The following is a 110,583-nucleotide window of genomic DNA, read 5'->3' as shown; positions in this document are numbered from 1 at the left end:
CCGCCCAACGGACAGGGCATAACCGCCCTGATCCTCCTGCGCCTTTTGGCGAAGCTCGGTGCGGCGGAACTTGCTCCGGACTCGGCCGAACGCGCGCATCTGGAAATCGAAGCCGCACGCCTCGCCTATTCGGTCCGCGACCACCTCGTCGCCGACCCGAAAACGATGACCGTCACGCCGGCCGAACTTCTGTCCGACGCCTATATCGACCGCCTCGCGGCGCGCTTCGATCCTGCGCGGCGCATCGGGGACGTGACGCCGCCCGACATGCCCGCATCGGACACCGTCTATCTGACGGTGGTCGATCGCGACCGGCGCGCGGTTTCCTTCATCAATTCGACCTATCATGCGTTCGGTTCGCGCGTCGTGACGCCGAAATCCGGCATCGCCCTGCAAAACCGCGGCGCGGGCTTCTCGCTCGTTGCGGGCCATCCCAACGAGATCGGACCGGGCAAGCGGCCGATGCACACGATCATCCCGGCAATGGCGACACGCGGCGGAAAACCGGCAATCTCCTTCGGCGTGATGGGCGGCGACTACCAGCCGATGGGCCACGCCCATGTGATGTCCAACATGGTCGATCACGGCATGGATCCGCAACAGGCGATCGATCATCCGCGCATCTTCTGGGGCGATGACGACGAGGCGCTACGTGTCGAAGCGGGCATCGGTTCCGCCGTTCGCTCGGACCTCGAAGCGCGCGGTCACACGGTAAGAGATGCCGAAAGCCCGCATGGCGGCGGCCAGGCGATCGTCATCGACGAGGCTTCGGGCTTCCTGATCGGCGGCTCCGACCCGCGCAAGGACGGCTGCGCGATGGGGTGGTGAACCCTGAATATTCTCAGACGTAACGATCTACATCATCCGTCGAAACCTGGATTCCTGTGACAAGCACAGGAATGACGGCATCTAGGTTGATGCCAACCGCAAACTTCGAAATTTCACCTCAACAAAACTGCAATCGTCATTCCTGTGCTCGCCTGCCCCCGTGCTTGTCACGGGGGTCACAGGAATCCAGGCCTTGACGGTTCGACCGGGTAAAGACCTCGCGTCTTACCGTCAGTCGCCTCAGTTCCCCATCTGGTCCAGCTTGCGCTGCATCGCGGCGATCTGCTCCTTCAGTTCGGAAAGGTCGTCACCGCCCTTCGCATCACTGTCGCCTGCGGTGTCCGGCTTGCCGGCGTCCGGCGCACCTGGAACCGGAAACGGCGTGAACATGCGCATCGCGTTCTGGAAGAGTTCGGCATTGCGCAGCGCCTGCTCCTCCATCGCCTTCAAGGGCGCGGCCATCGGCATCATGCCGATCGGCGATTTGCCGACCGCATCCTTCATCTGCTGGCGGAACCGCTCCTGTTCCTTGGCGAAGGCCACCATCGACTGTTCGAGGAAGCTCGGCACGACCATCTGCATCTGGTCGCCGTAAAAGGCGATCAACTGGCGCAGGAACGGGATCGGCAGCATGTTCTGTCCGTCGCGGTTCTCCAGTTCGAAGATGATCTGCGTCAGGACGGAATGGGTGATGTCGTCGCCAGAGCGCGCATCCTGCACGGAAAATTCCTCGCCGCGTTTGACCATCTCGGCCAGGTCCTCGAGCGTCACATAGGTGCTCGTGCCCGTATTGTAGAGCCGCCGGTTCGCATATTTCTTGATGACGACCGGTTCGTTCTTCTTTGCGGGCATAAGGCTGGCTCCCAGGGATTAACCGACTGTTTCCGCTCGGCAAGCGCAAAGGATATGCGCAAAAGGCGTGCAAATGAAAGCGCTTTGTGCAGTGCACGTTCTTCCTTTGCCGGTTTGACTAACGGCGGCGAACCGGCAAGAAATGGACAAAAGCGCCGCATGCGCCCGTTCTGACCGGAGTAACCTACATGTCCGAGAAAATTTCCATCGTCGTCGCCAGCGCGGCGCGCACACCCGTCGGCTCGTTCAATGGAGCGTTTGCGACCGTTCCCGCCCATGAACTGGGCGCTGCCGCCATCAAGGCCGCGCTCGAGCGCGCCGGCATCGACGGTGCGGATGTCGATGAGGTGATCATGGGCCAGATCCTGCAGGCGGCGCAGGGACAGAACCCGGCGCGGCAAGCCGCTATGGCCGCCGGCATTCCGCAGGAGGCGACCGCCTGGAGCCTCAACCAGCTTTGCGGCTCCGGCCTGCGCGCGGTCGCGCTGGGTATGCAGCAGATCACCACCGGCGATGCGAAGATCATCGTCGCCGGCGGTCAGGAATCCATGTCGATGGCCCCCCACGCCGCGCACATGCGCGCCGGCCAGAAGATGGGCGACTTCAAGATGATCGACACGATGATCAAGGACGGGTTGTGGGACGCCTTCCACGGCTACCACATGGGCAACACGGCCGAGAACGTCGCACGCCAGTGGCAATTGACCCGCGAGGAACAGGATCAGTTCGCAGTTTCCTCGCAAAACAAGGCCGAAGCCGCACAGAAGGCCGGAAAGTTCAAGGACGAGATCGTCCCGTTCACGATCAAGACCCGCAAGGGCGACGTCGTGGTCGAGGACGATGAATATATCCGTCACGGCGCGACGATCGAGGCGATGCAGAAGCTGAAACCCGCTTTCGACAAGGAGGGCACGGTCACCGCGGCGAACGCGTCCGGCATCAATGACGGCGCGGCCGCCGTGGTGCTGATGAGCGAGGATGAAGCCGCCAAGCGCGGGATCAAGCCGCTGGCCCGCATCGTTTCCTGGGCGACGGCCGGCGTCGACCCGCAGATCATGGGCACCGGTCCGATTCCCGCCTCGCGCAAGGCGCTGGACAAGGCCGGCTGGTCGGTCGCGGACCTCGATCTCGTCGAGGCCAACGAAGCCTTCGCCGCGCAGGCCTGCGCGGTCAACAAGGATATGGGCTGGAACCCGGACATCGTGAACGTCAATGGCGGCGCGATCGCCATCGGCCACCCGATCGGCGCATCGGGCGCGCGCGTCTTCAATACGCTGCTCTTCGAAATGAAGCGCCGCGGCGCACAAAAGGGACTTGCCACGCTGTGCATCGGCGGCGGCATGGGCGTCGCCATGTGCGTGGAAGCCATGAACTAAGGAAAGACGGGAAATAGGGAGAAGGGAAATAGGGGCTCTCTTTCCCTATTTCCTCATTCCGTGTTTCCCTCAACAAAAAGGGGAGGAACACTCTAGATGACCACCACACGCACAGCACTCGTCACCGGCGGCTCGCGCGGTATCGGCGCAGCCATCTCGCAGGCGCTGACGGCCGCCGGCTACAAGGTTGCCGCGACCTATGCGGGCAATGACGAGAAGGCGAACGCCTTCAAGACCGAGACCGGAATTCCGGTCTTCAAATGGGACGTTTCGAGCTACGAGGCGTGCAAGGACGGCATCGCAAGGGTCGAGGCGGAAATCGGGCCGATCGACGTGCTGGTCAACAATGCCGGCATCACGCGCGACGCCATGTTCCACCGCATGACGCCCGATATGTGGAACGAGGTCATCGATACGAACCTGACGGGTCTGTTCAACATGACGCACCCGATCTGGAGCGGTATGCGCGAGCGCAAATTCGGTCGTGTCATCAACATTTCGTCGATCAACGGCCAGAAGGGGCAGATGGGACAGGCAAACTATTCCGCCGCCAAGGCCGGCGATATCGGCTTCACCAAGGCGCTGGCGCAGGAAGGCGCGAAGGCCGGCATCACCGTCAACGCGATCTGCCCCGGCTATATCGGCACCGACATGGTCATGGCTGTACCGGAAAAGGTGCGCGAGGGGATCATCGCGCAGATTCCGGTCGGACGGCTGGGCGAACCGGAGGAAATCGCGCGCTGCGTTGTCTTCCTGGCCTCCGACGACGCAAGCTTCATAACCGGCTCGACGATTTCGGCCAATGGCGGGCAATTCGTCGCCTGATCGTGCCGATCGCGCGCGCGACGCCCGGCTGCGGGCGTCGCGACGATGTGGACATGCAGTGCGAAGCCTGTGGACAAGCAGTGGATAAAATGTCCCGGTGTGAAGGCGCGAAATCCGAATCGGAACAGAACGTGAATCACAAGAGTCAGCGATTCGGTCCCGGTTCGTTCGGGTCCCGTTCCGCAGCGCTCTGTCGCGGCAATGGCTGGCGCATGTCGAGCCGACACACTATGTGGGGCGCGCGTGCCGTCCGGCCATTCACTTGACAGGACCACGATGCTAACCGTTCTCGACGCGATGCCCGCCCGAAAGATTTTTTTGGACAGATGAACATTCAGCCTCGCCCGTCGCAGCCTTTCATCGTCTCCGGCCGCGACGTGACCGCGATCCTCGGTCCGACCAATACAGGCAAGACGCATCTGGCCATCGAGCGCATGGTCGCGCATGAATCGGGCGTCATCGGCCTGCCGCTGCGGCTGCTCGCGCGTGAAGTCTACACCCGCGTCTGCGAGAAGGTCGGCGCGGCCAAGGTCGCGCTCGTCACCGGAGAGGAAAAGATCGTCCCGGCCGGCGCGCGCTATTCGGTCTGCACGGTCGAGGCGATGCCGCGCGAGACGGATGCCGCCTTCGTCGCCATCGACGAGGTGCAACTCGCCGCCGATTTCGAGCGCGGGCATATCTTCACCGATCGCATTCTCAATCTGCGCGGACGTCAGGAAACGCTGCTTCTGGGCGCGGCGACCATGCGCCCGATCCTCGAAAAGCTCCTGCGCGGCATTTCGGTCGTCACACGCCCGCGCATGTCGCATCTGGCCTATGCCGGTTCCAAGAAGCTGACGCGCCTGCCCCGCCGCACGGCCATCGTCGCGTTCTCGGCAGACGAGGTCTATGCCATCGCCGAACTGATCCGCCGCCAACGCGGCGGTGCGGCCGTCGTGCTCGGCGCGCTCAGCCCACGCACGCGCAATGCTCAGGTTCAGCTCTATCAGTCCGGCGACGTCGATTACCTGATCGCCACCGATGCGATCGGCATGGGGCTCAATCTGGATGTCGATCACGTCGCCTTCGCCCAGAACCGCAAATTCGACGGTTTCCAGTATCGCGAACTGACGCCGGCCGAGTTCGGCCAGATCGCCGGTCGCGCCGGCCGCCATTTGCGCGACGGGACGTTCGGTGTGACCGGTCGGGTCGATCCGCTGCCGGACGAACTGGTCGAGCGCATCGAGGCGCATAATTTCGACAGCGTGAAAGTCCTGCAATGGCGCAGCGCCGTCTTCGACTTCTCCTCCATCGATGCGCTGAAGCGCTCGATCGATACGCCGCCGCCTATCGAAGGGCTGGCACGCGCGCTGCCGGCCATCGATGCGAAGGCACTGGATATTCTGGCGCAGGACGAGCGCATCCGCGCGCTGGCCGATACGCAAAAGCGCGTCGCTCTTTTGTGGGACGCCTGCGCTTTGCCCGACTATCGCCGCATCGCGCCTGCACAGCACGCCGAACTCATCGGATCGATCTTCATCGATCTGGCCACCAAGGGGCATGTCGATGAAGATTACATGGCCGAGCAGGTGCGTCGCGCAGACGCGACCGGCGGCGACATCGACGCGCTCTCGCACCGGATCGCGCAGATCAGGACCTGGACTTTTGTTTCGAACCGGCCCGGATGGCTTGCCGATCCGGTCCATTGGCAGGAAAAAACACGCGATATCGAGGACAGACTGTCCGATGCGCTCCACGAACGATTGACGAAACGCTTCGTAGACCGCAGGACATCGGTGCTGATGCGGCGCTTAAGAGAAAATAGCATGCTTGAAGCTGAAATTAATCCGGCCGGCGAGGTTCTCGTCGAAGGCCATCATGTGGGCGAGCTGCAGGGCTTCCGCTTCACCGCCGACCAGAAGGCGGAGGGCGAGGACGCCAAGGCCGTGCGCGCCGCCGCGCAGAAAATCCTCGCGGGCGAATTCGAAACGCGCGCCGAGCGGTTCGCGGCCTGCGGCAATGGCGATTTCGCGCTGACGGCCGACGGCCTCGTGCGCTGGCTGGGCGCGCCCGTCGCCGTTCTGACGGCCGGTGATGACGCGCTGCGTCCGCGCGCGATCCTGCTTGCCGACGAACAATTGACGGGTGCGGCGCGCGACAAGGTCGCCGCGCGCATCGACCGTTTCGTCAATTACCAGATCGAGACGGCGCTGAAACCGCTGTTCGACCTGACCGCCGCCGAGCAATTGTCGGGCATGGCGCGCGGCATCGCCTTCCGGCTCGTCGAAAGCTTCGGCCTTTTGAGCCGGCGCGACGTGGCCGAGGACGTGCGCGGCCTTGACCAGGAAGCGCGCGCGGCCCTTCGCCGTCTGGGCGTACGCTTCGGCGCGTTCCATGTCTTCGTGCCCGCGCTTTTGAAGCCCGGACCCGCGGGAATCGTGACGCTCCTGTGGGCGCTGAAGAACGACGGCAAGGAAAAGCCCGGCTTCGGCGACGTCGTCAACGCGCTGGCATCGGGCCGCACGTCGCTGGTGATCGATCAGGCGATCGACAAGGAATTCTACCGCCTTGCCGGCTATCGCAATCTCGGTCGGCGAGCCGTCCGCGTCGACATCCTCGAACGCCTCGCCGATTTGATCCGTCCCGCGCTCGGCTGGAAGGCCGGCACAGGCGCGCGTCCCGACGGCGCGTTCGACGGCAATGCGTTCATCGTCACCCCCGCCATGATGTCGATCCTCGGCGCGACTGCCGAGGATATGGACGAGATCCTGAAAGGGCTTGGTTATCGCGGCGACGTGAAGCCGGAAGCGGAAGTGAAGGCGAAGCTCGAGGCTTTTGACGCGGAAGTGAAGGCGAAAGCAGAGGCGGAAAAGCCGGCTGAGGAAGCGGTCGTTCCGAGTGAGGCGGCAGGAGAACAGGCTGAAGCCGAGCCGGCGGGCGAAGAGGCGACCGAGCCTGCAACTGCCGCCGAAGAGGTCGCGCCCGTCGAAAGCACTGGTGAAACGACGCCCGAAGCACCTGTTGAAGCCACTACCGCCGAAGCTGTTGCGACCGAACCGGAAGAGCCGAAGACCATCACCGTCTGGCGTCAGGGTCGCTTCGACGGCCGGCCGCGCCGCGAGCACGGCAATCGCAACGCGCGCACCAACAACCAGCGTCCGCAGCAGGGCGCTCGCACCGAGGACGGCAAGGTCGAGGGCGAGAAGCGGAGCTTTCGCGGCAAGGGCCGGGACGAGCGCCGCGATGGCGCCAAGGGCGCGCCGCGCAAGGGTGGAAAGCCACAGGGACGGCCGGACGGAAAGCCGGGCGGGGATCGTCGTTGGGAAGCACAGCCGCCACGCGAAGCACGTCCTGCGAAGATCGACCCGGATTCGCCCTTCGCAAAGCTTGCCGCGCTCAAGGAGCAGTTGAAGAAATAGGGCCGGAAACCCGCAATGACCGACGCCGCGCGCCAGCGCATCGACAAATGGCTGTTCTTCACCCGCGTGGTGAAGTCGCGCTCGCTGGCCGCGAAGATCGTTCAGGCAGGCAAGGTTCGGTTGAACCGCGAAAAGATCGACCAGGCCGCCCACAATGTGAAGCCGGGCGACGTGCTGACCGTCACGCTCGACCGGCGTATCCTCGTCCTGAAGGTCGTCGCGCCTGGGACCCGTCGCGGACCGGCGGAAGAAGCGCGCACGCTTTATGAGGATTTGTCATCGCCTCTGGAGGCAAAGCTGCCCGCCGAAGTGCCGACTGCCGAACGCGACCCTGGCACCGGCCGGCCGACGAAGCGGGAACGCCGGGCGATCGATCGGTTCGAAGGCAGGGACTGATCCGTAGAAATCCATTCCGCTGCGCGCGTTTGTGGCGCATTGGACGCCTCTTGCAAGCGAGCGAGCAAGGGTCTACCTGACCTGCCGGACAGACTTGCAAGCTTGGAAGGCCGGAGCCGGCGCATGACCTACCTCGTCACCGACAATTGCATCAAATGCAAATACATGGACTGCATCGAGGTATGTCCGGTCGACTGCTTCTATGAAGGCGACAACATGCTCGTCATCCATCCCGACGAGTGCATCGACTGCGGTGTCTGCGAGCCGGAATGCCCGGCCGACGCGATCAAGCCGGATACCGAGCCGGGTCTCGACAAATGGCTCGAGATCAACACCGAATATGCCCAGAAATGGCCGAACATCACGGCCAAGAAAGAGCCGCCGGAGGATGCCAAGGCATTTGACGGCGAAGAGGGCAAGTTCGAAAAGTATTTTTCGGGCGAGCCCGGCACCGGCGACTGAACCCAGAATGCAGCTTTATGCGGCGACTGGCCGCAAAACCTGCCTGCAATGAGCGCCGGGCGTCTTTTTGCGCATGACGCGCCGTAATTTTGCGCCTGCCGGTTGCGGCATCACGCCGCAGCGCGGCGAATCATCGGCGACCGATGGGGCGCACGCGGCGCGCCACTTAGTGCAAATGGTTGATTCTGTCCACATTTTGTGTTACACATTTACGAAATACCGGTGACAAACGTCGATTCATTGCGCAAGCGCACTAATCACTGAGAGGCGGAATTGAATACGGACCAGGCGATCTGGGCCGCAGTCAACTCATGTGAGTGGACTTGGCCGCAAAGCTCCTGGCACCGACCTCCGCATTTGTCCCGACACTATGCCGGCCGGCATTCCGGCCATTCCGGATGACCGGTCCTGAAGAGGCCGGTATCGCAACAGGGAGTATCGGGCGTATGGCAACCCAACAGAAGAAGTCCGCGACCAAGAACGGTTTCAAGACCGGCGAATACATCGTCTACCCTGCTCACGGCGTCGGTCAGATCACGGCCATCGAAGATCAGGAAGTCGCAGGTCACAAGCTGGAACTCTTCGTCATCGACTTCCAGAAGGACAAGATGCGCCTCAAGGTGCCGGTCGCCAAGGCGACGTCGATCGGCATGCGCAAATTGTCCGAGACGGATTATGTGGATCGCGCCCTCAAGGTCGTTCAGGGCCGGGCGCGGGTGAAGCGCACCATGTGGTCGCGCCGCGCTCAGGAATATGATGCAAAGATCAATTCGGGCGATCTGATCTCGATTTCGGAAGTCGTGCGCGACCTCTACCGCGCCGAGAACCAGCCCGAGCAGTCCTATTCCGAACGCCAGCTCTACGAGGCCGCGCTCGACCGCATGGCCCGCGAGATCGGAGCCGTCAACCGCGTGTCCGAGACGGAAGCGGTGCGTCTCATCGAGCTCAACCTGAACAAGGGTCCCAAGCGCGGCGCGAAGGCCGACAACGAGGAAGCGGAGACCGAACAGGAAGAAGCGGCATAAGCCGCCCGTCCGAGCGTTCTTCAAGACCCGGCCTTGCGCCGGGTCTTTCATTTCCGGGTTGCCGATCCTTCGATAGACGCTGCCCCGGCCCATCCGCATCTGGGCAAAAATGCGGCGATTGTGGAACCTGCACAGACATCCCGCGTTGCGTAGCAGGCGTGCGACGTGGCGCGCCACGTCGGTAATGTCGGCAATGGAAGTTCGATGATCCAGTATCTGGCGCAGATCATACCGATGGCAAGACCACATAATGAATTGGGAGCGATCGGGTATGGAAACCAGCTCTAGAAGGTCGATGATCCGGGCCGCCATGAAGGCGCCTTACCTCGCGCGCGACGAGGAAATGGAACTGGCGATCCAGTGGAAAGAAAACCGGGACCAGCAGGCGCTTCACAAGATCACCACGGCGCATATGCGCCTGGTCATTTCCATGGCCTCGAAATTCCGTCATTTCGGCCTCTCGATGAGCGATCTCATCCAGGAAGGCCATGTCGGCCTGCTCGAGGCTGCCGCGCGCTTCGAGCCTGATCGCGAAGTACGCTTTTCGACTTACGCGACATGGTGGATTCGCGCGTCGATGCAGGATTACATCCTGCGTAACTGGTCGATCGTTCGCGGCGGCACGTCCTCCGCGCAAAAGGCTTTGTTCTTCAATCTGCGCCGGCTTCGCGCGAAATTGCAAAGCGGAACGGAGAACCTCTCCAACACCGATCTTTATCGTCAGGTCGCGCTCGCGCTCGGCGTCAACGAAGCCGATGTGGCGATCATGGATGCCCGCCTTTCGGGCGCCGACACATCCCTCAATGCCCCTGTTATGGAAGATTCGGGCAGTTCCGATCGCATGTCGCTTCTTCCCTCCGACGCGCCGCTGCCCGACGAAGTCGTCACCGAGGCGATCGATGGCGAGCGACGCACCAAATGGCTGTCCGGCGCATTGACGGCGCTCAACCCGCGCGAACTGAAGATCATCCGCGAACGCCGACTGCGCGAGGACGGCGCGACGCTGGAATCGCTGGGCGAACGTCTCGGCATTTCGAAAGAACGCGTTCGCCAGATCGAAAGCCGTGCTCTGGAAAAGCTTCGCGCGGCGCTCGTCGACGGCAACCCTGAAATGGCCGCGACCGCCTGATCTTTCCGACGTCGCTTCCGCTTTTCGGTTCGGCTTGCTAAACGGGCGCACCATGAATGCGCCTTCCACACATTTCACGATCCTTCTCGGCGGCGATGTCGTACCAACAGATCGTCTGGCACGACAGATCGCCGGCAGCCGCGTCATTGCTGCTGATTCCGGTATGCGCCATGCCAGCATCTTGAACCTGCGCCCCGAATTGTGGACCGGAGACTTCGATTCGGTCGATGATCGTCTCGACGCCGCCTTCCCCGATGTGGAGCGTGAGGTTTTCCCGGCCGCCAAGGACCTGACGGATGGCGAGATCGCCGTCGAGGCGGCGCTCGCCCGCGGTGCGAAATCGCTGACCCTCGTCGGCGCCTTCGGCGGTCCACGCGCCGATCACGCCTTTCTGCATCTGGCGCTTGCAATCAGACTGTCCGAAAGCGGCATCGACATGCGCCTGACGAGCGGTACGGAAGAAGGAATACCCCTGCGCTTCGGTAAGCAAGGGTTCGACCTGCCCTCCGGATCGCTCTTCTCCGTCCTGGCGATGACCGATCTGGACGGTCTTACGCTGGTCGGCGCGCGCTGGCCGCTCACCGAACGCGACGTTCCCTTCGGCTCGTCGCTGACGCTGTCCAATGAGGTCGTCGGCGATCTCGCGGTCTCGCTTCGAAGCGGGCGGGCAATTCTCATAGCGCATCCCCTCGGCGCGACCTGAACGGACATCGAAATGGCACCCCCGCTTCTCAATCTCGACGGCATCAGGCTGACCTTCGGCGGCACGCCGCTTCTCGATGGCGCCTCCCTCATGGCGACGCAAGGCGATCGCATCGCGCTTGTCGGCCGCAACGGGTCGGGCAAGTCGACGCTCCTGAAAATCGCTGCCGGCATCGTCGAGGCGCAGGACGGCGAAATCTTCCGCCAGCCCTCCGCCACTATCCGCTATCTGAAGCAGATGCCGGACATGGAGGGCTTTGCGACGGTGCTGTCCTATGTCGAAGCCGGCCTTGGCCCGACCGACGATCCGCATCGCGCTTCCTATCTGGTGGAAAGCCTCGATCTCGATCCCACGGCAATGCCCGACAGCCTCTCGGGCGGAGAGGCGCGCCGCGCGGCCCTCGCACGCGTGCTGGCCCCGCAGCCCGATATCCTCCTTCTCGACGAACCGACCAACCATCTGGACCTCGCCACGATCGAATGGCTCGAAGGCGAACTCGTTCGCTCGACCTCGGCCATGGTCGTCATTTCGCACGACCGGCGCTTTCTCGAACGGGTCTCGAAATCGACGGTATGGCTCGATCGCGGCCAGACCCGCCGCCTCGAAAAAGGATTCGCCCATTTCGAGGAATGGCGCGACCGGACCCTCGAAGAAGAAGAACGCGACCAGCACAAGCTCGGCCGCCAGATCATGCGCGAGGAGCACTGGCTGCGCTACGGCGTGACCGCGCGGCGCAAGCGCAACATGCGTCGTCTGGGCGAACTCCAGTCCATGCGCCAGGAATTCCGCACTCATCGCGGCGCGGAAGGCAAGGCGACATTGCAGGCGAGCGACGCCGCCGAGTCCGGCAAGCTCGTCATCGAGACGAAATCCATCTCAAAGGCATATGGCGAACGGCCGATCGTCAGCGATTTCTCGATCCGCATCCAGCGCGGAGACCGGATCGGCCTGGTCGGTCCGAACGGCTCGGGCAAGACGACGCTCCTGAAGATGCTGACCGGCGAACTTGCGCCGGACAGCGGGAAAGTTCGCCTGGGCGTCAATCTGGAGATCGCCACGCTCGACCAGAAGCGCGACCTCGACCTTGAGGAAACACTGACCCACTATCTGACCGATGGGCGCGGCGACAGCGTCGTCGTCAACGGCGAAGAGCGCCACGTCGTCTCCTACATGAAGGACTTCCTCTTCAAGCCCGAACAGGCACGAACGCCGATCCGCGAATTGTCCGGCGGCGAACGTGCGCGCCTCGTTCTGGCGCGGCTTCTCGCGCGACCGGCCAATCTGCTCGTCCTTGACGAGCCGACCAACGATCTCGACATGGAAACGCTGGACCTTTTGCAGGAACTCGTGTCCGGCTTTCCCGGCACGGTCATCCTCGTCAGTCACGACCGCGACTTTCTCGACCGCACGGTCACGAGCACCATTGCGCCGGATGGCGGCGGAAGCTGGACCCAATATGCCGGGGGCTACACCGACATGCTTACCCAGCGCGGCACGAAGTCGTTCGGCCAGAAGGTGCCGAAGGGCGAACCGAAGGCAAAGCCCGCTCAGGCGACCTCGAAACCGGCCGCGCTTTCCTCGTCGAGGAAGCTTTCGTTCAAACAGAAGTTCGCGCTCGAAAAACTGCCCGGCGAGATGGAGGCGACCGCCGCAAAGATCGCGGCACTGGAAATCAAGATGGCCGATGCAGCTTTCTACACGCGCGATCCGGACGGCTTCGCCAAAACCGCCGCATCGCTTGATGCCCTCCGGTCGGATATCGGACGGATGGAAGAGGAATGGCTGGAACTGGAAATGCTGCGCGAGGAAATCGAAAGCTGATTGCAGCGAAATCGTAGTGCGCATATATTATGTGCATAATCGATGGAGTTTGCCATGCGCCATGAAAAACCGTCCGCCGCTCGCAAGGCGACCAATCTGACGATCGATGTCGATCTTCTTTCCGAGGCGAAGGCTCTATCGGTGAACGTTTCTCGCGCAGCAGAGACAGGCATCGCTGAAGCAGTGCGCGCCGAAAAGAAGCGGCGCTGGGTCGAAGAAAACCGAGAAGCGTTGGAGGGTTGGAACGCCTGGGTCAATGAGCACGGTCTGCCCCTTGCCAGGTATCGTATGTTCTGATGGGGCGCCATGACATCTATCGACTTGCCGATGGCAGCTTCGTTCTCGACGTTCAATCATCCCTTCTGGATATAATCGGGTCGCGCGTCGTCATCCCGCTACTGCCTGCAAATTCTACACCAAGAAAACTTCCGCGCCTGCATCCGGTTTTCGACGTTGAAGGCACGTCTTATCTCTGTGCGACCCACCTGATTTCAGCGATGCCTGAAGCGGAACTTACCGTTCGCGTTGCGACGCTTTCAGCCAATGCCGACGAAATCACCGCCGCGCTCGACATGCTCTTTCAAGGGTTCTGATCAGACCTGCCGCGGCCGTCCGGCCAGCCGGTCGGCGAGGATCTCGATCCGCTCGGCGAAACCGGCGAGCGCGCCGGTCAGCGCGGCGTCGTTCTTGTCGGCCTTGGTCAGCGCATCGTCGCGCGTCTTGCGCAAGGTGCCGATCTCGGTCTCGAAGCCCTTCATGCGCTTTTGCAATTCGGCCAGTTCGTCCATGACCATGATGCCGGCCATGACGGTGAGCCGCTGGTCGCCGATCTCGCCGAACGAATCCTTGAGATGCGAGACATAGCGGTCGAAGCGGCTGGCGAGCGAAATCAGGTGCTCTTCCTGCCCTTCGTCGCAGGCCATCCGGTAAGCCTTGCCGTCGATCGTCACGGTGACCTGAGCCATGGTTCCTACCTGTCCAGCACGGCGCGGATCGTTTCCATCGCGGTTACGAGCCGGCGCGAGACTTCCTTGTTGGCGTCCTCGAGCCGTTCGGCGCGCGCTTCGGATGCGTCGAGTTCCTGCGCGAGCCGCGTGCGGTCGGCATTCATGCGCTGCACCTCTGCGTCGGCTTCCTGATAATCCTGATCGTTTTCGAGCCGGCCCGAAGCTGCGCTTTCCAGCGCTTCGACGGCGGCGCCCAAACGGCCGATCACTTCTCTGAGCGTGGTTTCCCCGGTCATGGCTCCCGATCCCTGGGTCGCAACCGAATCATTGTGACGCGAGAACACTTTAATCGAAAAACATTAGGCGTCGGACGAATCGGCAGTCAACTGAAGCGCGCCACTATCCCCGTCATTCCGCCAGGATCAAGGCGGACCGGGCGTTGACTCCCTGTGCCGAACGGCTATGTGTCGCCTGCCTGACGGCCTTTTGGCCCATAAATCTCCTTTATTTCGGCAGGACAGAGCGATCATGACCACACGCGACAAGCACGACCGCATGGCCAATGCGATCCGCTTCCTTTCCATGGATGCGGTCGAAAAGGCGAATTCGGGCCATCCCGGACTGCCGATGGGGGCGGCCGACATCGCTACGGTGCTCTTTACCCGCTTCCTGAAATACGACCCGCAGAATCCGAACTGGGCCGACCGGGACAGGTTCGTGCTGTCGGCCGGCCATGGCTCGATGCTGCTTTATTCGCTGCTCTATTTGACCGGCTACGAGGACATCACCCTCGACGAGATCGAGAATTTCCGCCAGCTCGGCTCAAGGACCGCCGGCCATCCCGAATACGGGCATGCCGCCGGCATCGAGACGACCACCGGCCCGCTGGGACAGGGGCTTGCCAATTCCGTCGGCATGGCGATCGCCGAGCGCATCTTGAATGCGCATTACGGCGACGACCTGGTCGACCACCACACCTATACGCTCGTCGGCGACGGCTGCCTCATGGAAGGCATCAGCCAGGAGGCGATCTCGCTGGCCGGGCATCTGAAGCTGAGCAAGCTGATCGTCATGTGGGACGACAACAACATCTCGATCGACGGCCCGGTCTCGCTAGCCGATTCGACAGACCAGATCGCGCGCTTCAAGGCGTCGGGCTGGAACACCCTGTCGGCAGATGGCCACGACCCCGAAGCCGTCGCCGCCGCGCTCGAAAGCGCCAAAACGTCGGATCGCCCGACATTCATCGCCTTCAAGACGACGATCGGCTTCGGCGCGCCGACCCGCGCCGGCACCAACAAGGCCCACGGCTCGCCCCTGGGTGCCGAGGAAATCGCCGCGACGCGCAAGGCGCTCGGCTGGGAGTACGAGCCCTTCGTCGTTCCCTCCGATATTCTCGATGCCTGGCGTCTGGCCGGCCTCAATGCCGCCAAGGCGAAAAAGGTCTGGGAAGAGCGTCTCGGCAAGGCCGACGCCGACAAGCGCGCCGAGTTCGAGCGCCGCATGCGCGGCGAATTGCCCGATGGCCTCGACGCGGCGATCGTCGACTACAAGAAGAAGCTGTCGGCCGACCAGCCGAAGGTCGCGACCCGCAAGGCTTCGGAAATGGCGCTCGAAGTCATCAACGGGCTGCTTCCCGACACGATCGGCGGATCGGCCGATCTGACCGGATCGAACAACACCAAGACCTCGCAGACCAAGCCGATCACGCCGACGGATTTCTCCGGCCGCTACCTTCATTACGGCATCCGCGAGCACGGAATGGCGGCCGCCATGAACGGCATGGCGCTGCATGGCGGCGTCATTCCTTATGGTGGCACGTTCCTTGTGTTCTCCGACTATGCGCGCCCCGCGATGCGGCTTGCCTCGCTGATGGGCATCCGCTCGATCTTCGTCATGACGCATGATTCTATCGGACTTGGCGAAGACGGTCCGACGCACCAGCCGGTCGAGCAGCTCGCAGCCCTGCGCGCGATCCCGAACCATTACGTCTTCCGCCCCGCCGACGTGGTCGAAACAGCCGAATGCTGGCAGATCGCGCTGGAATCGGACACCACCCCGTCCACCCTGGCGCTTACGCGCCAGAACCTGCCGACGCTGCGCACCGATCACAACGAGGACAATCTGTCGTCGCTCGGCGCCTACGAACTCGCGACCGCAAGCGCCGCCGCGAAGGTCACGATCTTCGCATCAGGTTCCGAGGTCGAAATCGCGATGAAGGCGCGCGAAATCCTCGAAGCCAAGGGCCATCCGACCCGCGTCGTTTCGGTCCCGTCCTTTGAGCTTTTCGCCGAGCAGGACGAGGACTATCGCGCCGCCATCCTCAATGACGGATCACTCAAGGTCGCGATCGAGGCCGGAATCCGCATGGGCTGGGATCAACTGATCGGTTCGGATGGTATCTTCGTCGGCATGTCGTCCTTCGGCGCATCCGGTCCTTATGAAAAGCTCTACAAGCATTTCGGCATCACGCCGGAGGCGACGGTCGCTGCCGTCGAGGCGAAGCTTTCCAAGGCTTGAGGCAATAAAACCGATTAAGTTCGAAAGGGCGGGTGCTGCACCCGCCCTTTTCGCTTGTCTGGCGCTGGATTCTGCCGCCTTGCCTAGCTAAGACACCCGCACCCAAGCCATTATTTCTCCCGGGAGACAGCGAATGACTGTGAGAGTTGCCATCAACGGTTTTGGCCGCATCGGCCGTAACGTTCTGCGCGCGATCTACGAATCGGGCCGCACCGACATCGAAGTCGTCGCGATCAACGATCTCGGCCCGGTCGAGACCAATGCGCATCTGATGCGCTACGATTCCGTCCATGGCCGCTTTCCGGGCGAAGTGAAGGTGGTCGGCGATGCGATCGACGCCGGTCGCGGTCCGATCAAGGTCCATGCCGTTCGCAACCCGTCCGAACTGCCGTGGAAGTCTGAAGGCGTCGACATCGCCCTCGAATGCACCGGCATCTTCACGTCGAAGGACAAGGCGTCCGCGCATCTGGAAGCGGGCGCCAAGCGCGTCATCGTCTCGGCCCCGGCAGACAACGCCGATTTGACCGTCGTCTACGGCGTCAACCACGACAAGCTGACGAAGGACCACATGGTCATTTCGAACGCCTCGTGCACGACCAATTGCCTGGCTCCGGTCGCTCAGGTCCTCAACGAAGCCATCGGCATCGACCACGGCTTCATGACGACGATCCACTCCTATACGGGCGACCAGCCGACGCTCGACACGATGCACAAGGACCTTTACCGCGCCCGCGCGGCGGCCCTGTCGATGATCCCGACCTCGACCGGCGCGGCCAAGGCCGTCGGCCTCGTCCTGCCGGAACTCAACGGCAAGCTCGACGGCTCCTCGATCCGCGTTCCGACGCCGAACGTCTCCGTGGTGGACTTCAAGTTCGTCGCCAAGCGCGCCACGACGGTTCAGGAGATCAACGACGCCATCAAGGCCGCCGCCAATGGCCGCCTCAAGGGGGTTCTCGGTTTCACCACCGACCCGAACGTGTCGATCGACTTCAACCACGACCCGCATTCCTCGATCTTCGCGCTCGACCAGACCAAGGTCATGGATGGTACCTTCGTGCGCATCCTGACCTGGTACGACAATGAATGGGGCTTCTCGAACCGCATGAGCGACACGGCGGTCGCCTTCGGCAAGCTCATCTGAGCGACATGTTCCGCGCCCTCGCCACGCGAACCATTCGCTGGCGTCCGCTTGAGGGCGCGGGGCTGGAACATCTGACGCTGTCGCCCAAGGGCGACGGCGTTACCGCAACGAGCGTCGTGATCGGCGACTTCGAAGGCCGCACCTTCGGCGCGCGCTACACCATCGAATGCGATGCGGGCTGGGCTGTCCGTGCGTTCCGCATCCAAACGACGGACGGTCGCAGTCTTGCCATGACCGGAGATGGCGCGGGAAACTGGCGCGATGCCTCGGGGGCTTCGCGGCCCGAATTCGACGGCTGCATCGACATCGATCTGTCCGTCACGCCGTTCACCAACACGCTGCCGATCCGCCGGCTCGCACTTGGACGCGATGCCGAAAGCGTGCGTCTGTCGATGATCTACGTTCCCTTCGATACGCTCGAACCTTTCGTCGATGGGCAGAACTACACCTGCCTCGAAGAGTCCCGCCTCTACCGCTACGAGGCGGCGGACCGTACCTTCGCGGCCGATCTGCCGCTCGACGAGGACGGGCTCGTCCTCGATTACCCAACCCTTTTCGCGCGGCTTTGACCGCTGCACGACCGGAGACTTTCATGAGCTTTCGCACCCTTGACGACATCGACGCCGCCGGCAAGCGCATCCTCGTTCGCGTCGACCTGAATGTGCCGCTGAACGATGACGGCACGATATCCGATGCCACCCGCATCGAGCGCGTCGCCCCGACGATCCGGGAATTGTCGGAAAAAGGCGGCAAGGTCATCCTGCTCGCCCATTTCGGCCGACCGAAGGGCACCGTCGTCAAGGACATGTCGCTCGCGCCGATCGCGCAGGGCGTTGCCGATGCGATCGGGCGCGAGGTCGCCTTCGCCGACGACTGCATCGGCCCGGCGGCCGAAAAGGCGGTCACGGCGATGAAGGACGGCGACGTGCTTCTTTTGGAAAATACCCGCTTCCACGCCGGCGAGGAAAAGAACGACGCCGACTTCGCCAAGGCGCTCGCCGCCAATGGCGATCTCTACGTCAACGATGCGTTCTCCGCTGCGCACCGCGCCCACGCCTCGACGGAAGGGCTGGCGCGCTTGCTGCCGTCCTATGCCGGCCGCACCATGCAGGAAGAGCTCGAAGCGCTGGAAAAGGGCCTCGGCAAGCCGCAAAAGCCCGTCGTCGCGATCGTCGGCGGCGCGAAGGTTTCGACCAAGATCGACCTCCTGCTCAATCTGGTGAAAAAGGTCGATGCGGTCGTCATCGGCGGCGGCATGGCGAACACGTTCCTCGCCGCGCGCGGCACGAAGGTCGGCAAGTCGCTGTGCGAGCACGATCTGGCCGCCACGGCGAAGACCATCATGACGGAAGCCGCAACAACCGGCTGCGCCATCATCCTGCCGGTCGACGCGGTCGTCGCCCGCGAGTTCAAGGCGGGCGCTGCCAGCGAAGTGGTGTCGGTGGATCAGGTGCCCGACGACGCGATGATCCTCGATGCCGGTCCGCAGACCGTCGAAAAGGTGAATGAGTGGATCGGCCGCGCAAACACGTTGGTCTGGAACGGTCCGCTCGGCGCCTTCGAGATCGAGCCGTTCGACAAGGCGACGATGGCGGCTGCGCGCTTCGCGGCCGATGAAACGAAGGCCGGAAAACTCGTATCGGTCGCAGGCGGCGGAGATACCGTCTCGGCGCTCAACCAGGCAGGCGTCGCAAGCGATTTCACCTATGTTTCGACCGCAGGCGGTGCATTCCTCGAATGGATGGAAGGCAAGGAACTTCCCGGCGTCGCCGCATTGGCGAAGTAGGCGCGTCGGACTTGACTTCGCAGCCTCAAGCCAGTCGTCTCTTGAGTTCAGGAAGAGCTTGGGAAGACCATGGCGGCTAAAGTCGAGTTCGTAAGAACGGAGATATGGGCGGGCGAGCTCACCGACGAGGAAGTCGAGCGCGCCGCCCGCGGCATGTCGGAGCGCGCCTACGCCAAGGGCAGCTATATCTGCCATCGCGGCGACCGGCTCGATTCATGGACGGGCGTCGCCACCGGCCTCGTCAAGATGAGCGCGGTCGCCCGCACCGGCAAGGCGATCACCTTTGCCGGCATCGGCGCGGGCGGCTGGTTCGGCGAAGGCTCGATGCTGAAGAACGAGGAACGCAAATACGACCTCGTTGCACTACGCGACACCCGCATCAATCTGATGACCCGCGCGACCTTCGTCTGGCTATGCGAGAACAGCGTCGGCTTCAATCGCTTCCTCGTGCGGCAACTGAACGAACGGCTCGGTCAATTCATCGCGATCACCGAGCACGACCGATCCTTCGATGCCAAGGCGCGCGTGGCGCGTAACCTCTCGTGGATCTGCAATCCGGTCCTGAGCCCGCGCGTCGGCGACATCATCGAGATCACGCAGGAAGAAGTCGGGCTTCTCGCCAGCGTGTCGCGGCAGGTGGCGAACCGCTGTCTGGCGGAACTGGCCGACGAAGGGCTCATCGCGATCGGGCCGGGCACGATCCGGCCGCTCGACATTGCCGCGCTCGGCGATTACGGCGCGTGAAATTCGGCAATGTCGGGATTTAGCGCAGACGCGCTGCCGATCCAACAGACTATTCCCGCGCCTGTCTGTCAAGGCCCGTATTGCCCGGCATCGTGATTCGTGGAAACTTCGCTACAAGGATGGTTTCGAGCGAGAGGAGCCTGCACGCGCAGGACGCTCGATTGTATCCGACCATGACGGGACCGTTTCAAGCCTGCTGTTGAGGAGCAGGCGGCGGTCCGGGAGGAAACGCGCTTGGCTGAGGCACATGCCTTGCCCGATACGTTCCCGAAATATCTCCTGCGCAATGCGGAGCTGTTCGGATCGCAGTGGGCGATGCGCCACAAGGATCGTGGCATCTGGCAAAGCTGGACCTGGTCGCAACAGCAGGGCGAGATCCGCGATTTCGCGATCGGCCTTGCCGAACTCGGCTGCCGGCACGGCGACAAGGTCGCCATCATCGGCGCGAACCGGCCACGACTCTACTGGGCCGTCTGCGCCGTCCAGTCGCTCGGCGGCATACCCGTTCCGGTCTATGCCGACGCGGTGGCGGAAGAGCTTTCGTATGTGCTGTCCCATGCCGGCGTCCGCTTCGCCGTCGTGCAGGATCAGGAGCAGGTCGACAAGCTCGGGAGCTTCGCCGACAAACTCACCGACCTCGTCGCGATGATCTATGACGAACCGCGCGGACTTGCCGATTACGATCTTTCCGCCCTGCACGACTTTGCCGACGTCCAGAAAATGGGCCGCAGCGCGCAGGAAGAAGATGCCGGGCGCGCGAAGGCATGGGAAGACGGCATCCGCAGCGCCTCGGGCGACGACATCTCGATCATGCTCTACACGTCCGGCACCACCGGCCGCTCCAAAGGCGTGATGCTGAAAGCGAAGAACGCCGTCAAAGCCGCACAGGACACGGTCGCCTTCGACAGACTGACCGAGAAGGACAGCGTGCTTGCCTATCTGCCGCTCGCCTGGGTCGGCGATCATTATCTGAACTACGCCCAAGGCTACGTGTCGGGCTTCACCATGGCCTGCCCGGAAAGCGGCCAGACGGTCGCGCAGGATTTGCGCGAACTCGCCCCGACCTTCTATTTCGCGCCGCCGCGCGTCTTCGAGGGTCTGCTGACCTCCGTCACGATCCGCATGGAAGACGCCTCGCGCCTCAAGCGCTGGCTCTATCGATATTTCATCGAAGTGGCCCGCAAACATGGCGAAGCGATCCTTGAAGGCCGCAATGTGCCGCTCGGTGCGCGGCTGTCCTACGCGTTTGGGAACCTGTTCATCTACGGTCCCCTGAAGAACGTCCTCGGCCTGTCGAACATCCGCGTCGCCTACACGGCCGGCGAGGCGATCGGCTCGGACCTGTTCTCCTATTTCCGCTCGCTCGGCGTGAACCTGAAACAGCTTTACGGCCAGACCGAAGCGTTTCTCTACGTGACCTGCCAGAAGGACGGCGAGGTTCGCTCCGACACGGTCGGCCCGCCCGCGCCCAATGTCGACATCCGCATTTCGGATGATGGCGAGGTGCAGTTCCGTTCGCCGGGCATGTTCTCCGGCTATTATCTGGAAGACGAAAAGACCGCCGAGACGATGACGCCGGACGGCTATGTGAAGACCGGCGACGCCGGCTTCTTCGACACGGACGGCCAATTGAAAATCATCGACCGCGCCAAGGATGTCGGGAAGCTCGCATCCGGCGCGCTCTTCGCGCCGAAATATCTCGAAAACATGCTGAAATTCTTCCCAAATATCAAGGAAGCGGTCGCCTATGGCGATGGGCACGAGCATGCCGCAGCCTTCATCAATATCGACCTGCAGGCGGTCGGCAACTGGGCCGAGCGCAACAACATCGCCTATGCGTCCTATCAGGAACTGGCCGGCCACCCGCTCGTCTACGAGATGATCGCGGCGAATGTGGAAGAGACGAACCGGCGTCTGTCCAAGGAGCCGATGATGGCCGCCGCGCAAATCCGGCGCTTCCTCATTCTCCATAAGGAACTCGACGCCGATGACGGTGAGCTGACGCGCACGCAAAAGGTTCGCCGCTCCTATGTGGCAGAGCGCTATGCACCTTTGATCGAGGCGCTTTATGACGGCTCGTCCGAGAAATTCGTCGAAACGGAAGTGACCTATGAGGACGGGCGCAAGGGCAAGATCCGCGCGACCGTGAAGATCGCCGATGCTCCGGTCTTCGGCGCGGCCGACCCGGTCAGGGAGGCAGCCGAATGAACGCGCACCCCGGCAACGATCTGATCGTGGCACCCGATGATGACGGCATCGCCAAAGGTGCGCTGCTGATGGATGTGAAGAACGTTTCGCTCGCCTTTGGCGGCGTGAAGGCGATCACCGACATCTCGTTCGACGTGCGCAAGGGCGAAATCCGCGCCATCATCGGCCCCAACGGTGCGGGCAAGACGTCGATGCTCAACGTCATCAACGGCTTCTACACGCCGCAGACCGGCACCATCACCTTCCGCGGCCATGCCCGCCGCGCGATGAAGCCGCACCATGCCGTGCGGCAGGGAATCGCCCGCACGTTCCAGAACGTCGCGCTCTTCAAGGGCATGTCGACGCTCGACAACATCATGGCAGGCCGGTCGGTGCTGATGAAGCGCAACATCGTGTGGCAGATGCTGTGGCACGGCCCGGCGCTCGCGGAGGAAATCGAGCACCGCGAGAAGGTCGAGGAGATCATCGACTTCCTCGAGATCGAGCACATCCGGCACACACCGGTCGGGAAGCTGCCTTACGGCCTGCAAAAGCGCGTCGAGCTTGGCCGCGCGCTCGCGATGGAACCATCGCTTCTCCTGCTCGACGAGCCGATGGCCGGTATGAACCTTGAAGAAAAAGAGGACATGAGCCGCTTCATCCTCGACGTAAATCAGCAGCGCGGAACGACCATCGCGCTCATCGAACACGACATGGGCGTCGTCATGGATTTGTCGGACCGGGTGGTGGTGCTCGACTACGGCAAGAAGATCGCCGACGGGCCGCCGGACCAGGTCAAGGCCGACCAGGCCGTCATCGACGCCTATCTCGGCGTGTCGCACTGATCGGAGAGGGAAAATGGAAAGCTTGCATTCGATCCTCATAGCTCCCTTCGCCGATATGGCGGCTGCGCCCGACTTCCTCATCCAGGTCGTCTGGGAAGGGCTCGTCTCGGGCGTGCTCTATGCGCTGATCGCGCTCGGCTTCGTGCTGATCTACAAATCCTCGCGCATCTTCAATTTCGCTCAAGGCATCATGGTCGTCTTCGCGGCCCTGACGCTGGTCGGCCTCTATCAGATGGGCGTGCCCGCGCTGCTTGCCGTCATCCTGACGCTCGGCGTCATGTTCGTGCTGGCCGTCACCATCGAGCGCGTCGTCCTGCGCCCGCTGGTCAACCAGCCAGACATTATCCTTTTCATGGCGACGATCGGCATCACGCTGTTTCTCATCGGCCTCGGCGAAACGATCTTCGGCGGCGAGAACAAAAGGATGATAACGAGCGAGCTCTACATCCCCACCGGGAGCTGGATGCTGGAGCCGTTCGGCGGCTTCGTCTCCATCGAACAGCGCGACGTGACCGCCGTCGTCGGTGCGGTCGCGCTCGTCGTGCTCCTCCTTATCTTCCTCAACAAGTCGCGCATGGGCCGTGCCATCCGCGCGCTCGGCGACGACCATCAGGCCGCTTTGTCGGTCGGCATCTCGCTGTCGACCATCTGGGTCATCGTCTGGTTCATCGCCGGCATCATCGCGCTTGCCACCGGCATCGCATGGGGTGCGCGGGCGGGCGTTTCCTTCGCGCTGGAAGTGATCGCGCTGAAAGCACTCCCGGTGCTGATGCTCGGCGGGCTGGAAAGCGTGACCGGGGCCATCGTCGCCGGCCTTGCCATCGGCATCCTCGAAAAGGTCTTCGAGATCTATTGGGGCCAGCCGCTTCTCGGCGGCAATACGGAAGCCTGGTTCGCCTATATCCTGGCGCTTCTCGTCCTGCTCGTCAGACCGCAAGGTCTGTTCGGCGAAAAGATCATCGAGCGGGTGTAAGCCAATGTTCTATCGCATCGCCGGCCAGTACAAGACCAGCTACAAGGCGGATTACGCCCTCTTCCCCGTCCGGCAGGACGCGATCCTGCTGGCCATCATTTTGCTCGTCGCCTTCGTCGTCTTCCCGCTGACGGCGAGCGACTTCACCTTCCGCGCGCTGTTGATCCCCGTCCTTATCTATGCGCTCGCAGCGTTGGGGCTGAACATCCTGACCGGCTATGCGGGCCAGCTTTCGCTCGGCACCGGCGCATTCATGGGCGTCGGCGCCTATGCCTGCTACAAGCTCGTCACGATCTTCCCCGAGATGAACGTGCTCGTCGCCATCGCGCTGTCGGGCTTCTTCTCGGCCATGGTCGGGGTCGCCTTCGGCCTGCCCTCGCTCAGGATCAAGGGCTTCTACCTCGCCATCGCCACGCTCGCGGCGCAGTTCTTCCTTGTCTGGCTCTTCCAGAAATGGGCGTGGCTCTACAATTATAACGCCTCGGGCGCGATCCAGGTGCCCAACACGCAGATGTTCGGCGTCACCGTCACCGGCGCGCGCGCGTCGGCACTCAGCCAGTATTTCGTGGTCCTGTCGATCGTCTGCGTCGTCACCTTCTTCGCCATCAACATCACGCGCGGGCGCATCGGACGGACATGGAAGGCCGTGCGCGACATGGACATTGCGGCCGAACTCGTCGGCATCAACCTGATGAAGGCGAAGCTCTCGGCCTTCTTCGTGTCGTCCTACATCGTGGGCATCGCCGGCGCGATGTTCGTTTTCCTGTGGCGCGGTGCGGCCGAGGCGGATTTGTTCGACATCCAGCTCTCCTTCCGCGTGCTCTTCATCGCGATCATCGGTGGGTTGGGGTCGATCCTCGGCAATTATCTCGGCGCGCTTCTGATCGTCGCGCTGCCGGTCATCATCGGCACCGTGCCGGCGATGTTCGGCCTGCCGATTTCCTCGGCCATGGTCGAGCATCTGAACACCATGATCATCGGCGCGCTGATCATCGGCTTCCTGATCGTCGAGCCGCACGGGCTCGCGCGGTTCTGGGCCATGATCCGCGAAAAGCTGATCATCTGGCCGTTCCCGCATTGAGGAGTGCGGGAAAATTTTCAGGCAAAAGCCCGGTGGAACCGGGCGTATGTGGAGGAGAAGAGTGATGAGACTTAACCACAAGACGGCCTTGATGGCCGGTATCTTCGCGGTCGGCTTTGCTGCTCCCGCTATGGCGCAGGACACGCTGAAACTGCCCAACATGTCCTACCGCACCGGCCCGTTCGCGGCGACCGGCACGCCGCACATGAACGGCCAGCTCGATTACATGACCATGCTCAACGAGCGCGACGGCGGCATCGGCGGCGTGCGGATCGCGTTCGAGGAATGCGAGACCGGCTACAACACCGAAAAGGGCGTCGAGTGCTACGAGAAGTTGAAATCGGAAGGCGCGCTCGTCACCCAGCCCTGGTCGACCGGCATCACGCTTCAGGTGCTGCCGCGCGCAGCCGTCGATGAGATTCCGATGTATGCGCCCGGCTACGGCTTCTCGGCCATGCAGGACGGCCAGACGTTCAAATGGGCCTTCAACCCGCCGACCTCCTATTGGGACGGCGCGTCGATGATCATGCTGGGCATTTCGGATGGCGATCTCGACAGTCTGAACGGCAAGAAGATCGCCTTCCTGCATCTCGACCATCCCTACGGCAAGGAACCCCTGCCACTTCTGGAAGTCATGGCCGAAACGCACGGCTTCGAACTCCTGCCGATCCCCGTCGGCCTGACCGAGATGCAGAACCAGTCGGCTCAGTGGCTGCAGATCCGCCGCGAACGGCCGGACTTCGTCGTCATGTGGGGCTGGGGCGCGATGAATGCCGGCGCGATCACCGAGGCCGTCAAGACGCGCTATCCCATGGAGCAGTTCGTCTCCGTCTGGTGGGGCGCGCATGAGCCCGACCTCGCGCTCGTCGGCGAGCAGGGCAAGGGCTACCGCGCGCTGTCGTGGAACTTCGTCGACTCCGAATCAAAGCTCATGCAGGACGTGAAGACGCATGTCGTCGATGCCGGCAAGTCGCAGTTGAACCAGTCGGCAGGCGAATTCGACTCGACCGCCTACCAGCGCGGCATCCTGATGTCCGTGATCCTTGCCGAAGCCGTCGAGGCGGCGCAGGCGGAAGCCGGCACGCCGATGATCGATCAGGAGCAGCTTCGCAAGGGCTTGGAAAACGTCAATCTGGACGAAGCCCGCCTCGCCGAGCTTGGCGCGGAGGAGATGATGGCACCCTTCGCCATGAGCTGCTCGAACCATACCGGCCACGCTTCGGCATGGATGGTGGAGTGGGACGGCGCAAAGTTCGTGAAGGTCTCCGACCTGATCACGGCCGATCGCGCGGTCATCGATCCCCTGGTCGAAAAGGCCGCCGCCGACTACGCGGCCGCCAACCAGCCCTGGGACATGAACGACTGCGCCGAATAGGCGTCCTCATGACGTGCGGCGGTCCAGCGCCGCCGCACATTTCAGCACGAAGAGGCCAGAGCGATGAGTCGAGCGACCGCCCCCGTTCCCGATCCCACGGAGCCGATCCTGTCGGTGAACAATATCGAGGTGATCTACGATCATGTGATCCTCGTCCTGAAGGGCGTGTCGCTCTCAGTCCCGCGCGGCGGCATCACAGCCATCCTGGGCGCCAATGGCGCCGGCAAGACGACGACCTTGAAGGCGATTTCAAACCTTCTGCACGCCGAGCGCGGCGAGGTCACCAAGGGCACGATCCTGTTCGAGGGTGGACAGGTTCAGTCGCTGTCGCCCAACGATCTGGTCCGGCGCGGCTGCATTCAGGTCATGGAAGGGCGGCATTGTTTCGGCCATTTGACGGTCGAGGACAATCTGATGACGGGCGCGTTCACGCGGCGCGACGGCAATGCCGCCATCCGCGATGATCTCGAACTGGTCTACACCTATTTCCCGCGTCTGCGCGAACGGCGGGGCAGCCAGGCCGGCTATACGTCCGGCGGCGAACAGCAGATGACGGCGATCGGCCGGGCGCTGATGTCGCGGCCCAAGATGATCCTGCTCGACGAGCCGTCCATGGGCCTCGCGCCGCAGCTCGTGGAGGAAATCTTCGAGATCGTGAAGAAGCTGAACGACGAACAGGGCGTGTCCTTCCTGCTTGCCGAGCAGAACACCAATGTCGCCCTGCGCTATGCGAAATACGGCTACATTCTCGAATCGGGCCGCGTCGTGCTCGATGGCGAGGCGAGCGCCCTGCGCGAGAACGACGATGTGAAGGAATTCTATCTCGGCGTCGGCGGCGAGGGCCGCAAGTCGTTCCGCGACGTGAAGCACTACAAACGCCGCAAGCGCTGGCTCGCATGACGGACGAGGCGAACCTTCTTGGAGCGCTGCGCGAGCATGTCGCGCGCGCGATCGCCGGGCAGCCTTACTGGGCGGAGCGGCTTGCCGGCATCGATATCGATGCCCTGACGATGCGTGACGCGCTGGCGGCGCTTCCAGTGCTGCGCAAATCCGAACTTGCCGCACTGCAATCCGCCGCCCCGCCCTTCGGCGGCCTGAATGCGACCCCGCCGGGCCAGCTTCTGAGGCTGTTCGTTTCGCCCGGACCGATCTTCGATCCCGAAGGGCGCGGTCGCGACTGGTGGGGCGCGGCCAAGCCGCTCGAAGTTGCGGGCGTCTCGGCCGGCGACATCGTCCTCAACACCTTTTCCTACCATCTGACGCCGGCAGGCGCGATGTTCGAAAGTGGCGCGCACGCGCTCGGCTGCGCGGTCATTCCGGCGGGACCGGGCAACACGGCCGATCAGCTCGTCGCGATCCGGCAGTTCCGCCCGAGCGTCTATGTCGGAACGCCGGATTTCCTGAAAATCCTGCTCGACAAGGCAGCCGCGGATGGTGTCGATGCAAGTTCGATCACACGCGCGGTCGTCTCGGGCGCGGCCCTGCCGCCGACGCTGCGCGCCGAGATCGAAGGGCGCGGCGTCAAGGTGATGCAGGCTTATGGCACCGCCGATCTGGGCATCGTCGCCTATGAGGACGGCGCCGACGGCATGGCGGTCAATGACGGCATCGTGCTCGAGATCGTCCGACCCGGCACGGGTGAGCCGCTGCCGGAGGGCGAGGTCGGCGAAATCGTCGTCACGCGCCTCAACCGCGACTATCCGCTGTTCCGCTTCGCCACCGGCGACATGTCGCGCGCAGAACCGGCCGGCGCGGATGGACGGCCGCGCATCGCCGGCTGGATGGGCCGCGCCGATCAGGCCACCAAGGTCAAGGGCATGTTCGTGCGGCCCGAACAGATCGCCGCGCTCGGCAAGGCGCTCGGCGCGACGGGGCGCATGCGGCTCGTCGTCACCCGCGCCGATGAGCAGGATGCGATGTGCCTGAAGATCGAGCACGCGGACGAAGCGCTCGCCGGGTCCGCCGAAAGCAAGCTTGCGGAACTGACGAAGCTGAAGGGGCGCGTGGAAATCGTTGCGCCGGGGTCGCTTCCCAATGACGGAAAGGTCATTTCCGACGAGCGCTGAGCGTCGAGGCTTACAGGCCGTCGCCGCCCTCGCCCGGTATGAAGGCATCGAACGCTGCCCAGAACTGCTCGCGAAAGCGATCGGCCTCCTGCAGGATCTCGTGCTTCGCGCCGTCGATGGTGACGATCGAAGCCCCGCGCAACTGCCGCGCATAGTCCTCCACGGCGGGCGTCGAGACCAGCGTGTCGGCGCCTGCCGCGACAAACAGCGTCGGAATGCGGTGATTGCGCAGGAAGGCGCGCTCGTGGACGCGCGCGGCCGCCACGCACGCCGCATGGACCCAGCCGATTGTCGTGGCGCCGAGGCCGAGCGCGGGATGTTCGGCGTAGATCGCCTGGTTGCGCGCGAAACGGACGGGATCGCTGGTCACGATATTGGTTTCGAAATCCTGGCGCTGCGGCGTGCGCTGCCGGCGCGCCAGAAACACGCGTCCGAAGCCGATCCGCGTGAAGAAGCCCGTCAGCCGGCGCAACGTCGTCATCGAAACGGGAATCTTTTCCAGCGTCAGAAGAGGGGCGAGCAGCACCATCCGGCGCACGCGGTTCGTCAGCCTGGGGGCCGCGAGCAACGCCGTCAGCGCGCCGGTCGAATGGCCGATCAGAAAGAAGGGCGCGCGACAGTCAGGCAAAAGGATATCGGCGACGAAGGCGTCGATATCGCCGACATGATCGTCGAAGGAACGCACATAGCCGCGCCGGGGATTCTTCGTCAGGCGCTGCGACCCTCCCTGCCCCCGCCAGTCGAACAGAGCCACCCCGAAGCCCCGCTCCTGAAGTTCGCCGATGGTCTCGAAATACTTTTCGATCGCTTCGTTGCGGCCGGGAAAGATGACCACGGTGCCCTTGAGCGGCCGGCCGGTGGCGGCGAACCGCGCATAGCGCAGTTGCACCTTCCCCTTGCCGGAAAATGTGCCGGCATGGGCTTCTTCGGGAACGGGATTGTCGGCGCTGGGGAAAATCTGGTCGGCCATGAATGCCCTGTCTGTCTCCGTCAACTTGATAGAAACACAGGCGCGTAAAGGCAAAGATTATCGCAGGATACGAATCGAAAAGGTAAGGCCGGAAGCTCCTTTCGGAACCTCCGGCCTCTGACGAACCGGGAGGAAGGGACGTTACACCCGGTCCGGCTTTTGTGACGACCAGCGGCGAGATGGCCGTCTGTTCGAATTCGTTGACCGGAATGTAGCGGGGGCGGCCTGAACGAAATCCGAAGTGCCGGTTCATCTGGCGTTCATCAGGCAGCCATGCAGCGTCTCTTGAAACGCGATGGACGAAAACCCACCTTTGCTGGGCGGTCGCCGATGTCGGGACCGCTGGACGCCACGAGGAAAGACCAAAGGTTTTCCCGACCGCGTTCCACGCAAACCATGTTGCTCGAATGGAGAACAGACCCCATGCGTCACGTTGATTTTTCACCGCTCTATCGCTCGACCGTCGGCTTCGACCGCCTTTTCACGATGCTCGATTCACTCGGACAGCCGGAGACCAGCCAGTCCTACCCGCCCTACAACATCGAACGCACCGGCGAGGACGCCTACCGCATCTCGATGGCCGTCGCCGGGTTCGGCGAAGAGGACATCTCGATCGAGGCGCACCGCAATGTGCTGACCGTGAAGGGCGAAAAGCCGGAAGCGAAGGACGACACGTCCGAATTCCTGCACCGCGGCATTGCCGCGCGCGCTTTCGAACGCCGCTTCCAATTGGCCGACCATGTCGAGGTCGTCGGCGCGCTCCTCAAGAACGGCCTCCTGCATATCGAGCTGAAGCGCTCGGTGCCGGAAGACATGAAGCCGCGCAAGATCGCGATCCAGCCCGGAACGTCCGGCACCAAGCAGATCGAAGGCCAGACCGTCAACTGAGAAGGCATGGCCTGAATAAAAAACGGCGTCCTCGAGGGACGCCGTTTTTACACGAGCCGTCTAAAAAGGCTCAATCCTTCACTTCGGTTTCGGGCCGGTCGCCGCCGCTGGCGCGTTCCTCGTGCCAGACGCCTTCGCGGTCCTGATATTCGATCGCTTCGTCGTTCCCGCCCGTCTGCTGTTCGGCCGCGGCGCGCTCGGCGGCTTTGTGGGCTGCGTCGCGCGTCCGGAAGGTTTCGGAAAAGACGTCGCCCGCTTTGTAGGCCCAGCCGCCATCATGCTCGACGACTTCGTAAACGACTTTCGTCACGACCGCGCTCCGGCAGCGCGTCGCCGTCCTTTAGCGCGTCTCGTGCCTGCCCGCTGGTCGGCGATGCGCTGTGGGGGCTCTCCGGTTTCGACCGGAGCATAGATTCGGTAGAGTGTGTAGGCGCCAAGCGCCATCAGCAGCAGACGGATCATCGGAAATCATTCTCCCTTGTCGAGGCGGCGCACGCCTGTCACGCATTCGGGCTGTCAACCACTAGACCGGGTGACTTGTTCCGTAGATCGCTCATGTTCGAATTGCTCTCGCGAATGCCCCGCGTGAACGTCAGCCCGATTTCACAGCCGACGTCACAATTCGAATGGACTGATCGGTGTCGGATTACTTCGGATCGAAATTCGATCAAACCACCGTAGATGCGGGGTTCACTAGTATAAATTTCTGGAATTTCGGTCCTTTGTGTCGGCATATTTCGCCAAGAAAAGCCGAAATCACCTCCTGCGCGATCACGGAATCGCCTTGGAATCTCCTAAATACTTACCAAGTCTGGCCCAATCGGCCCTCCAGTTGCCCGGCACGACATTTTCCTCATTTCGTGACCGACAGGGTAACTTCAACAATGCTTCATTCAAGGGCGGCAAAGACCGCATTCGCTGCGTGCGCTCTGGCGTTTTCAGTCAGCTTTCCAGTTCACGCCGGCGACAAGGTTCAGACCTTGAAAACCATCACGGGTTCGGCCTCCTGGTATGGCGGCAAGTTTCACGGACGAACCACCGCCAATGGCGAACGCTACAATATGCATGAGATGACGGCGGCGCATAAGACGTTGCCGTTCGGGACCAAAGTCCGTGTCACCAACCAGCGCAATGGGAGAGTGGTGACGGTTCGCATCAATGATCGCGGCCCGTTTGCCGGCAATCGCGTCATCGACCTGTCGCGCGGTGCGGCACAGGCCGTGGGTATGATCAAGCAGGGTGTCGCCCCGGTGAAGATCGAAGTGCTTTAAGGCGATACGTTCGCCTGGTTCGTCGTCGCGGCAACCTGCAAGGGCTGTTCTTCGCCCGCCCCTTCGAACAGACGCGTCACCGTCGCCATGACGAAATTCTCGGCCTGGCTTGCAAGGGAAGGCTGCGCGTTCATCGACGCGAAGTCGATGCTTTCCTCGGAGGCGGGCAGGAAGTTCGCGCCGACGACGCGCACATTTCGGCGTACTTCTGGTATCTCCTGCGCGCTCGTGGAAATCTGCACCACGTCGCGCGGGGGCGGAGCGGTCTTCACCGCATCGGCGACCTCGGCTCGTGGACGTTCCGTAGGAATGGGCCCATGCTCGGGCAGCATGACGGCGCCCGCAATTCCCGGCACAAGCCCGGCAGCCAAAACCGCGATCGCGGCTGCTTTGGTTGCGTGAAATCCGGGAGCGGTTGCCATGTTCGTCTGCCTTGCTGGTGCGTGCCTGAGTAGTCGCAGCGTAATGCGATACAGACCCGAAAACGTCGGGCGGACCTCCCGGTTCCCTCTCATTTTCGTGATGGGCGTCGATCGAGGCGATCGTACCGCTCCAGACGATTGCGTTTTCGACCCAGTTGGAAATTACCGGCCTGCAGCCTGCTGCGCGTTGTCAGGTGTTTTTGCCGACGCCCCGTTGGCGGACGCTTCAACCGGGCCTGCTGTAAGGTAGGCCGCATTGAACTCACCGATCTCGGCGAGCCGTTCCCAGTCGAGGATTCGGATGACGTAATTCGACCAGGCGACGAGCCCGTCGCGCCGCAACTCCTTCAATATGCGGTTGACGTGCACGGGCGACAGACCGACGACGTCGGCAAGTTCGGTCTGCGTCAGGGGCAGATGGAAGGAGGCATTTTCGCCGCGCCCCACCGCCGCCAGCCGCACCCTCAATTCGCAGATGAGGTGCGCCATCTGGCCTTTCGCCGTACGGCGGCCCATGGAAACGAGCCATTCGCGCTGAATGGCCGCCTCGACGACGGTTTCCTGCCAAAGAAGCATCGTCGCCGAAATGCTGGACTCGCACAGCTTTCGCAACTGATCATGCTCGAAGGTGACGATCCGGCAGGGGCTGAGCGACACGACGCCGAAGTCGCGGCCGCGCACCAAAAGGCTCGACAGATCGAGAAAGTCTCCGGGCACGAGCAGCGTCGTGATCTGCCGCCGCCCGCTCGACAGGAGCCTGTAGCGCGCCGCCAGACCGTTCGTGAGAAGGGTGACGCTGGCCGAGCGGTCGCCTTCCCGCATCAGATCCTGGTTGCGCGCGGTCTGCCGCTCACGCAATCCAAGCTCCGCCAGGCCGGCGAGTGGCTCGCCAGTCTGGCCGCGCTGGCCGACTTTCAGGAATAAGGTATTGAGCAAGGGCAAAACCCAGGCGAACAGAACTGATGTCTTTCACAGCGCGGATGCACTGCGATGATGGTTATTCGATTTAGCGAAGTCCCGATCGGCCTGCCTTCACATTTGTTAGTCTTTTCTCATCTAGGCTCAGGACACATTAGTCAGATCCAGAAGATGACGGCTGCTGCGATGCAAATGGCCGAGAAGAACGCATGCGCGCATCGATCGTAGCGGGTTGCGATGCGCCTCCAGTCCTTGAGCGGCTGCGGCTGGACGGGATGCATGGCTCGACGCCTTGGGCTTCGAGTTCCACGCGGAACTAGACGCTGTCGTAGCCGCGATCGGCGATGACACCTGGGGCAAGGCGTCGCGCTCCAGGCGTGCGCCCTTGTGGACGCTCGTCTGGCCTTCCGGCAGAAGCAGAATGACCGCCCGACCTTCACCGTCGCAGACGGTGTGGAACTTGGAGTTCAGCCCGCCCTTGGTTCGCCCGATACGACGGGGAACATCCCCTTTTTATAGAGGCTCGCCGCCTTGCGGTGGCCTTTAGATGCATCGCATCGATCATGATGCGCTCGGGAAGCATGGGTTCACCCATTTGACTTAGCAGTTCGGAAAATGCGATCCGAGGCAACCAAACTGACTGTGTCGGTTATGACAACCACTGCGCGGTGATCGTAGCTTTAAGAATAAGGATGCCGCCGTAACAGACGCGATTTGCGGCAGGGCACAGATGCAATGATTCAGATCATTTCCAATGATAGTGAGGACTGAGGGATTCCAGGAGCTGTAGATGCAGCCGCCGATAGCACGCCGGCCGAGTTCGGTCGTAAAAACGTTTCGATCACGGCTGGAACCACGCATCGGGCGATGAAGGTCACCGGGCGGAGGCTGTTCGGGTTCCTCGATAGCGACGATCTGCGTTACAGGGTTCTACAACTGCCTTAAAACACAAAAGCCGCGGCGAACCGCGGCTTTTTGATGCTTGTTTAATTGGAGCGGGTGAAGCGATTCGAACGCTCGACCCCAACCTTGGCAAGGTTGTGCTCTACCCCTGAGCTACACCCGCTCGCACCGGCAGCGCCGGAAACCGCGCCTATATGACGGAACTGCCGGACGAATGCAACAGAGAATCTGATCGCCGCAGCTTTCGTAACGGAGCCTCAGCCATTAAGACGGCGGCAATCTTCGTTCGATAGGCGGTCCTGATGCCGAAAACAGCCGACGACCTTTTTGCGATGCTCGCCGATCTTGGGATCGACGTCGTCACGGTTTCCCATCCGCCGCTCTTCACGGTCGAGGAATCGCGCTCCCTGCGCGGGAGGATCGCGGGCGGCCATACCAAGAACCTCTTCGTCAAGGACAAGAAGGACCGCTTCTTCCTGCTGGCCGTCGAGGAGACGGCCACGGTCGACCTCAAGCAAATTCATCAGGTCATCGGCGCATCGTCGCGCGTCTCCTTCGGCAAGCCGGAGAAGCTGATGGAGTATCTCGGCGTCACGCCCGGCGCGGTAACCGTGTTCGGGGCGATCAACGATGGGGGCCACGACGTCACCATCGTGCTCGACCGCGCGTTGATGGAAAACGAAACGATCAACGCCCATCCGCTGGCCAACGACGCGACGACTTCGATCCGTCGCGACGATCTTCTGACATTCCTGCGGGCAACGGGTCACGAGCCGCTGATCTTGAATGTTTCGACGCCCTTGCCACATTGACGGCAGTCTTGCCGCCCGCTTCACCGAAAGGACAGCCGATGCACCGCCATTTCGCCCCTCCCGCTTTCGCCGCTTCGTTCGAAGGAGGCTCCGACCTCATCGGCGGCGGTGCGGCGCCGGCGGCCGACCTGATCAAGGACACGACGACGGCGACATTTGCGGCCGACGTGGTGCAGGAATCGCGCAACCAGCCCGTGCTCGTGGATTTCTGGGCGCCGTGGTGCGGGCCGTGCAAGCAGCTTCAGCCGGCGCTGGAAAAAATCGTGACCGCCGCCGCGGGGCGCGTCAAGCTCGTCAAGATGAACATCGATGAACATCCGTCGATTGCAGGCCAGCTCGGCATCCAGTCGATTCCCGCGGTCATAGCCTTCAAGGACGGGCAGCCCGTCGACGGCTTCATGGGCGCGGTGCCGGAAAGCAAGATCAGCGAATTCATCGACAAGGTCGCCGGGCCCGGCGCTGCGGCCACGGGCATTGAGGACGCTTTGGCTGCGGCGTCCGAAGCGCGACAGGCAGGCGACCTGCAAGGTGCCGTGCAGATTTATTCCGCCGTTCTCGGTGAGGAGCCCGGTCATCCGCAGGCAAGCGCTGCGCTCGCCTCGCTGCTTCTCGATGCCGGCCAGACGGACGATGCCCGCTCGGTGATCGAACAGGTTGCCGAAGACAAGGCCGGGCTGCCCGAAATCGCTGCCGTCAAGGCCCGGCTCGAACTCGACGCCCAGGTCGCGGCTCTCGGCGATCCGCAGGCATTGGCCAGGCGGCTCGAGGCCAATCCGGCCGATCATGATGCTCGGTTCGACCTCGCCTTGATCCAGAATGCGCAAGGCGACCGGACGGCGGCGACCGACAGCCTGCTTGCCATCGTCAAGGCCGATCGGGAGTGGCGCGAGGACGGTGCGCGGGCGCAGCTTCTGAAATTCTTCGAGGCCTGGGGCATGGCGGACCCGGCAACGCTCGCCGCGCGCCGCAAGCTTTCCTCGCTTCTGTTTTCGTGACCGGTTCGAATCGCAGGCCCGCTATTGAGCTTCGTGGCGGCTGCTCCACATTAGAAAACGGTCGCGCGTTCCACAGGAACGCACTGATCGGAGTCGAAAATGGAGTCGTCCGTGCAAGCGGGAAATGCACGCTATCGCAGCGCAAAGGACATCCCGGAGACCGTTCCGGTGTTTCCGCTTGAAGGTGCCCTTCTGCTGCCGGGCGGGCGCATGCCGCTCAACATCTTCGAGCCGCGCTATCTGGCGATGATCGACGCCGTGCTGCCGAAGCATCGCGTCATCGGCATGATCCAGCCGGCCCTGGACGGAACGCGCCGCGAAGATGGCGAGCCGCTCTTGTGCGATGTCGGTTGTCTCGGCCGGCTGACGTCGTTTGCAGAAACCGGAGACGGGCGTTATCTGATCTCGCTTCAGGGCGTGTGCCGGTTCAGGCTCGACCGCGAGCAACCCGCGCGCACGCCGTTCCGGCAGGGCCATGTTCTGCCGTTCGTCGCCGATCTCGACAGCGCGTCCGACACGAGCGAGCCTGACCGTCCGGCGTTGTTGCGGGCGTTCCAGTCCTATCTGGAGGCAAACGATCTCGATGCCGACTGGGCCAGCATAAGGCGGGCCGAGAACGCGTCGCTGGTCAATGCGCTGTCCATGATGGCGCCTTACGGCGCGGCCGAAAAACAGGCCCTCCTGGAAGCGCCCGACCTGAAGACACGCGCCGAAACGCTGATCGCCATCACCGAGATGGCGCTGGCCAGGGAGGGCAAGGATGTCGGAAACAGCATCCAGTAGGGTGAACATCACCGATCCCAAGCTTCTCGAACTGCTCGTTTGTCCGCTGACCAAGGGCACGCTGTCCTACGACAAGGCGAAGCAGGAACTGGTCTCGCGCCACGCCCGGCTTGCCTATCCCATCCGCGACGGGATCGCGATCATGCTGCCCTCGGAGGCGCGCAATCTTCAGGACGGCGAAGGCGAGTGACCTTGCGTGCGGGGGTCGCATTCCATCTGCAAACGCTCTATATGGCGCAGCATGGGCCGTATTTATAAAACGCGCGCCTGGCATGATCAGCTTTCCCCTTCGCTGGAAGAGTTCGAGTTGCTGGCGCTGGAAACCTACGCACATTTGCCCGACGCGTTCAGGCAATTGACGGGCGAAATCGTCATCCAGATCGCGGAATTTCCCACCGAGGAAATCATGGACGATCTGGCGCTCGAAACGCCGTTCGATCTCCTGGGGCTTTTCGAGGGCGTCGGCATCGCGGAGCGTTGGAATCCGCAATCCGGCGATGGTCCGAACCGCATCACGCTCTATCGCCGCGCGATCCTGGATTATTGGTCCGAGAACGAGGAAACTCTGGGCGACATCGTCTCCCATGTCCTCATCCACGAGATCGGTCATCATTTCGGCCTGTCCGACGACGACATGGAACAGATCGAAGAGAACGCGACCTGACGCCTATCCGCCGATGGGGATTGCCGGGCGCGGGACCGTCGTCTTCTTCACGCGATCGACCGGCATGCTAGCGGGCGCGACCGGACGCGCCGGAGATGCGGCGCTGCGCGTTTCCTGAACGCGGGCGGTCGGTTTCTTCGGATTTGCGGAGCGTGCTGCGGCTGCCGGTGCCTTGCCGGTCGAAATCGACGGCGCGGGGCGGTTGCTGCTTGCGGCCCACCAATAGGCTCCGCCACCGAGGGCCGCGACGAGCGCGACGGTCACGAGCCATTTTCCGGTCTTGCTTTTGCGTCGCCTTGCCATCGCACGATTGTGCCCGACAAGACTTAAGCTCCGGTAAGCGTGAAGGTTAGCGCAGATGTGAAAAGGCCCGCCAGGGGAGGAGGTCCGGCGGGCCAATTTCATGCGGCGCGGGAGGAGGTGCGCCGCAACTGTCTGGGATCAGGGAGGAGGTTGATCCGTCGACCGTTCCAATGTGGCGTCAGATGATTATTTTGGCAATCTCAAAAACTGCATGGAAGCTATGCAAATCGTCCCGCGACAATTCGTCATGCGCCGAGGCGCGATTCGTCCACGGCTTCCTTGAACATGCGCCGGGCAAGAATGGCGGACGTTTCACCCTTGACCGCGCTGCGGCAGGCGCGATTGGCCGCATAGTACCATTTTCCGCGCGTTTCGGGCCAGGACTCGGTCAGAGCACGCGACGCCTGCAACGCATCGCGCACCTCGAGGAGGTGGCCGCCGGCCCGCAGGACAACCGGTTCGGTAAACTGGAAATCGGACATCGCGGCGCCTCCTCACGCATTGTGTACGATGAATGTCTTTCGTGAAATAAGGTTCCCGTCAATACGGCAAAAGAAGGGCGGATCGATACAAGGCTATCGGGGCGGCAGTTTTTCCATGAGATCTTCCATATGGATCGGGAATTTGCGCACGCGCACGCCGGTCGCCGCAAAGATTGCATTGGCGATCGCCGGTCCCGCGCCGCATATGCCGAGTTCGCCGATGCCCTTGGAGCCGAGCGGGTTCGAATTCGCGTCGAAACCCTCGATCATGTGGATGTCGAGGCGCGGCACGTCGCGGTTGACCGGGATATGGTACTCGGCCAGGTCCCTATTCATGAACGCGCCGTAGCGATCGTCCATCAGGCTTTCTTCCATTAATGCAGCGCCAATGCCGAAGACCATGCCGCCCATCAATTGCGAGCGCGCGGTCTTCTCGTTGAGGATTCGCCCGGCATCGAACACGCCCGTCAGGCGACGCAGGCGGATTTCGCCCGTCACGGCGTCGACCGCCACCTCGGCGAATTGCGCCCCGTAGGAATATTGCGCCATGTTCTCATGCGCCTTGCCGGGACTGGCGCTGCCCTTGGCCGAAATCGCCTTGCCGTCGTCCAGCGCGGAGATCGGCAGCGAACGCTCATCGAGCGACAGCATATCGTCGGTGATCCGCAAAGCTTTGCTGTTCACCCCTTTCCAGTCGCGATCCGCCTTCGCGGCGCGCGACAAAAGGTCGGCCTTCAGGTTTTCGGCAGCGTCCAGCACGGCCGTTCCCGTCGAGCCTGCGCCGAACGACCCGCCCGAACCGCAGGTCTCGGGAAAGTCGGTGTCGCCGAGTTCCACCGTCACCTTGTCCGGAGCAATGCCCATGGCTTCAGCCGCGATCTGGGTCAGGATCGTGTAAGTCCCGGTGCCGATGTCGGTCATATCGAGGCGAACCACGAGCCTGCCGTCTGGCGCCAGCTCCATCGCGGCCTCGGCTTTCATCATCATGTTGGGACGGATCGCCGCCGCCATGCCGTGTCCGATCAGCCAGTCGCCTTCGCGCCGGGAAGCGGGACCGTTCCAGCCGAACCGCTCCGCGCCTTCCAGAAGGCATCGACGCATCTTGCGATCCGAGAAGGGCTTGCCGGAGTTCGGGTCTTTTTCCGGTTCGTTGCGCAGGCGGAACTCGACCGGATCGACGCCGCATTCATGCGCGAGTTCGTCGATGATCGCCTCGAAGGTCAGCGTGCCGATCGCCTCGCCCGGCGCGCGCATGGCGTCGACCTTGGGAATGTCGGCTTCGACCACACGATGTTGCGTGTGCATCGCCTTGGTCGCGTAGCTGCCGCGCGTCGGCGATGCGGGAGCCTCGGCGAACGGATAGTCGCGCGACATGGCGGCGAGCGAATCGTGATGGATGGCGACGATGTTGCCGTGATCGTCTGCGCCGACCTTCAGGCGCTGGCGATGACGCGAGCGGTGCGGTCCGTTCGAGAACACGTTGCGCCTGTGCTGATTCACCCGGACGGGCTGGCCCGTCACCTTGGCCGCAAGCGCCGCCAGAATGGCTTCGTTGTGGATTCCCAGCTTGGAGCCGAAACCGCCGCCGATATAGGGCGAGACGATCCGGACACTCTCGGGATCGATATCGAACGTATTGGCGAAGCCCTTGCGCGCGTCCGACAGAATCTGGATCGCCATATGGACGGTCAGCCTGTCGCCATCCCATTCGGCCACCGTCGCATGCGGCTCCATCGCCGCCGCGTGCTGGCCGGATGTGTGGAATTCGGCTTCGACCGTGTGGGACGCACCCGCCCATGCGGCATCGAAATCGCCTGTATCGGTGTCCACTTCTTCGGCACCGTCGAGCGCGTCAGGCTTCTCGGCCAGTTTTTCGTTGGCAACGGGATCGAAGATTGCGTCCCCATCCGCCTTGATCTCGAACCTGACCAGCGATGCCGCGTGGCGCGCCTCTTCGAGCGTCCGGGCAACGACGAGCGCCACGGGATAGCCGACATAGCGGACGTGATCGGTGCGCATCATCGCATGGGATTGCGCGAAATTGCCGTCGTCGTTGCGCTCGCCGAATGGAATCTGCTTGGGCGTATTGAGATGCGTCAAAACGAGTTCGACACCCGGCGCAGCCTCCGCTTCTTTCGTGTCGAGTGCGGTGATCGTGCCCTTGGCGGCCGGCGATTCGACGATGAAGCCAATCAGATGCGGCTCGTCTCCGCGCCAGTCCGCGGCATAGGTCGCCTGTCCCGTCACCTTGAGCGGACCCTCGACGCGGTCGAGCGGCTGGCCGATTAATCCCTTGGGGTGCTCGCTCATGCCGCATTCTCCTGTTTGGCCGTCATTTCGCCAAAGCTGGCGATGATCAGCCGGCGCATCAGCGGAATCTTGAAATCATTGTGGCCGTAGCCCCGAGCCTCCGCGAGTTCGGCGTCAGCAGCCTTGGCGAACAGTTCGGGCGAGGGTGCCTTGCCCTCCAGAATCTCTTCGGCCCGTGCGGCGCGCCACGGCTTGTGTGCAACGCCACCAAGCGCGATGCGAACATTCATGAAGTTCCCTTCGAGCAGATCGAATGCGACGCCGATCGAGACGACGGCGAACGCATAGGACGACCGGTCGCGCACTTTTCGATAGAGCTGGTGTTCCGCTGCCTTGGGCAGGACGACATGGGTGATCAGCTCGCCGTGGCGCAACTGATGGTCGATATGCGGCGTGTCGCCGGGCAGGCGGTGCAGGGCGTCCGCTGGCAAGGTGCGCCCGCTTCCCTCGCCGAGCGCCGTTTCGACATGCGCACCGAGCGCCACCATCGCGACCGCCATGTCGGAGGGATGGACGGCGATGCATTGCTCGCTTGCGCCGAGGATCGCGTGGAATCGATTCAACCCGCCGACCGCGTCACAGCCCGAACCCGGCTCGCGCTTGTTGCAGGCGCGCTGCGTGTCGTAGAAATACTGACAGCGCGTACGCTGGAGGAAATTTCCGCCGGTCGTCGCGCGATTGCGTAATTGCATCGTCGCGCCGGACAGGAGAGCCGTCGACAAAAGCGGATAGCGCTCGCGGATAATGGGGTCGCCGGCGAGTGCGCTGTTGGTCACCGCCGCGCCGATCCGCACGCCGTCGCCCGTCTCTTCGATGGCCTCGTGCGGCAGGCGCGACACGTCGACAAGCGCATCGGGCTGCTCGATCTCATGCTTCATCAGATCGATCAGATTGGTGCCGCCACCGAGATAACGCGCGCCCTGGCCGCGCGCGGACGTGACCGCCGCCTTGTCGTCGGCGGCGCGGGAATAGTTGAACGGTTTCATGCGCGCGCCTCCGCGACTTCGAGAATGGCATCGATGATGTTGTTGTAGGCTCCGCAGCGGCACAGATTGCCGGACATGCGCTCGCGGATTTCCTCGTCGGCAAGTTCCACGCGTTCTTTCGTTACGACGCTCGGCTCGCCGCGCTCCAGTTCCTCCAGAAGGGCGGTCGCGGAACATATCTGTCCCGGTGTGCAATAGCCGCATTGAAACGCGTCGTGTCTGACGAAGGCGGCCTGCAGGGGAGAAAGCCCGTCATCGCTCGCCATGCCCTCGATCGTGGTCACCTCGTCGCCATCATGGCTGACCGCGAGCGACAGGCAGGAATTGATGCGACGTCCGTTGACGATCACCGTGCAGGCGCCGCACTGGCCGTGGTCGCACCCCTTTTTCGAGCCGGTCAGACCGAGATTTTCGCGCAGGAGATCGAGCAGGCTCACGCGCGGGTCGACGTTCGTCTCGTGCGCCTTGCCGTTGATCGTCAGTTGAAGGGGATACATTCGGTGCTGACCTTTTTGGCTTCGCGCGTCACGACGCGTGTGGCTGGTGAGAACAGGTGCGGCGCGGACAGGATAGAGGCTCGTCTGCCGTTTCGTTGGCCAAGGCGGGAAATCGGGAAAATCGCCTTGTTCCTCTTTGCCGTCGTGCCCGATTGACACGCGCCGCACCTGCTTCATCAACCTAACCGGCGACAGGTGCAGCAAGTTCCCGCAAAAAATAAGCGCGCTCAGAAATGGTGCGATGCGGTAGTGTCTTGCGGCAGTGCGTCTTGCTGGAATTTTTCGCAGGTCGCCGAAAATGGCGGCACGTTTCCCAGCGTCATGTTTTCCAATGGCTTGCAGGCACGTCAAAGCGGCGCAGGCAGTTTTGCATGGCTGCCATGCAATTTATTGCATTGCACAATCGAGGCCGAATTTCTATGTTCGGATTGTCAACGGCCAACCTCCTCCCTGGCCCGAGACAAGACTGCGGTGCACCTCCTCCCGCACCGCACGAAATCTGGCCCGTCGGATCTCCTCCCCCGACGGGCCTTTTCTTTTCCACCACCGCCAAGCTTCGTCCGGGCTTTCCCTCAAGCCTCAAGCCCGGTATCAACGGCGCGATTGGTAAGAAAATAACGTGCGGGCCACCCGAAACGGCCATTCGTTTCGCAAGCCCCGGCGACGAGGAGACACGCATGCCCCCCTATCGGTCGAGAACCACCACGCATGGCCGCAACATGGCCGGCGCACGCGGCCTTTGGCGCGCCACCGGGATGAAGGACGGTGATTTCGGCAAGCCCATCATCGCCGTGGTCAATTCGTTCACGCAGTTCGTGCCGGGACATGTGCATCTGAAGGATCTCGGCCAGCTCGTCGCGCGCGAGATCGAGGCGTCCGGCGGCGTCGCCAAGGAATTCAACACGATCGCCGTCGATGACGGCATCGCGATGGGCCATGACGGCATGCTCTATTCGCTGCCCTCCCGCGAGATCATCGCCGATTCGGTCGAGTATATGGTCAATGCGCATTGCGCGGACGCCATGGTCTGCATTTCCAACTGCGACAAGATCACGCCCGGCATGCTGATGGCGTCGCTGCGCCTCAACATCCCGACGATCTTCGTGTCCGGCGGCCCGATGGAGGCCGGTAAGGTCGTGCTGTCCGACGGCAAGACGCACGCGCTCGACCTCGTCGACGCGATGGTCGCGGCCGCCGACGAGACCATGTCGGACGAAGACGTGCAGGTGATCGAGCGCTCGGCCTGCCCGACCTGCGGTTCCTGTTCGGGCATGTTCACCGCAAATTCGATGAACTGCCTGACGGAAGCGCTGGGCCTGTCGCTGCCGGGCAACGGGTCGACGCTCGCCACGCATGCCGACCGCAAGCGCCTCTTCCTGGAAGCCGGCCAGCGCATCGTCGGTCTGGCAAAACGCTACTACGAACAGGACGACGAAACGGCATTGCCCCGCAATATCGCGTCGAAGCGCGCATTCGAAAACGCGATGGCGCTCGACATCGCGATGGGTGGGTCGACCAATACGGTCCTTCACATCCTTGCCGCCGCCTATGAAGGCGAGATCGATTTCACGCTCGACGATATCGACCGGCTTTCGCGCAAAGTGCCGTGCCTGTCCAAGGTCGCTCCGGCCAAGTCCGACGTGCACATGGAAGACGTTCACCGTGCCGGCGGCATCATGGCCATCCTGGGCGAACTCGACCGCGGCGGCCTCATCCATCGCGATCTGCCGACAGTACACGAAAAGACGCTGGGCGACGCCATCGACCGCTGGGACATCGCCGTCACCGACAATCCGGCCGCGCTCGAACTCTTTTCCGCCGCACCGGGCGGCATCCCCACGCAGGTTGCCTTCAGTCAGGCGGCGCGCTGGAAGGAACTCGATCTCGACCGTGAAAACGGTGTCATCCGAGACGTGCAGCACCCGTTCTCCAAGGATGGCGGGCTTGCGGTTCTCAGCGGAAACATCGCGCTGGACGGCTGCATCGTGAAGACGGCGGGCGTCGACGAATCGATCCTGAAATTCACCGGCCCCGCCAAGGTGTTCGAAAGCCAGGATGCCGCCGTGAAGGGCATTCTCGGCAACGAGGTCGAGGCCGGCGACGTGGTGGTGATCCGCTACGAGGGACCTAAAGGCGGGCCGGGCATGCAGGAAATGCTCTATCCGACCAGCTATCTGAAGTCGAAGGGCCTCGGGAAAGCCTGCGCGCTTTTGACCGATGGGCGGTTTTCCGGCGGCACGTCGGGACTTTCCATCGGCCACGTCTCGCCGGAGGCGGCGAATGGCGGCACGATCGGCCTCGTCAAGGACGGCGATTCGATCGAGATCGACATTCCGGGCCGCACGATCAGACTCGCGGTCGACGACGACGAACTTGCGCGCCGCCGCGCCGAACAGGACAAGGCCGGCTGGAAGCCATCTTCTCCCCGCAAGCGCAACGTCACGACGGCGCTGAAAGCCTACGCCGCGTTCGCGACCAGCGCCGACAAGGGCGCCGTGCGCATGCTGCCGGAATAGACCGGGTCAGGCGGGGTCGCCGAAGCGGCCCCGCGTCAGGCCGGCGGCAAGCGCCTGTTCCTCGCGCTCGTCGGGAAGCGCCTCGTCCGGTTCCTGATAGGCGTTGTCGTCGTCTTCCTCGAGCGATTCCAGTGGCCGGCCGCCATCGGCCGCTTCCAGAGTCTCGATAGGTACTTCGTCATTGCCGTTCGCCGGCGTCAGCCCGTCCGGCAGCGCGGTCGGCGCGCCGATCGCATCTGTGGCGGCGACGAGAAGGCTGCGCGCTTCATCGAGAATGGACGCGCGATCCTCGCCGACATTCGCGCCTATCGGCACATAGATGCGGATTTCCGCGCCGTCCTCGTCGCTGAGCGTGACTTCGGCCGCACCGCTGTCGTTGGCAGCGCGTGAGACGCGGATATCGTCGATCTTCATGAACAATCTCCTTGATGCCCAACAGAACGTCCCGGCTAGTTGGCCGGTTCCTGCGGCGTCTCGCTTTCCGGCGGCAATTGCGGAACCGGCTGCGGGTCGGCGGTCATCTCGCCGCCCGGCCCGCCGCTCTGGACATCCGGGACGGGCGTGTCGTCCGTACTGAACAGGAAGATCGCGAGCGCGACCGCGACGATGATCGCGACGATCATCAGCGAGCGGCGTTCGAGGCCGCGCCGTGGCGGGGGTTTGGGGCTGTCGTTCATGATGGCCTCCATCGGCTTCGATGAAGAGCAACCGTTTCAGCCGTGTCGAAGTTCCGGGGTTCAGCCGACGAAAGCGCGCTCGACGACGAAATCGGCGGGCTTGGCGTTGGAGCCTTCTTCCAGCCCGTGCGTCTCGATCAGCGCCTTCACATCGTTCAGCATCGCCATCGAGCCGCAGATCATGACGCGGTCGATTTCCGGGTCGAAGGGCGCGCAGCCGACCATGCGGAACAGTTCGCCATTTTCGATCAGCGTCGTGATGCGGCCCATGTGAGCCGAAGGCTCGCGCGTCGTCGTCGCGATGTATTTCACGCGTCCGGCCGTCAATTCGCCGATCAGCGGGTCGGCGTGCAGCGAAGCGATCAGGTGATTGCCATAGGCAAGATCGGCCGCGTCGCGGCAGGTATTTGTGACGACGACCTCGTCGAATTTCTCATAGGTTTCCGGGTCGCGCAAAAGGCTCGCCCATGGCGCGAAGCCGGTTCCGGTCGCGACCAGCCACAGCCGCTTGCCGGGCTTCAGCGCATCGAGCACCAGCGTACCGGTCGACTTTTGCTTCATCAGAACGGTATCGCCGGGCTGGATCTTCTGCAGATGCTGCGTCAGCGGTCCGTCCGGCACCTTGATCGAATAGAACTCGACTTCCTCATCCCAGGCGGGGCTGGCAATGGAATAGGCGCGGAAGACGGGTTTTTGCGCATTGGGCAGACCGATCATCACGAACTCGCCCGAGCGAAAGCGGAACGCGGCGGGCCGTGTGATCCGGAAGGAAAACAAATTGTCGGTATAGTGCGTGACCGAGACGACCGTTTCGGCGTAGGTGTTGGCCGGCACGGGAAATTCGGGAGCGTCACTCTTCGTGGCGGCAAGCGCGGCGGACTGCATGGCTATCCTTGGATGCGGTTTGAAACGGCGCCCGTCGGCTTCGCGTGATACGCGTGGCGGGCGCGGACAGTTGCCCTTGAGATAGCATCGACGCCCCATTGGTGCAATGCGGCGTCGGGGAACGCTTTGGCGCCGATCCCGCCAGCCGCGACGTCTATATTTCGCGTCGCGGCCGGTTCGTGGAATGGAGCGGTGTCAGGCCCGGAACTTCGCCACGATGGCGTCGCCCATGTCGCTCGTCGAGACGGTCTGCACCCCTTCGGACGCGATGTCCTTCGTGCGGATGCCGTCGTCAAGCACGGCGGAAATGGCCGCTTCGAGACGGTCGGCCTCGGCCACCATATTGAACGAATAACGCAGGCACATCGCGAAGGACGCGATCATGGCGATCGGGTTGGCGATGCCCTGTCCGGCGATGTCGGGTGCGGAGCCGTGGACCGGCTCGTAGAGCGCTTTGCGGCTGCCGGTCCTGGCATCCGGCGCGCCGAGTGAAGCGGACGGGAGCATGCCGAGCGAGCCGGTGAGCATGGCGGCGACGTCCGAGAGCATGTCGCCGAAGAGGTTGTCGGTAACGATCACGTCGAACTGCTTGGGCCAGCGCACCAACTGCATCCCGCCGGCATCTGCCAGCATGTGGGTCAGCTTCACGTCGGCATATTTCGCCTTGTGGGTGGCCGTGACGACCTCGTTCCACAACACGCCCGACTTCATGACGTTGCGCTTTTCCATCGAGCAGACTTCGCCCCGACGCGTGCGTGCGAGTTCGAAGGCGACGCCTGAAATGCGCTCGATCTCGAACGTGTCGTAGATTTGCGTATCGATACCGCGCTTCTGGCCGTTGCCCAGATCGATGATCTCCTTCGGCTCGCCGAAATAGACGCCGCCGGTCAGTTCGCGGACGATGAGGATGTCGAGGCCCTCGACGACGTCCGGCTTGAGCGACGAAGAATGCGCGAGCGCGGGATAGCAGATCGCCGGGCGCAGATTGGCGAAAAGCTGCATATCCTTGCGCAGGCGCAACAGACCTGCCTCGGGGCGCACCTCATAGGGAACGCTGTCCCATTTGGGACCGCCGACCGCGCCGAACAGAACCGCGTCGGCCGCCATGGCCTTTTCCATGTCGCCTTCGGAGATCGATGCCCCATGCGCATCGTAGGCGCAGCCGCCGACCAGACCTTCCTCTGTTTCGAAGCCGGCATTCGTTTCCTCGTTCATGACCGCGATCAGCTTGCGCACCTCGGCCATGGCCTCCGGGCCGATGCCGTCGCCGGGGAGAAGAAGAAGCTTGCGCGATGCCATGAGGGACCTCCGGTCGATTGTGTCGCGCGGGGTGATCCCTGCGACAGTTTCTGTCGGCTCCGCTGATATTGCGCTCGGGGCCTCGCGTCCAGTCTTTCGAGGCGATCAGGCCGGATTTGGCGATAGTCCAGAGGCCATGCTGCGACTGTCGATGCGATCCAGAAAGGCTCCGATCGCCTCGCGCCCGCCAAGGCGCACGATGCTGAAATGGTTGGCGTCGGGGAAAATCTCGACGCTGGCGAATGTCGGGTTGGCGGCCGCCAGCGCACGGGCGAAGGAGGGCGGCGTCACCGCATCCTGCCCGCCCGCCAGAAGCAGGATCGGCGCACGGATTTCGGGAATGCGGGCAAGATTGTCGAGCCGCGTGCGCACAAGGAAGCTCGGAACCGGACCGGCCTGCTGGCGCACGGCCGCGAGGAAATTGCTGATCGGGGCTTCGAGGACGACGCCGAGCGTATCGGTGAGCGATGCGGCGTTCGCGGCAAAACCCGAGCCCATGGAATAGCCATAAAGGATCGTGCCGCTGCCGGCGAGGCCGTCGTCGCGCAGCTTTGCCAGAAGCGCGAGGACGTCGCGATGCATGTCGATCTCCCGAGGCACGCCCGGATTGCCGCCGAAGCCGCGATAGCCGACGAGAAGGAGGCCGAAACCGTCCGCCACGCGCTCCATGAGATGCGCGGGCTTGCGCACGATGTCGCCGTCACGGCCGGCGAAATAGACGATGACGGGTCGTCCGGCCTGCGGCGCGACGTACCATGAGCGCACCGTCAATCCGTCATGCGTCGTCTGGTCGAGCGGGAGCATCTCGCGCTCTTTGCCGAAATCGAGAATGGAAAAGGCCAGCCTGTCGCGAAACAGGACATGATCGGGCACGATCGCCAGCATCAATACCGCCGCGATTGCAAGACCGCCGATGGCCGCTGCGATCGCGGCGAGCACGCCCCACGAGCCCCGGCCGTTCTGTCTTGCGGGGCGGCGCAGGTGGCGGGATGTCTTCCTGGCTGGCGTCATCGATCCCTTGAGGCCATGGCCTTGATCAAGCCATGCCCTATGCGGTCGGTTCCATCACGCAAGATGTCGGCGCGTTCAGGCGCTGGCAGTCTGGGCGTCATGCTCGCGATGATAGGCGACGACCCGCTCGACTTCTTCCGCATCGCCGAGCACCACGCCGACGCGCTGGTGAAGTGCGGTCGCGTCGACATCCATGATGCGTGTGCGACCGTCAAAGGCCGCGCCGCCCGCCTGCTCGATCAGGAACGCCATCGGGTTCGCCTCGTACATCAGGCGCAGTTTGCCCGGCATGTCCGGTTTGCGGGCGTCCCACGGATACATGAAGATGCCGCCGCGTTTCAAAATGCGGTGCACGTCGGCGACCATCGAGGCGGTCCAGCGCATGTTGAAATTCTTTCCACGCGCACCGTCCTTGCCGGCGAGGCACTCGTCGACATAGCGGCGAACGGGCGGCGCCCAGTGGCGGTAGTTCGACATGTTGATGGCGAACTCGGCATAGTTCTTCGGGATCGTGATGTTGGCCTGCGTCATGCGCCAGGAGCCCATGTCGCGGTCGAGCGCGAATTCGTAGACGCCGGTGCCTACGGTCAGGACGAGCAACGTCTGCGGCCCGTAGATCGCATAGCCGGCTGCGACCTGCGTCGCGCCTTTCTGCATGAAGTCGTTCGCGTCGATCTCGCGGCTCTCGGCACCGGCCGGGGCCTTCAGCACGGAGAAGATCGTGCCGACCGAAATGTCGACGTCGATATTGGACGAGCCGTCGATCGGATCGAACAGGAGCAGGTATTCGCCGCGCGGGAACCGGTTCGGCGTCGGATAGATCGCTTCCATTTCCTCGGATGCCATGGCGGCAAGGTGACCGCCCCACTCATTGGCCTCCAGAAGGATTTCGTTGGCGATCACGTCGAGCTTCTTCTGGACCTCGCCCTGCACATTCTCGCTGCCAAGATCGCCGAGCATTCCGCCGAGCGCGCCCTTGTTGACCGAATGGCTGATCGCCTTGCAGGCGCGTGCGACGATCTCGATCAGGAGGCGCAACTGGCCGGGAAGCGCATTCTGCTCGCGCTGCTGTTCGACGAGAAATCGGGTCAGGGTCTTGTTCGTCACGGGCGATCCTCAAGGTTTGGAAGCGTTCGGGACGGTTTAGCCGTTTTTTGTGTCAGGACAAGCAGACCGACATCACTCGTCGCCGATCGCCTCGTTCTTCGCGGCGACGATCTCGTCCGGCCAGTCGGCCTGCGGCGGCCATGTCTCGTCGACGCCCTGCTGCGCGAAATAGAGTTTTCGACCGGTCGGATCGACGGCCATGAAACTGTCGGAAGCGCCGCAGGCATGGGGAACGCAGCCATTGGCCACATATATGCCGGTGTCGTCCAACGGCCCGAGACCGCCGGAAACGAGAAGACCCGTCGTCACCTGCTGAAGCTGCTCGCCGAGGAGCTCTTGCGCGAATTCATAGATTTCCGCGTTGCGGAAAACGTCGGTCGGATAGTTCACCGCGGCGGGGTCGAAATCCGCCCAGCCTGTGCCGGGCTCGGGCGCATATTCGATCCTGGCGATCGCCTGCATCCCTTCGTAAGTCGTCCACCGGCGGACCACGCCGTCCGCCCCCGGCATCAGATAGGGCACGAAAAAGATCGCGTCCTGCGTGACGGCGGGCGGCGGTGCGCCGCAATCGTCGGGCGACGCGGCGGTCTTGAGTTCGTCGCCGTCGCGCCAGACCATGAGGCTGACCGTGCCGCACATATTGCCGCCTGGACCGGTCTGGAAGATCGCAACCTCGATATCGCCGAGTTTCACGTTGCGATCGTGCAGGATCACATAGGCCCGCGCGATCTCCTCGCCATCGGCCGTCAGGATTTTTTCGTAATCATCCGTCTCGGTGATCGAGAAAGTGGCGCCAGCGAATTCGACGGTCTGCTCATCCTGCGCGCTCGCCGATGCCGTCAGTGCGAGAACGCCGGCGAGGACCGAAATCGTGCGTCGCATTGCCGGCATCTCCACTCATGCCCAGGGGCGGGACTCGGCGTAGCTCTTTTCGAACCCGTCGATGGCCACGCCCTTTTCCATGGTCAGGCCGATATCGTCGAGGCCGTTCAAGAGACAGTGGCGCTTGAACGCGTCGAGGTCGAACTTGACGACGCCGCCGTCCGGTCCATGGATTTCCAGCGCTTCCAGATCGATCGTCAACGTTGCGTTGGCTCCTCGCTCGGCGTCGTCCATCAGCTTGTCGAGGTCGTCCTGGCTGACGGTGATCGGCAGGATGCCGTTCTTGAAGCAATTGTTGTAGAAGATGTCGGCGAAGGATGTCGAGATCACGCAGCGAATGCCGAAATCGAGCAGCGCCCAGGGCGCGTGCTCGCGGCTCGATCCGCAGCCGAAATTGTCGCCGGCGACAAGAATCTGCGCCTTGCGATAGGCCGGTTTGTTGAGAACGAAATCCGGGTTCTCCGAGCCGTCCTCGTTGAAGCGCATCTCGGCGAAAAGGCCCTTGGCAAGCCCCGTGCGCTTGATCGTCTTCAGATAATCCTTCGGAATGATCATGTCGGTGTCGACATTGACGATGGGCAGGGGGGCGGCGACGCCCGTCAGCTTCGTGAACTTTTCCATCTTACCGAAGTCCGTTTTCGTTTCGAATGTTGCGTTTCGTTTACACAAAGCGCGCGGCAAAGGCAAAGCCCGCCTATTCAGATCAGCGCGTTCTGAGCGATGAGGCGTGCGCGGACGCTGGCCACGCTGTTGCGGTGGTCGGCATCGACATGATCGGCAGCGGCGACGCCGGCGGCCTGCCCGGTTGCGAAGGCCGTTCCCATCACCCGGATCGACCCGTAGGCATTCGGGTCAGCGCCGATGACCCGGCCGCCGTACCACAGATTGTCCAGGCCCTTCGCGCGGATGGAATCGTAGGGCACATGGCAGTAACCAGCCCCGCCGATCGAGGTGTAGCTCGGCTTGCCGGCCTCGCCGTGAAGCTCGATCGGCCATGCCGCGCGCGCGATGCCGTCGTCGCGAAGTCTGCCCGTCACAACGTCCTCGCCCGTCATTTCGTATCGCGCGGCGGGGTGGCGCGTTTCGCGCACGCCGATCTGCGGGCCGGTCGCCACGAGATAGGCGCGCTCGAAGCCCGGCATTTCGCGCCTCAGCATGGCGACATACGAGTTGGCGCGGGCACGCGCTTCCATCTCGGCGGCGGTGAAGCTTTCCGACGTCAGGTCGGCCAAGGCGACGTCGACCGTCATCCACCACATGTCGTGCGACAGGGGCAGGCGAATGATGATGCCGCCATCGGTGCGCTGGATCGGATGGTCGCCGACCAGATTGTAGCGCGCGATCGCCGCCTGTAGCGCCTTGCGGTCGATTTCCAGATCGGGCGCGATGCCGCCGACGCGGATCGGCATCGTCAGCGCCTGCAACTTGCCGTCCGCATCGCCGGTGCGAAACGGAATGCCGGCGAGCATGGCAAGGTTCGCGTCGCCCGAGGCGTCGACGAAAGCTTCGGCGACGACGCGCGTGCGTCCCCCCATGCCGGCAAGCGTGACCGCTTCGAGGCGGTCGGCCGTGCGCGCCACGGCGGCGACGCGGGTATGCAGCTTCACGTCGATGCCGTGGCGGCGCACCAGATTGTCGAGCGCGAATTTGAGCACTTCGCCGTCCAGAAGCACGATCCAGTTGCCGGTGGTTTCCGAACGGAACGCCTCGCCGTCGAGGCCGTGAGCACGCAGCTCCGTGACGACCTCCTCGCCGACGCCGCCGACGGCCTTCACCGGCTCGCGGCCTTGCTGGTAGAGGCCGCAATAGGCGTAGACCTGGGATGTCGTCACCGCGCCGCCCAGAAAGCCGTATTTCTCGACGAGGCAGACCTTGGCCCCGGCCTTGGCTGCGCCGATGGCCGCCGCGACACCGGCAGCGCCACCGCCACAGACCACGACGTCGTAATCGGCTTCCACTCTCTTGGCGCCGAGATGCGGCGTCGTGATGACCCTGTCGAGGCCGATCAGGGGGGTTGCCCGGCGGCACCGGCTCGACGGCGAAGACGTCGACGCCCGCACCGCGCAGCCTGCCCTCGCGGATCGCCTCGGCGACGTCCTCCTCGACCATGACGCCGCCGCGCGCGGCGTTGACAAGGATCGCGTCCGGCTTCATCAGCGCAAGCGTCTCCCGGTTGATCAGATTGCGGGTCGAGGCATTGAACTCGCAGTTCAGCGTGACGACGTCCGACGCCCGCAAAAGCTCGTCCAAAGGCGCGAAGCGGACGCCGGCCGCGCGCTCCTCGTCGGCGCTCAGCTTCGTGCGCTTGGTGTAGAGGATCGTGCAGCCGAAGCCGCCGAGCAGTCGCGCAAGCGCCTTGCCGATATAGCCCATGCCGACGATGCCGACCGTGCGGCCGGAAAGCCGCATCGAGGTCGGCGAGAGTTCGCCCTTGCGCCATTCGCCCTCGAGAATGCCGACATGGCCGCGCACGATATTGCGGTTGAGCGCGAGGATCAGGCCAAGCGTGGTCTCGGCGACCGCCACCGCGTTCGACCCGGTCGTGCGCAGGACGCGGACGCGGTGCCGCCTTGCGGCGTCGAGATCGATATTGTCGTAGCCGACGCCCCATTTGTGGATCGCGCGCAGCCCCTCGACCGCCATCATGTCTTCCGTGACGGCGACGTCCCCGGTGATGCCGAAGGCGGCTCCCGAAAGCGCGGCGACCTGTTCTGCCGGATTGCGCGAGCCGGGCGTGGCGATATCCCATCCCTCGGGCAGATAGGGGCGGATGCGGTCCAGCCTGTCAGGCGCCGACGGATCGGGCATCACCACGCGCATCATGTCATCTCCAGATCTTCAAATGTGAAATCGCACGCCGGGACGGGCGAGCCCGCCGCCTTGCGCCATGACCGTGCCGTCGGCCCGCCAGCAGGCCGCGCCGGTCATCATGCCGTCGTCGGCGAACCCGATGGCGTTCATGCCGCCGCCAACGGTCCTGGCGAGTTGAACGTCGTAGCCTTTGCCGGTCAGCGCCGCCTCCATGGGGGCATAGGCCGGTTCGAGTTCGACGTGGTGGCCCTCGGTCCAAAGGCGCGGCGCCTCGACCGCCTGTTGCAGGCTCATCCCGTGGTCGATGATGTTGACGATGGCCTGAAGGGCGGAGGGAAATATGCGAACGGCACCCGGCAGGCCGAGCGCGAAGGACGGCTTGCCGTCTTTCAGCGCGATCATCGGCGCCATCGATGTCGGCACCCTTTTTCCCGGCACGATCGACATCGCCTTGCCGGGACGCGGGTCGTAATTGAACATGTAATTGTTGGGGATGATGCCGGTTTCCGGCACCATGATCCGCGCGCCGAACAGGCCGTTGATCGTGTGGGTCGCCGAAACGATGTTGCCGTCGCGGTCGGCGACGGTGACATGGGTCGTGTCGCGGCTTTCCCGATCGAGGGCGAGCGGCACGGACGATATCTTTCCGATCCGCTCCAGGCACAGGCGCGCGTAGTCCTTGGACGTGTAGCGCTCGACCGGCACGTCGACGAAGTCCGGATCGCCGGACGCGGCGCGCCGGTCCTCGAAGCCGATGCGGATCACCTCTGCGAGCAGTTCGAGGCTCTCGGCGCTGCCGAAGACCATCGCCCTTACGTCGAAATTCTCCAGAATGTTCAGCATCTGGGTGACGTGAACGCCAGAGGAAGCGGGCGGCGGCGGGCCGGCGATCGTGTAGCCGCGATAGGTACCGAACACCGCCTGGCGCTCGACGGCGCGATAGGCTCGCAGATCATCGAGCGTCAGGACGCTGGCACCGGGGCCATCTCTTTGCAGCCACTCGATCAGCGACATGCCAAGAGCGCCGCCATGCAGCGCCGCCGCACCTTGCGACTGCACCAGTCGAAGGCTTTCGGCATAAGCGCCCATCACCATGCGGCTGCCGGGTGCCGCCGGCGCGCCGCCGGGCAGCATCATGCGGGCCATTTCCGGGTCGGCGGTGAGGTCCGCGTGATGCTCGTGGATCGTGCCGTTGAGGTAGTGACTGACGGTGAAGCCGCGTGCGGCCGCGCGGATCGCCGGCTCGACGACATCGGCGAACGGCAGTTTGCCGTATTTCTCCTGCATCAGGCACCAGCCGCGCAGATTTCCGGGCACCGCGACCGCCGAGGGACCGACGAGATTCCGGCGATCCTGCGTATCCATGTATTGACCGGGCAGGTCCGAGACGGGCGTGAACATCGCGGCGTCCATCGCGGAGCCTGCGGTCGACAGCGCATCGACCACCACATGCCGTCCATCGGCCAGCCGGATATGCGATATGCCGCCACCGGCGATGCCCACCATCATCGGCTCGACCACGGTGAGCGTCAGGAGCGACGCCACGGTGGCGTCGATCGCGTTGCCGCCGATCGCCAGCATCTCGTTTCCGGCCGCCGAGCCGAGCGGGGCGTTCGTCACCACGACGCCGAGGGCGCCGGACGCCGGCTTCTTTTCGCAAGTGAACGGCAAGTCCTGGAGGGTCAAAAATTTTCTCCCGTCATCCGGCATGTCGCCTGACGGGAGTGTCGATAGCGGGCCGGCGGGCTGATCGCAACCTTCGCGGCCATCGCCGTTCGCTTCGTGCCGGCCGCGTTGACTTCGCGGCAGCCATCGCGTATGTGCGGGCACGAAAATCCGGTGTGGCGTTCGCGCTGCGCCGGTTTCCTGTTGGAAAAATCCAGCGGGGTATCGTCAACCGACTGAACAAGAAGCCGGCCGGATGCTCGCATCCAGAGCCGGGATACGAACAGAAAGGACAAAAATGTTCGCAGTCATCAAAACCGGCGGTAAGCAGTACCGCGTCAACGCCGATCAGGTTCTCGAAATCGGCCGTCTCGAAGGCAATGTCGGCGACGTCATCCAGATCGGCGACGTGCTCGCGCACGGCAATGGCGCCGACGTCACGCTCGGCGCGCCGCTCGTTTCGGGCGCATCGGTTTCCGCCGAGATCATCGATCAGAACCGCGGCGAGAAGGTCATCGCCTTCAAGAAGCGCCGCCGCCAGAATTCGCGCCGCAAGCGCGGTCATCGCCAGCTCCTGACGACGGTCCGTATCTCGGAGATCCTCGTTGACGGCGCCAAGCCCTCGAAGAAGGCGGCTGCCAAGAAGGAAGCTGCGGCTGACGCCGGCGAATTCAAGGATGACGTATCGCTGATCTCGGGCGTCGGTCCGGCCTTGAAGGCCAAGCTCGAAGAGGCCGGCATCACGTCGCTGAAGCAGGTCGCCAAGCTCAAGAAGGCCGAGATTGCCAAGCTCGACGAAGACCTCTCGCTCGGCGGACGCATCGAGCGCGACGAATGGGTCGAGCAGGCCAAGGAACTCATCGCAGGCAAGCCGCCGCGCGCAAAGGTCGATCAGGCCGCCGCTGGCGCAGCCGAGTAAGAACAGAACGTAAAGGAGATTTCCTATGGCACATAAGAAAGCCGGCGGTTCCTCGCGCAACGGTCGCGATTCCGAATCCAAGCGCCTTGGCGTCAAGAAGTTCGGCGGCGAAGCCGTCGTTTCGGGCAACATCATCATCCGTCAGCGCGGGACCAAGTGGCATCCCGGCGCCAATGTCGGCATGGGCAAGGATCACACCCTTTTTGCGATGCAAGAAGGCGTCGTCTCGTTTGCCCGCAAAGCAAACAAGCGAACCTACGTATCGGTAAACCCGATTACGGAAGCAGCGGAATAGGCCGGATCCGCACCACAACACCGGCAACCCATCTCGGGTCCGGTGTCTGGTCAAAATCCAGGACAAAACATCAGGGGAGATGGGTCGCCATCTCCCCTTTTGCCGTTTTGATCTGGAGGAAGACCTATGGTTCTGGAGAAGGAAGACTTAGAAGACGAGAGTTTGCGGATCGACTGCCCGGTTCTCGTCACCGAGAGGCTGGTGCTGCGTCCGCCGCATGTCGACGATCTTGAGGAACTGGCGGAACTGGCCAACAACCGCAAGATCGCCGAGATGCTCGGCCGCATGCCCCATCCCTACGGCCCCGCCGATGCGCAGCAATTCGTCAATGCGGTGCGCAAGGCCGACGAGGGCTGCGCCTACGCCATCGCGCTGGGCGAAAACGGGGCGTTCATCGGTTGCGCGGGGCTCAATCCGACCATGCGCGGGCTGGAGCTCGGCTACTGGATCGGCGAGCCTTACTGGGGTCGCGGCTATGCGACCGAGGCCGCGCACGCGCTGGTCGATCTCGCCTTCCGCGCGACACCGATCGACACGCTCCATGTCTCGTGCCGGGTCATCAATCCCGGGTCGCGCTCGGTCATCCACAAATGCGGGTTCCAGTACTCCGGGCAGGGAATGCTGGATTCGCAGGTCGCGGGCCGGGTCCCGGTCGAGCGATACCGCCTCGACCGCAAGACCTGGGTGAGCTTGAGGAGCTGGGGTCTGGCCTGAGTTCGGGCGGCATCGGACCATGACCGGTTCGATGCCGCCTGAAGCATTGGAGGGCCGCGGTTTCCACCTCTCGCGCTCGCACCGCATATGCGATAGAGGATCGCCCAACATGAAAACCATCCGAACGATTGCAATGCGATGAAATTTCTCGATCAGGCCAAAGTCTATATCCGTTCCGGCGACGGAGGCGCGGGCGCCGTCTCGTTCCGGCGCGAGAAGTTCATCGAGTTCGGCGGGCCGGATGGCGGCGATGGCGGGCGCGGCGGCGACGTGTGGGCCGAAGCGGTCGACGGCCTCAATACGCTCATCGACTACCGCTACCAGCAGCATTTCAAGGCGCAGACCGGCGTTCACGGAATGGGCCGCAATCGCACGGGTGCAGGCGGCAAGGATGTCGTCCTCAAGGTGCCGGTCGGGACGCAGATATTCGAGGAAGACAACGAAACGGTCGTCTGCGACCTGACGCAGGTCGGTCAGCGTTTCCTGCTCGCCAAGGGTGGCAATGGCGGCTTCGGCAACCAGCATTTCAAGACCTCGACCAATCAGGCGCCGCGCCGCGCGAACCCCGGCCTTGAGGGCGAGGAGCGCACGATCTGGCTGCGGCTGAAGCTGATCGCCGATGCGGGGCTCGTCGGTCTGCCCAATGCCGGCAAATCGACCTTCCTCGCCACGGTCACGGCGGCGAAGCCCAAGATCGCGGATTATCCGTTCACGACGCTCCATCCCGGTCTCGGTGTCGCGCGCGTCGATGCGCGCGAATTCGTCATCGCAGACATTCCCGGTCTCATCGAGGGCGCGCATGAGGGCGTCGGCATCGGCGACCGCTTCCTCGGCCATGTCGAGCGCACGCGCGTGCTGCTGCATCTGGTCTCGGCGCGGGAGGAAGACGTGGCAAGCGCGTACGAGACGGTGCGCGGCGAGTTGGAAGCCTATGGCCATGGCCTTGACGAGAAGGCTGAAATTCTGGCGCTGAGCCAGGCCGATACGGTCGATGCCGAGGCGCTGGCGGAGAAGATCGCCGAGCTGGAAGAGGTCGCCGGGCACGCTCCGATGATCCTGTCCGCCGCGACCAGTCAGGGTGTACAGGACGTGTTGCGGGCGCTGATGGCCGAGGTGAAGTCCGCGCGGGACGTGGAAGCGCCGCCAACAGACGATCCCCGGTGGCTGGCGGAGTAAGGACCGTCTCATGTCTGCACTTTACGTCGCCCCCCTCTGTCCTGCCGGCCGCCCTGGCCCGAGCCACGGGTCTCGGTCCGTCCTTCGGTCCCCCCGCAGGTGGGGAGATTCGCAAATCGCCGCTGACGTGCCTGATCTCCCCCCTCGCGGGGGAGATGTCCGGCAGGACAGAGGGGGGCGCGAGAAGGCGCTTCGTTATCAATGAAAAGCCTGTCCGCCCATCGCCGCATCACAGTCAAGATCGGCTCGGCACTGCTCGTCGATCGTACGACAGGTATAAAGCGCGACTGGCTTGCCGGGCTCTGCGACGACATTGCAGCTTTGGCGGGCAAGGGCTGCGAGGTTCTGGTCGTCTCGTCGGGGGCGATCGCGCTCGGGCGCAACATTCTCGGCCTCGGGCGGCGAGCGCTGAAGCTGGAGGAAAGCCAGGCCGCCGCCGCCGCCGGTCAGATTGCGCTTGCCGGCGCATGGGCGGAAGAGCTTGCCCGGGTCGGGCTCAAATCGGGCCAGGTTCTCGTCACGCTCGGCGACACGGAAGAGCGCCGGCGCTATCTCAATGCGCGGGCGACGATCTCCACGCTTTTGAAGCTTGGCGCGGTGCCGGTGATCAACGAGAACGACACGGTCGCGACCTCCGAAATCCGCTATGGCGACAATGATCGCCTTGCCGCGCGCGTCGCGACCATGATGGGCGCGGATCTGCTCGTGCTTCTGTCGGATATAGACGGGCTCTACACCGCTCCGCCCGCGCTTGACCCGGATGCACGGTTCATTGCGTCGGTCGAGGCGATCACCCCGGAAATCGAGGCGATGGCCGGGGCGGCGGCGTCCGAACTGTCGCGCGGAGGCATGCGCACCAAGCTCGATGCCGGCAAGATCGCGACCGCCGCCGGCACGGCGATGATCATCACGTCGGGGCTGCGCCGAAATCCGCTCGCTGCCATCGATGCAGGCGAGCGGGCAACCTGGTTTCAGGCGAGCGCCAATCCGGTGCGGGGCTACAAGACGTGGATCGCGGGCCAGCTCGAACCTGCCGGTCGCATCTCGGTCGATGCGGGCGCTGTGCGGGCGCTGGAGCAGGGCAAGTCGCTGCTGCCGGCGGGCGTCACGCTCGTTTCGGGCCAGTTCTCGCGCGGCGACACCGTTGCGATCCTCGGGCCGGACGGGCTTGAGGTCGCGCGCGGGCTCGTGGAATATGATGCGGCCGATGCCGTGAAGATCGCGGGACTGAAGACGACCGAGATCGAACGGGCGCTCGGCTATCAGGCGCGGGGCGCGATGATCCACAGGGACGATCTCGTCATGTCGCGCATTTCGAAGAAGGACGAGGTCCATGCTGACGACGCATGACGCATCGACAAACGTTGCCGTCTTGATGGAAGATATTGGGCGCAAGGCCCGTGCGGCTGCCCGACCGCTGGCGCTGGCGTCGGCCGAGCGCAAGCATGCGGCACTCGTCGGCATGGCGCAGGCGGTCGTCCGCAGCGAACAGGCGATCCTTTCGGCGAACGCGCTCGACATGGCGAATGGCGAAGATGCGGGCCTGACGCCTTCCATGATGGACCGTCTGAAACTCGATTCCGGCCGCATCCGGGCTATTGCAGACGGCATCCGCGCGATCGCCGAGCTGAAGGACCCGGTCGGCGAGGTGATCGCCGAATGGGACCGGCCGAACGGGCTTCATATCGAGCGCGTCAGGACGCCGCTCGGCATCATCGGCGTGATCTATGAGAGCCGACCGAACGTTACGGCGGACGCCGGCGCGCTGTGTCTGAAGGCCGGCAATGCCGTCATCCTGCGCGGCGGTTCGGATTCGCTCCATTCCTCGCAGGCGATCCATGCCTGCCTCGTCGAAGGCTTGAAATCGGCGGGCTTGCCGGAGGACGCGATCCAGCTCGTGCCGACGACGGACCGCGCGGCCGTGGGTGAAATGCTCACGGGGCTTTCCGGCAATCTGGACGTGATCGTGCCGCGCGGTGGTAAAAGCCTCGTCGGCCGCGTGCAGAGGGAAGCGCGCGTGCCGGTCTTCGCGCATCTGGAGGGCATCTGCCACCTTTACATCGACAAGGCGGCCGATCTCGACATGGCGGTGAAGATCGCCGTCAACGCCAAGATGCGCCGGACCGGCATTTGCGGATCGGCCGAAACGCTGCTCGTCGACCGTGCCGTCAAGGACACGCACCTTCTGCCGATCCTCGAGGCGCTCGATGCGGCGGGCTGCGAAATCCGCGCCGAGGACGAGGTTCGCGCAGTCTTCCCGAATGCGAAGCCGGCAAAGGACGAGGACTGGACGACCGAATATCTCGACGCGATCATCTCGGTGAAGCTGGTCGACGGGGTATCCGGCGCGATCGACCATATCGAGCACTATTCCTCGCATCATACCGAAGCGATCGTGACCGACGATGCTGCGACGGCGGAGCGGTTCTTCAACGAGATCGACTCGGCGATCCTCCTGCACAACGCCTCGACGCAGTTCGCCGATGGCGGCGAGTTCGGCATGGGCGCGGAGATCGGCATCGCGACGGGGCGGATGCATGCGCGCGGGCCGGTCGGTGTCGAACAACTGACCTCGTTCAAGTATCGTGTGCGCGGCCAGGGCCAGACGCGGCCTTGACCCTTGCTGCAGAGCCCGTCGCGCGACGCTACCTGCGCATGCCGCATGCTCAAAAGGGCATGGCGATCGGGCTGTTCGGCGGCTCCTTCAATCCCCCGCACGAGGGCCATGTGCTCGTCGCCGAAACGGCGCTGCGCCGCCTGCGCCTCGACGCGCTGTGGTGGGTCGTGACGCCCGGCAATCCGCTCAAGGCAGGCCGCGAACAGCCTTCGCTCACCCAGCGCATCGCCCTTTCGGAAGGACTTGCGCGCGATCCGCGCATCAAGGTCACCGCGTTCGAGGCCGGGGCGGCCGTGCGCTATACGGCAGATACGATCGCGCTCGTCCAGGCGCGCAATCCCGGCGTCGATTTCGTCTGGATCATGGGCGCCGACAATCTGCGCGAATTTCATCTGTGGCAGCGCTGGCGCGACATTGCGCGGTCGGTGCCGATCGCGGTGATCGACCGGCCGGGCGCGACCTTGTCCTTCCTGTCCTCGCGCATGGCGCAGACCTTCGGCCGGTCGCGCGTCGACGAGAGCGATGCGGGACTGCTTGCGCGCATGCGCCCGCCCGCCTGGACGTTCGTCCACGGACCACGCTCCTCGCTTTCGTCCACGGCGATCCGTGAGGGGCGGATATCGTGATCGCCCAACCGATGGCGACGTCTTGAAACCTTAACGAGACTCTGCCTATCTAGTGGACAGGGCATGAGCTGCCCTGCCTGTTGTTCTTGATCGAAAGGAAAAACGCTGAGAACAGCACTTCAAGAGAAGGCCGAAACCGTGCCTTCGTCGTCCGGTATGACCCGCATTGTCGAGCCCTCCCGGATCCTGAACTCGGTCCTTGCCAGCCTGGAAGACTCCAAGGCCGAAAACATTGTCCCCATCGACATTCAGCGCAAGTCCAGCCTCGGCGATTATATGGTCGTCGCGTCGGGACGCTCGCATCGCCATGTCGCCGCCGTCGCCGATCATCTGATCAGCGCGGTGAAGGAAGCCGGTCTCGGCGTTCCGCGTGTCGAAGGGCTCGCCAGCGCCGACTGGGTTCTGGTCGATACGGGCGATGTGATCGTCCATATCTTCCGGCCCGAGGTGCGCGAATTCTACAATCTCGAGAAAATGTGGCAGACGCCCGATCTCGATGACGGGACGATGCACTGAGGATCGACTAGCGACGTGCGCCGGTTAGCGCCCCGTTCGGACGGGGAGTCGGCGCGCGAGCAACCGGAGCGCGGATTTGCGTCTTTCAATTCACGCGGTCGGCCGTATGAAGGCCGGGCCGGAGCGCGATCTCGTTGCGCGCTATCTGGACCGGCTCGCCAAGGCGGGGCCGGCCGTCGGCCTCGAATTCGGGGGCGTTACCGAGATCGCCGAAAGCCAGGCGCGCAGCGCCGAACAGCGCATGCGCGAGGAAGCGCAGAAGCTGGAGAGCGCGGCGGGCGATTCGGCGCTCGTCCTGCTCGACGAGCGCGGCAGGAACCTGACCTCCAGAGCATTCGCCGAATATATTTCGAAACACGCGGACAGCGGGACGCGCGGCCTCGTCGTCGCGATCGGCGGGGCGGACGGACATGATCCCGCCTTGCGGGCGAAGGCCGACCTCGTCCTGTCCTTCGGCGCGCTGACCTGGCCGCACCAGCTCGTGCGCGTGCTTCTTGCCGAACAGCTCTATCGCGCGGCGACGATTCTTTCGAACCATCCCTACCACCGCGATTGATGTGCGCCGGCATTTCCTGTTCATAGACGACATGGTTGAGCGTTCGTTAACGAAGCGGGCGGCAGGATCGTCCCGTACGATTCGGTTTGGACATGACGCGCAGTTTCTCGACATTCGGATGGACGATCCGCAGCGCCCTGGCGCTGGCGGTCTTCCTGTGCGCGCCGCAGGTTTCGCTGGCGAGCCCGGAAGCGGACGACATCACCGCCCTCGAACTGCGTCATTCCCAATCGTCCGAGGAATATGAGGCGATCAGCTCGCAGATCGTGGTGACGCGCGAGCGTGCGGCCGAGCTCGAAGCCGAGATCGACGCCGTGCGAAAGGATCACGCCGCCCTGTCGGCCGCGCTGATCCAGGCGGCCAAGACGGAGCGCAAGCTGCAGCAGGACATCGAAAGCATCGCCGAACGGCTCGAAGGCATGCGCCACCGCGAGGGCCGGTTGCGCGGCTCGCTCAGCGAACGGCGCGAGCTTCTGGCCGAAGTGCTCGCCGCCTTGCAGCGCATGGGCCTCAATCCGCCGCCGGCGGTGCTCGTCCAGCCCGAGCACGCGCTGGCGTCGGTGCGAAGCGCCATCCTGCTCGGCTCCGTCGTCCCCGAAATGCGCACCGAGACGGTGGCGCTGCTTGCCGACCTCAAGGAACTGTCCGCCTTGAAGACGAATATCGAGGAGGAAAGGTCGCGGCTGTTCCGAACGGTCGCCGATCAGGCCGGCGAAAAGCACCGCCTCGCGGGGCTGGTGGAGGAAAAGCGAAAGCTGGAAGAGCGCTCGCAGGCCGATCTGGCGACCGAGCAGGAGCGAGTCGCCGCGATGGCCGAAAAGGCGGGATCGCTCCAGGACCTCATCGCATCACTCGAAAGTGACATTTCGAGCGCCCGCGACGCGGAGGCGCAAGCGGTTCGTCAGGCGCAGGAGGAGAGCCGGCAGCGCGCCGCCGAACGTGCGCCACAAGTGGCGACAAGCCTGCCCTTCAACGCCCTGAGAAACCAGATATCCCTGCCTGTTCGCGGCCATATCGGGTCACGCTACGGCGAGCCCGACATCGCCGGCCGTCCCTTGATGGGCGACATGGTTAGGACACATTCGGCGGCAATCGTCACCGCACCTGCGGCGGGTACGGTTCTGTATGCAGGACCGTTCAGATCATACGGGCAACTCTTGATCCTCAATGTCGGCGAAGGCTATCATATCGTTCTGGCGGGAATGGGCAGCGTCAGTGTCGCGCTCGGTCAGTCCCTGATGACGGGCGAGCCGATCGGCGCGATGGGGGAGGCGAGAGTGGCAAGTGCGGCCGCCTTCGATAGTGCGAATAACGGTCCGGAGCTCTATGTAGAGTTCCGCAAGGATGGAAAACCCGTCGATCCCTCACCGTGGTGGGCGGAACGCAGTTCTGGAAGGACAGGAAATGATACGTAGAATGTCTCTTCTGATTGCCGGCGCGTTGATGGGCGCGTCCGCAATGAGCCTTGTCCATGGCGGCGTGGGAACGTCGGCCAACGCGGCGGGTTCGGAGACCTACCGGCAATTGGCGATCTTCGGAGATATTTTCGAGCGCGTTCGCGCGCAATATGTCAGCGAGCCGGACGATTCGGAACTGATCCAGAATGCCATCAACGGCATGCTGACGTCGCTCGATCCGCATTCGTCCTATCTGACGCCGGACGACGCGCAGGATATGCGCGTGCAGACGCGCGGCGAATTCGGCGGCCTCGGCATCGAAGTGACGATGGAGAACGACCTCGTCAAGGTGATCTCGCCGATCGAGGACACGCCGGCGGCGCGCGCCGGGGTTCTGGCCGGTGATCTGATCTCGCATATCGACGGCGAGGAAGTGCGCGGCCTGACGCTGGCCGACGCCGTGGACAAGATGCGCGGCAGGGTCGACACCTCGATCGAACTGACGATCGTTCGCGAAGGCGCCGCCGAGCCGATCAATATCGAGATCACGCGCGCCATCATCCAGGTGCGCGCCGTGCGCCACCGCGTTGAGGACGATATCGGCTATATCCGGATCAACTCCTTCACCGAAAAGACGCAGACCGATCTCGAGGCGGCGATCGAAGACATCAAGTCGCAGATCCCCGACGAAGACCTCAAGGGCTATGTGCTCGACATGCGGCTCAATCCGGGTGGATTGCTCGACCAGTCGGTCAGCGTCACCGACACGTTCCTCGACCGCGGCGAGATCGTTTCGACCCGCGGACGCGAATCCTCCAACGTGACGCGCTTCGATTCGCGTCCGGGCGATTCGATCGACGGCAAGCCGCTCATCGTGCTGATCAATGGCGGGTCGGCGAGTGCATCGGAAATCGTTGCGGGTGCGCTTCAGGACCATCGCCGTGCCACGGTCGTCGGTTCGCGCTCCTTCGGCAAAGGATCGGTGCAGACGATCATTCCACTGGGCGAGAACGGCGCGCTGCGCCTGACGACGGCGCTCTACTACACGCCGTCGGGAACCTCGATCCAGGGAACGGGCATCACGCCGGATATCGCGGTCGATCAGCCGCTGCCGGAGGAACTGAGAAGCGCGGCCGCCGAAGCGACGCGCGGCGAATCCTCGCTTCCGGGCCATATCCGCGGTGAGCGCGAGGGCGAGGACGGTTCGGGTTCGTCGTCCTACGTGCCGCCGGAGCCGGAGGACGACATCCAGCTCAATTTCGCCTACGACCTGCTTCGCGGCGAAAGGACCGATCCGGCCTTCCCGCCCAATCCGGATCGCGCCGTGTTGCAGCAGTAACCACCGGACACGACTGGAATTTGAGGCCGGCGAGGGCAACCTCGCCGGCCTTTTGCATAATCGGTGCGAATGCACGATCCTCCGATGGGTGATTCGGGTTGAAGGGGCGCATCGGCAGTGCTTGATTTCGGCGACAGGGAGATCGACCGGCCGCTGGGGCTCGGGCCACGCCCACCCCGAGGGCGCGATCGTCGGGACAAAATACGGCTGGTGGGCGTATTGGCAATCGGCTGTGCGCTGCTCGGCCTTTCGGTCGCCTCCGCCCTGCATGATGACGGGCTGCGCTCGCCGCAGCCGGTCGTGGTGACGACGCCTGTCGAGGAACCTCCGCCCGATTCGGCCACGCGGCCGGCCGGTCCCTCGGTCACCCGCGTCGAACGATCTGGCGAGCCGGACGAGTCCGGCACGGTGACGTTTCGCGATCCCGCATCTTTGTCGCAAAGCGCCCTCACCGCCCATCTGCCCGATCCCGAACTGACCGAGCCGTCTGATCACGGAGCGCTTCCGCGCCGGGATGCCGATGGCAGGCGGCCTTTCGATGTCTATGCGCGGCCCTGGTCGGGGACGCGCGGCGCGCGCATCACCATCGTCGTCGGCGGGCTGGGCCTCTCGCAGACCGGCACGCAGCGCGCGATCGAGGTGCTGCCCGCCGAAGTCACGCTCGCCTTCGCACCGGCCGGAAACAGCCTCGACCGCTGGATGCAGAACGCTCGCCGAAAGGGTCACGAACTCCTGATGCAGGTGCCAATGGAGCCTTTCGATTACCCGAACGTCGATCCGGGACGCGGCACGCTGACCGTCGGCGCCGATCCGGCGGCGTTTCGCGACGACCTTCACTGGTCGCTTGGGCGCATCACCAACTACACCGGCATCATGAACTATATGGGCGCTCGACTGATGGCCGATCAGGGCGCGGTGCGGGAATTGATGGCCGAACTTGGCCAGCGCGGGCTCGGCTATCTCGACGACGGGTCGTCGGCGCGCAGCCTTGCCGGTGATGAAGCGCAGACCTCCGGCGTTCCCTTCGCGGCTGCCGACGTGACCATCGACACCGTTCGCGAACGCGGCGCGATCCTCGAAAAGCTCGACGAGGCGGAGCGGGTGGCGCGCGCCACCGGTTCGGCGATCGCTATCGGCGCGGCTTTCGACGTGACGGTCGATGCGGTCACCGCATGGGTCGGCGAGGCACGGCTGCGCGGCATCGAGATCGTCGGCTATTCCGCGCTGGCCACCGATCCCGAGCGCAGATAGAACACGGACATGACAGACATGCTTCCCTACCGACCCTGCGTCGGCATCATGGTTTTGAACCGCGACGGCCTCGTTTGGGTCGGCCGGCGCATCGCAGAACCCGACGGCGAAATGTCCGGTGCGCGCCAGCTCTGGCAGATGCCGCAGGGCGGCATCGATCCGGGCGAGGACGCGCTCGTCGCCGCGCGCCGCGAACTTTACGAGGAGACGGGCATGCGCTCCGTCTCGCTGATCGCCGAGGCGCCGGACTGGATCAATTACGATCTGCCGCCGCATCTCGTCGGCATCGCGCTCAAGGGCAAGTATCGCGGCCAGACTCAACGCTGGTTCGCCTTCCGCTTCGAAGGCGAGGACAGCGAGATCGCGATCGATCCGCCGCCGGGCGGTCATTCGGCGGAATTCGACGAATGGGCATGGAAGCCGATGGACGAATTGCCCGACCTCATCGTCCCCTTCAAGCGGGACGTGTACCTCGCGGTCGTCGGCGCGTTCCGCCATCTTGTCCCGGCAGGCCGCGCCGGATGACGTTTTCATTGATCGCACGCTGCGCCCGAACGGGTCAGTTCGGCATCGGCGCCGTTACGGCCATGCCGGCCGTGGGAAAGCTCTTGACCTATGCGTGGCCCCGCAAGGGCGCGGTCGCGACGCAGGCGCTGGTCAATCCGTATCTGGGCATCGACGGGCTGACCCTTTTGCGCGAAGGCAAGAGCGCTCACGAGGTTTTGGACATCCTCAAGGGCGACGATCCGGAAATCGAGAACCGGCAATTCGCCGTGATGGACGGCACCGGCAACGGTGCGGTGTGGACCGGAAGCGAGTGCATCGACTGGGCCGGCCATGCGATCTTTCCCGACCTGACGATCCAGGGCAACCGGCTCGAAGGTCCTCAGGTGATCGCCGCCATTCGCGATGCGTTCGACGGCCATGCCGATCTGCCGCTGGCCGGCCGGCTCGTGGAAGCGCTTGCCGCCGGGGATGCGAGCGGCGGGGACCGCAAGGACGAGCGCTCGTCCACCGTCTATGTCGTGGATTCGGAGGAATATCCGCTTTGGGACGTACGCGTCGACGAGCATGACGACCCGATCGCGGAGCTGCGCCGTGTCTATGCGATCTTTGCCCGCGACCTCTATCCGCATATCAAGCGGATGTCGACACGGGCTAATCCGATGGGCGAAATCGACGACCGCGCGGTATAGGCAAGTCTTTCAGGGAAATGTTAGGAACTTCTGCGATTCTATCGGGCGCGCGGAACGCGACGTTTTTAGGCAATTAACAATTTTTGACGCACGCACCCGGCCAGATCATGGCAGATGACAGAGCTTTCAACAGCAGGACGAACCCGATGACGAAACGCTATTTCGGTACTGATGGTATTCGTGGCCGGGCCAACAGATTTCCGATGACGGCCGAGACCGCGATGCGCGTCGGCATGGCGACGGGATTGTCCTTCCAGCGCGGCAGCCACCGCCACCGGGTCGTCATCGGCAAGGACACGCGGCTGTCCGGCTACATGATCGAGAACGCCATGGTCGCAGGTTTCTGCGCCGCCGGCATGGATGTGTTCCTGCTCGGGCCGATCCCGACGCCCGCCGTCGCCATGCTCGCCCGTTCGCTGCGTGCGGATATCGGCGTGATGATCTCGGCCTCGCACAATCCGTTCTTCGACAACGGCATCAAGCTGTTCGGCCCCGACGGCTACAAGCTGTCCGATACGATCGAGCAGGAAATCGAGGAGATGATCGACGGCGATCTCGATCGGGCGCTGGCGACGTCGGACGGGCTCGGCCGGGCCAAGCGCATCGACGGCGTGCAGGATCGCTACATCGAATTCGCCAAGCGCACGCTGCCGCGCTCCATGTCGCTGAGCGGCCTGCGCGTCGTGGTCGATTGCGCCAACGGCGCCGCCTACAAGGTCGCCCCTAACGCGCTTTGGGAACTGGGCGCCGACGTGGTGACCATCAACGACGAACCGAACGGGTTCAACATCAACGAGGATTGCGGCTCGACGCATCCGCTGGGCCTGTCCAAGAAGGTTCACGAAGTCCGCGCCGATCTCGGCATCGCGCTCGACGGAGATGCCGACCGTGTGGTGATCGTGGACGAGAACGGAACCGTCATCGACGGCGACCAGATCATGGCGCTGATCGCGGAGACGTGGCACAAGGCCGGCCGCCTCAATGGCGGCGGGCTCGTCGCGACGATCATGTCCAATCTGGGCCTCGAGCGCTTCATGGGCGATCTGGGTCTTGGGCTTCACCGCACCAAGGTTGGAGACCGCTACGTGGTCGAGCATATGCGCGCGCACGGCTTCAATGTCGGCGGCGAGCAGTCCGGCCATGTCGTGCTGACGGATTTTTCGACGACCGGCGACGGCCTCGTCTGCGCACTGCAGATTCTGGCCTGCATCAAGCGCGCGGGAAAGCCCGTCAGCGAAGTCTGCAGCAAGTTCGAGCCGGTTCCGCAGCTTTTGAAGAATGTCCGCTTTTCCGGCACGTCGCCGCTGGAGAGCGAACCGGTCAAGCAGGCGATCAAGGACGCCGAATCGATGCTCGGCAAGTCGGGCCGCCTCGTCATCCGGCCATCGGGCACCGAACCGCTGATCCGCGTGATGGCGGAAGCCGACGACCGGTCGATGGTCGAGAAAGTCGTCGACGAACTCGTTCACGTCATCGGAACGGCCCGCAGCGCCGCCTGACGCAGTTCCTTCATGGTTCTGGTGAAAACAAAGCCTCCGCAATGCGGAGGCTTTGTTTTAGACGGCAGCATAGATTGCCGGGCTAACGGATCATTAAGGTAAAGAATTAGGGTTAAGCAGCATTTAACCTTTATCGCCCATCTTCGCATCCGAACCATTTCCGGGGGTGGCCAAGCGTCCCGGCGCTTCGTGAGGTGAAGAGCATGAAACCTGTCAATATCGCGGCTTTCGCCGTCGCCGCCGTAATTGCGGCCCCTGTGCTGCCGGCGATGGCGGCGGATCTTTATGAACAGCCGGTCTACAAGGATTTCGTGCCGGAACAGCCGGTGGCGTTCGGCGGCTGGTATCTGCGCGGCCATATCGGCATGTCGAACCAGCGCTACAAAGGGCTGGATTACGAATATTTCGATGTTGCGGGATATACCCAGACGTGGCTTGACGAAGGTGGCTTCGACGCCGGTGGTATCTATGGTGCGGGTATCGGTTACGCCTTCAATGACTGGTTGCGGGTAGATGCCACTGCAGAATATCGAGGCAAGACTGGATTCCGCGCGCTGGACCGCTTTGTGAACGATCCCGGGACGCCGGACTTTTTCGGTATAAACGAATACACTGCTACAAAATCCGAGCTTCTTCTCCTGGCAAACGTTTATGCCGATCTCGGCAGTTATGCGGGCTTCTCGCCATATATCGGCGCCGGCATCGGTACGTCGCGCAATACGATTTCGCACTTCAACGATGCCAACGTACCGCGCAACGGCGGTGGCTATGCCGGCAAAGATTCGAAATGGGATCTCGCCTGGGCGCTTCATGCAGGCGTCGGCTACCAGGTCAGCGATCGTGTGACTCTCGATCTGGGCTACAGTTATACGCATCTGGGCGACGCGACGACCGCACCGGTGCAGAACTACGACCCAGCTTTCACACGACCAAACGACGGTATGAAGTTCCGCGACATCTCCTCGCACGATTTGAAGCTCGGCTTCCGCTACGCGTTCAACTGATCGCCCGAGGGCCACGACGATGAAGCCCGGCCATGTGCCGGGCTTTTTCATGTGCAACGAAGCAATCGCCGGCTTCTTATGCTTAACGGTGAATTAACCCGAATGGTTAATGATGCTGGGTAATCGGGTGCCATAACGCCCGTCGCCAGCCATCGGAGTTCACGAACATGCGGACCGCACTGCGCCTTTTCGCTTTCTCAGCATCTATCGCTGCGCTTTGCGGCGGGGCGGTCGCCGCCGATTATGCTCCGCCGATCTTCATCGAGCAGGCTCCCGAATATGTCCCTGTCGAAGTCGGCTCTGGCTGGTATCTGCGCGGCGACGTCACCTATCTGGCGAGTGACCCGGTCTATGACTTCGATCCCGCCATCGGCAGTCTGCGCAACAACCGCTTCGGTGGCTCCGCCGGCATCGGCTATCACTTCAGCGATCTTTTGCGCACCGATTTGAACATCGGTCTCGTGGCGAGCGATCGTTACCGGATCGACGCAGGCGCGGCCGGGACGTTCGAGGAAACGAACAAGGCGTGGTACGGCATGGCGAACGCCTATCTCGACCTCGGCACGCTCGCCGGTTTCACGCCCTATGTGGGCGCGGGTATCGGCGTTCTTCACACGCGAAACTCGTCCGATTTCGCCTATCCCGTCGATATCGATTCCAACCAGTATCGGCTCGCCTATGCGCTCAATGCCGGCGTGAACTATCAGGTCGCCGACAATCTGTCGGTCGATCTCGGTTACCAGTATCTGGCTTCGCCGAAGACGGAATATCGCGACTTCAACACCTTGGCGGTCGAGGACGGCGTCGACTATCATCAAATCAAGCTCGGCCTGCGCTACGATCTCTGGTAGCCCGATTTCGGCTTTCGACCTCCCAGGCAAATGTATCGCCCGAACGTCTGTTCGGGCGATTTTCGTTTAACGCATGGTCGCGAGACACGACATGCGGGGATCGTTTTGCGCACACGCTCGTTTCAGGACGGGCGAAGACGCGGTGACGAGTGCACCGGCCTTCGCAATAATGGAGAACTGACGATGAAAAACTACATTGCCGCAGCCTGCCTCGCATCCGTGACATTCGCTGGAGGCATCGCTCACAGTGCCGATTCGGTCCGCTATGAGGCGCCTGTGGCGGCCTATCCGGCCGGGGATCGCGACGGTGTGAAGATCGGCTATCTCGACTGCCGCATCGGCGGCGGCGTCGGCTATGTCATCGGCTCCGCCAAGGAGCTCGAATGCGCGTTCCAGTCGACCATCGGCAGCCGCCAGAGCGAAACCTATGTCGGCACGATCCGCAAGATGGGCGTCGATCTCGGCTTCACGACGGAAGGCCGCCTTGTCTGGGCCGTATTCGCGCCGACCGCCGGCTATCATGCCGGCTCGCTGAGCGGCCTTTATTCGGGAGCGACCGTCGAAGCGACGCTCGGCGCAGGCGTGGGCGCGAATATCCTGGTCGGCGGAACGTCCGGGTCGGTCCATCTTCAAACCGTCAGTGCAACCGGACAGCTCGGCCTCAATGTCGCGGCAGCCGGAACGTCGGTCACGCTGGACGCGATCAACTGACCGGACAGGTCACCCGCTAGAGCCCGCCGTGTGACGCGGCGGGCTTTTTCTTCTGCAGCGCGTGAACGATCAAACAGTCTATTGCGCATTCAAAGACGTTCCAGTATTCGTCGCCGTGGGCCACCCCTCCCCAACGAGGGGCTATCTATCTGGAAGGATAGCCACGATGACGACGACTATTCCCACGCCCGAAATGCGTGCGGCGTCCCAGCCGGAAGTACGTCCGGCAAACCCCAATTTTTCCTCTGGTCCCTGCTCCAAGCGTCCCGGCTGGTCGCTCGATGCGCTCGTTGACGCTCCGCTCGGCCGTTCGCATCGCGCCAAGGTGGGCAAGGCGAAGCTGAGCCAAGCGATCGACCTGACGCGCGAGGTGCTTCAGGTGCCGGCGGACTATCGCATCGGCATCGTGCCGGCGTCCGATACCGGCGCAGTCGAGATGGCGCTGTGGTCGCTGCTCGGCGAGCGCGGCGTCGACATGGTCGCCTGGGAGAGCTTCGGCTCCGGCTGGGTGACCGACGTTCTCAAGCAGTTGAAGCTCGACGACGCGCGCAAGATCGAGGCGCCCTATGGCGAACTGCCTGACCTCGCGCAGATCGATTTTTCCCGCGACGTGGTCTTCACCTGGAACGGTACGACTTCCGGCGTGCGCGTGCCGAACGGCGATTTCATCCCGGCTGACCGCGAAGGTCTGACGATCTGCGATGCGACATCGGCCGCTTTTGCCCAAAGACTCGACTTCGACAAGCTCGATGTGGTCACCTTCTCCTGGCAGAAAGTGCTGGGCGGTGAGGCCGCGCACGGCATGCTGATCCTGTCGCCCCGCGCCGTCGCACGGCTGGAAAGCTACAAGCCGGCCTGGCCGCTGCCGAAAATCTTCCGTCTGACTTCGGGCGGCAAGCTGATCGAGGGCATCTTCAAGGGCGAGACGATCAACACGCCGTCCATGCTGTGCGTGGAAGACTATATCGACGCGCTGCAATGGGCGAAGTCGATCGGCGGGCTCGATGGCCTCGTTGGCCGTGCCGACGCCAATTTCAAGGTGATCGACGATTTCGTCGCGAAATCGGACTGGGCGGGCCATCTCGCCGTCGAGCCGGCGACGCGTTCGAACACGTCCGTGTGCCTTTCGATCGTCGATCCCGACTTCGCCGCATTGTCGGACGATGCGCAGCAAGCCCTTGCCAAGGCGATGGTCTTGGCGCTCGACAAGGAAGGCGTCGCCTTCGACATCGGCGCCTATCGCGACGCGCCGGCCGGTCTTCGTATCTGGGCCGGTGCCACCGTCGAGACGGCCGATCTTGAAGCGCTGATGCCCTGGCTCGACTGGGCTTTCGCCAGACAGAAGGCCGCGCTCAAGGCGGCTGCGTGATCCATGCGCAGCTTCGTGGCGGACACGCTCGCGCTGGTGATCTTCTTCACCATCGCGAGCGGCCTCAATGAGCGCTTCATCGCCGGGATGTCGTGGAACGAGGTCGCGACCTCGCGGATGATCGGAGCGCCCTTGATGGTGCTGACGGCACGTCCATACAGCCTGTGGCGCGGTTTCGTCTTCAAGATGGCCAGCCCGTCCGGCCGCCTTGCAACGCTGGCGACCGACAGTTTCGCGCTGCTCGTCTTCCAGGTGCCCATCTACGTCGCCATCATCATCGCCGGCGGCGCCGAAGGGCAGAGCATCCTTTGGGGCGCGCTGGGATTTGCGGCGCTGATGTTCGCGCTCGGACGTCCCTACGGGCTGTGGCTCGAATTCGTAAGGAAAAGGTTCGGGCTCGATGGCCCCGGCCGCAAACCGATGTCGCTGGGCGGCTGAGGTTCATTCAATTCAATCACTCATTCCGGCTTTCGCCAAACATTCGAAAGGCAACGACATGGCGCCCCGCGTACTCGTATCCGACAAACTCTCCCCCACCGCCGTCCAGATCTTCAAGGATCGCGGCGTCGAGGTCGACTATCTGCCGGACCTCGGCAAGGACAAGGAAAAGCTCCTCGAAGTCATCGGCCAGTATGACGGCCTTGCGATCCGTTCGGCGACCAAGGTCACCGAAAAGCTGATCGCTGCGGCGACCAATCTCAAGGTTGTCGGTCGCGCCGGCATCGGCGTCGACAATGTCGACATTCCGGCCGCCTCGCGGCGCGGCATCATCGTCATGAACACGCCCTTCGGCAATTCCATCACGACGGCCGAACACGCGATCGCGCTGATGTTCGCCGTGGCGCGGCAATTGCCCGAGGCCAACGCCTCCACCCATTCCGGCAAGTGGGAGAAGAACCGCTTCATGGGCGTCGAGATCACCGGCAAGACGCTGGGCGTGATCGGCTGCGGCAATATCGGCTCCATCGTCGCCATGCGCGGCGTCGGCCTGAAGATGCACGTCATCGCCTTCGACCCGTTCCTGTCCGAGGCCCGCGCCTCCGAACTCGGCGTCGAAAAGGTCGAACTCGATGAAATCTTCACGCGTTCGGACTTCATCACGCTTCACACGCCGATGACCGACAAGACGCGCGGCATCATCAACAAGGACGCTCTTGCCAGGATGAAGGACGGCGTGCGTATCATCAATTGCGCGCGCGGCGGCCTGATCGTCGAGGCCGACCTGATCGAGGCGTTGAAGTCCGGCAAGGTGGCGGGCGCGGGCATCGACGTTTTCGAGGTCGAGCCTGCGACGGACAGCCCGCTTTTCGGCATGGAAAACGTGGTCGCGACGCCGCATCTGGGCGCATCCACCTCCGAGGCTCAGGAAAACGTCGCGCTTCAGGTCGCCGAGCAGATGGCCGACTATCTGGTCAAGGGCGCGGTCTCCAACGCCATCAACATGCCCTCGATCACCGCCGAGGAAGCGCCGCGCCTCAAGCCCTTCATCAAGCTTGCCGAAGTGCTCGGCGCGTTCGTCGGCCAGGTGACCGAAGAGCCGATCGAAGAGGTCGAAATCCTGTTCGACGGCGCGACGGCGGACATGAACACGCGCGCGCTGATCTCGGCGGCGCTTGCCGGCCTGATCCGTCCGCAGGTCGCCGACGTCAACATGGTGTCCGCGCCGATCATGGCGAAGGAGCGCGGCGTGGTCCTGTCGGAGGTCAAGCGCGACAAATCGGGCGTCTTCGACGGCTATATCCGCCTCAAGGTCAGGACGGCCTCGATGGAACGCTCCATCGCCGGCACCTGCTTTTCCGACGGCAAGCCGCGCTTCATCCAGATCAAGGGCATCAATCTGGACGCCGAGGTGGGCGAGCACATGCTCTACACCACCAATGCCGACGCGCCGGGCATCATCGGCCTGCTCGGCACCGTCTGCGGCAAGAACGACGTCAACATCGCGAACTTCCAGCTTGGCCGGAACAAGCCGGGGGGCGATGCCATCGCGTTGCTCTATCTCGACGGGCCCTTCCCCGAAAAGGTGCTCGAGGAAGTGCGTGCACATCCGGCGATCCAGTCGGCCAAGCCGCTGCAATTCGACATCGCAATCTGAACGGCCAATTCTCGATCTTCAAAGGCGCGGGAGCGATCCCGCGCCTTTTTCATATCTTGCCGCGCTCTTCGAGCCAGTCGTGGAGAAGCCGCAGATTGCGCATCGACGCCTTGTAGTAGATGTCGAAGATGACTCCGACGACCGGCACGGCCCCGAAGGCGGTGTCGATCGCGACATTGGCCGCCATGCGCCAGATCAGCCTTTTCGGCGCGCCCAGCCGCCGCGCCTTCAGGATCACATAGGCCGAAACGACGCCGGCGACGATGTCGCCCGCACCCGGCACGAGGCCGAGCACCGGGTCTATGCCGAAGCGGATGCGCGTGAAGGGAATGCTCCAGCGCGCATCGAGCAGCCAGGCGAGGTTCTGCGTTTCGTTGAGTTCGGCTGCGAAATCGGGGCCGACCGCCAGCTTGCGGCCGCCGACGGGCGTCTTCATCTGCGCATGATGATCCAGATTGCATGGATGACGCCCGGAACATAGCCGAGCAGGGTCAACAGGATGTTGAGCCAGAATTGCAGGCCGAAACCGACCTGAAGAAAGACGCCGACCGGCGGCAGAAGCACGGCAAACAAAATGCGGACGATGTCCATTTCACGGATTCCCTGATGAAGACCGCTCTCAACGCGCGAAGGGGAGGAAGTTTCCCTCACGGCCTTTCGGCTTTTCGCCCGCTATACTCCGCGATCGCGATGCCGCTCATGACAAGGACGATGGCGGCGGCGTGATAAGCGTGGAAGTCTTCGCCCAAGACGAGGATGGCCAGAACCGTTCCAAGGATCGGCACGAGATTGATGAAAAGCCCGGCCCGGTTCGCGCCGATGAGTTCGACGCCGCGCATGAAGAAGATTTGCGACAGGAGGGACGGCAAGAGTGCCGTATAGGCGACGATCACCCAGCCGCGCAGATCGGGCATGATGAGGCGGTCGACGGCCGCTTCCCATATAACGAAAGGAATGGAGGCGACAGTTGCGCCGAATACCATCACGATCATCGTGCTTTGCCAGTGAATCGCGGGCTTGAAGCGCAGGGCGACCGTGTAGCCGCTGTAGAACAGCACCGCCAGAACCATCAGGGCGTCACCGCGATTGACGTCGAGTTCGATCAGGCGGGCGAGGTCGCCGTGGCTCGCCACCACCGCGACGCCGACGATGGACAAGACGAATCCCGCGATCTGCAACCAGGTCACGCGCATGGCGAACAGCAGGAAGTTCGCCGCCATGATGACCATCGGCATTGCCGCCTGCTCGATCGAGACGTTGATCGCCGACGTATACAAAAGGGCGCTGTAGAGCGCGGCGTTGAAGGCGGCGAAGCCGGCGGCGCCGAGCAGAAGCAGGAGAACGAGCCCGGATCGCGCCGTGATCCAGTCCGCGCGCAATTGCCGCCAGCCGATCACCCCGATCACGACCAGCGCCACCGCCCAGCGCAGCAGCGTCAGCATCATCGGCGAGACGTGGCCAACGGCCAGCTTGCCCGCGACGGCGTTGCCGCCCCACATCAGGGCCGTCAGGAACAGGAGAATGTAGGCGAGGCGGGCCATGGCGGGCTCTTCTGGTTGGCGCACCCTGTCTATTCGGCACCCACCGCAGGGTAAACGGCACGCAGGACAAATATTCGTTGGCACAGCGACGCGTCTTTTCAATGCAAAGGGGTCGCGCATGCCTTGATTGCCCGCTATAGAGCCACTGGTTTTTCCGCGGGGCTTTTTCCCGGCATCGATAAGGGCAGGTTTTCATGGCCAATGTGGTGGTCGTCGGTTCGCAGTGGGGCGACGAAGGCAAGGGCAAGATCGTCGACTGGCTTTCCGAGCGCGCCGACGTGGTCGTGCGGTTCCAGGGCGGTCACAATGCCGGTCATACGCTGGTCGTCGACGGCAAGGTCTACAAGCTTTCGCTGCTTCCCTCGGGTGTGGTGCGTCCTGGCAAGATGTCGATCATCGGCAATGGCGTGGTGTTCGATCCGCATGCCTTCGTCGCCGAAGTCGAACGGCTGAAGGGGCAGGGCGTCGAGATCGGTCCGGACCGCCTGAAGATCGCCGAGAACACGGCGCTGATCCTGTCGCTGCACCGCGAACTCGATGGCTTCCGCGAGGATGCGGCCTCGAATTCGGGCACCAAGATCGGCACGACGCGGCGCGGCATCGGCCCAGCCTATGAGGACAAGGTCGGCCGGCGCGGCGTGCGCGTCATGGACCTTGCCGACCCGGACACGCTGTCGATCAAGGTCGACCGGCTCTTGACCCACCACAACGCGCTGCGGCGCGGTCTCGGTCATCCGGAAGTCGCGCATGAGACGATCATGACCGAGCTGACCTCGATTTCCGAGACGATCCTTCCCTATATGGACAAGGTCTGGAAGGTGCTCGACGATGCACGCCGCGCCGGCGAGCGCATCCTGTTCGAGGGCGCGCAGGGCACGTTGCTCGACATCGACCACGGCACCTATCCGTTCGTGACCTCGTCCAACGTGGTCGCAGGTCAGGCCGCGACCGGTTCGGGCGTCGGGCCGGGCGCGATCGGCTATGTGCTCGGCATCACCAAGGCCTACACGACCCGTGTCGGCGAAGGGCCGTTCCCGACCGAGCAGGACAATGAGATCGGCAACTTCCTCGGCACGCGCGGCCATGAATTCGGCACGGTGACGGGTCGCAAGCGCCGCTGCGGCTGGTTCGACGCCGTGCTCGTGCGCCAGGCCGTCGCGGTCAACGGCATCAACGGCATCGCGCTGACCAAGCTCGACGTTCTCGACGGCCTCGACGAGATCAAGGTGTGCACCGGCTATCGCCTCGACGGCGAGGTGATCGACTATCTGCCGGCCAGCCAGGGCGCGCAGGCGCGCGTCGAGCCGATCTACGAGACGCTGGAGGGCTGGAAGGGCACGACGGCGAATGCGCGGTCCTGGAATGATCTTCCCGCGCAGGCGGTCAAGTATGTGCGTCATATCGAAGAATTGATCGGTGCGCCGGTCGCGCTTCTTTCGACCAGCCCCGAGCGGGACGACACCATACTTGTGACCGATCCGTTTCAAGACTAGGTTTCGCAACGAAGAGACCTGACTTCCATACCGGAAGCCGGATAAGGCATTAGTTTCGCATGGCAGATTTCGTAGCGGTTCTGAAAAAGACGATCGACGGGCTGAAGGACAACTCTCCGCAGATGCGCGAGCGGGTCTATGACAAGGCCCGCGCGACCATCGATGCGAAGCTTGCCGCGCTCAATCCGCCGCCGCCCGCCGCCGTCGCCGATCGGCAGCGGCAGTCGCTGGAGGCGGCCATCGTGCAGGTGCGTGGGGAATATGACGTTCCCCCGCCTGCCGCCGACCCCGATTTCGAGGAGGACTTCTCGAATTTCTTCGGCGACGAGCCGGAAGCGCAGCGTGCCCCCGCGCCGTCCCCGGCGGACGCGTACCGGGACGAGCCCTACGATGAAGGTTTGGCACCTGCCGACGAACGGGTGGACGACGACTATCCGGCCGAATCGGACCAGCCGCTGGCGGACGACTACACGGAAGACTTTTCTGAGCGTCCATATTCGGACGCCTACGCGGATGACGACCGGTGGCCGGCCGACGACGCCCACCGGCAGGACAACGATTTCGACAGCGAGGAAACGGTCACGGCCGCGCAGCCGATCTATGCGCCGCGCGTTCCGCCTCGCCGCAAGCGCCGCCCCGGCGCGGGAACCATCGCTTCGCTGCTTCTCCTCCTGCTGATTGCCGGTGCCGGCTACGGTGTCTGGCTCAATCGGGATGATTTCGCCTCGATCCTCGGCTCCGCGCCGACCACCGAAGACAGCGTGCCGGTCGCCGCAGACGATGACGCGGCGACGCCGACGGACGACCAGGCGGCGGCGCCGGCCGAAACGGACGAGGAGAAGTTCACGCAGCGTCTTCTTGAAGACGGCAGCGAAGTGGACGATGGCGCGGCTGCGGATCAGCGCACGCTCGGCGAGGGAACGTCCATCGCGGCCGTGACGCCGCCCGAAGATGCGCAGGGCGCGACCTCGGGCCCGGCGGCCGGACAGACGCAAGACGAGGACCAGCCGCAACTCGCGGTCGGTCAGCGTGCGATCTTCTACGAGGAGCGCACGGCGAATGCGGAAGGGTCGGCCGAGACGGGAACCATCTTGTGGTCGCTCGTGCAGGAATCGCCGGGCGGCGACCTGCCGCCCGAGGCGGCGATCCGCGCCGAAGTCACGGTGCCTTCGCGCGATTTGCAACTGCGCATGACGATCCGGCGCAATGGCGACCAGTCGCTGCCGGCCAGCCATATCATCGAGATGATTTTCCTGACGCCCGACAATTTCGAAGGCGGCACGATCGACAACGTCCTGCGCGTTGCGATGAAGGATACGGAGCAAGCGGCGGGCAGCCCCCTGATCGGCATTCCAGCCAAGATCGCGGACGGCTTCTTCCTCGTCGCCTTGTCGGATTCGTCAGCGGAGCAGGACGCGAATACGAACCTGATGCGCCGCCAGAACTGGATCGACGTTCCGATCGTCTACGGCTCGGGCCGGCGCGCGCTCATGACCATGGAAAAGGGCATTCCGGGCGATCGGGTGTTTCAGGAAGCGCTGCGCGCGTGGAGCCAGCAGGCGCCGCTCGTCGAAAGCGACGAAGGGCAGTAGAAGTCGAACGCGACGAAGCCCAATAAAAAACGCCGGCGCATGGCCGGCGTTTTGCTTTCGTCCGGAGCCCGTTCAGCGGGCGTCGGCCTCGATGGTGCGCAGGGATTGCGCCTGCCGTCTGGCGGCGGCCTTCACCGCGTCCTGAACCTTTTCGAAAGCGCGCACCTCGATCTGGCGCACGCGTTCGCGGCTGATGTCGAATTCGCCCGAGAGTTCCTCGAGTGTCATCGGGTCTTCCGCGAGGCGGCGCGCCTCGAAAATACGGCGCTCGCGGTCGTTGAGAACGCCCATCGCGTCGCCGAGCAGAGCGCGGCGGCTTTCCAGCTCGTCCTGCTCGACGAGCATGTCTTCCTGGCTCTCCTGATCGTCGACCAGCCAGTCCTGCCACTCGCCCGATTCGCCCTCCGTCGCGCGGATCGGCGCGTTGAGCGAGGCATCGCCCGACAGGCGACGGTTCATCGACACGACTTCCTCTTCCGATACGTTGAGGCGCGTCGCGATCTCGGTGATGTGCTCAGGCTTCAAATCGCCGTCGTCCAGCGCCTGGATCTTGCCCTTCACCTTGCGCAGGTTGAAGAACAGGCGCTTCTGGTTGGCGGTGGTTCCCATCTTCACGAGGCTCCACGAGCGCAGGATGTATTCCTGGATCGACGCCTTGATCCACCACATCGCATAGGTGGCGAGGCGGAAGCCACGTTCCGGCTCGAACTTCTTGACGGCCTGCATGAGACCGACATTTCCCTCGGAAATCACCTCGCCGATCGGCAGGCCGTAGCCACGATAGCCCATCGCGATTTTGGCGACGAGACGCAGATGGCTGGTGACGAGCTTGTGGGCGGCCTGCGTATCCTCATGCTCAAGATACCGCTTGGCGAGCATGTACTCTTCCTGCGGCTGGAGCATGGGAAAGCGACGAATCTCTTCCAGATAGCGGGAAAGCCCGCCTTCGCCCGTTGCGATACTCGGTAGTGTCTGGGCCATATAGCACCCTCTCTCTCAATTGTGCCTGCCCCCGAATCCGGCGGGCAGGAGGCGCAGAGCCGTGAGCCTTTGCGCCATATCGTCAATATAGGGATTGGTTGGACGAATTGCACGGCACATTTCGTCTCGAAACATAGCGTCTTCCTGAAGTGAACATTCTCACTCAGGATTTCGTCATTCCGAAGGCAAACGAGACAATGCCTCGACGAGTTCCGCAAAATCAGCCGGATACGGCGCTTCGAACCGCAGCACCTCGTCGGTGCGGGGGTGACGGAACTGCAGCAACCGTGCATGAAGAGCCTGCCGGGAAAAGCCGGCGACAACCGGGCGCACATCGTCCGGCAGCTTGTTGGCCTTGGTCAGGAAGGCGCGGCCATAGGTCTGGTCGCCGACCAGCGGATGGCCGATATGCGCCATATGGACGCGGATCTGGTGCGTGCGCCCCGTTTCCAGGCGGCATTCGACGAGCGAGGCCGTCGCCGTCGCGTCGGAGCGCGCGCCGAACTTCTCGATGACGGCATAATGCGTCACCGCATGGCGCGCATCGCCGCGCCCTTCGGACACGACGGCGCGTTTCGTGCGGTCCGACCCCGACCGACCCAGCGCCGCGTCGATCGTGCCGGCGGGACGGGGCGGCCCGCCCCAGACGACGGCGTGATAGGCGCGTTCCAGATCGCCGGTGCGGCCGTGATCGGCAAAGGCGTCCGACAAGGCGCGATGGGAAAAATCGTTCTTGGCGACGACGAGAACGCCGCTCGTGTCCTTGTCGAGACGGTGGACGATGCCGGGGCGACGCACGCCGCCGATGCCCGAGAGCGACGCACCGCAATGGTGAAGCAGCGCGTTGACGAGCGTGCCGGTCCAGTTGCCCGCGCCCGGATGGACGACGAGACCGACCGGTTTGTCGATCACGATCAGATCGTCGTCCTCGTAAAGGATCGCCAGGTCGATCGCCTCGGCTTCCGGTTCAGCCGGAGTTGGCTGCGGCATGCCGAGGCCGACGACGGCGCCCGTCACCAGCTTCGCCTTCGGCTCGTGCACCGGCTTGCCGTCGACATGAACTTCACCGGCGCGAATCAGCGCCTGGATGCGGCTGCGGGACAGATCGGCGCCGGTCTGCGCCGCCAGCCACTGGTCGAGGCGCATGCCTGCGGCATCTTCCCCGACATGGAAGACTTTCAAACCGGCGGCGGCTTCGCTATCAGGGGCGCTCATCTGGGCAACGACCAATGGACTTTTATCATGACTGAGCGCGTATCGCAGCAGCCGGAGCAGGACGAACCGCTCGATCCGGCCGTCGAAAAGGTGCGCGCCAAGCTGATGCGTTTCGTCGTCATCAATCTGGGCATCCTGTTCCTGGCCCTTATGGCGGTGGTGGGCGCACTTGTCTACAGGTCGGTCTCGACGGGCAGCCCCGAGGCGGCATCCACCGGGCCGGGGCTCAGCATTCCGCCGGAAGGCAGCATCATCAGCGGCGAGATCACGCTGCCGGCGGATGCGCGGATCCTGTCGCAATCGCTCGCCGGATCGCGCCTGACGATGCTGGTCGAAACGGCAGGCGCCCGCGAGATCGTCGTCTACGACATCGACGCCACGCGCATCATCGCCCGTTTCGCCATCACGGCACAGTAACCGTCATGCGCCTTGCGACGATCACGCTGGTGGTGGACGATTACGACCGCGCCATCGCGCATTATGTGGATGTATTCGGGTTCCGTCTTCTGGAAGACACCCGGCTCGATGCCGGCAAGCGCTGGGTGCGTGTCGCGCCGCACAAGGATGGGCCGGCGTTCCTGCTTGCCGAGGCCGCCGACGGCGATCAAAGGGCGGCGATCGGAAGGCAGACGGGCGGCCGTGTCTCGTTCTTTATCGAAACGGACGATTTCGACCGCGATCACGCGTCGATGCTGGCGCGTGGGACGAACTTCATCGAAGCGCCGCGCGTCGAGCCCTATGGCAAGGTCGCGGTTTTCGCGGACCTTTACGGCAACCTTTTCGATCTGATCGAGCCGCGTCGAAAAGCGTAGACGAGACGGTTGCGTTTCGCGCCTATCGCCTTTATATGCCTGCCTGCTGCTCCCATCGTCTAGCGGTCAGGACGTCGCCCTCTCACGGCGAAAACAGGGGTTCGATTCCCCTTGGGAGTACCATTCTCATTTATTTCTCCTGATTTTTCAGCGCCTTAGCGCGGTGTTTGTCCAGCCGCGCAACAAGGTTGGACACACCCTGTTCCCGTTTTGCGCTGATAAGGCGCTCCATCCCGCGATCGGCGAGCCGTATGCGGTTGGCCTTCTTGATGTATGTCCGAGCCTCGTTCGGCGTGGTGTGACCGAGGAACGCCATGATCTCCAATTCATTCGCTCCGGCGTTCGCCAGGCGCGTTGCGCCCGCCTTTCTGAGGCCGTGAGATGAACAGTGTGGAAGACCCGCAGCGACGCACTGGTCGCGGAACCAGTTGCCGAATGTCGTCGGCTTGTACGGCTTCGCGCCGCTATGAACGATGAAAATCATCCGGTCGGCCGGGACTGCCGACAGGACCTCATACAGCTCGTCAAGGATAGGCAAATCGACTTCGCCGCTGGTCTTTCCACGCCGATAGGCGATGCGGCCGGCCTTCACGTTTTGCCATCCCAACCCAGAAACGTCCTGACGTGACGCGCCCGTGTAGAGAACAAGGCGCATAGCCAGAACCGCTTTCGAGTCGACACCGTGATGCTCCTCGAACTGCGCAACCTCGTCGTCAGTCCATGTGTGGAATCCATCCGGGTTTTCGCCATATCGCTCAACGCCAATCGACGGATCGACGCGGATCAATCCTTTCCGGATCGCAAATCGACACAGGCGACGGATCAGCTTGAGCAGCGCATTGGCAGCCGCCGGGGTTTCCGATTTCTTGGACAGAAGCGCCTCGACGTGCATCGCGCGAAGCAACGCTACCCGTTTCGACCCATGTTCGCGGCGAAAGCGCTCAAGATCCGCGCGACGATTTTTCTGCGTTATGGCGGCCAGCTTCTGCCAGGTCGCGGATCGGTAATATTGCTCTATCAGCCAATCAAACGTTCCGTATTCGAAGCGTCTTGAAGGTGAAACTGCGCTCGCGCCTTTCAACGCCTGATCATAGGCAGTTCGAAAGGCAGCGGAGCCGTAAGGCCCGGGAAGATATACGCTCGGCAGACCCTTTTTCCGAAATCGCCACCGGCCGGTTCCGTGCCGATCGACATTCTCGCTGACGCCCGGATATGGGTTCTTGCCGCGTTTCACTCGATGACCTCATCCCACTCATTGGCGGTGCCATCTGCTGCCGGGATGCGCCGTTGTTCTACCACTATTTCAAGCCGGCCATCCGGCGTCGATATGAACCGGACGCAACCAAACCCGGCCCCCTTGGCGGCCTCAAACACGCTCGTGGCGTCACGTTTCGTGATCAGTGCTTGCCGATTTGCCATTGTCTTAGCTCTCCAGCGCCTCGCGGACGCGTTCGCCGAGGAAAGTTACGTTAAGTAGGGTAGCTGCATCGGCGCGGTTGTGTCCGAGGGGCGTAAACAGCAGCGTGGCTGCGTCCTTCGGCATGACGTTCTTCACCTCAACCAAATCACCTGGGTAGATGCAGAGAACCGTCCAGCCTTCGTCGAACATCTCGCCGGGTCCGCGATCACTGTTTAGCCCCGCGAGCGCGCCGTTGCCGATATCCGTGAATTGGAATGCGGCGTTCGCTGCGACCTCCAAACGCTGACCCATGCGGACGAGCGCGGCAGTGAGGACGACCTGAAACGCACGCCGGAAGGTAAACTGCTCACCATCCTCGCGCTTGATGAGCTGCCGCTCCTTGCGTTCCCAGTTTTTTAGCGTCGCGACCGGGATGCCCGATACCTGCGCCACCTTCCCGATCTTGTATTTCGGCTCGTCCATGAATCGCTCCTGTTCGTTGTCATCAGACAACAACGAATATAGAACGATGTCAAGCGACTCCGTTTCGAACTGGGGAAATTCCCCAGTTGGATGGTGTCGGATTCCGACACCATCGCGGATCACGATCTGAGGGCGCATCGCTTAGCGAACGCGTCCGCGCCTTCATGGATCTCCAAAGTGTCGTGGACGGTGCTAAGAAGCTCAGTGGCTAGCTTCAATGCGGTACTTATGCTGCCTGCCAAGCGCGCATTCTCGCCCCGTTCTGACAGGTCCCATGCGGCGTTTTCGCAAAGGTCAATTATCGCAAGCGCATCATAGCTACACTGGATAACATCATCGGCCGTCATTGCACGATGAGGCAGGAGCCGGCTCACAGTCCAGCTCCTTCGTCGACAACACAGTCGATTAGCGCGAGGCGTGACGGATGACGCAAATGATTGGCCGGATAGATCACGGCCTTGAACTGCCCTCCGGTCCAGTCGACGAGTGCCTGCGACAATTCTTCGGAAAGCCTGCCAATGCGATCTAAAGGGATTTCGTCGGTGGGAGGTAATTTAGTTTCGGCCGCCCTAGCTTGCTCCGACATGAGTGCTAGGGACGCTGCCAAAGCCGATATGGCACCGCGCCTCGAAACCTTCGGTATGGAACTCAATTCCATAATCGACGGGATTGAATCCTTCTCGGGCAAAGCTTCGCCACTGGCGAATTCCATTGCGGATCGCATGATTTGCTCCTATATTTGAGCTACAAATTGATAACAATGCTCTCATAACAAAGCAGCGTTATATCGTCAATCTCAAATTGGAACATTGCTCTCAAATGAAACCCGTTCAGTCAAAAATGGCACGTGTAGCGTTGGGATTAGGCATCCGAGACCTCGCAGAACTTGCGAAGGTAGCCCCCGCGACGATATCCCGTTTTGAAGCTGGAGAAGAATTAAAAGAGCGGACCATCGACGCAATTCAGAACACGCTGGAAAGCGCCGGCGTCATCTTCATCAACGACGACGATCAAGGCCCTGGGGTCCGGCTTCGCAAGGATTCCGTAGCGGCGTAGAATTCAAAACGAATTCTTGCTGGAAATACGATTCAGTTCCAAAAGACATTCCAGCGTGGAATGTTTGAGAAGCCATTCCGGCTGGGAATAGCTGGCATCCATATGCCATCCCTATATCCTGACTTCCGATAACCTTCCTTATCGGAAGTCAGCCGTCGGAGATGGCTTGCGAAGGACGTGCTGGGCTGAATAAATACCCCGCATAAATTGTGGGAGGCACGGGGATGGAGCTCAAAGATTTCGTTTCTCAAAGCATTCGCGAGATAATTGCGGGCATCGTTGAAGCCCAATCCGCTGATCAAGGCGATCTGGTCAACGCAAATTCGCTATCGGCTGCGACAGGTGGCAATCTCTTCAACGCTGGCACTCACGGTGTTTTTACGCGTATCGATTTCGACGTGGCTGTCACCGCCGAGGTATCCGGAGCGGCCGGCGCGGGGTTGAAAGTTTTTGGATTCGGAGCAGAGGCAGCTGCCGATCGCAAGCATACCGGCGCTAATCGCCTCACGTTCAGCGTACCTGTTCGACTCCCCGATGGGGATACGACCAAGGGCGAGGAAGTCAAACGCAGGTCGACGGAACGTCGAGCCCAGCTGATCCGGGACACTACTCCTGCGCCGTTCGGCCTACGCTAAAGCCATCCAGAACTTTGCGGCACGGTTGACGACGTCCATGGCAGCATCCTGCCAGGCATCGGCGTCAGAAGCTGTCACACCCCGCGACAGCATTTCGGCGCGGGCATCAGAAAGTGACGCCGTCGCCTCACCGAGGAACGTCCCGATCGCCACGGACATGCCCGCGGGGCAACGGGCGCGCATCTGTTTCGCCAGCGAATAGCCGCATGCGGACCCGATCTGGATGAACTCGTCCCGGTTCTTGGCTTCGCCCCATTCGAGATCTGTTTCGATCATGCGACGCGCTTCCGGTTTTGACGCGACGCTGCCTTCATTGCGCGGCGCTGCTGCCGGCTCATACCGGCAATGGCCGGCGGCATGATCGGGATGACCTTCGCGATTGGTCGATCTTTCGTCGGATCGATCAGCTCGCCAACCGTGTCATCCCATCGATGGATGGTATCGACCTTGACGCCCTGCGCCGTCACCGTCGTCATGTCCACATGCCCGCCCGTCGAACTGAACAGCCCTTCGAAGTATGGCGACGGCTTCGGGTTCTTCCGGGCGAACTGCATCATAGAAAGGCCAGCATCCCGAATCCATTCGTGGAACACATCACCATCGCGAACCGGCCGGACACCCATGTCATCCAGCGTCAGCCCCTCGTCGCAGTTCAAGCCAGTGAAGAAATCCGGCTGGTGATGAATCTTGTCGCTTGGCCAACGGTCACTGCCGGGGATCTGGAAAAACACGTTTCGAATGCCGTGCGTTTCCGACAGTCCTGCGATGAAAACTTGCGTGTGGAATAGCGTTCCCGCGTCGTCGACGCTCGCCATCAGCTCCGGCAGCTCGGCTTCGAACATCGACATGGCTTTGTCGAAGCCATCGGCCTCGATGCGTTCGAGCAGCCCTTCAACGAGGATCTGGCCCAAGCCCGCGTTACCGCGCGACGCGATCGCGAGAGGCACCTTGTTTGAAACGGTGACCTTCCGGTTCATGCGTGTCAGCCGGCCGTCAACATCGTAGACGGCACCATCCGTGAAGACGAACGACGCTTTCGGAGCCTCATAGGCGACGATGGCGCTCATAGATCATTCTCCTGTTCATGGGCCGCAGCCAGTTTATGAATTGCGCTTCTCTGTCCTGCCGAGAGCTTGATATCGCCTTTCTTGGCATCGCCGAGGCAGTCCTGCGCGTATCGCAGGCTGTTCGCCTCAAGGGTGGTCAGGCCGATCAACTGCGCTTCCAGCTCCTGCGCCCGGATGAAATCGTAGCCCTTCGACGTCAGACGGTCGTACGCTTCTTCCAGCTTCTTCGCTTCGTGCGCGGCCTTCGCCAACCCTTTTTCATCGATCGCGGATGGCAGCGTAGCGGTCGTGGTGATCGCCGGCAGGACTGTCGGGCTTTCTCGGCTGCGAAACGCATAGTCCCAGGCAGCGTCACCCTTGCCCTGCAAAGCGGCTGACAAAGCGGTAGCCGTCTCGGCTTCCTGACGCAGTTCGCGCGCGCGTTCACCGAGGCTATCGGTCGCGATGCCCAACATGCCTAGAACACCTGACAGCGCCCATTCGGTGCCCTCGACGATTGATGCGAGCATCCGGTTCCAGTCCGCGCCGAGCTGCGCCACCGCGCTTTGCCAGTAATAGGAGAAGGCGCTTAAAATGGACTTGGAGCGATCAAATATGTCCGCGAAGGCATCGCCCCAGCTCTCCGCACCGCGACGCGCTTCGATAAGCTGGTGAACCAGCTCACCCAACAGCACGACGGCCGCGCCGATACCGATCCGGATCAACGCCGTCCGAAGCAACGCAAGCGCCCCTGTGAGGCCATGCGTGGCAAGCTGAGCTGCCACCATCGCACCAACGTAGTAGGTTCCGTAGGCGGTCGCGGCAGTCGCTGCGTAGGTCACGATCCGCTGCATGTTGTCGGCGATGATGACGAGACCGGCCGCGAAGCTTTCCGATGCGCCGCCCGCCTGATCCATCATGCCGATTGTCATCAGCAGCGAATTGCGAATGAGCGTCATTCCGTCCGCGATCGTCGCGGGCATCCGGTCGGCTTCTTCGCGCAGTGTTTCGAGCTGCGATGAAAGGCCAAGCATTACCTCGCGCGTGATCTTGCCATCAGACGCCATCTTGCGCAGCTCGAGGACGTTCACTCCCATCGAATCGGCAAGTGCCTGCGCAAGCCGGTCACTGCCGGTCATGACCGTGTTGAACTGGTCGAGGTTCATCTTGCCGAGCGAAATGGCGTCGGACCAAGCGCGCTGGACGCTTTCGGCGCGTTGCCCGCGTGTCGCGCTGATGACCAGCGCATTGTTGAAGCTTTCGACCAGGTCAAGCTGGTCGCTGATCGAGACGCCGAGCGCCGTCAAAGACGTTGAACTCGACAGCCAGCTTTCGGCCGTGCGGTCGAGGTCCGAATAGGTACGCCGCGCCATTTGACCGAGGCGTTCAAGAACCGCCTGCCCACCTTCGAACGATCCGGTCGCGTTGACAACGCGGGCCTGTATCTCGCTCCATTGATCGGCCATGTTGCCGAGCATCTTGACGCCCTGAAAACTCAGATAGGCCAGCACGAGCTGCGAGACCGAACTTTTCAGGCGATCTATCAGCCCGGTCGATTGATCCACCGATGCGGCAGTGTTGTCGTTCGAGGCGCGGAAATTGTCGTTTGCGGCGGTCGCTGAGAGGTAGCGCTCACGTAGTTGCCCCATGGCGCGATTGTATTCGGCCTGCGTGGCGAGACCCTGCTGAAAGGCGCGATCGAGCGTCTGCTGACCGCGCTCCAACTGGCTTTGCGCGCGGAACTGCGAATCGATCTGATTTCGCAGGCGGTCATATGCGCCGGCCGCTGAAAGCTGACGCCGTGACGTCGTTTCCGTGGTGCGGGCGACTGTCTCGCTGCTCTTGGCAAGATTGTCCTGCGCATCGGAAACCGACCGCAGATCCTGCTCCAGTTTGTCGAGACCCTCTTGCGTGCCTCGAATGTGAACTATGCGAACCGTGCTTTGAGCGCTCATCTCGCAGATCCTTGGTGATTGGGAAGGTGGCGGCGGTCATTGCCGGGGAGAAGTGACCGCCGCCGTCGCGCGTCGTGTGGTTGAAGCAACGTCCCAATCATGCCGCGAAGGGACGCGGTCACACGCGCAGCGTTCGATTTAACCCTGCGGCGCTGGGAACGAGCCGTAGATCAGCGCCTCAGGACGCTTCACGGCGAAGGCAAGGCGCTGCTCGCCGAGGATGGTCAGCAGGTTGCGAATGAAGTCGTCGCTTTCGTAGCCCAGCTCAACAATCGCATCTTCACGATCATAGATCGTCGCTGCTGTCTCGAATGCACCGACCATGAAGCTGCCGGACGGCATTGCGTTCGTCCACACGATCGGCAGACGCCAGACACGCTCCGGCACATTGGCAAGCGGACCGCCCGAAATGTAACGACCATCGCTGTCTTTGATGCCGAGCATGGCAAACCAGTCGGAGGTGTTGAGGATGATCCCGCTGGCAGGCAGAAGGGCTACTTCGGCCTGCTCGATGGCATGCAGCAACGTATCGAACCGAGTGTCCCCCGTGACATTGCGAGCAGCGTCATAGGCGGTCGCCTGCGGAACGAGGCCTAACAGGTTCTGACCGACGCCATCGCCGAGAAGCAACTGCCGTTCCTCAGCGATCGCGAGACCATATCGCAGCTCAGTATCGATCGTCGTCTGGATCAACGGTGCGTCGGAGAGGATCTGGCGCGAGGCTTTGACCCAGTGCGCGATCGTCTTCACCTTCGTGTCTTTGAAATCGAAGGTGATATCCGATTCCGGCTTCAATGCGCCTTCCGCAACCGTTGCTGCGTTGTTCGCAAAGCCAGTCTGCCGCATGTACTCGACCGAATTGCTTGACGTGCGTCCCTTGCCGACCAAATCGCGGATCGTGAGCCGCTGCTTCGGAAGCATAAGGATCCCGCTTTCGCGATCCGGCGATACCAGCGCGCCGGCCGACGACGGTCCAGACGTGATGGCTTTGACCTCGATACGAGCCTTCGCGCGCTTGTCATCGTAGACACTGGCGAGTTCGTTCGATTTCTGCGCTACTTCCGCGCCGGCTGTGAGTGGCGAACCACCGCCGAACCCTCCATACGAGCGACGCGCGCCCTTCTGCTCCAGCTCGAACAGACGCGCATGCATCTCTTCTGCCTTCTGCGAGTGCTTCGCGAGGAGGTCATCGATCGTTTTGTTATGATCCTCGAACGACTTCGTGAGCAGTTCGATAGGATCCTCTTTCCGATGCATGGGTGCACCAGCCATAAGCAGTGCAAGGCCCGAGCTCGTAAGATGTGCGAGTGCAAGCTTGTTCATTTCAAATTCCTTAGGGTTGCCGTGGCGAGACGAATGCGCTCAGCCAGGTCGATTGCTTTTTGATGATCTTGACCGGCAAGCGCTGGCCAACCGCCAGCGGCAACGCGTGCCGCCGCCGCTTTCGGAAGCCCGCCTTCGCGGAGCATGTCGATCAGTTCGGATTTTGAGCCGAGGGATTTCACGGCGTTGACGCGTGCGCGTCGATTTGCCGGGATCGGCGTCACCGAAATTTCCCATAGATCGAGGTCGGTGATCGTCCACGTGCCATCGGAATTGCGGGTGTGCGCTCCGTCCGGAAGAACGAAGCCGATTGAGAAGCCGGAAACGTCGCCGCCCTTGACGTGAGCATGCGTTTCGCGGCCGACCTGCGTTTCGAGATTGAGTTTGCCACGAGCGAACAATCCGGTGGCGTCTTCGCGCAGCTCCAGCCAGCGACCGACAGGCGCATCGCCTTTGTGGCACCAGAGCATTGCAGGGGTCGAGTTCTCGAGCTTGTGCTCAGCCAATGTCCGCTTAAAGGCACCCGGCGCGATGATGTCGCCGTAGCTGTCAGGAGCACCGCCGAACACGCTGGCGTAGCCCTCGATTACACCAGCATCGGCATCACGAGCACGGACCTCCAGAACCGGCGCGAGCCGGATTTCCGCAGAATTCTTGATTTTCAAACTTTGAGACATGGCAGCACCTTCGAGAAACGACAAAGCGCGGGCGCGTTCGCCCGTTTGATGCTTCGCGCCCGGTTTGGTCGCCGGTGCATTCGAAGGTGGATCGTCGCTATGCGCCCCGGCTTGGCCAGTTGCGCTCTCGATCGAGCCAGCGACGAATCTACGTCCGTTCGTTGCCATCCGTCAATGCCTCGATCCGGCGACGCGATCTTCGCCTGTGAGGCTGTGGAAAATTCCCGCCTCGATCCGGTCGGCGAGGAGGCGGAAGTTCCTCGCGGTCGTCGGCGATCCGTCGATCGTGCAGGCCTGCGCCGCCGCGTATGTCAGCAATCGGTCCAGGACCATTCCGACCGGGGCTTCTGCTTCGTCGACCATCAACTGCGCAGCGCGCGTCAGGATTAGATCGCATGTCGCGCGGCGGCGCTCTTCCATCTCGCTTTCGGCGGTAACTTTTCGGGGCTTCATGACGTCGGGTCCTCTGGCTCAAAAATAAAAGAAATCGGGAAATATTCGGCGCTTTCAGCCAACCCGCTTTCCTCAACCCCTTGCGTTTCAAGGGTTTCGGCATCGCTAGCGTCAGCCATGACTGCTGTGGTCGGGTGAAAATCCACCTGAGCGGGAAAAAAATCTGCGAATGAGAGGGGGACGGGTCTAGCGGTTGGGTCGGCTCTGACTTTCGACCCGCCCCCCGCCTTCAGCTTGGCCTTGTGCTTTTGGTTCGTCCGGCGGTGCTGCTCCTGCCAGCAAGCGGCCGAGCACGTTCGGGCATGGCGTCCTCTGCCCCGGCGCGGCTGGATGACTGGGCCACCACAGATCAGGCATGGAACCTCCACGAACAACGGACGGCCTGCTCGCGCTCGCGCTCGCTGAGCTGCCATCTTCGACGGATTAGCCGCGCGCCAGGCATTTCGCTGACGGCGGACCAATTCAGCCTTGCAAGCGGCCGAGCAGTGCATCGCTTGCCGACCACGCGAGCCAGCCTCAAAGCTTTCACCGCAAACGGCACAATTCCCGATCCGCATCAGCCTTCCCCCATCTGCGCCAGCCATGCGGCTTCGCGTTCATGCTTCGGCAAACTGTTGATTTCGGCAGCGATCCTGCGATGGCGCGCCGCCTCCGCAGCATCCGCCTTTGCGGCGCTTCTCCCGCCCACAACCGGGAGTAGCATTGCCTTCTGTCTCGACGGCAAGCGCCTCTCGGTCATAAGCCCATTCGAAGTATCAACCTGACGGGGTCGATGAAGGTTGGTTCTCTGCCCCTCAACCAGCTCAGGTTCTTTCAACTGGTTCCTAAGACTGGTTTGTAGGCACATCTGTTCCTGTTCAACCGGCACATCTGTTCCTGTTGAACAGGAACGGTTGTTCCTGTTTGCCGCTTCAACGGGTGAACCTTTCATCGCCGAATTCCACTCCGCGACGATGCTTGCGAAGGTCGCCCAAAGCGGGGTGTAGCTCGCGCAATGAGAGTGACCGCCGTGGCTGATTTTCTCGAATAGCGGCGTCATGCCTTCGCAAAGCTCTTTCGTCGCCTTGCGCACCATCCGGACGGATATTCCGAGGAGCTTTGCAAGACGTTCATTGCTCGGATCGCAGCGGCCGGTCTTGTGATTGAAATGATCGAGGATGGCGGCGGCAACGCGCCGCGTGTCGCCCGTAAAGCCAGGCGCTAGCCCGATCGCTTTCAGCGCGATCAGGACACTGCTCTCTGGCAAGCGTGACATCAGCCAGCGGCCTCACGAAGCGCGCAGACTGCTTCGTGTGGCGTCAGGCCAAACCGCCGCCTGATGGCGGGAATGATCGGTCGTTCGCATTGATCGCGGTTTGCGCGATACCACTCGGCAGCAGTTGAGATCGCATCCGTGCTCACATGGCAAAGACCTGTCGAGCCACCGATAGGGAGGCTGGACAACGCCAGAATTTCCCTAATGTTTTCAGTTTGCGGATAAGTGGTGGTTGGACGAGGTAAGCCGCTGGAATTGCTTGACTCACTCACTCCCCTTGGGAGTACCATCCAATTTTCAAGCAGTTGATTTCTTGGCGCTTTCTGCGCTGTTACCCGTACCGTCATCGTGGGTGCGGGTATTTGTGTTCCGCATATGATCCGGCATCATGAGATGCGTCTTCGCCAGCGCCGCCTTTCGACGGTTCGCGGCGCGCGTGTAAAGCTCTGCCTGCTGAAGTCCTGACCAGCCGAAGATTGCGTTCAGTTCGTGCGTTGTCGCGCCGTTGTCTGCCGCGAAGGTGGCAGCAGCTTTGCGCAGGCCATGCGCTCGTCCGTCAACCTTTGCCTCGTTGCACCGATCGGCGAACCAGTTGCCAAAGCCTGCTACAGTGAAAGGCTTGCCATACTCGGTGACGACAAATGCCAGATTGCCGACCTTCGACGCGGCGATGCTCTGTCGCAACGGCTCGAGCACCGGCAAGACTATTTCGACTATCTCCCCGCCCTTCTTGGCTCGAATGGTCATGACACCATTCGAAATGTGCTGCGGCCCGATTCGGCAGATGTCCGATCGGCGTAGGCCGGTATAGAGCGCGAGGTCCATCGCCAGACGCGCTTTCGTCCCGAGCGGATGGCGCTCGTGGTAACGCTCGATCATCTCGACAGTCCACGTCAGGTGCCCGGCCGTCTTCGGCATCTTCACGCGAAAGCCCGCAGTCGGATCAGTATCGACGTGATCAGGCACGGCCCATTGGAAAATGGCCACGCATGGTCTGTAGGAAATTCCGTTGGCCTCCCGGCTCTCCCGCGCGCTTCTCCAGTCCTTCCCGAATGTGCTTTGCCGTTATGTTTGCTGCCGTCAGGGCGCCGCCGGACTGGTCGATCTGGCGCAGGATCGCGTCGCGGGTCTTGCGTGTATTGTCAGCAAGCTCGCAAAATGCCTGGCTCTGCTTGTATTGTCGGATCAGCCATGACAGGGAGCCGTGCCGATGCTGGGGCAGTGCGGCCCGCTTATCCTCGACCTCGCCTGCCAGAGCAGCATTGTATGCATGCCAGAAGGCCGGCGTGTCGTATGTCTCAGGAAGACGAATGCGAGGACCGCCCGGTCGGCGGAAATACCAAACGACGCGACCGTGACGACTCGTTTCTCGCTGGATAAATGGCAGTCGCTTCTTTGGCATAGGGGACATTACAGATGCCCCTCTTCTTCTTTTGCAAGAGGTATTCTTCCAGATGGTGAATTGTCAGGTTCGCCGGGGATCAGGACGATCCTGCCATCGGTGGTAATTTCGCAGCGGGCGATAGGCACCTTTGCCTTACGGCACCACGCAAAGCGCGGGTCACATCCTCGGCGGTGAATGTCGCGGCGCGCCGGCTCATCCCACCCTCCATGCGCAAGCGATCATCACGCCGACGATAAACGCTATAGCGCAGCATTGATCATTCGCGATTATCTCACCCATCGCGACGGTATGCGTCTACCGGCATCAATCATCGGTACGCCTCTCGCTCAGGCCGGCTGGGTTGCGGCGTTCAATCGCGCAGCGCAGGCGATTGCGCTGGCAGCAGGCGGCACGGAACCGCGCTATCGCCTGTGGGGGTCTTATCAGCTCAACGAGCGTCCAGCCGACGTTCTCGGCCGCATGCTTCAATCATGCGATGGCAGGCTGGTGCCGACGCCTGACGGTGGCCTGACACTCGACATTGGCACATGGGCAGAACCGACGGTCGTTCTCGGGCCTGACGCGATTACCGGATTCTCCGAACTCGGCCGAGGCCGGGACGTGCTGACCACGGCGAACACGATCCGCGCGACCTATCTCGAACCGAACCAGGACTATCAAGCGGCCGATGCCGATCCTTGGGCCGACGAAGATGATGTTTCCGAGCGTGGAGAAATCAGTTCGGACCTCCAGTTCCATATGTCGCCATCGCACAGTCAGACGCGCCGGCTGATGAAGCTGGCCTACTATCGGGCCAATCCGGCATGGGTCGGCACGTTCCAGATGAACCTGCGTGCACTGGCAGCGATTGGAGAGCGGTTCGTCCGCATCCAGTATCCGCTGTTCGGGATCAACAGTGTCTTTGAGGTGCAGGACTTCCGCTTCAATCTTGGCGAGGGCGGCATCCTCACGGGCGTTACCTTACAGGTCCAGTCCATGCCGAGCGCTTCCTATCAGTGGGAAGGCGCTCGATACAGAGACGATCACATCCGCCTATCTCAAGGAACCCGGCCGCGAGGGACAGTTTCTATTGAAGGTAGGCACGCCGCCTGTTGTCGACGGGATGGAAGGCATCTACGTCGTCAGCAATACGGCCGGCTTCTATTGGGAAAGGGTGTACGCACCGGCAGTTGCTCCGACGATCTTAGCGTTCGGGGCGGCGGTTGATGGCGTTACTGACGACAGTAGCTGCATCCAAGCCGCGCTCGACGTTTGCGGGAAAGCGATTATCCCATGGACTGCTACCGGCTTCGTGGCGGGCAACATCACTCTCGGAACCCGGCAAGAGATATTTGGCACGCGTAAGGTTCAGTGGAAAACACCATCTGGGGCCTATTGGGCTGTTCGCGTGCGCTCGCACAGCATCGGCGGCTACGCGAAAATCGAGAGCGTCCTGTTTGATCTTTCAGCCTGTCCGACTTCCGTAACAGCAATTCGTTTTGGGCTACTGGACGGCAACGTCTTTGGCTTTCGAGCGCATAACGTTGACTTCATGCATTGTGGCGAGGCCATTGGCGACGAGGACACCTCTTCGAACTACATCGTGGATGTGATCTTCGAAGATTGCCTATGCTACTTCACGCGCGGCCGGCAGGTTCGTTCCCGGCGCTCGCGGGGCTTCATTACGTTTCGTGATTTCAAGATCGATCACACATACAACAGTGCGCAAGTGACATGGGGCGGCGCTCTGTTCACTGACGTTATCGGCCTGGAACTCGAAAAATTCGACGTCGTGGGACCGGTGCAGCCCGCATCCGTTTACCAGAATGATGCTCTCGGGCTTGGCATCTACGGGACCACGAATGGTCGCGCGTCCATCTGGCTCACGCGCGTCCTGATCGACAACACACGCGAGCCGGGTCTGGTGATCGACAATGTATTCAACGTCTTCTCCGACTTCCTGTGTATTTTCCAGAATCTCGGTCAGCCTCTCAGCATCAGTAATTCTTCCGACCTGAAATTTGCCAACACGCAAATTCGCGGTGCGCGCGGCCTCACCGGCGCTCCTGACAACAACGGTATTCCTATCGTAAATTCAGCCCGAGCTCAGTTCACAAACACCGTGTCGGACTACAATCTCGGTCATGGTGTTTCCTTGTGAGCAGCACCGACTGTCAGTTCATTGGTCTTGTGTCGCGGGAGAACACAGGCAGAGGCTACGTTGAAACAGGCGCTGGCTCGAACAGGAACATCGTCTCGACAGCGCGGTACGTTGCGAACGCTGGTGGCAATCTAATCCAGGAAGGAGCCTCTTCGGGGCACTTCCAATGGATCGGGGCCGGTGGAACGCTCATCGCTTCAAATATCGGAGCTATTTCGGCATAAGCCTTCGCAGGGTTGAAGTGTGCTTTCCAAGGCGGAGGGGATCGTCTAGGTAGCTAGCTTCCCGCAGGCTCTTAACGAGGCTCAACGCTTTGCCACGAGTAGACAATGTACCCCGCATTATGTGGTTGCTGAACCATACGGCAGCGCGGAAATTCGAGGTGTCGATGCTGAAGAGCATTGGCTTCAACGAGGTATTTACGCCGAAGATTTATCCCGACGACCCGAACTTCAGAAGTGCCTCCGTGGATTGGGAGCATGATCAGTATCTGACAATCCCAGCCGATGACTTGGCTATTTTGAATGCCACGGATTGGTACAAGGGCGGCAATCGTCGCTCTTGGGAGCTTGCGAGTCGCTACTTTGATGTCGCTTTCGTAATGCTCTATCGGCCAGACACGTTTGAAGCGGCACAAAAACATTTCGAGGGGCAAGTCCTTTGGAGGACTTTTGGGCTGTCGAACGGAAATACCTACAGTTCAATCCTGTCTTCGCATCCGTTTTATGAGCCGGCCTATGCGTCGATAAGGAAGCTCTACGGGAGATTTTGGTTCGCAGAGGCATATGATCATCTGCACGAAGTTGAAGATCGCTACCTTCGAAGCAAAGCTGTCTTTCTCCCGCTCGGAATGAATAGCGCCTCGCGACCTCGACCCGAAGAATGGACGGGAACTGATCGCCGAACATTGTTTGTCTGCCCCGACGTTAACTTCAACCCGGTCTATGAAGAAATTTATCGAAAGTTCCGACGAGACTTTCCGAATTTGCCGTGCGTAATCGGCGGTGCGCAATCTATCGCTGTTGATGACGATCGTGTGCTCGGCTATCTGCCCTACGACGAGCATTTGCGTAATATGAAGCAATTGCGCGTCATGTTCTATCACAGCACCGAACCAACGCACATTCACTTCCATCCCTTCGAGGCAATCGTTGCGGGGATGCCGCTCATTTTCATGGGGGGAGGGATACTTGATCGTTTCGGTGGCAAAAAGCTACCTGGCCGAAGCGCGACAATCCGTGAAGCGCGAAAAAAACTGGACCGGATCCTTGCGGGTGATGAGAAATTCATTCGCGAGGTTCGAGAAAGCCAGCATATATTGCTCGAGCCCATGAAGCCCGAAAATTGCAGGGCAGCGTGGGAGGTGGGAATGGCAAAAGTGCTATCCTCTGCCAACTCTCCACAAGCGGTCAAAGAGACAAAAGCCGTCAGAATTGCGATTTTGACTGAGCCATCAGACTTGCAAGTAGCGGAACAGGCTGCGGATTTGATAGTCAACGGGGCGAGGGAAGCCGGGCGATCAATAAAGGTGGTCATCGGAATTCGTCGTGCCGCAGGTGCTGGAATTAATCGGCTGGAGCCTCAGTCGCGATATGCGACGCGCGATTTTGGGTGGGAGGCCACGGACGCGCAGCATGTTAATCGCGCGATGCACTACGGACGCGCCTTTTCACGTCCGAGGCATGATCGATATGTGTTCCCAAACGATGGCATGAACAATTTCCTAGATTGCGATATCTGGGTGCTGGCGAATGGAGAACTGAAGCACACGCCGGTTCCGTTGCGGCCATTGATCTTGCACGCCGATCGTACGTCGCTCGCTGCTGATTTGGATAACGGTGATCTCCCGGATAAATGGCTTTCCGGCATTGCCAGCCTATCCAATGCAGTGGTCACGAATGAAGAACGCGCATCATCGATATTCGTTGGTATGGAAGGGGTATCGCCAGCGAACCTCCTCGTGATGAGATCACCGCCAACCCTTGAAGACAGCAAGAGCTACTGGGAGCTAATTGAGGAATGCCTGTGAGAAAGTACGGCATCTATCTTGCGTATGGTCCCATCAAAAACTTCACTGCTGAGGGGCTCGGTAGGCATTTAGGGGAATTCCTGAAAGCAGCTCAGGACTTGGATGACGTCGAGTTTGTGATTGCTGCGCCTTCCTGGTTTCGCGAGCCTTACGAAGAACTGCGGGAAGAATTCAATCTCAGGGAAGACGCATTCAAGCTGCTGATACCCGAAAATCCACCCCTTCTCTGGGTGGGCTACTCGTGGCTCGACAGGCTGAAAAAGCGTCTTGATGCAAGGCGACGTCGCGGCTCTCGGCCTGCTCGAATAGGGCTTCGAGCAAAAGTTTCGAGATGGGGTAAGTCGCAGATTAGACGCTTAGTCGGAGTGAGAAGTTTATGGGTGTTGTTAGCACTGCTTCCGCTTGCCTTGGTCGCACTGCCATTCGTAACCGTCATGCTGCTGATCTGGCTCGTCGGCAAATTATTGCGTCGTCTGCTGCCTCAGAGGTTTATCAGCCCTACACGCTGGCGCGGCAAAATCTCTAAAGTTGCTCACGTAGCAGGTTCGATCGTTGGAGCGCTTAGAGGGCGTGTCTACAAGGCGATGCAGGATGCTGAATCACGTTACCTAAGCGAACTTGCAAATAAGCAGGATGACGTTCTTGCCTGGTATACGCCGTCCGCGTTCTGGCCAAACTTCAATCTGATAGCAGCTCCCAAAGTCATTTGCATACCAGACGTCGTTTTCAGCGAGTTTCCGCTTCCGTTTGCAAGCGAACAGGAGGGTGGTGACAGACTAAGAACGACATTCGATGCGATTGCCGATATCATAGAGAGCGGTGACCACTTTATCACGTATAGCGTGGAAATTCGTAACACCACGCTAGGTGAAAAATTTGGTGTCCCCACTTCAAAAGTCACCGTAATCCCTCACGGAGCAAATCGTCTTGATCGGTATATTACCGTCACGGGCTTTACGGATAACGACAAGGCGTCCCTAATCACCTCACAGCAGTATTTGGCGGCGGCGTTAGGGAAGTGCCTTAACAATGCATCTGCCCCTCGCTTGGCGTTCGGTGAGCCAGCATTCTTATTCTATGCCAGTCAATTCAGACCAAACAAAAACGTTCAGACCCTTCTAAAAGCATACGCGTTCCTTCGACGCGAGCGCGGCCTGTCGCTGAAACTCATCTTAACCGGGGATCCGCGACATAGCCCACTGGGTCGGTTCCTGAAGGAAAACGATCTCGACGATGATGTTCTGTGTTTGCGCGGCCTAACGCAGAAGGAATTAGCAGCTTGCTATAAGCTGGCTCACCTTGCCGTGAACCCAAGCTTGGCCGAAGGCGCGATGCCGTTCACGTTGACGGAGGCAATCTCTGTGGGCACGCCAGCCATTATGGGCGACATTCCGGTCACGAGCGAAATCATCACGCGTGAGCATTTGCGAGAAGCAATCCTGTTCGATCCGTACGATTGGCGCGAGCTCGCTGCAAAGATCGAATGGGCGCTGAAGAATCGAAATGATCTTCTGAAATTGGAAACAGACTTTTATGATGAGGAACTGGTGAAGCGATCTTGGTCGGTCGTCGTGCGTGAGTACGTCGCCGCGCTCGATCTCGCTGCTTCAAAGGGAAAGCCAGACGGGAGCCTCGGGCATGGACGATGAAGGACCGCCGCTGATCATCGCGTGGCACGCTTTGTCGGCATGACGGCTGGTGTGATGCCGAACCATGCGACCGTGACCTTGATGCCGGCGCATAGCATCAGCGCCATCACTCTCGCGTTCATTCCGTAGCCATCCAAGCCGAGGGCGATCCTATCCGCACATCCTGAAACTGCAACTGATCCAGCGGCCACCAAAAGTATAACCCCAACGAGGGCGGCTATGTGGATCACCCAAGCGACCCCGGCGGCGCAACGAACATGGGCATTACGATTGGAACGTTGCGCGCATGGCGTGGCGCGAACGTCACCGAACTGTTGCGGGTCAGCGATACTCTTTTCAGAGAAACCGCTGGTTTTGGCATGGCTTCCACTAATGGCGCGCGATATGCGGAAGTCGGATGCGACTATGTAGCAAATGCGCTTGGACCGCGTAACTTTGCCTCGAACGGCGGAAGCGCTGTGATCGTAGGTTCGAAGCCGGGATAATATCACCCGCGAAGAGCCCACATCCTAAGTGCAACAAACGAAACCATCGGCCACAAAAGCGCGAACGAGGTCGCAATTATCTCTACGGGTACATCGAACTGGCTGGCTAGGAGCACTGCATAAAGCGCGTTCAAGATAACTCCGACGAAGACGACGACAAGGAACCGCCATGTAGCCTGTGCATGGCTGCGTCGAGTTCGAAAAGCCCAATAGAAATTGGCGACGTAGTTAAATGCCGTTGCAAGGAAATATCCGATCGCGTTAGCAATGACCGCATCCAAGGAGACGATGCGATGCATGACGCTCGCGACAGCGACATAAAGGCTAAGCGAGGCAATTCCGACAGCCGCGTATCTCGCGACGTAGGGAGCCTGCCTGTAAACCGCGTTGAGAAGGGCCATCAGACGGCTATTCGCCTCACCATCATTCTACCCTTCCACAACGAAGCGGAAAATATTGAAAGCCTCGTTCTTTCGATCGTGCGGGAGGTGGCGAGTTCAGGGTTATCGCCAAGGGTATTTCTTGTTGACGATGGTAGCACAGACGGCTCTCTCTCAATTGCCCGCGCACTGGCGCTTTCCGACGAGCGAATAAGCTTTATCTCCTTCTCGCGCAACTTCGGCAAAGAAGTTGCTCTGATGGCAGGGATTCTGGAATGTGGCGATGATTTTGACGCTCTTGCATACATGGATAGTGACGGCCAGCACACCGCCCAAGACCTTCTGAGGTTGGTCGAGGCTGCGCGTGACCCCGATGTTGACTTGGTCTGCGGGGTTCGGTCCAATCGTGACTACCAAACACATCGGCAGCAGCGAATGACTCGATTGTTCTACCGCCTGTTCAGAAGCCTCAGTGATGCGCCAATTGACGAGGGCGCGGGCGACTTCAACGTCATGAAGCCAAGCGTTGTAAACGCACTGCGAAGACTTCGCGAAGACCACCCTTTTATGAAGGGGCTGGTTGGATGGGTCGGGTTTCGGAAGAAGTTGGTGCCGATTGACATTCAGCGCCGTGAAGGAGGCGTCGCAAAATCGTCCACCCCTAAAATGTTGCGTCTCGCGTTCGGCGCGATCCTTTCGTTTAGTTCGTGGCCATTGCGTGCATGGTCCGCGATTGGGATGGGATCAGCAGCAATCGCCGTGCTGTATCTTGTTATCGTAATTGTCCAAACGGCCGTTTTCGGCAGAGAGGTGCCAGGCTACGCGACGACGGTGGTGCTGTTGCTTGGGATCGGGGGGCTACAGTTGCTATCAATCGGGATTGTTGGCGAATATGTTGCTCGAATTTACGACGCATCGAAGGGTAGGCCACGCTATCTCATAGCAGAACGGTCTTAGCGGGAAATAACAATCCGGTCCCAGCCATTAGCATAAGCAGTTTCGCGATCCGAGATATCGATGTCTTCGCAGCGCCTGGTCGTTTGAATCGGATAGCGATCTGCATATGGATGCTTCCGGTCAACATCGGCAGGCGTGCAGATGATAATATCAGCGTCGGTGCCGTATACGTTCACGGCATTGCTAAGCGTACCCTCCAAGAAGGTGTAAACGTCTCCGAGGCGGCCAGAATTGTCGATGATAACCAACGGCCCTTGAACTTCCTCGGCAATGGCCTGCACCTGCCTGATGATGCTGTCTTGCGTAAGCCACATCTGCCGTACTTGGTACGCAGACACAGTTGACGCGGCGAGCATGGCCAAAACACCAACCGCCGCAACACCATGGCGCGCGCGCGCCCTGTTTTGAATGCAGACAACGGCAAGTGCCAGTGACGCGCCTACCGTCGCTGGAAACAGTGCTCTTTCAGGGTCTCTCAAGTGACCGACGCTGAGGTAGACCAGAGAGAGTAGGGGCGTAAGCAATATTAAAATTGAAGCGAGGACCGCGTGCATAGGACGCCAATCTGTCAAGATGGCGAGCCCGATCAATAGCGAACACGAGATCAAAAAGAGAGACCCGCCGAAGATTACCGTTGCGTAGCTCGTAGACACATTCTCGACAAAGACGTTCCATAGTCCGACCGATCGCAGATGGGCAATCAGAAGGCCTTCGTAGCTGTCTGTTGCCAAGTCACGCACGAGGTAGGCGTATAGGAGATACAGCGCTAAGCCAGCCCCCAGCGCAGCCGCGCTGATGGCCACTCCCCTCAGTCGCGATATCCAGTCAAAATCTCGTACGAACAGCGCAATAAGGGGCAGCGCTGCAACGACCAATGCCAATGCCTGATAGGTCATTAAAAGGGCGACAACGGAGAACGCAGCGCCAGCGAAGTGGACGGCTCGCGGCTTCACAATAAGCCGGATTGAGAAACCCAGCGCTGCGAACAAGAATACCGCAGACAGTTGTGCAGGGTGGAAGCGTGCAAGCCATAACCCTGGCCATCCGACCAGCGCTGTTGCACTCATGGCGAACAGCCACTGATGAGCGGAAGATAGCAATGGCGCAACAGCCCATCTTGCGACTATGTAGCGGGCGGCAACTAGCAAAACCGCAACGACACCGACCCCTATCGGATGTCCGCCACCAAGGATCCACTGCATGCCGGACGGTGTCAGGTGCAGAGGCCTGAGCGCTATCAACGAGAAAATATCCCGCTGGTAGGACAGCCCGTGCATCAGGTATGAGTGGAACAATCCCCACTCTTCCAGAAGCGGACGTACAGACCAAACCGTCAAGGCTATCAAAAAGCCCAACGTCGCTATTTCCATTCGCAACCAAGCGATTCTGGAGTGCATCTAATGTCCCCCGGTCCGTCGTAACTCCTGGCGTGTCTCGCCTGCTTGGGGCTTGCCTGTCAATCCTCTCCAAGCTTCGCTGGCATAGCGTCTACCGCCCGCACCCCAACCACAATCTTAACACGTACAACTCACGCCGTGATGCGGCGGGAAAGGAACTGCTATGACGTCTGTCATCCCAGCAGCGTGGATGCCGCGCGTGCCCATGAAGCGGATTATCGGCCATTGGACGGCTGGCAATCACACGGCAAGCGATACCGACAAGCGCGCCTATTACGTCCTCATCGAGGGGATCGGTAAGATCATTCGCGGCGTCCCGTCGATCGACTTGAACTCCGGCTCGATCAAGAACGGCTACGCGGCACACACCCTGAACTGCAATACCGACAGCATCGGTTTATCGATGTGTTGTATGGCCGGGGCCATCGAGAGCCCGTTCAGCGCCGGTCGCGCCCCTTTGACCGCCGTGCAGTGGAGCGCCTTCGTGCGGGCAGTCGCTGAGCATGCGCGGTTCTATCAGATCCCGGTGACGCCGCAGACCATCCTTTTCCACGCCGAGGTGCAGGCCAATCTTTGCATCGCACAGCGCGCCAAGTGGGACGTGATCCGACTCCCGTTCGAACCATCCGTTGTCGGCGCCAAGGAAGCCGGCGACAAGCTGCGCCGAGAGGTCGCCGCGCTCTTGGCTGGCAATGCTCCCACTGCGCCGCAAGAGCCTGTCCCGGCCGGCGGAATAGGCAGAATCACCGCACCTGTCCTCAACACACGCAACGGCCCAAACGGCGATGTCACAGGCTCACTGAAGGCCGGGACGCTTGTCGAGGTGAACGGTCTTGATGGCGTCTGGCTGAACGTCACCACGCCGGCCGGCTTCAGCGTGTGGTGCATCGCGATCACGTCGCCATGGTCGACGGCCCACCTGCGCTCGAACCGACGAAGCCCAGCCCGCACCGCGCCATCATCGATCGCATCCATCGCGATCTGGACGAACTCGAAGCACTTGGAGCCTGACAATGTGGACCACCGTTTTTGAAATCCTCGCACCGGTTATCGCCGCTCTGCTTGCCATCCTCGTACCGGCTCTGGTCTCGGCGCTCGTCCGCTGGTTCCAGAAGCTTGGCCTCGACATCGAGGCACAGCACCGCGACGCGCTGCAATCGGCGCTGACAAACGCGGCTCTGATTGCGCTGGCTCGCGGTTCGAAGAATGGGGCCACCGGAGCGGCCATCAGCTACGTACGCCAGTCGGTTCCCGATGCGGTGAAAAAGTTTGGCCTCGATGACAGCCGTATTCTCGATCTCATCCGACCGCATATCACTGCCACGCGGATCGAGGCTGCGAAGACGCAGCAACCCGATCCCGAAGCGGTCGGCTGACAGCAGGAGCTGGATCATTGCTCGAACCAGAACGCGCGCCGGCTCGGCTCACCGAACTGCCGGAGGAAACGCGCAAGTTCCTTGCCGGTCTGCGGCCGGAAGAACTCGATACCTTCCGCGAAGTGGTCAAGATGCCTGCCGCCGATATCCGCGAGGGCTTTAAGCTCGTCAAAGAGCTACGCGCCTTCGGCAAATTCACGCGCTGGCTGATCCTGACCTTCATCTCAATCTTTATCGGTACGGTCGTGCTCTACGAATACGTGCTGAAGGCGATCGGCTTCTTTAGTAGAGGGCCGTCGAAATGAACCGCAATCTCGGATGGAAGATCATCGGCGGTATCGTGCTGATGCTGGCAGCAGTCGGTACATTCAACATGACCGTCTGGATGATGGACCGCGACCCTCCCATCACCTACCTCGGTGCGCGCGCGCTGACGCCGGTTGTGGCTCAAGGTGGAACTATCCCCGTCGAATTCGACGTGTTCCGCCATCGCATCTGTCCGATCGATGTCAGGCGCTGGCTCTACGACAGCGGAATGAACCGGCACGCCATACCAAGTTGGACGACGGGCCTTGAGCTTCTGGCAGGTCGTGAGGTCTATCAGCGGACGATCACGATCCCAGATGCCGCCGCTAGCGGGCCGGCACAGTATCAGATCGTGCTCGATTACGAGTGCAATCCGCTGGCGCGCATCATGAGCATACCGATCCGCGTCTACTCACCGCCTATCCGATTCGAGATCAAGCGCCGCTGATCATTTTCCCGACGTCGGCAACATGATCCGACAGCATTATGCAATTTCTGCATATTGGCCCGTCGTCTCTCTCGGAGGCGGCGGGCTTTTTTGCGTTTCAGTAGTCGTCATCAGGTTCCGGCCGATCAAATGCATTTAGTGAAATAGCGACCGTTGTGTCGTTGACGAAACTGCCGATCTTTTCGCGCACGTCTTCAGGCACTGGATCATGAAAAATTACGAGCCACGAATACGGGTGATCGTCATTTCCCGTATGTCGGTCGATACCGTAGCCTCCCAAATCGTTAAGCTCACCCACGCTGATATTCAGCTCACGCGCAATCTCCTCGTGCCGTTCTTTTTCGTCGCGTTCTTCCACGGCGTCATCAAAACTCCTGCTCATTCCTTCCTCCTGTTTCAATCACTCCATATCCGGCACGTCACCGCTAACAAACAGTGTCGTCGGCTCGCCATATTCGCCGATGTCAGGTTGCGCGTCTCGGCTCCAGGCGATCACGCCGGCGTGGCTCGGCGCCAGCGTCTGCGCCTGCCTCACAGCACGATCCTCTGACGCATAATCCTGCGGTCCGAACGCAGTCACAAGCTCGCCATCGTCGTTCCGGTCGAAAGCCATCACGACGATAAGCTTCGGCGTTTTCTGTTGATGGTCAGGCATGGCGCGCTCGGTGTCATCTGAAGATGGCGCGGGGCGGGGGAGGCGTCAATTCGGTAAGGGTGGCGCTGAAAATTACCTTTTCCAAACAATACGCGCCATAACGCCCTCACCTTAAGCTAACGCATTGGAAACTGGCGCATCTCCGCGTTCCCTTGGGAGTACCAGTTTTTCCTCAATCGGGACTTGTTCTGCGACGTTCCCGGCGTCAGCAGGTGATCGAACGCGCGCTCGTTTCAGATGACGTTCAGTTCGCGAAACGACCGGCCTTCCCGTATCCGCCCGTAGCCGAAAGCGGCACAGTCGATCGTGCGATATTCGCCGTGGACGATCAATTCGGCGAGGGCTTTGCCGACCGCCGGGGCCTGTTGCAGTCCATGGCCGGAAAAGCCGTTTGCGAACATGAAGTTGGCGATTTCGGGATGCGGCCCGATGACGGCGTTCTGGTCGAGCGTGTTGTAGTCGTAGTGCCCGGCCCAGGCGCGGCCCGGCCTTAATGCTTCGAAGGCCGGGATGCGGGTGGCAAGAACCGGCCAGATGCGCTCTTCGAACAGCGACCAGTCAGGTTCGAAATCGGCCGGGTCCGCCGCTCCGTCGCTCTCATGATCCTCCGCACCACCGGTGATATAGACGCCGCCCTCCGGCCGCACATAGACGCCCGAAGGATCGACCAATAGCGGCATGTCGTCGAACCGGTCGGCGGCCTCGAAAACGAAGACGGACCGCTTGCGCGGCTCGACCGGCAGGTCGATGCCCGCCATCGCCCCGACCCCTCCGGCGTTGGGGCCGGCGGCATTGACGACCAGCGCGGCCTCGATCCGCGTGCCGTCCGCGAGCACGACGGCTTTTATGCTGTCCGCCTGCCGTTCGACCGCCCTCACCTCGCCTTGCACGAGGTCGATATCGCGCGCCTTCAGGCTTTTGCGGATCAGGCCGAGCAAGGCATGCGCGTCGAACCAGCCTTCGCCGCTGCGGCCATAGGCACCTGCGGCGATCCCTTCGGCGGACAGCCATCGAAATCGCGCTTCGAGCTCGCCGGCCGACAACAGCGCGATATCCACGCCTTCCTGCATCTGGACGGCATGATTGGCTTCGAGGATGGCGCGGCCGTCCTCGCTGGCGAGGATCAGATAGCCCTTCTCGCGAAAGGCGATATCCGCGCCCGCGCCGAAGCGCTCTTTCAGTTCGCGAAAGAAGCTGAGCGTGAAACGCGAGAGGCGGATGTTTTCGGGAATGGAGAATTGCTGGCGGATGGAGGCGCAGGAGAGCGTCGTCGCGGCCTTTGCGAAGCTCTGGTCGCGCTCGATGACGGCGATAGAGCCGGCAAATCCCTCTTCACGCAGGAAATAGGCGACCGACGCGCCCATGATCGCGCCGCCGATGATCACGATGTCCCGCTGCATGAGGCCTCCCGCATGGAAAAGTCAGGGAATCAGCTTCGCGCGCCTGCGGCAAGTCGCTTATTGCGCCGTCCAGCCGCCATCGACGGAAATCGTCGTGCCGGTGATCTGCGCGGCATCGTCCGAGGCAAGAAACGCGACGGTGCCGCCGATTTCCTCGACAGTGGCGAACTGCTTCGACGGCTGCTTTTGCAAGATGCGGTTCGCAACCACGTCCTCGCGGCTTTCGCCCGTCTCAGCCATCAAATCCACGATCTGCTTTTCGACCAGCGGCGTCAGCACGAAACCGGGGCACACCGCGTTGGCGGTGATGCCGTGACCGGCCGTTTCCAGCGCGGTGACCTTCGTGAAGCCGACGATGCCATGCTTGGCGGCGACATAGGCGGATTTGTGGACCGAGGCGCGCAGGCCATGCGCCGAGGCGATGTTGACGATCCGGCCCCAGCCGGAATTGCGCATGATCGGCAAAGCGACGGCCGTCGTGTGGAAAGCGGAGGTCAGGTTGATCGCGATGATCCTGTCCCATTGCTCGACCGGAAATTTGTCGATCGGCGCGACATGCTGGATGCCGGCATTGTTGACGAGCACGTCCACCGCGCCGAATGTCTCCGCCGCCTTTTCGATCAGCGCGCGGCAATCGCCCGCGTTGGACATGTCGGCGCTGACATAGACCGCCTCGACGCCGAACTCGGCGGCCAGACCCTCGGCAAGAGCCGTATCGTCCGTATCGTCCGTGTAGGAGTTGAGGACGAGGTTGAAGCCCTTGCCAGCCAGCGACCGGGCGATGGCAAGTCCTATTCCAGACGTCGATCCCGTCACCACTGCCGTTCGCGCGCTCATATAAGTCTCCACCCCGTCATGATTTTGTATCCTGTCGCATCGATCATATATTGCGGTGCAGCACAATATCCAGCCGCTGCGCCTTGCTCCCGCCCGGAGCCGGGTTTAATCGATGAGCCTAAGGCGGCATCCAGACAAGGCAGCCAAACGTGAATCCGCATGTACAATTTCTCGACCGGCCACTGACGCGCCGCGTCTCCGTGGGCGTTCCCGTCGGCAACGTTCTTGTCGGTGGCGCTGCGCCCGTTGTCGTCCAGTCGATGACAAATACAGATACGGCCGATATCGACGGTACGGTCGCGCAGGTCGCCGCGCTTCACCGCGCCGGTTCGGAAATCGTGCGGATCACGGTCGATCGCGACGAGAGCGCAGCCGCCGTTCCGAAAATCCGTGAGCGCCTGGAACGCCTCGGCATCGACGTGCCGCTCGTCGGCGACTTCCATTATATCGGTCACAAGCTTCTCGCCGATCATCCGGCCTGTGCCGAGGCGCTGGCGAAATACCGGATCAATCCGGGCAATGTCGGCTTCAAGGACAAGAAGGACAAGCAGTTCGCCGCCATCGTCGAAACGGCGATCCGCCACGACAAGCCGGTGCGCATCGGGGTCAACTGGGGCTCGCTCGATCAGGAGCTTCTGACGCGCCTGATGGACGACAATCAGGCCAAAGGCTTTCCGATGACGGCGCAGGAGGTGACCCGCGAGGCGATCGTGCAATCCGCGATCCTGTCGGCGGAACTGGCCGAGGAGATCGGCCTTGCCCGCGAGCGCATCATCCTGTCGGCAAAGGTTTCACAGGTTCAGGACCTGATCGCCGTCTATGTCGAACTGGCGCGGCGGTCGAACCATGCGCTGCATCTCGGCCTCACCGAGGCGGGCATGGGCACCAAGGGCATCGTCGCCTCGTCCGCCGCCATGGCCATCCTGCTTCAGCAGGGCATCGGCGACACGATCCGCATTTCGCTGACGCCGGAGCCGGGCGGCGACCGCACCCGCGAGGTTCAGGTGGGGCAGGAACTTCTCCAGACCATGGGCTTTCGCCAGTTCCTGCCGGTCGTCGCGGCCTGTCCGGGCTGCGGGCGCACGACCTCGACCGTCTTTCAGGAACTCGCGCAGACCATCGAAGGCGATCTTCGCCGCAACATGCCGGTCTGGCGCGAGAAATATCCGGGCGTCGAAAACCTCAAGGTTGCAGTCATGGGCTGCATCGTGAACGGGCCGGGCGAATCGAAACATGCCGATATCGGCATTTCGCTGCCCGGCACCGGCGAGACACCCGCCGCACCCGTTTTCATCGACGGGGCGAAGGCGGCGACGCTGCGCGGGCCGGCGATCGCGGCGGATTTTCAGGTGATGGTCGCCGATTATATCGAAAAGCGCTTCGGGCGCGGCGAAACGGCCTGACGGATGCGGTGGCGGGCGGTTCTTGCAGCGCTCGCCCTTTTCCCTGCCGCGCCGGTACATGCCGCCGAGAAGGCCGCGCCGACCATCGGTCTGGTCTGCGACCTGATCGCCGACAACGCGGCCCGCAACGATCTTTCGGTCGATTATTTCGCGCGGCTGATCTGGAAGGAAAGCCGGTTCGATCCGAACGCGGTCAGCCCCGTCGGGGCCGAGGGCATCGCCCAGTTCATGCCGGGCACGGCTGCGCTGCGCGGGCTCGGCGATTCGTTCGATCCGCATCGGGCGCTGGCAGCGTCCGCCGCCTATCTTGCCGAGCTTTCCGACAAATACGGCAATCTTGGCCTTGCCGCCGCGGCTTACAATTCGGGCGAGGGGCGCGTATCGCGCTGGCTCGCTTCGGGCGGCTTCCTGCCGCTGGAGACCGAGAATTACGTGCTCGACATCATGGGCGCACCGGCAGATGCCTTCATCGGCGTCACGCGGGCGGTCGAAATCCAGCCGCTCGACAAGGAAAAGCCGTTTGGCGAGGCGTGCCGGCAACTTCCAGCCACCGGAGCGTCCATGATCGCCATGGCGACCGTCCCGGTCCTGCCATGGGGCATTCAGGTGGCCGGGAATTTCCGCCGCGACGCCGCCCTTCGGCAATGGCAGCGTCTGCGGCAAACCCATGCGCGAATCCTTGCCGATCACGAGCCGGTTATTAGCCGCACGCGCTCGGGGCGCGGACGCGCCGGCGTCTATGCAGTGCGGATCGGGGCCGAGACGCGCGGAAAGGCGGACGAGATCTGTTCGTCACTGCGCCGCTCGGGCGGCGCGTGCATCGTCACGCGCAACCGCTAACTGGTGAAACGCTGCGCAAGGCTGCGCATCGGGCGCAGCACGAAGGCGTCGTAGACGAGGTCCGCGAAACGAAGCGCGCGGGCGCCGAACACGCGATCAAGGCGGATAGCCAGCCATCCAGCCAGCGTGCCGAGAAGCGCCGCGCCGATCATATCGAGCGGGAAATGCACACCGACATAGATGCGCGCCCATGCGACCGTCAGACCGGCCGCGCCGATCACCAGCGCATGACGCCAGTGGGCGAGCATCGCCATCGTGATCGCATAGGTGAACATGATCAACCCATGGTTCG

118 protein-coding genes, 2 tRNA genes and 5 pseudogenes (2 of these 125 cut by a window edge) are annotated in these 110,583 nt (G+C 62.3%); 73 read left to right on the top strand and 52 right to left on the bottom strand.

Annotated features, from left to right (window positions below; translation table 11 throughout):
- Positions 1-828 carry the 3' portion of a gamma-glutamyltransferase family protein gene (locus GTW25_RS09320; protein ID WP_252911784.1) on the top strand. The gene continues 762 nt to the left of window position 1, outside the view, so the window shows 828 of its 1,590 coding nt (coding positions 763-1,590); the start codon falls outside the window, past its left edge; its stop codon occupies positions 826-828.
- Positions 829-1,068: 240 nt separating this feature from the next.
- Here the strand turns inward: GTW25_RS09320 and phaR are convergent, their stop codons facing one another.
- Complete coding sequence (phaR, locus tag GTW25_RS09315) at positions 1,069-1,680, bottom strand: polyhydroxyalkanoate synthesis repressor PhaR (RefSeq protein WP_252911782.1); 612 nt, start codon at positions 1,678-1,680, stop codon at positions 1,069-1,071.
- Positions 1,681-1,868: 188 nt separating this feature from the next.
- On the opposite strand from phaR, the gene GTW25_RS09310 reads away from it, so the two are divergent.
- From GTW25_RS09310 to GTW25_RS09260, 12 genes and pseudogenes are all read left to right on the top strand, one after another.
- Positions 1,869-3,056, top strand: coding sequence for an acetyl-CoA C-acetyltransferase (locus tag GTW25_RS09310; protein WP_252911781.1), 1,188 nt, complete (start codon positions 1,869-1,871; stop codon positions 3,054-3,056).
- 96 nt (positions 3,057-3,152) lie between these two features.
- Positions 3,153-3,881, top strand: a complete 729-nt coding sequence (locus GTW25_RS09305; protein WP_252911780.1) for a beta-ketoacyl-ACP reductase — start codon at positions 3,153-3,155, stop codon at positions 3,879-3,881.
- Between the two features lie 326 nt (positions 3,882-4,207).
- Positions 4,208-7,279 carry a helicase-related protein gene (locus tag GTW25_RS09300; protein WP_252911779.1) on the top strand — a complete coding sequence of 1,024 codons (3,072 nt, stop codon included), beginning with the start codon at positions 4,208-4,210 and terminating at the stop codon, positions 7,277-7,279.
- Between the two features lie 15 nt (positions 7,280-7,294).
- The gene (locus GTW25_RS09295; RefSeq protein ID WP_252911777.1) at positions 7,295-7,675 is read left to right on the top strand and encodes an RNA-binding S4 domain-containing protein; all 381 of its coding nucleotides are present in this window, start codon (positions 7,295-7,297) and stop codon (positions 7,673-7,675) included.
- Between the two features lie 123 nt (positions 7,676-7,798).
- Positions 7,799-8,137, top strand: a complete 339-nt coding sequence (fdxA, locus tag GTW25_RS09290; RefSeq protein ID WP_252911776.1) for a ferredoxin FdxA — start codon at positions 7,799-7,801, stop codon at positions 8,135-8,137.
- Between the two features lie 446 nt (positions 8,138-8,583).
- Complete coding sequence (locus GTW25_RS09285; protein WP_252911775.1) at positions 8,584-9,162, top strand: CarD family transcriptional regulator; 579 nt, start codon at positions 8,584-8,586, stop codon at positions 9,160-9,162.
- Between the two features lie 271 nt (positions 9,163-9,433).
- Complete coding sequence (locus GTW25_RS09280) at positions 9,434-10,291, top strand: RNA polymerase factor sigma-32 (RefSeq protein WP_252911774.1); 858 nt, start codon at positions 9,434-9,436, stop codon at positions 10,289-10,291.
- Positions 10,292-10,343: 52 nt separating this feature from the next.
- Positions 10,344-10,994, top strand: coding sequence for a thiamine diphosphokinase (locus tag GTW25_RS09275; RefSeq protein ID WP_252911773.1), 651 nt, complete (start codon positions 10,344-10,346; stop codon positions 10,992-10,994).
- Between the two features lie 12 nt (positions 10,995-11,006).
- Positions 11,007-12,486: pseudogene (locus GTW25_RS09270) on the top strand (ABC-F family ATP-binding cassette domain-containing protein); the annotation flags it as partial.
- Positions 12,487-12,575: 89 nt separating this feature from the next.
- A pseudogene (locus GTW25_RS20750) lies at positions 12,576-12,815 on the top strand (ABC transporter C-terminal domain-containing protein); the annotation flags it as partial.
- A gap of 42 nt (positions 12,816-12,857) precedes the next feature.
- Entirely contained in the window at positions 12,858-13,112 is a 255-nt protein-coding gene (locus GTW25_RS09265) for a type II toxin-antitoxin system CcdA family antitoxin (RefSeq protein WP_252911771.1), read from the top strand.
- Positions 13,112-13,408, top strand: a complete 297-nt coding sequence (locus tag GTW25_RS09260) for a CcdB family protein (RefSeq protein WP_252911770.1) — start codon at positions 13,112-13,114, stop codon at positions 13,406-13,408. The genes GTW25_RS09265 and GTW25_RS09260 overlap by 1 nt, the downstream gene beginning before the upstream one ends.
- On the opposite strand, the gene GTW25_RS09255 is transcribed toward GTW25_RS09260, so the two are convergent.
- A complete protein-coding gene (locus tag GTW25_RS09255; RefSeq protein WP_252911768.1) occupies positions 13,409-13,780 on the bottom strand; it encodes a cell division protein ZapA in 372 nt (123 codons plus the stop codon).
- 5 nt (positions 13,781-13,785) lie between these two features.
- Complete coding sequence (locus GTW25_RS09250) at positions 13,786-14,058, bottom strand: DUF4164 domain-containing protein (protein WP_252911767.1); 273 nt, start codon at positions 14,056-14,058, stop codon at positions 13,786-13,788.
- A 232-nt stretch (positions 14,059-14,290) separates the two neighbouring features.
- Here GTW25_RS09250 and tkt point away from each other — a divergent pair, with 232 nt between their 5' ends.
- The 12 genes from tkt to GTW25_RS09190 all read left to right on the top strand — a co-directional run bounded on the left by tkt (position 14,291) and on the right by GTW25_RS09190 (position 28,480).
- On the top strand, positions 14,291-16,282 hold the full coding sequence (gene tkt / locus GTW25_RS09245) for a transketolase (RefSeq protein WP_252911765.1): 1,992 nt from the start codon (positions 14,291-14,293) through the stop codon (positions 16,280-16,282).
- A 133-nt stretch (positions 16,283-16,415) separates the two neighbouring features.
- Positions 16,416-17,423, top strand: a complete 1,008-nt coding sequence (gap, locus tag GTW25_RS09240; RefSeq protein ID WP_252911764.1) for a type I glyceraldehyde-3-phosphate dehydrogenase — start codon at positions 16,416-16,418, stop codon at positions 17,421-17,423.
- Positions 17,424-17,428: 5 nt separating this feature from the next.
- Positions 17,429-17,992: a putative glycolipid-binding domain-containing protein gene (locus GTW25_RS09235; RefSeq protein WP_252911763.1), complete on the top strand. Its 564-nt coding sequence runs from the start codon at positions 17,429-17,431 to the stop codon at positions 17,990-17,992.
- Positions 17,993-18,015: 23 nt separating this feature from the next.
- A complete protein-coding gene (locus GTW25_RS09230; RefSeq protein ID WP_252911761.1) occupies positions 18,016-19,209 on the top strand; it encodes a phosphoglycerate kinase in 1,194 nt (397 codons plus the stop codon).
- A gap of 69 nt (positions 19,210-19,278) precedes the next feature.
- Positions 19,279-19,953 (top strand): Crp/Fnr family transcriptional regulator, encoded by a 675-nt coding sequence (locus GTW25_RS09225; RefSeq protein WP_252911759.1) that lies wholly within the window; start codon positions 19,279-19,281, stop codon positions 19,951-19,953.
- 234 nt (positions 19,954-20,187) lie between these two features.
- Positions 20,188-22,161 carry an AMP-dependent synthetase/ligase gene (locus GTW25_RS09220; protein WP_252911758.1) on the top strand — a complete coding sequence of 658 codons (1,974 nt, stop codon included), beginning with the start codon at positions 20,188-20,190 and terminating at the stop codon, positions 22,159-22,161.
- Between the two features lie 68 nt (positions 22,162-22,229).
- On the top strand, positions 22,230-22,985 hold the full coding sequence (locus tag GTW25_RS09215; RefSeq protein ID WP_372493125.1) for an ABC transporter ATP-binding protein: 756 nt from the start codon (positions 22,230-22,232) through the stop codon (positions 22,983-22,985).
- Between the two features lie 13 nt (positions 22,986-22,998).
- Positions 22,999-23,958 carry a branched-chain amino acid ABC transporter permease gene (locus tag GTW25_RS09210; RefSeq protein WP_252911756.1) on the top strand — a complete coding sequence of 320 codons (960 nt, stop codon included), beginning with the start codon at positions 22,999-23,001 and terminating at the stop codon, positions 23,956-23,958.
- 4 nt (positions 23,959-23,962) lie between these two features.
- Complete coding sequence (locus GTW25_RS09205; RefSeq protein WP_252911755.1) at positions 23,963-25,039, top strand: branched-chain amino acid ABC transporter permease; 1,077 nt, start codon at positions 23,963-23,965, stop codon at positions 25,037-25,039.
- Positions 25,040-25,103: 64 nt separating this feature from the next.
- Positions 25,104-26,414, top strand: a complete 1,311-nt coding sequence (locus GTW25_RS09200) for an ABC transporter substrate-binding protein (RefSeq protein ID WP_252911754.1) — start codon at positions 25,104-25,106, stop codon at positions 26,412-26,414.
- Positions 26,415-26,477: 63 nt separating this feature from the next.
- A complete protein-coding gene (locus tag GTW25_RS09195) occupies positions 26,478-27,314 on the top strand; it encodes an ABC transporter ATP-binding protein (protein WP_252911752.1) in 837 nt (278 codons plus the stop codon).
- Entirely contained in the window at positions 27,311-28,480 is a 1,170-nt protein-coding gene (locus GTW25_RS09190; RefSeq protein ID WP_252911750.1) for a phenylacetate--CoA ligase family protein, read from the top strand. Before GTW25_RS09195 ends, GTW25_RS09190 begins: the two co-directional genes overlap by 4 nt.
- 10 nt (positions 28,481-28,490) lie before the next feature.
- Here the strand turns inward: GTW25_RS09190 and GTW25_RS09185 are convergent, their stop codons facing one another.
- A complete protein-coding gene (locus GTW25_RS09185) occupies positions 28,491-29,450 on the bottom strand; it encodes an alpha/beta fold hydrolase (protein WP_252911748.1) in 960 nt (319 codons plus the stop codon).
- Positions 29,451-29,873: 423 nt separating this feature from the next.
- Between GTW25_RS09185 and GTW25_RS09180 the strand changes: the two genes are divergently transcribed.
- Positions 29,874-30,338, top strand: coding sequence for an Hsp20 family protein (locus tag GTW25_RS09180; RefSeq protein WP_252911747.1), 465 nt, complete (start codon positions 29,874-29,876; stop codon positions 30,336-30,338).
- A gap of 70 nt (positions 30,339-30,408) precedes the next feature.
- On the opposite strand, the gene GTW25_RS09175 is transcribed toward GTW25_RS09180, so the two are convergent.
- Positions 30,409-30,648, bottom strand: a complete 240-nt coding sequence (locus GTW25_RS09175) for a DUF2188 domain-containing protein (RefSeq protein WP_252911745.1) — start codon at positions 30,646-30,648, stop codon at positions 30,409-30,411.
- Positions 30,645-30,800 carry a hypothetical protein gene (locus GTW25_RS09170; RefSeq protein WP_252911744.1) on the bottom strand — a complete coding sequence of 52 codons (156 nt, stop codon included), beginning with the start codon at positions 30,798-30,800 and terminating at the stop codon, positions 30,645-30,647. The genes GTW25_RS09175 and GTW25_RS09170 overlap by 4 nt, the downstream gene beginning before the upstream one ends.
- Positions 30,801-31,222: 422 nt before the next feature.
- On the opposite strand from GTW25_RS09170, the gene GTW25_RS09165 reads away from it, so the two are divergent.
- Positions 31,223-31,609: a septal ring lytic transglycosylase RlpA family protein gene (locus GTW25_RS09165; protein WP_252912056.1), complete on the top strand. Its 387-nt coding sequence runs from the start codon at positions 31,223-31,225 to the stop codon at positions 31,607-31,609.
- Here the strand turns inward: GTW25_RS09165 and GTW25_RS09160 are convergent.
- The 4 genes from GTW25_RS09160 to GTW25_RS09150 form a co-directional block, all read right to left on the bottom strand.
- Positions 31,606-32,031, bottom strand: a complete 426-nt coding sequence (locus tag GTW25_RS09160; protein ID WP_252911742.1) for a hypothetical protein — start codon at positions 32,029-32,031, stop codon at positions 31,606-31,608. The genes GTW25_RS09165 and GTW25_RS09160 overlap by 4 nt on opposite strands.
- 162 nt (positions 32,032-32,193) lie before the next feature.
- Positions 32,194-32,967: a Crp/Fnr family transcriptional regulator gene (locus GTW25_RS09155; RefSeq protein ID WP_252911740.1), complete on the bottom strand. Its 774-nt coding sequence runs from the start codon at positions 32,965-32,967 to the stop codon at positions 32,194-32,196.
- A 140-nt stretch (positions 32,968-33,107) separates the two neighbouring features.
- Entirely contained in the window at positions 33,108-33,230 is a 123-nt protein-coding gene (locus GTW25_RS20480) for a hypothetical protein (protein WP_290127958.1), read from the bottom strand.
- A 710-nt stretch (positions 33,231-33,940) separates the two neighbouring features.
- A tRNA-Gly gene (locus tag GTW25_RS09150) sits at positions 33,941-34,015 on the bottom strand.
- Positions 34,016-34,154: 139 nt separating this feature from the next.
- On the opposite strand from GTW25_RS09150, the gene GTW25_RS09145 reads away from it, so the two are divergent.
- The 5 genes from GTW25_RS09145 (at position 34,155) to GTW25_RS09125 (ending at position 37,106) form a co-directional block, all read left to right on the top strand.
- The gene (locus GTW25_RS09145; RefSeq protein ID WP_252911739.1) at positions 34,155-34,664 is read left to right on the top strand and encodes a prolyl-tRNA synthetase associated domain-containing protein; all 510 of its coding nucleotides are present in this window, start codon (positions 34,155-34,157) and stop codon (positions 34,662-34,664) included.
- Positions 34,665-34,702: 38 nt separating this feature from the next.
- Positions 34,703-35,659, top strand: coding sequence for a thioredoxin (gene trxA / locus GTW25_RS09140; protein WP_252911738.1), 957 nt, complete (start codon positions 34,703-34,705; stop codon positions 35,657-35,659).
- 111 nt (positions 35,660-35,770) lie between these two features.
- Complete coding sequence (locus tag GTW25_RS09135) at positions 35,771-36,442, top strand: LON peptidase substrate-binding domain-containing protein (protein WP_252912055.1); 672 nt, start codon at positions 35,771-35,773, stop codon at positions 36,440-36,442.
- Positions 36,420-36,632 carry a Trm112 family protein gene (locus GTW25_RS09130; RefSeq protein WP_252911737.1) on the top strand — a complete coding sequence of 71 codons (213 nt, stop codon included), beginning with the start codon at positions 36,420-36,422 and terminating at the stop codon, positions 36,630-36,632. Before GTW25_RS09135 ends, GTW25_RS09130 begins: the two co-directional genes overlap by 23 nt.
- Before the next feature lie 51 nt (positions 36,633-36,683).
- Complete coding sequence (locus tag GTW25_RS09125; protein WP_252911736.1) at positions 36,684-37,106, top strand: metallopeptidase family protein; 423 nt, start codon at positions 36,684-36,686, stop codon at positions 37,104-37,106.
- Positions 37,107-37,109: 3 nt separating this feature from the next.
- Here the strand turns inward: GTW25_RS09125 and GTW25_RS09120 are convergent, their stop codons facing one another.
- From GTW25_RS09120 to GTW25_RS09100, 5 genes are all read right to left on the bottom strand, one after another.
- Positions 37,110-37,370 carry a hypothetical protein gene (locus GTW25_RS09120; protein ID WP_252911735.1) on the bottom strand — a complete coding sequence of 87 codons (261 nt, stop codon included), beginning with the start codon at positions 37,368-37,370 and terminating at the stop codon, positions 37,110-37,112.
- A gap of 284 nt (positions 37,371-37,654) precedes the next feature.
- Entirely contained in the window at positions 37,655-37,891 is a 237-nt protein-coding gene (locus GTW25_RS09115) for a DUF982 domain-containing protein (RefSeq protein ID WP_252911734.1), read from the bottom strand.
- A gap of 93 nt (positions 37,892-37,984) precedes the next feature.
- On the bottom strand, positions 37,985-40,201 hold the full coding sequence (locus GTW25_RS09110) for a xanthine dehydrogenase family protein molybdopterin-binding subunit (protein ID WP_252911733.1): 2,217 nt from the start codon (positions 40,199-40,201) through the stop codon (positions 37,985-37,987).
- A complete protein-coding gene (locus GTW25_RS09105; protein WP_252911732.1) occupies positions 40,198-41,187 on the bottom strand; it encodes an FAD binding domain-containing protein in 990 nt (329 codons plus the stop codon). Before GTW25_RS09105 ends, GTW25_RS09110 begins: the two co-directional genes overlap by 4 nt.
- Positions 41,184-41,843 (bottom strand): (2Fe-2S)-binding protein, encoded by a 660-nt coding sequence (locus GTW25_RS09100; protein ID WP_372493123.1) that lies wholly within the window; start codon positions 41,841-41,843, stop codon positions 41,184-41,186. The genes GTW25_RS09105 and GTW25_RS09100 overlap by 4 nt, the downstream gene beginning before the upstream one ends.
- Positions 41,844-42,361: 518 nt before the next feature.
- Here GTW25_RS09100 and ilvD point away from each other — a divergent pair.
- Positions 42,362-44,200 carry a dihydroxy-acid dehydratase gene (gene ilvD / locus GTW25_RS09095; protein ID WP_252911730.1) on the top strand — a complete coding sequence of 613 codons (1,839 nt, stop codon included), beginning with the start codon at positions 42,362-42,364 and terminating at the stop codon, positions 44,198-44,200.
- Between the two features lie 6 nt (positions 44,201-44,206).
- On the opposite strand, the gene GTW25_RS09090 is transcribed toward ilvD, so the two are convergent.
- The 11 genes and pseudogenes from GTW25_RS09090 to ggt form a co-directional block, all read right to left on the bottom strand.
- The gene (locus GTW25_RS09090; protein WP_252911729.1) at positions 44,207-44,614 is read right to left on the bottom strand and encodes a hypothetical protein; all 408 of its coding nucleotides are present in this window, start codon (positions 44,612-44,614) and stop codon (positions 44,207-44,209) included.
- Positions 44,615-44,649: 35 nt separating this feature from the next.
- Entirely contained in the window at positions 44,650-44,877 is a 228-nt protein-coding gene (locus GTW25_RS09085; protein ID WP_252911728.1) for a hypothetical protein, read from the bottom strand.
- A 60-nt stretch (positions 44,878-44,937) separates the two neighbouring features.
- Complete coding sequence (locus GTW25_RS09080; RefSeq protein ID WP_252911727.1) at positions 44,938-45,762, bottom strand: ferredoxin--NADP reductase; 825 nt, start codon at positions 45,760-45,762, stop codon at positions 44,938-44,940.
- 195 nt (positions 45,763-45,957) lie between these two features.
- Positions 45,958-47,061 carry a 3-isopropylmalate dehydrogenase gene (gene leuB / locus GTW25_RS09075; protein WP_252911726.1) on the bottom strand — a complete coding sequence of 368 codons (1,104 nt, stop codon included), beginning with the start codon at positions 47,059-47,061 and terminating at the stop codon, positions 45,958-45,960.
- A 105-nt stretch (positions 47,062-47,166) separates the two neighbouring features.
- Positions 47,167-48,072, bottom strand: coding sequence for an alpha/beta hydrolase family protein (locus tag GTW25_RS09070; RefSeq protein WP_252911725.1), 906 nt, complete (start codon positions 48,070-48,072; stop codon positions 47,167-47,169).
- Between the two features lie 75 nt (positions 48,073-48,147).
- Positions 48,148-49,179 carry a class 1 fructose-bisphosphatase gene (locus GTW25_RS09065; protein WP_252911724.1) on the bottom strand — a complete coding sequence of 344 codons (1,032 nt, stop codon included), beginning with the start codon at positions 49,177-49,179 and terminating at the stop codon, positions 48,148-48,150.
- A gap of 72 nt (positions 49,180-49,251) precedes the next feature.
- Complete coding sequence (locus GTW25_RS09060) at positions 49,252-50,061, bottom strand: Ivy family c-type lysozyme inhibitor (protein ID WP_252911723.1); 810 nt, start codon at positions 50,059-50,061, stop codon at positions 49,252-49,254.
- A gap of 15 nt (positions 50,062-50,076) precedes the next feature.
- A complete protein-coding gene (gene leuD / locus GTW25_RS09055; protein WP_252911722.1) occupies positions 50,077-50,682 on the bottom strand; it encodes a 3-isopropylmalate dehydratase small subunit in 606 nt (201 codons plus the stop codon).
- A 77-nt stretch (positions 50,683-50,759) separates the two neighbouring features.
- Entirely contained in the window at positions 50,760-52,121 is a 1,362-nt protein-coding gene (locus GTW25_RS09050; protein ID WP_252911721.1) for an FAD-dependent oxidoreductase, read from the bottom strand.
- Positions 52,122-52,131: 10 nt separating this feature from the next.
- Positions 52,132-52,869 (bottom strand): annotated as a pseudogene (locus GTW25_RS20675) (NAD(P)-dependent oxidoreductase); the annotation flags it as partial.
- A gap of 30 nt (positions 52,870-52,899) precedes the next feature.
- Positions 52,900-54,558 (bottom strand): gamma-glutamyltransferase, encoded by a 1,659-nt coding sequence (gene ggt, locus GTW25_RS09040; protein WP_372493104.1) that lies wholly within the window; start codon positions 54,556-54,558, stop codon positions 52,900-52,902.
- A 277-nt stretch (positions 54,559-54,835) separates the two neighbouring features.
- Here ggt and rplU point away from each other — a divergent pair, with 277 nt between their 5' ends.
- The 21 genes from rplU (at position 54,836) to serA (ending at position 74,668) form a co-directional block, all read left to right on the top strand.
- On the top strand, positions 54,836-55,456 hold the full coding sequence (gene rplU, locus GTW25_RS09035; protein WP_252911719.1) for a 50S ribosomal protein L21: 621 nt from the start codon (positions 54,836-54,838) through the stop codon (positions 55,454-55,456).
- 25 nt (positions 55,457-55,481) lie between these two features.
- Positions 55,482-55,751, top strand: coding sequence for a 50S ribosomal protein L27 (gene rpmA / locus GTW25_RS09030; RefSeq protein WP_252911718.1), 270 nt, complete (start codon positions 55,482-55,484; stop codon positions 55,749-55,751).
- A gap of 126 nt (positions 55,752-55,877) precedes the next feature.
- Positions 55,878-56,465, top strand: a complete 588-nt coding sequence (locus GTW25_RS09025) for a GNAT family N-acetyltransferase (protein WP_252911717.1) — start codon at positions 55,878-55,880, stop codon at positions 56,463-56,465.
- Positions 56,466-56,603: 138 nt separating this feature from the next.
- Positions 56,604-57,641 (top strand): GTPase ObgE, encoded by a 1,038-nt coding sequence (obgE, locus tag GTW25_RS09020; RefSeq protein ID WP_252911716.1) that lies wholly within the window; start codon positions 56,604-56,606, stop codon positions 57,639-57,641.
- Positions 57,642-57,842: 201 nt separating this feature from the next.
- Positions 57,843-58,991 (top strand): glutamate 5-kinase, encoded by a 1,149-nt coding sequence (proB, locus tag GTW25_RS09015; protein WP_252911715.1) that lies wholly within the window; start codon positions 57,843-57,845, stop codon positions 58,989-58,991.
- Complete coding sequence (locus GTW25_RS09010) at positions 58,975-60,258, top strand: glutamate-5-semialdehyde dehydrogenase (RefSeq protein WP_252911714.1); 1,284 nt, start codon at positions 58,975-58,977, stop codon at positions 60,256-60,258. The genes proB and GTW25_RS09010 overlap by 17 nt, the downstream gene beginning before the upstream one ends.
- A gap of 38 nt (positions 60,259-60,296) precedes the next feature.
- Complete coding sequence (locus tag GTW25_RS09005; protein WP_252912053.1) at positions 60,297-60,884, top strand: nicotinate-nucleotide adenylyltransferase; 588 nt, start codon at positions 60,297-60,299, stop codon at positions 60,882-60,884.
- A 156-nt stretch (positions 60,885-61,040) separates the two neighbouring features.
- The gene (rsfS, locus tag GTW25_RS09000) at positions 61,041-61,400 is read left to right on the top strand and encodes a ribosome silencing factor (protein WP_252911713.1); all 360 of its coding nucleotides are present in this window, start codon (positions 61,041-61,043) and stop codon (positions 61,398-61,400) included.
- A 76-nt stretch (positions 61,401-61,476) separates the two neighbouring features.
- Positions 61,477-61,956 carry a 23S rRNA (pseudouridine(1915)-N(3))-methyltransferase RlmH gene (gene rlmH / locus GTW25_RS08995; protein WP_252911712.1) on the top strand — a complete coding sequence of 160 codons (480 nt, stop codon included), beginning with the start codon at positions 61,477-61,479 and terminating at the stop codon, positions 61,954-61,956.
- A 92-nt stretch (positions 61,957-62,048) separates the two neighbouring features.
- Complete coding sequence (locus GTW25_RS08990; RefSeq protein WP_252911711.1) at positions 62,049-63,371, top strand: murein hydrolase activator EnvC family protein; 1,323 nt, start codon at positions 62,049-62,051, stop codon at positions 63,369-63,371.
- Entirely contained in the window at positions 63,361-64,692 is a 1,332-nt protein-coding gene (locus GTW25_RS08985) for a S41 family peptidase (protein ID WP_252911710.1), read from the top strand. The genes GTW25_RS08990 and GTW25_RS08985 overlap by 11 nt, the downstream gene beginning before the upstream one ends.
- A gap of 210 nt (positions 64,693-64,902) precedes the next feature.
- Entirely contained in the window at positions 64,903-65,943 is a 1,041-nt protein-coding gene (locus tag GTW25_RS08980) for a divergent polysaccharide deacetylase family protein (RefSeq protein ID WP_308206244.1), read from the top strand.
- Between the two features lie 9 nt (positions 65,944-65,952).
- Positions 65,953-66,468: an RNA pyrophosphohydrolase gene (locus tag GTW25_RS08975; RefSeq protein WP_252911708.1), complete on the top strand. Its 516-nt coding sequence runs from the start codon at positions 65,953-65,955 to the stop codon at positions 66,466-66,468.
- Positions 66,465-67,139, top strand: coding sequence for a DUF1028 domain-containing protein (locus GTW25_RS08970; protein WP_252911707.1), 675 nt, complete (start codon positions 66,465-66,467; stop codon positions 67,137-67,139). The genes GTW25_RS08975 and GTW25_RS08970 overlap by 4 nt, the downstream gene beginning before the upstream one ends.
- A gap of 146 nt (positions 67,140-67,285) precedes the next feature.
- Entirely contained in the window at positions 67,286-68,638 is a 1,353-nt protein-coding gene (gene glmM / locus GTW25_RS08965) for a phosphoglucosamine mutase (RefSeq protein ID WP_252911706.1), read from the top strand.
- A 203-nt stretch (positions 68,639-68,841) separates the two neighbouring features.
- Positions 68,842-69,642: an outer membrane protein gene (locus GTW25_RS08960; protein WP_252911705.1), complete on the top strand. Its 801-nt coding sequence runs from the start codon at positions 68,842-68,844 to the stop codon at positions 69,640-69,642.
- Between the two features lie 167 nt (positions 69,643-69,809).
- Positions 69,810-70,493 (top strand): outer membrane protein, encoded by a 684-nt coding sequence (locus tag GTW25_RS08955; RefSeq protein ID WP_252911704.1) that lies wholly within the window; start codon positions 69,810-69,812, stop codon positions 70,491-70,493.
- A gap of 183 nt (positions 70,494-70,676) precedes the next feature.
- Positions 70,677-71,204 (top strand): DUF992 domain-containing protein, encoded by a 528-nt coding sequence (locus tag GTW25_RS08950; RefSeq protein WP_252911703.1) that lies wholly within the window; start codon positions 70,677-70,679, stop codon positions 71,202-71,204.
- A 193-nt stretch (positions 71,205-71,397) separates the two neighbouring features.
- The gene (locus tag GTW25_RS08945; protein ID WP_252912052.1) at positions 71,398-72,573 is read left to right on the top strand and encodes a phosphoserine transaminase; all 1,176 of its coding nucleotides are present in this window, start codon (positions 71,398-71,400) and stop codon (positions 72,571-72,573) included.
- A 3-nt stretch (positions 72,574-72,576) separates the two neighbouring features.
- Complete coding sequence (alaE, locus tag GTW25_RS08940) at positions 72,577-73,011, top strand: L-alanine exporter AlaE (RefSeq protein WP_252911702.1); 435 nt, start codon at positions 72,577-72,579, stop codon at positions 73,009-73,011.
- A gap of 58 nt (positions 73,012-73,069) precedes the next feature.
- Positions 73,070-74,668, top strand: a complete 1,599-nt coding sequence (gene serA / locus GTW25_RS08935; RefSeq protein WP_252911701.1) for a phosphoglycerate dehydrogenase — start codon at positions 73,070-73,072, stop codon at positions 74,666-74,668.
- A 49-nt stretch (positions 74,669-74,717) separates the two neighbouring features.
- Here serA and GTW25_RS08930 read toward each other — a convergent pair whose 3' ends face one another.
- Genes GTW25_RS08930 through GTW25_RS08920 form a run of 3 tightly spaced genes read right to left on the bottom strand, consistent with a single transcriptional unit; the run spans position 74,718 to position 76,209 of the window.
- A complete protein-coding gene (locus tag GTW25_RS08930; protein ID WP_252911700.1) occupies positions 74,718-75,104 on the bottom strand; it encodes a DUF4112 domain-containing protein in 387 nt (128 codons plus the stop codon).
- Positions 75,101-75,259 (bottom strand): YqaE/Pmp3 family membrane protein, encoded by a 159-nt coding sequence (locus GTW25_RS08925; RefSeq protein WP_252911699.1) that lies wholly within the window; start codon positions 75,257-75,259, stop codon positions 75,101-75,103. The genes GTW25_RS08930 and GTW25_RS08925 overlap by 4 nt, the downstream gene beginning before the upstream one ends.
- Positions 75,260-75,315: 56 nt before the next feature.
- A complete protein-coding gene (locus GTW25_RS08920) occupies positions 75,316-76,209 on the bottom strand; it encodes a DMT family transporter (protein WP_252911698.1) in 894 nt (297 codons plus the stop codon).
- 194 nt (positions 76,210-76,403) lie between these two features.
- Between GTW25_RS08920 and GTW25_RS08915 the strand changes: the two genes are divergently transcribed.
- Positions 76,404-77,702 (top strand): adenylosuccinate synthase, encoded by a 1,299-nt coding sequence (locus GTW25_RS08915; protein WP_252911697.1) that lies wholly within the window; start codon positions 76,404-76,406, stop codon positions 77,700-77,702.
- Positions 77,703-77,761: 59 nt separating this feature from the next.
- On the top strand, positions 77,762-79,294 hold the full coding sequence (locus GTW25_RS08910; RefSeq protein WP_252911696.1) for a hypothetical protein: 1,533 nt from the start codon (positions 77,762-77,764) through the stop codon (positions 79,292-79,294).
- 72 nt (positions 79,295-79,366) lie between these two features.
- On the opposite strand, the gene rpoH is transcribed toward GTW25_RS08910, so the two are convergent.
- Together rpoH and GTW25_RS08900 are read right to left on the bottom strand one after the other, a co-directional pair.
- Positions 79,367-80,275: an RNA polymerase sigma factor RpoH gene (gene rpoH / locus GTW25_RS08905; RefSeq protein ID WP_252911695.1), complete on the bottom strand. Its 909-nt coding sequence runs from the start codon at positions 80,273-80,275 to the stop codon at positions 79,367-79,369.
- Between the two features lie 174 nt (positions 80,276-80,449).
- Positions 80,450-81,490 (bottom strand): RluA family pseudouridine synthase, encoded by a 1,041-nt coding sequence (locus GTW25_RS08900; RefSeq protein ID WP_252911694.1) that lies wholly within the window; start codon positions 81,488-81,490, stop codon positions 80,450-80,452.
- Between the two features lie 27 nt (positions 81,491-81,517).
- Between GTW25_RS08900 and GTW25_RS08895 the strand changes: the two genes are divergently transcribed.
- The 3 genes from GTW25_RS08895 to GTW25_RS08885 all read left to right on the top strand — a co-directional run bounded on the left by GTW25_RS08895 (position 81,518) and on the right by GTW25_RS08885 (position 82,425).
- Positions 81,518-81,907 carry a fimbrial protein gene (locus GTW25_RS08895; protein WP_252911693.1) on the top strand — a complete coding sequence of 130 codons (390 nt, stop codon included), beginning with the start codon at positions 81,518-81,520 and terminating at the stop codon, positions 81,905-81,907.
- Positions 81,908-81,912: 5 nt separating this feature from the next.
- A complete protein-coding gene (locus tag GTW25_RS08890) occupies positions 81,913-82,302 on the top strand; it encodes a VOC family protein (RefSeq protein ID WP_252911692.1) in 390 nt (129 codons plus the stop codon).
- 48 nt (positions 82,303-82,350) lie between these two features.
- Positions 82,351-82,425 (top strand) — tRNA-Glu (locus GTW25_RS08885).
- Between the two features lie 7 nt (positions 82,426-82,432).
- On the opposite strand, the gene GTW25_RS20580 is transcribed toward GTW25_RS08885, so the two are convergent.
- The 4 genes from GTW25_RS20580 to GTW25_RS08865 form a co-directional block, all read right to left on the bottom strand.
- A complete protein-coding gene (locus tag GTW25_RS20580; RefSeq protein WP_252911691.1) occupies positions 82,433-83,536 on the bottom strand; it encodes a tyrosine-type recombinase/integrase in 1,104 nt (367 codons plus the stop codon).
- The gene (locus GTW25_RS08875) at positions 83,533-83,721 is read right to left on the bottom strand and encodes a hypothetical protein (RefSeq protein ID WP_252911690.1); all 189 of its coding nucleotides are present in this window, start codon (positions 83,719-83,721) and stop codon (positions 83,533-83,535) included. The genes GTW25_RS20580 and GTW25_RS08875 overlap by 4 nt, the downstream gene beginning before the upstream one ends.
- Positions 83,722-83,725: 4 nt before the next feature.
- Positions 83,726-84,184, bottom strand: coding sequence for a MerR family transcriptional regulator (locus GTW25_RS08870; RefSeq protein ID WP_252911689.1), 459 nt, complete (start codon positions 84,182-84,184; stop codon positions 83,726-83,728).
- Positions 84,185-84,554: 370 nt separating this feature from the next.
- Positions 84,555-84,908: a hypothetical protein gene (locus GTW25_RS08865; RefSeq protein WP_252911688.1), complete on the bottom strand. Its 354-nt coding sequence runs from the start codon at positions 84,906-84,908 to the stop codon at positions 84,555-84,557.
- A gap of 95 nt (positions 84,909-85,003) precedes the next feature.
- Here GTW25_RS08865 and GTW25_RS08860 point away from each other — a divergent pair, with 95 nt between their 5' ends.
- Positions 85,004-85,240 carry a helix-turn-helix domain-containing protein gene (locus GTW25_RS08860; protein ID WP_252911687.1) on the top strand — a complete coding sequence of 79 codons (237 nt, stop codon included), beginning with the start codon at positions 85,004-85,006 and terminating at the stop codon, positions 85,238-85,240.
- A gap of 224 nt (positions 85,241-85,464) precedes the next feature.
- Positions 85,465-85,875, top strand: a complete 411-nt coding sequence (locus GTW25_RS08855; RefSeq protein ID WP_252911686.1) for a hypothetical protein — start codon at positions 85,465-85,467, stop codon at positions 85,873-85,875.
- On the opposite strand, the gene GTW25_RS08850 is transcribed toward GTW25_RS08855, so the two are convergent.
- The 10 genes from GTW25_RS08850 to GTW25_RS08810 form a co-directional block, all read right to left on the bottom strand.
- Complete coding sequence (locus GTW25_RS08850) at positions 85,867-86,151, bottom strand: hypothetical protein (RefSeq protein WP_252911685.1); 285 nt, start codon at positions 86,149-86,151, stop codon at positions 85,867-85,869. The two genes, GTW25_RS08855 and GTW25_RS08850, sit on opposite strands and share 9 nt — an antisense overlap.
- Complete coding sequence (locus GTW25_RS08845) at positions 86,148-86,942, bottom strand: hypothetical protein (RefSeq protein ID WP_252911684.1); 795 nt, start codon at positions 86,940-86,942, stop codon at positions 86,148-86,150. Before GTW25_RS08845 ends, GTW25_RS08850 begins: the two co-directional genes overlap by 4 nt.
- On the bottom strand, positions 86,939-88,876 hold the full coding sequence (locus tag GTW25_RS08840) for a tape measure protein (protein WP_252911683.1): 1,938 nt from the start codon (positions 88,874-88,876) through the stop codon (positions 86,939-86,941). Before GTW25_RS08840 ends, GTW25_RS08845 begins: the two co-directional genes overlap by 4 nt.
- A gap of 138 nt (positions 88,877-89,014) precedes the next feature.
- On the bottom strand, positions 89,015-90,199 hold the full coding sequence (locus GTW25_RS08835; protein ID WP_252911682.1) for a phage major capsid protein: 1,185 nt from the start codon (positions 90,197-90,199) through the stop codon (positions 89,015-89,017).
- Positions 90,196-91,044, bottom strand: coding sequence for an HK97 family phage prohead protease (locus GTW25_RS08830; protein WP_252911681.1), 849 nt, complete (start codon positions 91,042-91,044; stop codon positions 90,196-90,198). The genes GTW25_RS08835 and GTW25_RS08830 overlap by 4 nt, the downstream gene beginning before the upstream one ends.
- Positions 91,045-91,047: 3 nt before the next feature.
- Positions 91,048-91,329 (bottom strand): hypothetical protein, encoded by a 282-nt coding sequence (locus GTW25_RS08825; protein WP_252911680.1) that lies wholly within the window; start codon positions 91,327-91,329, stop codon positions 91,048-91,050.
- The gene (locus tag GTW25_RS20470; RefSeq protein WP_290127955.1) at positions 91,326-91,448 is read right to left on the bottom strand and encodes a hypothetical protein; all 123 of its coding nucleotides are present in this window, start codon (positions 91,446-91,448) and stop codon (positions 91,326-91,328) included. The genes GTW25_RS08825 and GTW25_RS20470 overlap by 4 nt, the downstream gene beginning before the upstream one ends.
- A 437-nt stretch (positions 91,449-91,885) precedes the next feature.
- Positions 91,886-92,584, bottom strand: a complete 699-nt coding sequence (locus GTW25_RS08820; protein WP_252911679.1) for a helix-turn-helix domain-containing protein — start codon at positions 92,582-92,584, stop codon at positions 91,886-91,888.
- Positions 92,585-92,881: 297 nt separating this feature from the next.
- Positions 92,882-93,463 carry a tyrosine-type recombinase/integrase gene (locus GTW25_RS08815; protein ID WP_252911678.1) on the bottom strand — a complete coding sequence of 194 codons (582 nt, stop codon included), beginning with the start codon at positions 93,461-93,463 and terminating at the stop codon, positions 92,882-92,884.
- A 79-nt stretch (positions 93,464-93,542) separates the two neighbouring features.
- Positions 93,543-93,995, bottom strand: coding sequence for a hypothetical protein (locus tag GTW25_RS08810; protein WP_252911677.1), 453 nt, complete (start codon positions 93,993-93,995; stop codon positions 93,543-93,545).
- Positions 93,996-94,553: 558 nt separating this feature from the next.
- Between GTW25_RS08810 and GTW25_RS20575 the strand changes: the two are divergent.
- From GTW25_RS20575 to GTW25_RS08785, 5 genes and pseudogenes are all read left to right on the top strand, one after another.
- Positions 94,554-94,991, top strand: a pseudogene (locus GTW25_RS20575) (fibronectin type III domain-containing protein); the annotation flags it as partial.
- 100 nt (positions 94,992-95,091) lie between these two features.
- The gene (locus GTW25_RS08800) at positions 95,092-96,129 is read left to right on the top strand and encodes a hypothetical protein (RefSeq protein WP_252911676.1); all 1,038 of its coding nucleotides are present in this window, start codon (positions 95,092-95,094) and stop codon (positions 96,127-96,129) included.
- A 388-nt stretch (positions 96,130-96,517) separates the two neighbouring features.
- On the top strand, positions 96,518-98,158 hold the full coding sequence (locus GTW25_RS08795; RefSeq protein WP_252911675.1) for a hypothetical protein: 1,641 nt from the start codon (positions 96,518-96,520) through the stop codon (positions 98,156-98,158).
- Entirely contained in the window at positions 98,149-99,807 is a 1,659-nt protein-coding gene (locus tag GTW25_RS08790; RefSeq protein WP_252911674.1) for a glycosyltransferase, read from the top strand. Before GTW25_RS08795 ends, GTW25_RS08790 begins: the two co-directional genes overlap by 10 nt.
- Before the next feature lie 209 nt (positions 99,808-100,016).
- A pseudogene (locus GTW25_RS08785) lies at positions 100,017-100,115 on the top strand (glycosyl hydrolase 108 family protein); the annotation flags it as partial.
- A gap of 179 nt (positions 100,116-100,294) precedes the next feature.
- Here the strand turns inward: GTW25_RS08785 and GTW25_RS20670 are convergent.
- Positions 100,295-100,591, bottom strand: a complete 297-nt coding sequence (locus tag GTW25_RS20670) for a GtrA family protein (RefSeq protein WP_372493102.1) — start codon at positions 100,589-100,591, stop codon at positions 100,295-100,297.
- On the opposite strand from GTW25_RS20670, the gene GTW25_RS08780 reads away from it, so the two are divergent.
- Positions 100,586-101,629, top strand: a complete 1,044-nt coding sequence (locus tag GTW25_RS08780; protein ID WP_252911673.1) for a glycosyltransferase family 2 protein — start codon at positions 100,586-100,588, stop codon at positions 101,627-101,629. The genes GTW25_RS20670 and GTW25_RS08780 overlap by 6 nt on opposite strands.
- On the opposite strand, the gene GTW25_RS08775 is transcribed toward GTW25_RS08780, so the two are convergent.
- Positions 101,626-103,026 carry a hypothetical protein gene (locus GTW25_RS08775; protein WP_252911672.1) on the bottom strand — a complete coding sequence of 467 codons (1,401 nt, stop codon included), beginning with the start codon at positions 103,024-103,026 and terminating at the stop codon, positions 101,626-101,628. The genes GTW25_RS08780 and GTW25_RS08775 overlap by 4 nt on opposite strands.
- Before the next feature lie 205 nt (positions 103,027-103,231).
- On the opposite strand from GTW25_RS08775, the gene GTW25_RS08770 reads away from it, so the two are divergent.
- From GTW25_RS08770 to GTW25_RS08755, 4 genes are read left to right on the top strand one after another with little or no spacing between them, the layout of a single operon-like run.
- Entirely contained in the window at positions 103,232-104,059 is an 828-nt protein-coding gene (locus tag GTW25_RS08770; RefSeq protein WP_252911671.1) for an N-acetylmuramoyl-L-alanine amidase, read from the top strand.
- The gene (locus tag GTW25_RS08765; RefSeq protein WP_252911670.1) at positions 104,040-104,402 is read left to right on the top strand and encodes a hypothetical protein; all 363 of its coding nucleotides are present in this window, start codon (positions 104,040-104,042) and stop codon (positions 104,400-104,402) included. The genes GTW25_RS08770 and GTW25_RS08765 overlap by 20 nt, the downstream gene beginning before the upstream one ends.
- Positions 104,403-104,419: 17 nt before the next feature.
- Complete coding sequence (locus tag GTW25_RS08760; RefSeq protein ID WP_252911669.1) at positions 104,420-104,707, top strand: hypothetical protein; 288 nt, start codon at positions 104,420-104,422, stop codon at positions 104,705-104,707.
- Positions 104,704-105,156 (top strand): hypothetical protein, encoded by a 453-nt coding sequence (locus GTW25_RS08755; protein ID WP_252911668.1) that lies wholly within the window; start codon positions 104,704-104,706, stop codon positions 105,154-105,156. Before GTW25_RS08760 ends, GTW25_RS08755 begins: the two co-directional genes overlap by 4 nt.
- Before the next feature lie 97 nt (positions 105,157-105,253).
- On the opposite strand, the gene GTW25_RS08750 is transcribed toward GTW25_RS08755, so the two are convergent.
- The 4 genes from GTW25_RS08750 to GTW25_RS08735 form a co-directional block, all read right to left on the bottom strand.
- On the bottom strand, positions 105,254-105,538 hold the full coding sequence (locus tag GTW25_RS08750; RefSeq protein WP_252911667.1) for a hypothetical protein: 285 nt from the start codon (positions 105,536-105,538) through the stop codon (positions 105,254-105,256).
- An 18-nt stretch (positions 105,539-105,556) separates the two neighbouring features.
- Complete coding sequence (locus tag GTW25_RS08745; protein WP_252911666.1) at positions 105,557-105,811, bottom strand: hypothetical protein; 255 nt, start codon at positions 105,809-105,811, stop codon at positions 105,557-105,559.
- A gap of 233 nt (positions 105,812-106,044) precedes the next feature.
- Positions 106,045-107,211, bottom strand: a complete 1,167-nt coding sequence (locus GTW25_RS08740; RefSeq protein WP_252911665.1) for an NAD(P)/FAD-dependent oxidoreductase — start codon at positions 107,209-107,211, stop codon at positions 106,045-106,047.
- Between the two features lie 57 nt (positions 107,212-107,268).
- Positions 107,269-108,048, bottom strand: coding sequence for a 3-hydroxybutyrate dehydrogenase (locus GTW25_RS08735; protein WP_252911664.1), 780 nt, complete (start codon positions 108,046-108,048; stop codon positions 107,269-107,271).
- Positions 108,049-108,197: 149 nt separating this feature from the next.
- On the opposite strand from GTW25_RS08735, the gene ispG reads away from it, so the two are divergent.
- Both ispG and GTW25_RS08725 read left to right on the top strand, forming a co-directional pair.
- On the top strand, positions 108,198-109,451 hold the full coding sequence (gene ispG, locus GTW25_RS08730; RefSeq protein ID WP_252911663.1) for a flavodoxin-dependent (E)-4-hydroxy-3-methylbut-2-enyl-diphosphate synthase: 1,254 nt from the start codon (positions 108,198-108,200) through the stop codon (positions 109,449-109,451).
- A 3-nt stretch (positions 109,452-109,454) separates the two neighbouring features.
- A complete protein-coding gene (locus tag GTW25_RS08725; RefSeq protein ID WP_252911662.1) occupies positions 109,455-110,291 on the top strand; it encodes a lytic transglycosylase domain-containing protein in 837 nt (278 codons plus the stop codon).
- Here the strand turns inward: GTW25_RS08725 and GTW25_RS08720 are convergent.
- A protein-coding gene (locus tag GTW25_RS08720) for an undecaprenyl-diphosphatase (protein ID WP_252911661.1) crosses the window boundary here: on the bottom strand, positions 110,288-110,583 show its final stretch. It continues 304 nt past the right edge of the window; only the last 296 of its 600 coding nucleotides appear in the window; its start codon lies beyond the right edge, outside the window; the stop codon is at positions 110,288-110,290. The genes GTW25_RS08725 and GTW25_RS08720 overlap by 4 nt on opposite strands.

The organism is Aliihoeflea aestuarii (genome assembly GCF_024105665.1).
GTDB lineage: Bacteria > Pseudomonadota > Alphaproteobacteria > Rhizobiales > Rhizobiaceae > Aliihoeflea > Aliihoeflea aestuarii.
This window is presented reverse-complemented; position numbering and strand designations above follow the sequence as displayed.

What these genes read in the sequence shown, in the direction of transcription:
- phaR (WP_252911782.1), bottom strand. Translation starts at nt 1,680, where the DNA reads ATGCCCGCAAAGAAGAACGAACCGGTCGTCATCAAGAAATATGCGAAC.
- GTW25_RS09310 (WP_252911781.1), top strand. Translation starts at nt 1,869, where the DNA reads ATGTCCGAGAAAATTTCCATCGTCGTCGCCAGCGCGGCGCGCACACCC.
- GTW25_RS09305 (WP_252911780.1), top strand. Translation starts at nt 3,153, where the DNA reads ATGACCACCACACGCACAGCACTCGTCACCGGCGGCTCGCGCGGTATC.
- GTW25_RS09300 (WP_252911779.1), top strand. Translation starts at nt 4,208, where the DNA reads ATGAACATTCAGCCTCGCCCGTCGCAGCCTTTCATCGTCTCCGGCCGC.
- GTW25_RS09295 (WP_252911777.1), top strand. Translation starts at nt 7,295, where the DNA reads ATGACCGACGCCGCGCGCCAGCGCATCGACAAATGGCTGTTCTTCACC.
- fdxA (WP_252911776.1), top strand. Translation starts at nt 7,799, where the DNA reads ATGACCTACCTCGTCACCGACAATTGCATCAAATGCAAATACATGGAC.
- GTW25_RS09285 (WP_252911775.1), top strand. Translation starts at nt 8,584, where the DNA reads ATGGCAACCCAACAGAAGAAGTCCGCGACCAAGAACGGTTTCAAGACC.
- GTW25_RS09280 (WP_252911774.1), top strand. Translation starts at nt 9,434, where the DNA reads ATGGAAACCAGCTCTAGAAGGTCGATGATCCGGGCCGCCATGAAGGCG.
- GTW25_RS09275 (WP_252911773.1), top strand. Translation starts at nt 10,344, where the DNA reads ATGAATGCGCCTTCCACACATTTCACGATCCTTCTCGGCGGCGATGTC.
- GTW25_RS09265 (WP_252911771.1), top strand. Translation starts at nt 12,858, where the DNA reads ATGGAGTTTGCCATGCGCCATGAAAAACCGTCCGCCGCTCGCAAGGCG.
- GTW25_RS09260 (WP_252911770.1), top strand. Translation starts at nt 13,112, where the DNA reads ATGGGGCGCCATGACATCTATCGACTTGCCGATGGCAGCTTCGTTCTC.
- GTW25_RS09255 (WP_252911768.1), bottom strand. Translation starts at nt 13,780, where the DNA reads ATGGCTCAGGTCACCGTGACGATCGACGGCAAGGCTTACCGGATGGCC.
- GTW25_RS09250 (WP_252911767.1), bottom strand. Translation starts at nt 14,058, where the DNA reads ATGACCGGGGAAACCACGCTCAGAGAAGTGATCGGCCGTTTGGGCGCC.
- tkt (WP_252911765.1), top strand. Translation starts at nt 14,291, where the DNA reads ATGACCACACGCGACAAGCACGACCGCATGGCCAATGCGATCCGCTTC.
- gap (WP_252911764.1), top strand. Translation starts at nt 16,416, where the DNA reads ATGACTGTGAGAGTTGCCATCAACGGTTTTGGCCGCATCGGCCGTAAC.
- GTW25_RS09235 (WP_252911763.1), top strand. Translation starts at nt 17,429, where the DNA reads ATGTTCCGCGCCCTCGCCACGCGAACCATTCGCTGGCGTCCGCTTGAG.
- GTW25_RS09230 (WP_252911761.1), top strand. Translation starts at nt 18,016, where the DNA reads ATGAGCTTTCGCACCCTTGACGACATCGACGCCGCCGGCAAGCGCATC.
- GTW25_RS09225 (WP_252911759.1), top strand. Translation starts at nt 19,279, where the DNA reads ATGGCGGCTAAAGTCGAGTTCGTAAGAACGGAGATATGGGCGGGCGAG.
- GTW25_RS09215 (WP_372493125.1), top strand. Translation starts at nt 22,230, where the DNA reads ATGGATGTGAAGAACGTTTCGCTCGCCTTTGGCGGCGTGAAGGCGATC.
- GTW25_RS09210 (WP_252911756.1), top strand. Translation starts at nt 22,999, where the DNA reads ATGGAAAGCTTGCATTCGATCCTCATAGCTCCCTTCGCCGATATGGCG.
- GTW25_RS09205 (WP_252911755.1), top strand. Translation starts at nt 23,963, where the DNA reads ATGTTCTATCGCATCGCCGGCCAGTACAAGACCAGCTACAAGGCGGAT.
- GTW25_RS09200 (WP_252911754.1), top strand. Translation starts at nt 25,104, where the DNA reads ATGAGACTTAACCACAAGACGGCCTTGATGGCCGGTATCTTCGCGGTC.
- GTW25_RS09195 (WP_252911752.1), top strand. Translation starts at nt 26,478, where the DNA reads ATGAGTCGAGCGACCGCCCCCGTTCCCGATCCCACGGAGCCGATCCTG.
- GTW25_RS09190 (WP_252911750.1), top strand. Translation starts at nt 27,311, where the DNA reads ATGACGGACGAGGCGAACCTTCTTGGAGCGCTGCGCGAGCATGTCGCG.
- GTW25_RS09185 (WP_252911748.1), bottom strand. Translation starts at nt 29,450, where the DNA reads ATGGCCGACCAGATTTTCCCCAGCGCCGACAATCCCGTTCCCGAAGAA.
- GTW25_RS09180 (WP_252911747.1), top strand. Translation starts at nt 29,874, where the DNA reads ATGCGTCACGTTGATTTTTCACCGCTCTATCGCTCGACCGTCGGCTTC.
- GTW25_RS09170 (WP_252911744.1), bottom strand. Translation starts at nt 30,800, where the DNA reads ATGATCCGTCTGCTGCTGATGGCGCTTGGCGCCTACACACTCTACCGA.
- GTW25_RS09165 (WP_252912056.1), top strand. Translation starts at nt 31,223, where the DNA reads ATGCTTCATTCAAGGGCGGCAAAGACCGCATTCGCTGCGTGCGCTCTG.
- GTW25_RS09160 (WP_252911742.1), bottom strand. Translation starts at nt 32,031, where the DNA reads ATGGCAACCGCTCCCGGATTTCACGCAACCAAAGCAGCCGCGATCGCG.
- GTW25_RS20480 (WP_290127958.1), bottom strand. Translation starts at nt 33,230, where the DNA reads ATGCATCCCGTCCAGCCGCAGCCGCTCAAGGACTGGAGGCGCATCGCA.
- GTW25_RS09145 (WP_252911739.1), top strand. Translation starts at nt 34,155, where the DNA reads ATGCCGAAAACAGCCGACGACCTTTTTGCGATGCTCGCCGATCTTGGG.
- trxA (WP_252911738.1), top strand. Translation starts at nt 34,703, where the DNA reads ATGCACCGCCATTTCGCCCCTCCCGCTTTCGCCGCTTCGTTCGAAGGA.
- GTW25_RS09130 (WP_252911737.1), top strand. Translation starts at nt 36,420, where the DNA reads ATGTCGGAAACAGCATCCAGTAGGGTGAACATCACCGATCCCAAGCTT.
- GTW25_RS09125 (WP_252911736.1), top strand. Translation starts at nt 36,684, where the DNA reads ATGGGCCGTATTTATAAAACGCGCGCCTGGCATGATCAGCTTTCCCCT.
- GTW25_RS09115 (WP_252911734.1), bottom strand. Translation starts at nt 37,891, where the DNA reads ATGTCCGATTTCCAGTTTACCGAACCGGTTGTCCTGCGGGCCGGCGGC.
- GTW25_RS09110 (WP_252911733.1), bottom strand. Translation starts at nt 40,201, where the DNA reads ATGAGCGAGCACCCCAAGGGATTAATCGGCCAGCCGCTCGACCGCGTC.
- GTW25_RS09105 (WP_252911732.1), bottom strand. Translation starts at nt 41,187, where the DNA reads ATGAAACCGTTCAACTATTCCCGCGCCGCCGACGACAAGGCGGCGGTC.
- ilvD (WP_252911730.1), top strand. Translation starts at nt 42,362, where the DNA reads ATGCCCCCCTATCGGTCGAGAACCACCACGCATGGCCGCAACATGGCC.
- GTW25_RS09090 (WP_252911729.1), bottom strand. Translation starts at nt 44,614, where the DNA reads ATGAAGATCGACGATATCCGCGTCTCACGCGCTGCCAACGACAGCGGT.
- GTW25_RS09085 (WP_252911728.1), bottom strand. Translation starts at nt 44,877, where the DNA reads ATGAACGACAGCCCCAAACCCCCGCCACGGCGCGGCCTCGAACGCCGC.
- GTW25_RS09080 (WP_252911727.1), bottom strand. Translation starts at nt 45,762, where the DNA reads ATGCAGTCCGCCGCGCTTGCCGCCACGAAGAGTGACGCTCCCGAATTT.
- leuB (WP_252911726.1), bottom strand. Translation starts at nt 47,061, where the DNA reads ATGGCATCGCGCAAGCTTCTTCTTCTCCCCGGCGACGGCATCGGCCCG.
- GTW25_RS09070 (WP_252911725.1), bottom strand. Translation starts at nt 48,072, where the DNA reads ATGACGCCAGCCAGGAAGACATCCCGCCACCTGCGCCGCCCCGCAAGA.
- GTW25_RS09060 (WP_252911723.1), bottom strand. Translation starts at nt 50,061, where the DNA reads ATGCGACGCACGATTTCGGTCCTCGCCGGCGTTCTCGCACTGACGGCA.
- leuD (WP_252911722.1), bottom strand. Translation starts at nt 50,682, where the DNA reads ATGGAAAAGTTCACGAAGCTGACGGGCGTCGCCGCCCCCCTGCCCATC.
- rplU (WP_252911719.1), top strand. Translation starts at nt 54,836, where the DNA reads ATGTTCGCAGTCATCAAAACCGGCGGTAAGCAGTACCGCGTCAACGCC.
- rpmA (WP_252911718.1), top strand. Translation starts at nt 55,482, where the DNA reads ATGGCACATAAGAAAGCCGGCGGTTCCTCGCGCAACGGTCGCGATTCC.
- GTW25_RS09025 (WP_252911717.1), top strand. Translation starts at nt 55,878, where the DNA reads ATGGTTCTGGAGAAGGAAGACTTAGAAGACGAGAGTTTGCGGATCGAC.
- obgE (WP_252911716.1), top strand. Translation starts at nt 56,604, where the DNA reads ATGAAATTTCTCGATCAGGCCAAAGTCTATATCCGTTCCGGCGACGGA.
- proB (WP_252911715.1), top strand. Translation starts at nt 57,843, where the DNA reads ATGAAAAGCCTGTCCGCCCATCGCCGCATCACAGTCAAGATCGGCTCG.
- GTW25_RS09010 (WP_252911714.1), top strand. Translation starts at nt 58,975, where the DNA reads ATGCTGACGACGCATGACGCATCGACAAACGTTGCCGTCTTGATGGAA.
- GTW25_RS09005 (WP_252912053.1), top strand. Translation starts at nt 60,297, where the DNA reads ATGCCGCATGCTCAAAAGGGCATGGCGATCGGGCTGTTCGGCGGCTCC.
- rsfS (WP_252911713.1), top strand. Translation starts at nt 61,041, where the DNA reads ATGACCCGCATTGTCGAGCCCTCCCGGATCCTGAACTCGGTCCTTGCC.
- GTW25_RS08990 (WP_252911711.1), top strand. Translation starts at nt 62,049, where the DNA reads ATGACGCGCAGTTTCTCGACATTCGGATGGACGATCCGCAGCGCCCTG.
- GTW25_RS08985 (WP_252911710.1), top strand. Translation starts at nt 63,361, where the DNA reads ATGATACGTAGAATGTCTCTTCTGATTGCCGGCGCGTTGATGGGCGCG.
- GTW25_RS08975 (WP_252911708.1), top strand. Translation starts at nt 65,953, where the DNA reads ATGACAGACATGCTTCCCTACCGACCCTGCGTCGGCATCATGGTTTTG.
- GTW25_RS08970 (WP_252911707.1), top strand. Translation starts at nt 66,465, where the DNA reads ATGACGTTTTCATTGATCGCACGCTGCGCCCGAACGGGTCAGTTCGGC.
- glmM (WP_252911706.1), top strand. Translation starts at nt 67,286, where the DNA reads ATGACGAAACGCTATTTCGGTACTGATGGTATTCGTGGCCGGGCCAAC.
- GTW25_RS08960 (WP_252911705.1), top strand. Translation starts at nt 68,842, where the DNA reads ATGAAACCTGTCAATATCGCGGCTTTCGCCGTCGCCGCCGTAATTGCG.
- GTW25_RS08955 (WP_252911704.1), top strand. Translation starts at nt 69,810, where the DNA reads ATGCGGACCGCACTGCGCCTTTTCGCTTTCTCAGCATCTATCGCTGCG.
- GTW25_RS08950 (WP_252911703.1), top strand. Translation starts at nt 70,677, where the DNA reads ATGAAAAACTACATTGCCGCAGCCTGCCTCGCATCCGTGACATTCGCT.
- GTW25_RS08945 (WP_252912052.1), top strand. Translation starts at nt 71,398, where the DNA reads ATGCGTGCGGCGTCCCAGCCGGAAGTACGTCCGGCAAACCCCAATTTT.
- alaE (WP_252911702.1), top strand. Translation starts at nt 72,577, where the DNA reads ATGCGCAGCTTCGTGGCGGACACGCTCGCGCTGGTGATCTTCTTCACC.
- serA (WP_252911701.1), top strand. Translation starts at nt 73,070, where the DNA reads ATGGCGCCCCGCGTACTCGTATCCGACAAACTCTCCCCCACCGCCGTC.
- GTW25_RS08930 (WP_252911700.1), bottom strand. Translation starts at nt 75,104, where the DNA reads ATGAAGACGCCCGTCGGCGGCCGCAAGCTGGCGGTCGGCCCCGATTTC.
- GTW25_RS08925 (WP_252911699.1), bottom strand. Translation starts at nt 75,259, where the DNA reads ATGGACATCGTCCGCATTTTGTTTGCCGTGCTTCTGCCGCCGGTCGGC.
- GTW25_RS08920 (WP_252911698.1), bottom strand. Translation starts at nt 76,209, where the DNA reads ATGGCCCGCCTCGCCTACATTCTCCTGTTCCTGACGGCCCTGATGTGG.
- GTW25_RS08915 (WP_252911697.1), top strand. Translation starts at nt 76,404, where the DNA reads ATGGCCAATGTGGTGGTCGTCGGTTCGCAGTGGGGCGACGAAGGCAAG.
- GTW25_RS08910 (WP_252911696.1), top strand. Translation starts at nt 77,762, where the DNA reads ATGGCAGATTTCGTAGCGGTTCTGAAAAAGACGATCGACGGGCTGAAG.
- rpoH (WP_252911695.1), bottom strand. Translation starts at nt 80,275, where the DNA reads ATGGCCCAGACACTACCGAGTATCGCAACGGGCGAAGGCGGGCTTTCC.
- GTW25_RS08900 (WP_252911694.1), bottom strand. Translation starts at nt 81,490, where the DNA reads ATGAGCGCCCCTGATAGCGAAGCCGCCGCCGGTTTGAAAGTCTTCCAT.
- GTW25_RS08895 (WP_252911693.1), top strand. Translation starts at nt 81,518, where the DNA reads ATGACTGAGCGCGTATCGCAGCAGCCGGAGCAGGACGAACCGCTCGAT.
- GTW25_RS08890 (WP_252911692.1), top strand. Translation starts at nt 81,913, where the DNA reads ATGCGCCTTGCGACGATCACGCTGGTGGTGGACGATTACGACCGCGCC.
- GTW25_RS08875 (WP_252911690.1), bottom strand. Translation starts at nt 83,721, where the DNA reads ATGGCAAATCGGCAAGCACTGATCACGAAACGTGACGCCACGAGCGTG.
- GTW25_RS08870 (WP_252911689.1), bottom strand. Translation starts at nt 84,184, where the DNA reads ATGGACGAGCCGAAATACAAGATCGGGAAGGTGGCGCAGGTATCGGGC.
- GTW25_RS08865 (WP_252911688.1), bottom strand. Translation starts at nt 84,908, where the DNA reads ATGCGATCCGCAATGGAATTCGCCAGTGGCGAAGCTTTGCCCGAGAAG.
- GTW25_RS08860 (WP_252911687.1), top strand. Translation starts at nt 85,004, where the DNA reads ATGAAACCCGTTCAGTCAAAAATGGCACGTGTAGCGTTGGGATTAGGC.
- GTW25_RS08855 (WP_252911686.1), top strand. Translation starts at nt 85,465, where the DNA reads ATGGAGCTCAAAGATTTCGTTTCTCAAAGCATTCGCGAGATAATTGCG.
- GTW25_RS08850 (WP_252911685.1), bottom strand. Translation starts at nt 86,151, where the DNA reads ATGATCGAAACAGATCTCGAATGGGGCGAAGCCAAGAACCGGGACGAG.
- GTW25_RS08845 (WP_252911684.1), bottom strand. Translation starts at nt 86,942, where the DNA reads ATGAGCGCCATCGTCGCCTATGAGGCTCCGAAAGCGTCGTTCGTCTTC.
- GTW25_RS08840 (WP_252911683.1), bottom strand. Translation starts at nt 88,876, where the DNA reads ATGAGCGCTCAAAGCACGGTTCGCATAGTTCACATTCGAGGCACGCAA.
- GTW25_RS08835 (WP_252911682.1), bottom strand. Translation starts at nt 90,199, where the DNA reads ATGAACAAGCTTGCACTCGCACATCTTACGAGCTCGGGCCTTGCACTG.
- GTW25_RS08830 (WP_252911681.1), bottom strand. Translation starts at nt 91,044, where the DNA reads ATGGCAACGAACGGACGTAGATTCGTCGCTGGCTCGATCGAGAGCGCA.
- GTW25_RS08825 (WP_252911680.1), bottom strand. Translation starts at nt 91,329, where the DNA reads ATGAAGCCCCGAAAAGTTACCGCCGAAAGCGAGATGGAAGAGCGCCGC.
- GTW25_RS20470 (WP_290127955.1), bottom strand. Translation starts at nt 91,448, where the DNA reads ATGGCTGACGCTAGCGATGCCGAAACCCTTGAAACGCAAGGGGTTGAG.
- GTW25_RS08820 (WP_252911679.1), bottom strand. Translation starts at nt 92,584, where the DNA reads ATGTCACGCTTGCCAGAGAGCAGTGTCCTGATCGCGCTGAAAGCGATC.
- GTW25_RS08815 (WP_252911678.1), bottom strand. Translation starts at nt 93,463, where the DNA reads ATGATCGAGCGTTACCACGAGCGCCATCCGCTCGGGACGAAAGCGCGT.
- GTW25_RS08810 (WP_252911677.1), bottom strand. Translation starts at nt 93,995, where the DNA reads ATGTCCCCTATGCCAAAGAAGCGACTGCCATTTATCCAGCGAGAAACG.
- GTW25_RS08800 (WP_252911676.1), top strand. Translation starts at nt 95,092, where the DNA reads ATGGAAGGCATCTACGTCGTCAGCAATACGGCCGGCTTCTATTGGGAA.
- GTW25_RS08795 (WP_252911675.1), top strand. Translation starts at nt 96,518, where the DNA reads ATGCTGAAGAGCATTGGCTTCAACGAGGTATTTACGCCGAAGATTTAT.
- GTW25_RS08790 (WP_252911674.1), top strand. Translation starts at nt 98,149, where the DNA reads ATGCCTGTGAGAAAGTACGGCATCTATCTTGCGTATGGTCCCATCAAA.
- GTW25_RS08780 (WP_252911673.1), top strand. Translation starts at nt 100,586, where the DNA reads ATGCATGACGCTCGCGACAGCGACATAAAGGCTAAGCGAGGCAATTCC.
- GTW25_RS20670 (WP_372493102.1), bottom strand. Translation starts at nt 100,591, where the DNA reads ATGCATCGCATCGTCTCCTTGGATGCGGTCATTGCTAACGCGATCGGA.
- GTW25_RS08775 (WP_252911672.1), bottom strand. Translation starts at nt 103,026, where the DNA reads ATGCACTCCAGAATCGCTTGGTTGCGAATGGAAATAGCGACGTTGGGC.
- GTW25_RS08770 (WP_252911671.1), top strand. Translation starts at nt 103,232, where the DNA reads ATGAAGCGGATTATCGGCCATTGGACGGCTGGCAATCACACGGCAAGC.
- GTW25_RS08765 (WP_252911670.1), top strand. Translation starts at nt 104,040, where the DNA reads ATGTGGACCACCGTTTTTGAAATCCTCGCACCGGTTATCGCCGCTCTG.
- GTW25_RS08755 (WP_252911668.1), top strand. Translation starts at nt 104,704, where the DNA reads ATGAACCGCAATCTCGGATGGAAGATCATCGGCGGTATCGTGCTGATG.
- GTW25_RS08750 (WP_252911667.1), bottom strand. Translation starts at nt 105,538, where the DNA reads ATGAGCAGGAGTTTTGATGACGCCGTGGAAGAACGCGACGAAAAAGAA.
- GTW25_RS08745 (WP_252911666.1), bottom strand. Translation starts at nt 105,811, where the DNA reads ATGCCTGACCATCAACAGAAAACGCCGAAGCTTATCGTCGTGATGGCT.
- GTW25_RS08740 (WP_252911665.1), bottom strand. Translation starts at nt 107,211, where the DNA reads ATGCAGCGGGACATCGTGATCATCGGCGGCGCGATCATGGGCGCGTCG.
- GTW25_RS08735 (WP_252911664.1), bottom strand. Translation starts at nt 108,048, where the DNA reads ATGAGCGCGCGAACGGCAGTGGTGACGGGATCGACGTCTGGAATAGGA.
- GTW25_RS08725 (WP_252911662.1), top strand. Translation starts at nt 109,455, where the DNA reads ATGCGGTGGCGGGCGGTTCTTGCAGCGCTCGCCCTTTTCCCTGCCGCG.